This is a genomic window from Ectopseudomonas composti (genome assembly GCF_900115475.1).
In the GTDB taxonomy this organism is placed as follows: domain Bacteria; phylum Pseudomonadota; class Gammaproteobacteria; order Pseudomonadales; family Pseudomonadaceae; genus Aquipseudomonas; species Aquipseudomonas composti.
On sequence record NZ_FOWP01000005.1, the window covers coordinates 171,387 to 284,954 of the forward strand.

Genomic DNA, 113,568 nt, shown 5'->3' on the forward strand with positions numbered 1-113,568 from the left:
GCGCGGCGGGCGTCGAGCAGGTTGAAGGTGTGCGAGGCCTTGAGCACCATCTCGTAGGTCGGCAGCGGCAACTGAAGCTCGATCAGGCGGTTGGCTTCGCTCTCGTAGAAATCGAACAGCTCGAACAGCTTCTCGACGTTGGCATGCTCGAAGTTGTAGGTGGACTGCTCCACCTCATTCTGGTGGAACACGTCGCCGTAGGTCACGGTGCCGAACGGGCCGTCGGTCCAGATCAGGTCGTAGACCGAGTCGACGCCCTGCAGGTACATGGCCAGGCGCTCCAGGCCGTAGGTGATCTCGCCGGTCACCGGGTAGCACTCGATGCCACCGACCTGCTGGAAGTAGGTGAACTGGGTGACTTCCATGCCGTTGAGCCAGATTTCCCAGCCCAGGCCCCAGGCGCCGAGGGTCGGCGATTCCCAGTTGTCCTCGACGAAGCGGATGTCATGCACTTCCGGGTCGAGGCCGATGGCCTTAAGCGAACCCAGGTACAGCTCCTGGAAGTTCTCCGGGTTGGGCTTCAAGACCACCTGGAACTGGTAGTAGTGCTGCAGGCGGTTGGGGTTTTCGCCGTAGCGGCCGTCGGTCGGGCGACGCGAAGGCTGCACGTAGGCGGCGTTCCAGGTCTCCGGGCCGATGGCGCGCAGGAAGGTGGCGGTGTGGAAGGTGCCGGCGCCTACTTCCATGTCGTAGGGTTGCAGCACCACGCAGCCCTGCTCGGCCCAGTAGTTCTGCAGGGCCAGGATCAGGTCCTGGAAGGTGCGCACGGCAGGCTTGGTCTGGCTCACGAAAAAATCACCTGTGGAGGCTTGCGAGGGAAAGCCGGGGAGTATATCGAAACTCGACGCAGGCCGCAGGCTACGGCACATCGGCATCATTCATGACGCATAAGGCTGTATTTATATCCAGTTATTTTGCCGCTATAGTCGTCGCTTCGACCCTTACTGAGGCCTGCCGCCATGCCCCGTTGCTTCTGGTGTACCGACGATCCGCTCTACCAGGCCTACCACGACGAGGAATGGGGTGTGCCGCAGCGCGATGCCGGTCACCTGTTCGAGATGCTGCTGCTAGAAGGCGCCCAGGCTGGCCTGTCGTGGATCACCGTGCTGAAGAAGCGCGAGCGTTATCGCCAGGTGCTGCATGGCTTCGATGCCGAGCGTTTGGCGCGCTTGAGCGACGAAGAGATCGAGGTGCTGATGCAGGACCCCGGGATCATCCGCAACCGCCTCAAGCTCAAGGCCGTGCGGCAGAACGCCCAGGCCTGGCTGAAGCTTGAGGACCCGGTAACCTGGCTCTGGTCGTTCGTCGGCGGTGTACCGAAGATCAACCATTTCAGTGACCGCAGCCAGATGCTGGCAGTGACGCCTGAAGCCGAGGCGATGAGCAAGGCGCTGAAGAAGGCGGGCTTCAACTTCGTCGGGCCGACCATCTGCTATGCCTTCATGCAGGCCACGGGTATGGTGATGGACCACACCACCGACTGCGACCGCTATGCGCAACTGAAGGGCTCATGACTACCATCACTACCCTCGACGAACTGCAGGCCATTTACGGCGACAGCCACGAGCGCTCGCGGCGCAAGGAGTTGCCGCGACTGATCGAACCCTACCGCGCACTGATCCAGGCCTCGCCCTTTGTGGTACTGGCCAGCGTTGGCCCGGATGGCCTGGATTGCTCACCGCGGGGCGATGCGCCGGGTTTCGTGCAGATTCTCGATGACCAAACCTTGCTACTGCCGGATCGCCCCGGCAACAACCGCATCGACAGCCTGCGCAACATCGTGCACAACCCGCAGATAGCGCTGCTGTTCCTGATTCCGGGCGTCGGTGAGAGCCTGCGGGTCAATGGCCGCGCCGAAATCTCCCTCGACCCCGGGCTGCTCGAACTGGGCCGTGCGCAGGGCAAGCTGCCGCGCAGCGTGCTGCGCATTCATATCGACAGTTGCTACTTCCAGTGCTCCAAGGCGGTGGTGCGTTCGGGTCTGTGGGATGCCTCGCGTCAGGTCGAACGCGCCAGCCTGCCGAGCGCCGGCGATATCTTCCGCTGCATCTATGAGGAGTTCGATATCGAGGCCTACGAACGCGATCTGCAGCAGAGGCTTAGGACGAGCCTTTACTGACTGCGCGGTCCCTGGCCGCTACAATTGGCGCTTTTCTGAGCGGTTGGAGTCTGTCGTGGAAAAACTCAAGGGCGCCCTGGTGGTGGGTTTCCTGCGCCTGTTCGCACTGCTGCCCTGGCGCGCCGTGCAGGCCGTGGGCAATGCCATCGGCTGGCTGATGTGGAAGCTGCCGAACGGGTCGCGTGACGTGGTGCGCATCAACCTGGCCAAGTGCTTCCCCGAGCTCAGCGAGGCCGAGCGTGAGCGCTTGGTCGGGCAGAGCCTCAAGGACATCGGCAAGACCCTGACCGAAAGCGCCTGCGCCTGGATCTGGCCGGCGCAGAAATCGCTCAAGCTGGTGCGCGAAGTCGAAGGCCTGGACGTGCTGCAGCAGGCGCTGGCCTCGGGCAAGGGCGTGGTCGGCATCACCAGTCATCTGGGCAACTGGGAAGTGCTCAACCACTTCTACTGCAACCAGTGCAAACCGATCATTTTCTACCGCCCGCCCAAGCTCAAGGCAGTCGACGACCTGCTGCGCGAGCAGCGCGTGCAGATGGGTAACCGCGTCGCGCCCTCGACCAAGGAAGGTATCCTCAGCGTCATCAAGGAGGTGCGCAAAGGTGGCGCCGTGGGCATTCCTGCCGACCCGGAACCGAGCCGTTCGTCGGGCGTGTTCGTGCCCTTCCTCGGCACCACTGCGCTGACCAGCAAGTTCGTTCCCGGCATGCTCACTGGCGGCAAGGCGGTCGGTGTGTTCCTGCACGCACTACGCCTGCCAGATGGCAGCGGCTACAAGGTTATCCTCGAAGCGGCGCCGGAAGGCATGTACAGCGAGAGCGTGGAAGAAGGCGTGGCGGCGATGAGCGAGGTGGTGTCGCGCTACGTGCGCAACTATCCGAGCCAGTACATGTGGAGCATGAAGCGCTTCAAGAAACGCCCAGAAGGCGAGGCCAAGTGGTACTGATGTACTGTCAGCGAACACGATGACGAACGAAGGCGCCTTGATGGCGCCTTTTTTCCGCCACATGCTGGGCGCCTGCGCGCTAATGCGCTATTAAAGGCGACATCGCTCGTCCATTTATGGAGCCGTCATGCCGAACCAGCGTCAGCAGGTGCGTACCCCGATGAAGTGCCGGATCAAGATCAGCCACCCCAGTTTCGGTGAGCTGCTGGCACAGACCCGTGACCTGTCCGATAGCGGCGTCTACGTGAAGCACCCGGACATCACCGGCCTCTCGGTCGGCACCGAAGTGACTGGCCAAGTGCAGGATCTGCCTTTCCCTGCGCCGGTACTGAAGATGGAAGTGATGCGTGTGGATGCCGAAGGGGCGGGCCTGCGTTTCCTCGGCGAGGCCTAAGCGGCTGCGGCCAGCCTGAATATTCGCGACGAATGTTTCGGATAAATGGAACATTTTGTTACATCTACACTCTGATCAAAACCTCACTCCGAGGCTGCGTCCATCAGAGGCGTTTTCGACATGAGTCGAGCGGTACCCGAACTTCCCGCCCAGGGCGCTGATGCGCCTGATCTTCTTCCCTCTTCACAACCCGGCTGGCTGCAACGCAACCGTCACTTGATCGGCCTCGGTCTGTCGCTGCTGTTGTTCGGCCTGGCGCTGGTCGCCTGCTGGCACCTGGTACGCGAGATCAATCCGGATCAGGTGCGTGAATCGCTGGCCGCGGTACCGCCGCAAGCCCTGCTCGGCGCACTGCTGGCCACCGTGCTGGGTTTTCTGGTGATGCTCGCCTACGAGTGGTCGGCCAGCCGCTATGCCAACGTCGACCTGCCGCCGCCGACCCTGGCGCTCGGCGGTTTCTGCGCCTTCGCCATTGGCAATGCCGTGGGCCTGTCGGCGTTGTCCGGCGGTTCGGTGCGTTATCGCTTGTATGGGCGCAACGGTCTTGGCGCGGGCGATGTGGCGCGCATGAGCCTGTTCGCCAGCCTGTCGCTCGGCGTCAGCTTGCCGATTCTTGCGGCGCTGGCGGCCCTGTTCGATCTGCAAGATGCCTCGGCCGCGCTGCGCTTGTCCGAGCCTGTGCTGACGGTAGTGGCTGTTGCCGTGCTGGTCGCCGCCACGGCGGTGGCGCTGCTGGTCAGCCGCAAACGCCTGGCCGAGCGCCCTGCTCCCGGTTGCTGGCAGGTCGACCTGGGCCGTTTCAGCCTGCGTCTGCCGGGCCTGCGCATGAGCCTGACGCAGCTGTTGATCAGCAGCCTCGACGTGCTGATCGCCGCCAGCGTGCTGTACCTGCTGTTGCCCGAGGCGCCGCCTTTCTCTTCCTTCGTACTGATCTACATGCTGGCGCTGGCAGCCGGTGTGCTCAGCCATGTGCCGGGCGGCGTCGGGGTGTTCGAGGCGGTGCTGCTGGCGGCCTTTTCCTCACGCATCGATCCGGCCGGGCTGGTTGCGGCGATGCTGCTCTATCGCCTGCTTTACGTGATCCTGCCATTGGTCGCCGCAGGCCTGCTGCTGCTGGCTGCCGAGGCGCGCCGCCTGTGGTTCCCGCGGCAGATGGCGCGCATGGCCAGCGGCATGGCAGCGCCACTGCTGGCGCTGCTGGTGTTCTGCGCCGGCGCGGTACTGCTGTTCTCTGGGGTGACGCCGACCATGGACGAACGCCTGGAGGCGCTGGGTTTCCTCATGCCGCCGCAACTGGTGGCGGCCTCGCACCTGGCGGCCAGCCTGGTCGGCACGCTCTGCCTGCTGCTGGCGCAAGGGCTGCGCCGGCGCCTGTCAGCGGCTTGGGCACTGACCCTGGTGCTGCTTTGCCTGGGCGTGGTGCTGTCGCTGCTCAAGGGCTTCGACTGGCCGGAGGCTTTGGCGCTGGCGGCCATCGCTGGCCTGCTGGCGCTGTTTCGCCGCGAGTTCTACCGGCGTAGCCGGCTGATGGATGTACCGGCATCCGGCCTGGTCCTGGCGGCCACCGCCGGAGTGATCGCGGCCTCGGTGTGGCTGCTGTTGTTCGCCTATCAGGACGTCGCATACAGCCATCAGCTGTGGTGGCAGTTCGAGCTGGATGCCAATGCCCCGCGCGGTCTGCGGGCGGCACTGGGCAGTGCCCTGGTGCTGCTGGCGGTCGGCCTGACTTGGTTGCTGCGCGCCACGCCGCCGAGTATCAGCTTGCCCGACAAGGAGACGCTGCTGCGTGCGCGCGCCATCGTCCAGGCCTCGCGCCAGCCGGAGGGTAGCCTGGCGCTGAGCGGCGACAAAGCCCTGCTGTTCCACCCCGACGGCGATGCCTTCCTCATGTACGCCCTGCGTGGGCGCAGCCTGGTGGCGCTGTTCGACCCTATTGGCCCGCCAGCGGCGCGTGCCGAGCTGATCTGGCAGTTCCGCGACCTGTGCGATCGCCACCATGCGCGGCCGGTGTTCTATCAGGTGCGCGCGGAAAACCTGCCCGGCTATATCGATATCGGCCTGACCGCGCTGAAGCTCGGCGAAGAAGCGCTGGTCGACCTGAAGACTTTCGACCTGGCCAGCAACGGCAAGGAGATGAAGGCCCTGCGCTACACCTGGAACCGCGGCCAGCGCGATGGTCTGAGTCTGGAATTCCATGCGCCTGGCCAGGTGCCGATGGACGAGCTGCATGCCATTTCCGATGCCTGGCTGCAGGGCAAGAGCGTGCGCGAGAAGGGCTTCTCCCTGGGCCGTTTCAGTCCTGAATACCTGGCGCATTTTCGCGTCGTGGTGGTGCGTTTCGAGGGGCGTGCGGTGGCCTTCGCCAACCTGCTGGAATGCGAGACGCGCGCGGTGGCCAGCCTCGACCTCATGCGTGTGCTGCCGGATGCGCCGAAGTCGACCATGGAGTTCCTCATGCTCGGCCTGATTCAGCAGTTCCAGAGCGAGGGCTATGCCCGTTTCAGCCTCGGCATGGTGCCGCTGGCCGGCCTGCAGACACGCAAGGGCGCGCCACTGCCGCTGCGCCTCGGTGCCCTGGTGTTCGACCGTGGCGAGAGTTTCTACAACTTCCAGGGCCTGCGCCGCTTCAAGGACAAGTTCCTGCCGCAGTGGGAGCCGCGCTACCTGGCCGTACCGGCCGGGCTCGACCCCTGGGTGGCATTGGCCGACACCGCAACGTTGATCGCGGGCGGCCTGGGTGGATTGGTGAGGCGTTGAAATGAGCAGGACGACAAGGACGCTGGGTGGGTTGTTACTGGTTACCGCCCTGGCTGCAGGCGCGGTGGGTTGGTGGTGGTCGATGCATGCGGTAGCGCATCTGCAGACAGTGCAGATACAGGGCGCCTCGGCGCAACTGCTGAGCCAGGGTGAGGCGCGTCAGCGTGTGCTACTGCTTGCACCGGCTGACCAGGCGCTGGACGAAAGCACGCTACGGCGCTTTGCCGAAGTGGGTGATATGCGCCTGCTGCAATTGCCCTTCGTCGCGGGCGACTGCAAGGCGCAGCAGCAGATGCTCAGCCAGGCCAGCGAGCGTCTCGGCGGCGCGCCGACCCTGGTGGCCGGTATTGGCCCGGCAGCGGCCTCGGCCTGGCGCTGGCTGGCGGCGCAGCGCGACGATCAGGCCCAGGCGCTGTCGGTCGGCTTCGACCTGGCCAAGCCCGATTGCGCCGAGCCCTTGCCGAACAAGGCCGAGCACGGCCATTGGATCGCCCTGTGGAACGACAATCCAGGTGATGACAACGCGCGCTTCCTGCGCGAGCAGGGTAACGGTGAGCCGCGTATTGGCGCGCTGGGCACGCCGCTGCCGACGCTGCTGGCCGAGCAGCTGCAGCACCTGCTCGCCGGCCAGGGCGCGGCGATGCCGGTGATCGAGCACCCTTCGGCGCAAGCGGCCGATACCCTGACCCTGTTTTATTCAGGTGACGGCGGTTGGCGTGACCTCGACCGCGCTTCGGCCGAGCACATGGCCGCTGCCGGTTATCCGGTGGTGGGCATCGACACCTTGCGCTACTACTGGCAGCACAAGAGCCCGGAGCAGAGCGCCGCCGACCTGTCGCGGCTGATGCAGCAGTACCGCGACAAGTGGCATGTGCAGCGCTTTGTGCTGGCTGGCTATTCCTTCGGTGCCGATGTGCTGCCGGCGATCTACAACCGCCTGCCGGCCAGTGATCAGCAGCAGGTCGATGCCATGCTGCTGCTGGCCTTCGCCCGCAGCGGCAGTTTCGAGATCGCCGTCAGTGGCTGGCTCGGCAAGGATGGCGCGGAAGCACCGACTGGGCCGGAATTGCGCAAGGTGCCGGCGGCCAAGGTGTACTGCATCTACGGTAGCGAGGAAGCACCCGAGAGTGGCTGCACCGAAGCCGGTGCTCCGGGGGAGCACCTGATGATCAAGGGTGGGCACCACTTCGATGGTGATTACGCCGCGCTAGCGCAGAAGATGCTGGCGGCGATCAAGGCGCGGCAGCAGCGATAGTCTCGCTGGCGCATGCCAATGGATTGCCGTGATTCTGTAGGAGCGGATTCATCCGCGAAAAATCGCGGCTAAAGCCGCTCCTACGAAACGTCAGAGAGAATTGCTGTGGCGGTCGCTTTTGTGGGAGGGGTTGTCGGCTCGGGCATACTGCTTCGCTCTACCTCCTGCATCCATGCAGTCGTAGCCGCGACCGACCTGTCGCCGCTGAAGCGCCTCCCACAGTGCGCCTCAGCTCGCCTCGTTTACCGCGCTCAGAAAGGCCTTGGTTCGCTCCTGCTGCGGGTTGCCGAACAGCTGGTCCGGCGAACCCTGTTCATGGATGCAGCCCTGATGGAAGAAGCACACGCGGTCGGCGAATTCTCGGGCGAAGCCCATCTGGTGGGTGACCATCAGCATGGTCAGGTTGTGTTCACTGCCGAGACGGCGGATGACGTTGAGCACTTCGCCGCACAGCTCCGGGTCGAGTGCCGAGGTCACCTCGTCGAACAGCATCACCTTGGGTCGCATCGCCAACGCACGGGCGATGGCCACGCGTTGCTGCTGGCCGCCGGAGAGCTGCGAGGGGAAATGGCGCAGCTTCTCGCCCAGGCCGACCATCGCCAGCAGGTCCTCGGCGCGTTCGGTGGCTTCCTTCTTGCCCATGCCGAGCACCTGCATTGGTGCCTCGATCACGTTCTGCAGCGCACACATGTGCGGGAACAGGTTGAAGCTCTGGAACACCATGCCGATCTTGCCGCGCACCTTGCGCTGGTGGCTGGCGCTGGCCGGCACCAGACGCCCGTCGCGGGCGGGCATGTGGGTCAGTGGCTCGTCATCGACGGCGATCACACCTTCATCGATGCTCTCCAGGGTCATCAGCGCGCGCAACAGGGTCGACTTGCCCGAGCCGCTGGGGCCGATGATCGCCACCTTCTCGCCGGGGGCGACTTCCAGGTTGAGCTTGTTGAGCACGGTGAGATTGCCGTAACGCTTGGTCACGTCGGTGAAGCGGACGATGGGCTGGGTCATGGAGGAACTCCCTGCGGCGTCTGTAGAGTTTAGAAAAGCAGTCATCGGGCAGTGACCTCCAGGCGATCTTCCACGCGCCGCACGCACCAGGCCAGGGCCAGGCTGAGCAGCAGGAAGAAAAGACCAACCATGGTGATGGGCTCGAGGTAGCGGAAGCTCTCCGAGCCGATGTTCTTGGCTTGTTGCATGATTTCCACCACGGTGATCGCCGACAGCACCGGGGTATCCTTGAGCATGGCCACCAGGTAGTTGCCCAGTGCCGGCAGGATCGGCCGCAGCGCCTGCGGCAGGATAATCTGCCGGTAGGCCGACAGCGGTGACATGTTCAGTGCCGTCACCGCCTCCCACTGGCCACGCGGCACCGCGTCGAGGCCGGCGCGGTACACCTCGGCGGTGTAGCAGGCGTAGTGCAGGGCGATGCCGAGAATGCCTGCCTGCAGCGCGGTGAGATTGAGCCCGTAGTTGGGGAACACGTAGAACAGGAAGTACACCTGGATCAGCAACGGTGTGCTGCGGATGAACTCGATCAGCCCGGCCACCGGCCAGGACAGCCACAGATGCTTGCTACGGCGGGCGATGGCCAGCAGCAGGCCGAGCACGATGGCGATGGCAAAACCGGCGAAGGTGATCAGCAGGGTATTGAGCGAGGCCTTGAGCAGATCCGGGAGGATGCTCAGGGCGAAATCCCAGTCAAAGAAATTCATTGCAGGCCTCCGCGCATCCGGCCACGGCTCAGGCGTTTTTCCAGCAGGCGCATGCCGAGGTTGATCACCTGGGCCATGAGGAAATACAGCAGCAGCGCCAGGGCGAAGATCTCCAGGGTCATGAAGGTCGCCTGGTCCAGCTGGCGAGCACGGAAGGCCAGGTCGGACAGGGTGATCAGCGACACCAGCGAGGTGTTCTTCAGCAGCTCGATCAGCAGGTTGGTACCCGGTGGAATCGCCGCCAGCAGCGCCTGCGGCAGGATGATGCGCAGGAAGCGCTTCGAGGGTCGCATGTTCAGCGCGGTGCAGGCCTCGTATTGACCTTTGGCCACCGAACGAATGGCGCCGCGCATCACTTCCGCGCCATAGGCGCCGATGTGCAGGCCAAGGCCGACGATTGCCACGGTGAAGGCGCTCATCTCGACGTTGAACGGCGGCATTGGCAGCACGAAGTACAGCCAGAACAGCTGCACCAGCAGCGAGGTGCCGCGGAAGATCTCGATATAGGTGATCGCCAGCCAGCGTAGCGGGCCGATGGGCGACAGCCGGCCCAGGGCGGCGATTACTGCCGAGACGATGGCCAGCAGCGAGCCCCAGAAGGTGACTTGCACGGTGACCCAGGCGCCTTGCAGCAGCAGGGGAAGAAGATCGGTCATGAATGTCTACCGCTCTATGCTCGAAAACGCGCCACGCACCTGAGTGCGCGGCGTGATTCGCTCATTACTGGCCGCAGAGTTCGGCGGCGGTCTTGTCGGTGATGTTGGACTGGTCGAAACCGAAGGGCTTGACCGTGGCCAGGTGCTCTTCGCTGCCGATCCATTCCTTCAATTGGGCATTCACCGCATCGCGCAGGTCCTTGTCTTCCGGGCGGAAGGCCAGGGCGCCGTAGCCGGTGTGGGCCGGGTCGTCCTTGAATTCGGCGATGGCTTCGACGCTGTCGCCACCCTTGTCGGCCAGGCCCTTCATGGTCAGCTGGGTACCGACGGCGGCATCGGCGCGACCGGCGCGCACGGCTTGCAGCTGTGCGGTGGTATCCGGCACCTGGAGGATCTGGTCATCGGTGATGCCGGCGCTGCGGGCATAGCCCAGGTTCACCGTGCCGGACATGATCGCCACCTTGGCGCCGCTCTTGGCGATGTCTTCGTAGCTGTGCAGGGCCTTCGGGTTACCGGTTTTCACCAGCAGGGTATCGGGCAGTTGGTAGTGCGGGTCGGTGAACAGCACCTGCTTGCAGCGCTCGGGGGTGATGTACATGCCGGCGGCGATCAGGTCGAAGCGGCTGGCGCGCAGGCCGGGGATCAGCGAACCCCATTCGGTGAGCACCGGGTTGATCTTCTCCACGCCCATGCGCTCGAAGATCTTCTTGACGATCTCTGGCGACTCGCCGGTGACGCTGCCATCGAGGGCGGTGTAGGCGAATGGCGTTTCATTGGCGTAGCCGATACGCACGCTACTGCTGTCCTTGACCTTGTCCAGGGTCGAGGCCTGGGCACCGGCAGCGAGACCGGTGAGCAGGGCGCAGGCCAGTGCGAGGCGGCCGAAGCGGGAGGGGATAACGCTACTCATCTTGGTGTTCTCCTGTTTCTTGTAGTCCGCCAGCGGCGGCGTGCTGTGTTAGGAGGCAGGTAAATCAAGAGCGTTGGTGCACAGGAGGCCTGCGCCGGGTGGTGTTTTTCTGAGTTGCCGAGGCACTGTTTTCCACCCTTGGCCCGAGCATACAAAGGCTTTTTTCGCTGCGGTATTGCACTAGGACAATTGAATCGTAATGCCTCACGCGGGATGCTTGAACGCAGTCGCCGGAGGAGCCATCGATGCACAACTGGAAGAAGGCCCTGGCCAACGCTCGCCCGGGCGAGTCGAAGTACAAGCTGCTGGTCCAGGCGGTCGCCGCCGATATCGAACAGGGTAGCCTGATCGACGGCCAGCGACTGCCACCGCAACGCCAGGTGTCCGATGCACTCGGCATCAGCGTGCAGACCGTGACCAACGCCTACAAGGAACTGGAGCGCCAGGGCCGCGTGCGCTGCGAGGTGGGTCGTGGCAGCTTTGTCTCACGGCGCACCAGCGAGCGCGTGGCCACCAGCATGCTCGATCGCAGCGAGCAGGCGCTGATGGACTTTTCCAATGCGCGCATCCTGCACACCGATGCCCACGACCGCCTGTGGCGACAGACCTGCCTGGAGCTGGCGCAGGAGCCGCACCAGCCCTGGATTCACGCCTTTCGTCCTATTGCCGGCATGCAGCACCAGCGCGAGTCGGCAGTGCGCTGGCTGGCGCGTCTGGGCATGGACGTGGGTATCGAGGACGTGCTGCTGACCAGCGGCGCTGCCCACGGCATTTTCCTCGCCCTGGCCACCCTGGCCGGCCCGGACGACGTGGTGCTCTGCGAAGGCCTGACCGATCACGGTGCCATTGGCAGCTCGCAGGTGCTCGGCTTTACCCTCAAGGGGCTGGAGATGGATCGCTACGGGCTGAACCCCGAGCACTTCGAGGACATGTGCGGCAACGAGCGCATCACCGCGCTGGTCTGCACGCCCAACCTGAACAACCCCACCAGCGCGCTGATGCCCGACGAGCGCCGCCGCGAGATCGCCGAGATCGCCCGCCGCTATGGCGTGTACATCATCGAGGACGATGTCTACGGCCCGCTGCTGGCCGGCCAGCAGAGCACGCGGCCGCTCAGCCATTACGCGCCGGAACTGTCGTTTTACTGCACCAGCATGACCAAGTCGGTGCTCACCGGTCTGCGCATCGGCTACCTGGTGATGCCCAAGCGCCTGGCCCTGCGTACCGAGAGCATCTTGCGGGTCAACAGCTGGATGGCGCCGTCGCTGCTCGGTGAGATTGCCACGCGCTGGATCGACTCCGGCGAGGCCGAGGACCTGGTGCAGCTGCAGCGGCAATTGCTGGCCAACCGGCAGGCTTTGGTGGAGCAGGAACTGGGCGAGCACCTGATCGGCGCTCATCCCTATTCGCTCAACAGTTGGTTGCGGGTGCCCGACGGCTGGGAGATCGACGGCCTGTTACGCGAGTTGCGTCGGCGCAACGTGGCGTTGACTTTGCCCGACCCCTTCGTTCCGCCCGGCATGCCGCGGCCACGCGCGGTGCGCCTGTGCGTCGGCGCCGAATGCAGCGAAGCGAAGATGCGTCAGGGCGTGCAGATCGTGCGTGACGTCTTCGAGCAGTACCCGAAGGTGCATGATTTCTGAGAGCCGTAGGGTGGACGTCGCTTTTCACGTCCACCGCAGCGGTGGCTCGAAGGTTCGGTGGATCGATAAAGCGTGATCCACCCTACGGACTCGACGGCGAGCGGATTAGGCCCCCTCTCCCGCTTGCGGGAGAGGGCTGGGGAGAGGGCTCTTGTAGCCCGGATGAAATCCGGGAGTGGTTTGCACCGGTGCTTCCGCGTTGCATCGGTGCGCACGGCGCACCCTATGCAAACGCACCGATGTCCACCTCTTGAAGCCCACCAGTAAAAAATCGTCCTAGTACATTCAGCCACTCAATTTCCCGCTCATACACTCGGCCGTACACCTTCACGGAACGTGCGCTATGTCTTCCATCTCCGCCGATGATCTACTCAAGGCTCGCCAGTGTATCGCCGGCCTGGTGCGCCAGACGCCGCTGGAGCACTCGCCCAGCCTGAGTCGCCTGGCCGGTGTGCCGGTGTGGCTGAAGCTGGAATCGCAGCAGGCTACCGGCAGCTTCAAACTGCGTGGTGCCAGCAACGCGGTGGCGCAGCTGGATGCCGAGCAGAAGCGTCTCGGCGTGGTCACCGCCTCCACCGGCAATCATGGCCGCGCCCTGGCCTTCGCTGCCTCGCAGCAGGGCGTGAAGGCCATCGTCTGCCTCTCCGAGCTGGTGCCGCAGAACAAGGTGCGCGCCATTCGTGAGCTGGGCGCCGAGGTGGTGATCAGTGGCCGCAGCCAGGACGATGCCCAGCTCGAAGCCTTGCGCATCGCCCGCGAGCAGGGCGCCGCGTTCATCCCGCCCTTCGATCACCCGCATGTGATCGCCGGCCAGGGTAGCCTGGGCCTGGAGATTCTCGAACAGTGCCCGGACGTCTGCGAAGTGCTGGTGCCGCTGTCTGGTGGCGGCCTGTTCGCCGGCGTGGCGCTGGCGATCAAGGCGGCCAGCCCGGCGATTCGTACCCACGGCATCAGCATGCAACTGGGCGCCGCCATGCACGCCAGCCTCGGGGCTGGTGAGCCGGTCGAGGTGGAGGAGCTGCCAACCCTGGCCGATTCGCTCGGCGGCGGTATCGGCCTGGACAACCGCTTCACCTATTCCATCACTCGCGAGCTGTGCGACCAGGTTCACCTGCTCGACGAAGCCGCCATCGCCCGCGGCATTCGCCACGCCTATCGCGAGGAGCGACTGGTAATCGAGGGTGCCGCAGCGGTCGGTATTGCCGCCCTGCTCGATGGCCTGATCGAACCCCGTGGCCCGGTGGTGGTAGTCATCAGCGGCCGCAATATCGACATCGACCAGCACCTGCGCGTGCTCAACGGCGCCGACGCCTGAGGAGTCCCCATGGCCAAGACCCTGATTCTCAACCAGGCCGACCTGCGCGACTGCGTCGGCCTCGACACCGACAGCCTTGCCGTAGTGGAAAACGCCTTCCGCCTGCTTGCCACCGCTGCCGTAGCGATGCCGCCGATCCTGCGTCTGGACGTGCCCGAACATAACGGCGAGGTGGATGTGAAGACGGCCTACCTGCCCGGCGTGGCGCACTTCGCGATCAAGGTCAGCCCCGGCTTCTTCGACAATCCCAAGCTTGGTCTACCCAGCCTCAATGGGTTGATGATGCTGTTCTCGGCGCAGACTGGCCTGGCCGATGCTCTGCTGCTGGACAACGGCTACCTCACCGCCGTACGTACTGCTGCCGCTGGCGCCATCGCCGCCAAATGGCTAGCCCGTGAAGACGCCAAGGTGGTCGCCATCCTCGGTGCTGGCGAGCAGGCGCGCCTACAGCTGCAGGCGCTGCGCCTGGTGCGTGAGGTGCGCGAGGTGCGTATCTGGGCGCGTGATCCCGCCAAGGCCCAGGCCATGGCTGCCGAGCTGGACGATGCGCGCGCCGTGGACAGCGTCGACGCGGCGCTGGATAGCGCCGATATCGCCATCACCACCACGCCCAGTCGCGAGCCGCTGATCCAGCCGCAACACCTGCGCCCCGGCCTGCATATCACTGCCATGGGCTCGGATGCCGAGCACAAGAACGAAATCGCCCCGGCCGTGCTGGCGCGGGTCGATGCCTATGTCGCCGATCGCTTGAGCCAGACCCGCGTGCTCGGTGAGCTCAATCACGCCATCGCCGCCGGCCTGGTGGCTGCTGACGCCGATTTCGCCGAGCTCGGCCAGGTCATCGCCGGCCAGCGTCCGGGGCGTAGCGGGCCCGAGCAGATCACCCTGTGCGACCTCACCGGCACCGGGGCACAAGATACCGCCATCGCCAGCCTTGCCTATCAGCGCGCCGTCGCGGCCGGCAAAGGCCTCAGTTTCGATTCCTGAAACCTGCGGGCGCGGCACGCCGCGCCTGAATAACCGTTCCATCACGAGGGCAACGCAATGTCCGAAATCGTCGTCAACCTCCCCTTCAGCCGGGAGGAATATGCCCAGCGCCTGGCCAAGGCCCGCACGGCCATGCAGGCCAAGGGCATCGAGCTGCTGATCGTCACCGATCCGTCCAACATGGCTTGGCTCACCGGCTATGACGGCTGGTCGTTCTACGTGCACCAGTGTGTGCTGCTGGCGCTCGATGGTGAGCCGGTGTGGTATGGCCGTGGCCAGGATGCCAACGGTGCCAAGCGCACAGTGTTCATGCAGCAGAGCAACATCGTCGGCTACCCCGATCACTACGTGCAGTCCACCGAGCGCCACCCGATGGACTACCTGTCCAAGGAGGTCATCGTCGCCCGTGGCTGGGACAAGCTCACTATCGGTGTCGAGCTGGACAACTACTACTTCAGCGCCGCCGCCTATGGCTCGCTGCAGCGCAATCTGCCCAACGCGCGCTTCGTCGATTCGACTGCGCTGGTCAACTGGCAGCGGGCGATCAAGTCGCCCACCGAGATTGGTTACATGCGCGTTGCGGCGAAGATTGTCGAGAAGATGCACGCGGCGATCTTCGACAAGATCGAACCGGGCCTGCGCAAGAACGAGCTGGTCGCCGAGATCTACCGCACCGGCATCCTCGGTGCCGACGGCCATGGCGGCGACTACCCGGCCATCGTGCCGCTGCTGCCCACCGGCGCTGACGCCAGCGCGCCGCACCTGACCTGGGACGACTCACCAATGGTCAGTGGCGCCGGCACCTTCTTCGAGATCGCCGGCTGCTACAAGCGCTACCACTGCCCGCTGTCGCGCACTATTTACCTGGGCAAGCCGCCGCAGCATTTCCTCGACGGAGAGAAGGCCGTGGTTGAAGGCATCGCCGCCGGTCTGGAGGCTGCAAAACCGGGCAATACCACCGGCGATATCGCCCGCGCCTTCTTCAAGGTGCTGGAGAAGTTCGGCATCCACAAGGACAGCCGCTGCGGCTACCCCATCGGTATCAGTTACCCGCCGGACTGGGGCGAGCGCACCATGAGCCTGCGCCCAAGCGACGAAAGCGTGCTGCAACCGGGCATGACCTTTCACTTCATGCCGGGCCTGTGGCTGGACGACTGGGGCCTGGAGATCACCGAGTCGATCCTGATCACCGACAGCGGTGTTGAAACCTTCTGCGACGTGCCGCGCAAGCTGTTCGTGAAGGACTGACGCCATGACCGACGTTCTGCGCGACAACCCCATCAGCCCCACGGTCGATTTCGACCGTGACGGTGTGCAACACGGCTTTCTCAAGCTGCCCTATTCCCGTGACGATTCGGCCTGGGGCGCGGTGATGATCCCGGTTACCGTGGTGAAGAACGGCAGCGGCCCCACCGCGCTGCTTACCGGCGGCAACCATGGCGACGAGTACGAAGGCCCGTTGGCGTTGAGCAAGCTGGCCCAGCGCCTGCGCGCCGAGGATGTCACTGGCCGGGTGATCATCGTGCCGTTCATGAACACCCCGGCTGTGCAGGCTGGCACTCGCACCTCGCCGATCGACAAGGGCAATCTCAACCGCAGCTTTCCCGGCAAGCCGGACGGCACGGTGACGCAGAAGATCGCCGACTATTTCCAGCGCACGCTGTTGCCGCTGGCCGACGTGGTGCTGGACATTCACTCCGGTGGCAAGACCCTGGATTTCCTGCCCTTCGCCGCCTGCCACATGCTGCCGGACAAAGCCCAGGACGCCGCCTGCGCCGCCGGCATGCGGGCTTTCGCCGCGCCCTACTGTATGCGCATGCTGGAGCTGGACGCGGTGGGCATGTACGACACCGCGGCCGAGGAGCTGGGCAAGGTGTTCGTCACCACCGAGCTGGGTGGCGGTGGCAGCAGCACGGCGCAAAGTCTGGCCATCGCCGAGCGTGGCGTACGCAACCTGCTGATTCATTTCGGCCTGCTGCAGGGTGAGATCGAAGCGAGCGAGTCGGTGATGCTCGATATGCCCAACGGCGATTGCTTCGTCGCCAGCGAAGACGATGGCCTTCTGGAGATGTGCCGTGACCTCGGCGATACGGTGGAGAAAGGCGAGGTGATCGCCCGTGTACACAGCGCCCGCCGCACCGGCGCGCCAGCTGCCGAGTACCGCGCCAAACGCAGTGGCCTGCTCGCTGCGCGACATTTTCCGGGGCTGGTGAAAAGTGGTGATACCCTCGCGGTCATTGCCGAGGTGGTGGGTTAAAAGGGTTCGCCATCCGGCCACATCGTTGTAGGAGCGACTGGGCGGCATTCCGCTTCAGCCGCGAAGTTGCCGCCTGCCAGCACCGTAACCAATCAACCGAGGCCCTGATGCACAAGCTCGACCGCTATGACCTGAAGATCCTGCGTATCCTCTCCGAGGATGGACGGATCACCAAGTCGGCCCTGGCCGAGGCGATCAACCTCTCGGTGACGCCGGCCTGGGAGCGCGTGCGCAAGCTCGAGAGCGCGGGGCTGATCAAGGGCTACCGTGCGCAGATCGACTGGGCAGCGCTGTTTCGCAGCCAGCAGGTGCTGGTAGAAATCACCCTGGCCCGCCACACCGCGCAGGACATGCGCCGCTTCGAGCAGCGCCTTAGCGAGGCCCCGGAGGTCGGTTTCTGCTACGCCACCGGCGGCGGCATCGACTACATCGCGATGATCCGCGCCCGCGACATCGACCACTACCAGCGTTTCATCGACCAGCTGCTGCTCGAAGACCTGGGTATCGAGCGCTACTTCACTTACATCGTCACCAAGACCATCAAGGCGGACACGTCGGGCGCGCCCGCTGAGTTGGACGACTAACGCACGCCTGTCACCAGATGTCGGGCGTCCGTAGGGTGGGTTAGCCGCCGCCGGAGTATTCGAACGTTTCGTCTAGTTGGCTGCGGCGTAACCCACCATCGGAGCAGCACGTTTCATTGCCGGGTGGGTTACGCGACGCGCCACGATAGTGGGCATCATCGATTTGCCTTCAGCGTCGCTAATCCACCCTACGGGAAGTGGTTCGACCGGCACCGACACGGTTCTGTGATGCGGTATTAGAGCTTGGCCTTCACCGCCGCCAGGCCATCGCCGCCATCACGGGTAGTCACACCCTCCAGCCAGCCATCGAGCACCTCGGGGTTGGCCTTGATCCAGTTCTTGATCGCCGTGGCATTGGCCACCTTGCGGTTGAGCACATCGTCCATGATGGTGTTTTCCATCGCCTGAGTGAACTTCAGGTTGGTCAGCAGCTTACCCACGTTCGGGCATTCGGCCACATAGCCCTTGCGCGCCAGGGTGTTGACCGAGCCGGTGCTGCCGAAGAATTTCTCGCCGCCCTTGAGGTACTGCATGTCGAACTGCACGTTCATCGGGTGCGGCGTCCAGCCGAGGAACACCACGAACTCGTCGCGCTTCACCGCACGGCCGACCTGCACCAGCATGGCCTGCTCGCTGGATTCCACCAGTTGCCAGTCACCCAGGCCGAACTCGTTGCCCTCGATCATCTGGCGCAGGTAATCGTTGGCTGGCGAGCCCGAGCCGATGCCATAGATCTTCTTGCCGAATTTGTCGGCGAATTTGCTGAGGTCGGCGAAGTCCTTCACCCCGGCCTCATGCACGTAGGTCGGCACAGCCAGGGTGTATTCGGTGCCACCGAGGTTCTCCACCACCTTGTCGATCTGCCCGCTGGCCACGTAGCGGTCATAGTCGTGCTGACCGGCCGGCATCCAATTGCCGAGAAACACGTCGACCTGGCCTTTCTGCAATCCGGCGAAGATGATCGGCACGGCCAGGGTGCGTGTCTGCGGCTTGTAGCCCAGGCCATCGAGCAGCAGGCTGGCGATGCCGTTGGTCACGGCGATATCGCTCCAGCCGGGATCGGCGAGGCTGACAGTGGCACAGCTGGCGCTGTCGGTCTGCGCCTGGGCGCCATGGGCAAGTGCCAGCAGTGAGGCGCCGAGCAAGATGGCTTTGAAGGTCATCAGTGAATCCTTTCCGGTTATGGGTCGCCCCGTGACCTTAACGACCGGGGGCGTACGGCTCAACTGCAGGGGCGTAATTGGAGGCGATTGGTCGGGAATAAGAGGGCATCAGCGGTAAACCGTTCGTCGACTCGTTTCGCTTGGAAATGAACCAAAGGCTTTTCCAGGCAGTCCGTCTCCGGGATGGGCAGGAAGCTCGTTTCCGATGCAATGCCTTGATTCGGAAGGGCTTCCGCGCAAAGGCCAATCACCATGGTCACTGGGTTTGAATAAGTTCTTCACATCACTTTGCCTGGGAGGCGCTCTTTTACTGGGAATTTGTACCCAAGCCTCCGCTACCTTTCGCATTCACAGCATTCCTGCCACTGCGCCAGCGGCCGCGCCCAAGCCCGCCAGCGAAGTGATTGACCGCGCCCTCGGTGCGTTGGGTACGCCGTACCGCTGGGGCGGCACCAGCATACGCCACGGCTTCGATTGCAGCGGCCTGGTGCAATACGCCTTCAAGACCCAGGACGACCTCGACCTGCCGCGTACTTCGCGCGCGCTGTCGCGGGTGGATGCGCCTTCGGTGAAACGTAGTGATCTGCAGCCGGGCGATCTGTTGTTCTTCCGCATTCGCAGCCGCTCCGTGGATCACGTGGCCATCTACATCGGCGAGGGCCGCTTCGTCCACGCGCCGCGTCGCGGCAGCAACGTGCGTATCGACTTCCTCAACAATTCGTACTGGCAGCGCCATTTCCAACTCGCCAAGCGGGTGGTGCCGGAGGCGTGATCAGGTAAACGTCATTCCCGCGAAGACGGGAATCCATAGGATGTCATGACGTTGTGAATTGGAGTGGCGGCGGCGGTTCTGAATAAAATCAATCGTCGACTCGCAACCTTTCATCCGAGCGGCCTGGCCGCCTGTGGGAAAACCTATCCTGCGGGTCAACAACGCGCTAGAATGCGCGCCGCTCGCGGCCATGTCGGCTGCGGCAGTGGGTTCCCTCACCCCACTCCATGAAAAAGGACATCGAAATGACCCTGATTCCTGCGTCGGTCAGTCGGCCTGTGCTGGCCGGCCTGATCGCCTTTCACATCCTCATCATCATCGCCAGTAACTACCTGGTGCAGCTGCCGATCACCTTGTTCGGCTGGCATACCACCTGGGGTGCGTTCAGCTTCCCGTTCATCTTCCTGGCCACCGATCTGACCGTGCGCCTGATCGGCAAGCATGCCGCGCGGGTGGTGATTGCCCGCGTGATGCTGCCGGCATTGGTCGCTTCTTACGTGGTGTCGGTGCTGTTCCATGAAGGCGCCTTCGGCGGGCTGGCGGCGCTGGGTGAATTCAACCTGTTCGTCTTCCGTATCGCCGTGGCCAGCTTCCTGGCCTACGCCTTCGGCCAGTTGCTCGATATTCAGGTGTTCGACCGCCTGCGCAGGATGCGCCAGTGGTGGGTCGCGCCGACCGCCTCGACCATCTTCGGCAACCTGCTCGATACCTTCCTGTTCTTCTCGGTGGCTTTCTGGCACAGCGACGATCCGTTCATGGCGGCCAACTGGGTGGAGATCGCCACGGTGGACTACGTGATCAAACTGGCCATCAGCCTGATCCTCTTCGTGCCGCTGTACGGCATGTTGCTCAGCGCCATCGTGCGGGCCTTGCCGCAACGTACCGCTACCGCCTGAGTCCGTAGCCCGGATGCAATCCGGGAGGGTTATGCGACCTGTTCCCGGATTTCATCCGGGCTACAGAGGCCTCAGAAATCCCCTGTTCAGGCTGATCCTTCAGAAAAAACTGCGGTAGCACCTGCCCGGCTTGGAAAAAACGCCAAGCCGCTCTTCCCTAGCATGTCTTCCATGCCCATCGGCCCGGAGACATGCCATGCCCCTCGACCATCCCCTGCTGTTCAAATCGCTGTGCTATGTCGACGGTCACTGGCTGCACAGTGACGATGGCGCCAGCGTCGCCGTGCACAACCCGGCCGACCAGAGCGTGATCGGCCATGTGCCGATGCTCGGCCAGGGGCAGATCACCGCTGCGGTGGACGCCGCCCAGCGCGCCTTCGCCGACTGGCGTGAGCAGAGCCTGGAAAACCGCGCGAGCCTGCTGCGTCGCTGGGCCGAGCTGATCCTGCAGCATCAGGAAGACCTGGCGCGCATTCTCAGCCTTGAACAGGGCAAGCCGTTGGCCGAAGCCCGTGGTGAGATCCGCTACGCCGCCAGCTTCATTCCCTGGTTCGCCGAAGAGGCGCGCCGCCTCTACGGCCAGACCATTCCCAGCCATATCCCCGGTGCCCAGCTCGGTACGGTGAAGGAGCCGGTTGGCGTCTGCGCCCTGCTCACCCCCTGGAATTTCCCCTGCGCGATGATTACCCGCAAGGCCGCTGCCGCCCTGGCCGCCGGTTGCACCGTGGTGATCAAACCGGCGCACGAGACGCCTTACAGCGCCTTCGCCCTGGCGCAACTGGCCGAGGAAGCCGGCATGCCGGCTGGCGTATTCAACGTGGTGCTGGGCGAGCCGCAGATGGCCATGGAAACCCTGGTCAAGGATGCACGGGTGCGCTCGGTGAGCTTCACCGGCTCGACCCGTGTCGGCAAGTTGGTGTTGCAGGCGGCTGCCGAGGATGTGAAGAAGGTGGCGTTGGAGCTGGGTGGCAACGCGCCGCTGATCATCTGCGCCGATGCCGATCTCGACCACGCGGTGCACGTGGCGCTGGACGCCAAGTTCCAGACCTCTGGCCAGGACTGCTGCGCCGCCAACCGCATCCTGGTCGAGCGCCCCATCTATGAAGAATTCCTCCAGCGCTTCGCCAAGGCCGTGCGTGGCCTGCGTGTTGGCCCTGGGCATGACGAGCGCAACCAGATCGGCCCGCTGATGCACCAGGCTGCATTGGATGGAACGGCCGCCCGGGTCGCCGATGCCATCGAACAGGGCGCGCGCCTGCTGGTCGGCGGCGAGCCGCACGCGCTGGGCGGCTGGTTCTGGCAGCCGACGCTGCTGGCCGACGTCACCGACAGCATGCGCATCTACCGCGAGGAGAACTTCGCCCCCATCGCCGGTGTGCGCGCTTTCGACACGCTGGACGAAGCCGTGAGCATGGCCAACGACACCGAGTACGGCCTGGCCGCCTACATTTGTTCCAACCGTGTGGACGTCGTCCACCCGCTGATCCGCCGCCTCGACCACGCCATGGTCGCGGTCAACGGCACCAAGTTCACCGGCCACCCGATCCCCTTCGGTGGCATGAAAGCCTCCGGCCTCGGTCGTGAGGGCGGCACGGAAGGCTTCGAGCCCTTCGTCGAAACCAAGTACTTCTGCATTCATCATCAGGGCCAGCGTTACTGAGCCCCTTCGGAGGATTACCCATGAGCCATTACGACGAGCTGTTCGCCCAGGACCGTGCCCACTTCATGCACCCGTCCACCCACGCCCATGACCATGCCAGCGGCGCGCTCAAGGGTCGCATCATCACCGGCGCCTCGGGCATTCGTATCAAGGATCACGAAGGCCGCGAGCTGCTCGACGCCTTCGCCGGACTGTACTGCGTGAACATCGGCTATGGCCGTACCGAGGTCGCCGAGGCCATCTACAAGCAGGCCAAGGAACTGGCCTACTACCACACCTACGTCGGTCACTCGACCGAGGCCATCATCGAGTTGTCGGCGCGCATCATCGACTGGGCGCCCAAGGGCATGAAGAAGGTTTACTACGGCCTGTCCGGCTCGGACGCCAACGAGACCCAGATCAAGCTGGTGCGTTACTACAACAACGTGCTCGGCCGCCCGATGAAGAAGAAGATCATCTCCCGTCAGCGCGGCTACCACGGCTCGGGCATCATGACCGGCAGCCTTACCGGCCTGGCCAGCTTCCACCAGCACTTCGACCTGCCTCACGCGGACATCAAGCATGCCGCCTGCCCGCACTTCTACAAGGCGCCGGCCGGCATGGACGAAGCGGCATTCGTGCGTCACTGCGCCGAGGATCTGGAGCGTCTGATCCTGGCTGAAGGCCCGGATACCGTGGCCGCCTTCATCGGTGAGCCGGTGATGGGCACCGGCGGCATCATCGTGCCGCCCACCGGTTACTGGCAGGCGATTCAGGCCGTGCTGGCCAAGTACGACATCTTGCTGATCGCCGACGAAGTGGTCTGCGCCTTCGGTCGTTTGGGCACGCCGATGGGCAGCCAGATGTTTGGCATGCAGCCGGATCTGATCACCACCGCCAAGGGTCTGACCAGCGCCTATGCGCCACTATCGGCAGTGATCGTCGGTGAGAAGGTGTGGAATGTGATCGAGGAAGCCTCGAGCCGCGATGGCGCCATGGGCCACGGCTGGACCTACTCCGGCCACCCGATCTGCGCCGCCGCCGCGCTGGCCAACCTGAACATCCTGGAGAAGGAAAACATCGCCGCCAACGCCGCCGATGTTGGCGCCTACCTCAACCAGCAACTGCGCCAGACCTTCGAAGGTCATCCGCTGGTGGGTGAAGTGCGCGGTGTCGGCATGCTCGCGGCACTGGAGTTCATGGCTGACAAGGAGGCGCGCACGCCTTTCGATGCGTCGCTCAAGGTCGGCCCGCGTGTTTCCGCTGCCTGTCTGGAGCGCGGCATGATCGCCCGCGCTATGCCGCACGGCGACATCCTCGGCTTCGCCCCGCCGCTGGTGTTGACCCGCGCCGAGGCGGACGAGGTGGTGGGCATCGCCAAGGCCGCGGTAGATGCGGTGGCCAGCGAGGTGCTCTAAGGCTGGCTGGGCGCTAGTTATCGGATAGCGGCGTAGGGTGCGCTGTGCACACCGCGGCTGGCTCGGTGCTTCGGCCATCCATTTGCAGAGTCGCAGAGGAAAGTGTGGGAGGGACTTCAGCCGAGACAGCCTGAGTCCCTGAGAACAGACGGTGATGGTTTCGGTGCGCATGGCGCACCCTACGACTGCGGTGCGCAGCTCCAGCTCAACGTGCCTTGTCCAGCTTGCGCAGGAATACCGTCATTTCCTTCTCGGCCTGCTTGTCGCCTTTGGCCTGTGCCGCGGCAATGCCCTGCTGCCAGGCCTGACGCGCGCCGTCGTGGTCGCCGCCTGCCTGCAGCGCCTTGCCCAGCAGTTTCCACGCGGCGGAATAGCTCGGGTCGAATGCCACGCAGCGTTGCAGGTGCTCGGCCGCCTGCGCTGCGTTGCCGCCATCGAGATGGGCCTTGCCCAGGCCGAAGCGCAGCAGGGCGTTGTCCATGCCCTTGGCCAGCATTTTTTCCAGTGCTTCACTGCTCATGGGAGGGCCTCCTTCGTCGGCCAGGCTCGTGTCGATTGTAGGAGCGAGCTCTGCTCGCGAATCTCAGGCGCTCGAAAAGCTTCGCGAGCAGAGCTCGCTCCTACGAGATTTGTCTTCTCTAGCGTCAGAAGAACGTTAACCCCGCCTGGAACAGGCGCTCGACGTCGCGGATGTATTTCTTGTCGACCAGGAACAGGATCACGTGGTCGCCAGATTCGATCACCGTGTTGTCGTGGGCGATCAGCACTTCCTCGTCGCGGATGATGGCGCCGATGGTGGTGCTCGGCGGCAGGGCGATGTCTTCAATGGCGCGGCCGATGACCTTGCTCGACTTGGCGTCGCCATGGGCGATCACTTCCAGCGCTTCGGCGGCGCCACGACGCAGGCTGTGCACGCTCTCGATATCGCCGCGGCGTACGTGGGTCAGCAGGGTGCCGATGGTGGCCAACTGCGGGCTTATGGCGATGTCGATCTCGCCGCCCTGCACCAGGTCGACGTAGGCCGGGTTGTTGATGATGGTCATCACCTTGCGTGCGCCCAGGCGCTTGGCCAGCAGCGAGGACATGATGTTGGCCTCGTCGTCGTTAGTCAGCGCCAGGAAGATGTCGGCGTCGTTGATGTTCTCTTCTACCAGCAGGTCGCGATCCGAGGCGCTGCCTTGCAGCACGATGGTGCTGTCGAGGTTCTCCGAGAGGTAGCGGCAGCGCGCCGGGTTCATCTCGATGATCTTCACCTGGTAGCGGCTTTCGATGGCTTCGGCCAGGCGTTCGCCGATATTGCCGCCACCGGCGATCACCACGCGCTTGTAGCTGTCCTCGAGGCGGCGCATCTCGCTCATCACCGCGCGGATGTGCGCCTTGGCGGCGATGAAGAACACCTCGTCATCGGCCTCGATCACGGTGTCGCCCTTGGGCATGATCGGCCGATTGCGGCGGAAGATCGCAGCGACGCGCGTATCGACGTTGGGCATGTGCTGGCGCAGCTGGCGCAGTTGCTGGCCGACCAGAGGCCCGCCGTAGTAGGCCTTGACTGCCACCAGCTGGGCCTTGCCTTCGGCGAAGTCGATCACCTGCAGAGCGCCGGGGTATTCGATCAGGCGCTTGATGTAGTTGGTCACCACCTGTTCGGGGCTGATCAGCACGTCGACTGGGATCGCTTCGTTGTCAAACAGCGCCTCGCGGGTCAGGTAAGCGGCCTCGCGCACACGGGCGATCTTGGTCGGCGTGTGGAACAGGGTGTAGGCCACCTGGCAGGCGATCATGTTGACTTCATCGCTGTTGGTCACCGCCACCAGCATGTCGGCGTCGTCGGCACCGGCCTGACGCAGCACGGTGGGGAAGGAGCCCTTGCCCTGTACGGTGCGGATGTCGAGGCGGTCGCCAAGGTCGCGCAGGCGGTCGCCATCGGTGTCGACCACGGTGATGTCGTTGGCCTCGCTGGCGAGGTGTTCCGCCAGGGTGCCGCCCACTTGGCCGGCGCCGAGAATGATGATTTTCACCGATACGCTCCGTTGGAAATATTGGCAACCGTCACTCCCGCGAAGGCGGGAGCCCAGGTGCTTCGGTTTTCTGGGTTCCCGCCTTCGCGGGACAGCGCTTGCGCTGAACGCACTTTAGTGCGGCCCGAATAGGGCGAGCGCAGCGAGTAATGACGACTATTTCAGAGTACCTCTGGCCTTTTGAACAGCTTGGCATAGTAGAAGCCGTCATGGCCGTCCAGTTGCGGCAGCAGTTGGCGGCCATGAGCTGGCTGCAAGCCGAACTCGCCGGCGATGGCGACTTCCTGCGCATCGCTGGTGCGGGCGAGGAAGGCGGCGATGGTCTCGCTGTTTTCCGTCGGCAGCACCGAGCAGGTGGCATAGAGCAGGATGCCGCCGGGCGCGAGGGTCGGCCACAGCGCATCGAGCAGTTCGCCCTGCAGTTGGGCCAGGGCGGGAATGTCTTCTGGTTTGCGGGTCAGCTTGATGTCCGGGTGACGGCGGATCACGCCGGTGGCCGAACAGGGGGCGTCGAGCAGGATGCGCTGGAACGGCCGACCATCCCACCAGGCGCCGGTATCACGACCGTCGGCGGCGATCAGGGTGGCGTCGAGGCGCAGACGCTCCAGGTTCTCGCGAACGCGCACCAGGCGCTTGGCCTCCAGGTCGACGGCGACCACTTCGCCCAGCGCTGGCTCGACTTCCAGCAGGTGGCAGGTCTTGCCACCGGGTGCCGCGCAGGCATCCAGCACGCGTTGGCCGGGCCCCAGCTCAAGCAGGTCGGCGGCCAGTTGCGCGACTTCGTCCTGGACGCTGACGCGGCCTTCCTTGAAGCCCGGCAAGGTGGTCACGTCGCAGGGCTGCAACAGGCGCACGCCGTCTCGGCTGAAGGTGCAGGGTTCGGCAGCAAGGCCCGCACTGCGTAGCTCTTCGAGATAGGCGTCGCGGCTGCCGTGACGGCGATTGACTCGCAGGATCAGCGGCGGATGCGCGTTGTTGGCGGCGCAGATGGCCTGCCAGTGCTCGGGCCAGAAGGCCTTGAGCTGTTTTTGCAGCCAGCGCGGGTGCGCGGTATGCAGCACCGGGTCACGCTCGAGTTCGGCGAACAGGGCTGCGTGCTCGCGCTGGGCGCGGCGCAGCACGGCGTTGAGCAGGCCCTTGGCCCAGGGTTTCTTCAGCGCAGCGGCGCAGCCGACCGTTTCGCCGATGGCGGCATGTTCCGGGATGCGGCTGTGCAGCAGTTGGTAGAGACCGATCAGCAGCAGTGCTTCAACGTCCTTGTCGGCAGCCTTGAAGGGCTTTTCCAGCAGCTTCTCGGCCAGCAGTTGCAGGCGCGGCTGCCAGCGCGCGGCGCCGAACGCCAGATCCTGCGCCAGGGCGCGGTCGTGGTGCTCGACCTTGTCCAGCTGCGGCGGCAGGCTGCTGCCCAGCGAAGCCTTGCCGGACAGCACGGCGGTCAGAGCGCGGGCGGCGGCCAGGCGCGGATTCATTGACCGAGCACCAGGCCGGGCGCGAACTGCTCGCGGCGGCTGTTGTACAGATCACTGAATGCCAGCGGTTTGCCGCCAGGCAACTGCAGGCGAGTCAGGCGCAGCGCGCCTTCGCCGCAGGCCACGGTCAGGCCGTGCTTGTCGGCGGCAAGAATGCTGCCCGGAGCGCCCTTGCCTTCTCCGATCTCGGCCGCATGCACTTTCAGCGCATCGCCGTTCAGCGTGGTGTGGCAAATCGGCCAAGGATGGAAGGCGCGCACCAGGCGCTCCAGTTCCACGGCCGGGCGGCTGAAGTCGAGGCGCGCCTCATCCTTGTTCAGTTTGTGTGCGTAGTTGGCCAGGGCATCGTCCTGCACTTCGCCCTTCAGCGTGCCGGCAGCCAGGCCATCGATGGCTTTCAATACGGCCTGCGGACCAAGCTCAGCCAGGCGATCATGCAGGCTGCCGCCGGTGTCGCTGGCGCTGATCGGGGTGCTGACCTTGAGCAGCATCGGCCCGGTATCGAGCCCGGCCTCCATCTGCATCACGGTGACGCCACTCTCGGCATCACCGGCCTGCACCGCACGCTGGATCGGCGCGGCGCCGCGCCAGCGCGGCAGCAGCGAGGCGTGGCTGTTGATGCAGCCCAGGCGCGGGGTATCGAGTACCACTTGCGGCAGGATCAGGCCGTAGGCGACCACCACCATCAGATCAGGCAGCAGCGCGGCCAGCTCGGCCTGCGCGTCTTCATTGCGCAGACTGGCCGGCTGGTAGACCGGGATGCCGTGCTCCAAGGCAAGCTGCTTGACCGGGCTGGGCATCAGCTTCTGGCCGCGACCGGCCGGGCGATCCGGCTGGGTGTAGACGGCAATGATGTCGTGCGGGCTGGCCAGCAGGGCCTTGAGGTGTTCGGCGGCGAATTCCGGGGTGCCGGCAAAGACGATACGCAATGAGTCAGGCATGGGCGGTCACTAAAGAAAAAGGCTTGCCTGGCAGGTCACATGGAAACTACTGCGCTCGGTTATGCCGCGTTGAAAACAGGCTCGGACTGCTCATTTACAGCTCGTAAAGTCGATCGCGACTCCGACCGATCCTCGCCTGTTTTCGCCTTGCCTAACCTTCGCTCGTGACGTTTCCATGCGACCTGCTACGCAAGCCCTTGGAATAAGTGGATCAGGCGCGTTGGCGATGCTGTTTTTCCAGCTTCTTCTTGATACGGTCGCGCTTGAGGTTGGACAGATAGTCAACGAACAGCTTGCCGTTGAGGTGGTCGCACTCGTGCTGGATGCACACGGCGAGCAGGCCTTCGGCGATCAGCTCATAGGGCTGGCCATCGCGATCCAGCGCCTTGATCTTGACCTTCTGCGGACGGTCGACGTTCTCGTAGAAGCCGGGCACCGACAGGCAGCCTTCCTGATACTGGTCCATCTCGTCGGTCAGTGACTCGAACTCGGGGTTGATGAATACCCGTGGCTCGGACTTGTCCTCGGACAGGTCCATCACCACCACGCGCAGGTGCACGTTGACCTGCGTCGCGGCCAGGCCGATACCGGGAGCGTCATACATGGTCTCGAACATGTCGTCGACCAGTTGACGGATGGAGTCGTCCACGACGTCCACCGGTTTGGCGATGGTACGCAGGCGTGGATCAGGAAACTCGAGGATATTCAGGATCGCCATATGCGTTTGTGATGCACTTGTGGAATAAAGTCAAAATCCGCTGCTAAGATGATGAACAGCATTGAAAAACGGCTTCACGCCGCGTAAACAGCGGGTTTGGCACGCGGCGCTAGGGCGCTTCACGTGAAGACACATAATAAAGGGATTCACCGCATGAGGAAATCACTACTCGCCCTGCTCCTGGCAGCCGGCGGATTGGTCCTGACCTGCATGGCTCAGGCCGCAGTGCAACTCAAGGACGGTCATCCGGACCGTTATACCGTGGTCAAGGGCGATACCCTCTGGGATATCTCCGGTAAATTCCTCAGTCAACCGTGGAAGTGGCCGGAGATCTGGCACGCCAATCCACAGGTTGCCAACCCGCACCTGATCTACCCAGGTGACACCCTCAACCTGGTCTACGTCGATGGTCAGCCGCGCCTGATGCTCAACCGTGGTGAGTCGCGTGGCACCATCAAGTTGTCGCCACAGGTTCGCAGCACGCCGATGGCCGAGGCGATCCCGACCATTCCGCTGGAGGCGATCAACAGCTTCCTGCTGAGCAACCGCATCGTCGACACCCCGGAAGAGTTCAGCGGCAAGCCCTATATCGTTGCCGGCAATGCCGAGCGCGTGGTCAGTGGTGCCGGTGATCGTGTCTACGCTCGCGGCAAATTTGACGAGCAGCATCCGGTCTACGGCATTTTCCGTCAGGGCAAGACCTATACAGATCCGGATACCAAGGACTTCCTCGGTATCAACGCCGACGACATTGGCACTGGCGAGATCGTTGCCGAGGAAGGCGATGTCGGCACCCTTGTTCTGAGCCGTTCGACTCAGGAAGTGCGTCTCGGCGATCGTCTGTTCCCCACCGAAGAACGTGCGATCAACTCCACCTTCATGCCTAGCGAACCGACCAGCGAGATCAATGGCCTAATCCTCGATGTTCCGCGTGGCGTTACCCAGATCGGCCAGTTCGACGTCGTCACCTTGAACAAGGGCGCTCGTGATGGCCTGGAAATCGGTAATGTACTGGCGATCTACAAGACCGGCGAAACCGTGCGTGACCGTGTCACCGGCGAGAGCGTGAAGATTCCGGATGAGCGCTCCGGTCTGCTGATGGTGTTCCGCACCTACGACAAGCTCAGCTACGGCTTGGTCTTGCAGGCCAGCCGCCAACTCTCGGTGATGGACAAGGTCCGTAACCCGTAATATCCAACGAGCCCCGCAAATGCGGGGCTCGTGCTTTCTGGCCGCCAGGATGGCGGCGCGACTGATCAGGGAAGAATCGTCATGTCTACATCCTCCTCGTTTTTCCCCGCTGTTTCTCCCGCCGAGCTTGAAGCCCGCCTGCGTCTGCATCTGTTGCCGGAGCTTGGGCCGCGACGATTTCGCAAACTCCTGAGTGCCTTCGACAGCGCCTCGGCCGCGCTCAGCGCTCCGGCCAGTGCCTGGCGTGCCCTGGGGCTGCCGGCCGCCTGTGCCGAGCCCCGGCGCAGCGCGGAAATCCGCGAGCGGGCACGGGCCACGCTGCAGTGGCTGGAAGCACCTGGGCAGCATGTGCTGATGTGGGACGATCCTGCTTACCCGGCGCTGCTCGCCGAGTTGGCGGATGCACCGCCACTGCTGTTCGTGGCCGGTGAGCCGCGCCTACTGGAAGCGCCGCAACTGGCCATGGTCGGCAGTCGACGCGCCTCGCAGCCTGGCCTGGATAACGCGCGTGCCTTTGCTCGCAGCCTGGCTGCCGGTGGCTTCGTCATCACCAGCGGGCTGGCGCTGGGCATCGATGGCGCCGCGCATCAGGGCGCGTTGGAGGAGCGCGGTAAAACGGTCGCGGTTCTGGGCACGGGCTTGCAGTGTCTGTACCCGCGACGCCACGTGGGGCTGGCGGCGCAGATCATTGAGCAAGGCGGTGCACTGGTCTCCGAGCTGCCACTGGACTGTCCGCCGCAGGCGAGCAACTTCCCGCGGCGTAACAGGATCATCAGCGGTCTGTCGCTCGGTGTGCTGGTGGTCGAGGCCAGCCCTTCGAGTGGCTCGCTGATTACCGCACGCCTGGCCGCCGAACAGGGGCGTGAGGTCTATGCGATTCCCGGTTCGATCCATCATCCCGGCGCACGGGGTTGCCATCAGCTGATTCGAGAGGGTGCAACGCTGGTGGAAAGCATTGAGCACATCCTCGAAGCACTGCGTGGATGGCAGACGCCGGTCGTTGAATCCAGATCGGCACCACTTGATAGCGTCGAGCATCCATTGCTGGCCTTGATGCATGCCGCGCCGCACAGCACCGAGGCCTTGGTGCAGAGCAGCGGTTGGCCACTAGCGGAGGTTCTGGCCGCGTTGACCGAGCTGGAACTCGATGGCCTAGTGTGCAACGAGGCTGGGCGCTGGTTGGCGCGCAGTCGTTAGCAGGCCGTGGCAGGTCTTGATGGGCTTGGATAGACTGCCGCCCATCGATTCAGTGGGAGACAGGCGATGGCCAGCAACTGGCAGATACAGCAAACGGCGCGGGTGGTGCGTGAGGGCGGTGTGATCGCTTATCCGACCGAGGCGGTCTGGGGGCTGGGTTGCGACCCGTGGAACGAAGCCGCGGTGGATCGCCTGCTGGCGCTCAAGGAGCGCCCGATGCACAAGGGACTGATCGTGGTGGCCGATGACATCGAGCAGTTCGACTTCCTGCTCGATGATCTGCCAGATATCTGGCAGGAGCGCCTGGCCGGCAGTTGGCCGGGGCCGAATACCTGGCTGGTGCCGCACCAGAATCGCCTGCCCGAGTGGGTCACCGGCGAGCACGACAGCGTGGCCCTGCGCGTCAGTGATCATCCGCTGGTTCGCGCGTTATGTCGCTACACTGGCCCGCTGATCTCCACCTCGGCCAACCCGGCGGGGCGTCCTTCGGCACGTTCGCGTCTGCGCGTTGAGCAATACTTTCCGGGCGAGTTGGACAAGGTGCTTGGCGGTGCTCTGGGCGGGCGCAAGAACCCCAGCCTGATTCGTGATCTACGCACGGGCAATGTGATTCGCCCTTCCTGATCCTGCGCTGCGCAGGGTGATTCACCTGCCGTAGGGGGCGCCGCGCGCACCACGAAAACTACACAGGCCTCAGGACGGTCGGTGCGCAGGTTTATTACGGAAGCAGGATGGTCGAGCCAGTGGTTTGCCGCGAGCTCAGTGCGTCCTGGGCGGCGGCGGCGTCCTTCAGCGCGTAGCGGTTGCTGATTTCCACCTGCAGTTTGCCGCTGGCGATCATGCCAAACAGATCGTCGGCCATGGCCTGCAGGCGCTGTGCGCTGGTGGCGTAGCCGGCCAGGGTCGGGCGGGTGACGTACAGCGAGCCCTTTTGTGCCAGGATGCCCAGGTTGACCCCGGTAACCGCGCCCGAGGCATTGCCGAAGCTGACCAGCAGGCCGCGTGGCGCTACGCAGTCCAGCGAGGTTTCCCAGGTGTCCTTGCCGACGCCGTCGTAGACCACCGGGCACTTGGCGCCGTCGGTCAGCTCCAGCACGCGCTGCACGACGTTCTCATGGCTGTAGTCGATGGTTGCCCAGGCGCCCTGCTCCTTGGCTCGCGCCGCTTTCTCGGCCGAGCTGACGGTGCCGATCAGGTTCACGCCCAGCGCTTTGGCCCATTGGCAGGCGAAGGAGCCGACGCCACCGGCCGCGGCGTGGAAGAGGATGGTCTCGCCGCCCTTGAGCTCGTAGGTCTGGCGCAGCAGATACTGCACGGTCAGGCCCTTGAGCATCACCGCGGCGGCCTGCTCGAAGCTGATGCTGTCCGGCAGTCTCACCAGCTTGTCGGCGGGCAGTACATGCAGCTCGCTGTAGGCACCCAGCGGGCCGGTGGCGTAGGCGACGCGATCACCGACGGCAAAGCCTTCGACTTCGCTGCCGACGGCTTCGACCACGCCGGCACCTTCGGTGCCCAGGCTCGACGGCAGCGCCGGTGGTTGGTACAGGCCGCTGCGGAAATAGGTGTCGATGAAGTTCAGACCGATGGCCTGATTGGCTACACGAACCTCGCGCGGGCCTGGCGCTGCCGGCTGGTAGTCGCGGTATTGCAGCACGTCGCTGCCGCCGTGCTGGCTGAATTCAATACGCTTGGCCATCTCGGATTCCTTGTCTGACTTGGGCCGCCGCAGGCGGCGAAAGGGTCTATCCAAACCTCTCGATTGACCGACGTCAACTGCGGATGTGCCTGGGTGAATGCTATGCTGCCCGCCGATTTCGACCTGCTCTCTGTTCAAGGTGCCGCCGTGACTGACCGTACCGAGGCCGTGAAGGCCTACCTGCTCGACCTGCAAGACCGCATCTGCTCTGCCCTGCAAACCGAAGACGGCCAGGCCGTGTTCGCCGAGGACGCCTGGCAGCGCCCGGCCGGCGGTGGTGGGCGCACGCGGGTGATCGAGAACGGCGCGCTGATCGAAAAAGGTGGGGTGAACTTCTCCCATGTGTTCGGCGACAGCCTGCCGCCCTCGGCCAGCGCCCATCGCCCCGAGCTTGCCGGCCGCGGCTTCCAGGCCCTCGGCGTGTCGCTGGTGATCCATCCGGAAAATCCCTACGTGCCGACCTCGCATGCCAACGTGCGCTTCTTCAGCGCCGAGAAGGAAGGCGAAGAACCGGTGTGGTGGTTCGGTGGCGGTTTCGACCTCACGCCCTACTACGCCAATGAAGAAGACTGCGTGCACTGGCACCAGGTCGCACACGACGCCTGCGCGCCGTTCGGCGCCGAGGTCTATCCCAAGTTCAAGGCCTGGTGCGACCGCTACTTCCACCTCAAGCACCGCGGCGAGCCGCGCGGAATCGGTGGGCTGTTCTTCGACGACCTCAACGAATGGGACTTCGACACCAGCTTCGCCTTCATACGTGCCATTGGCGACGCCTATATCCAGGCCTACCTACCCATCGTCCAGCGCCGCAAGCTGACGCCGTTCGGTGAGCGCGAGCGCGAATTCCAGGCTTTCCGTCGCGGCCGCTATGTCGAGTTCAACCTGGTGTTCGACCGTGGCACCCTGTTCGGCCTGCAGTCGGGTGGGCGCACCGAGTCGATCCTCATGTCGCTGCCACCGCACGTGCGCTGGGGCTACGACTGGAAGCCGGAGCCGGGCAGCGAGGAAGCGCGTCTGACCGAGTATTTCCTGACCGATCGCGACTGGCTTTCGTTCACGTAATGATCCTGTAGCCCGGATGCAATCCGGGGTAATTTAGCGACCGCTCCCGGATTTCATCCGGGCTACGAATTGGCGCCATTTCCCTGTAGGAGCCCGCTTGCGGGCGATCTGGCCGCAGAGCGAATCGCCAGCAAGCTGGCGCCTACACAAACAGGACTTTCCATGGACCGTTACTGCGTCTTCGGCAACCCCATCGGCCATAGCAAATCGCCGCTGATCCATCGTCTGTTCGCCGAGCAGACCGGCCAAGCGTTGACCTATGACGCGCGTTTGGCGCCGCTGGATGATTTCGTCGGCGATGCCCGCGTCTTCTTCGCCGAAGGCCAAGGTGGCAACGTCACCGTACCGTTCAAGGAAGAGGCCTTCCGCCTGGCCGATGAACTGACCGAGCGTGCCCGCCGCGCCGGCGCGGTGAACACCCTGAAGAAACTCGAGGACAGTCGCCTGCTCGGCGACAACACCGATGGCGCCGGGCTGACCCGCGACCTGCAGGACAACGCCGGCTTCAGCCTGGCAGGCAAACGCATCCTTGTGCTCGGTGCTGGCGGCGCCGTGCGCGGCGTGCTCGAACCCTTCCTGGCGCAGAAACCGGCCGTGCTGGTGATCGCCAACCGTACCGTGGCCAAGGCCGAACAACTGGTGCGCGAATTCGCCGATCTCGGCCCGCTGGTTGCCGCCGGCTTCGACTGGATCGATGCGTCGGTGGACCTGATCGTCAACGGCACCTCCGCCAGTCTCGGTGGTGAGCTGCCAGCCATTGCCCCCAGCTTGATCCAGCCCGGCCACACGGTTTGCTACGACATGATGTACGCCAAGGAGCCGACCGCCTTCAACCGCTGGGCTGCCGAGCAGGGCGCAGCGCGTTGCTTGGATGGCCTGGGCATGTTGGTCGAGCAGGCGGCCGAGGCGTTCGAGTTGTGGCGTGGCGTACGCCCGGATACCGCGCCGGTGCTGGCCGAGTTGCGCCGCCAGCTGGCAGTCTGAGTGAGCATGGACGAGCAAGCGCTGCCGAGGATCAGGGGCTACCACGCCCACGTCTATTTCGACGCCAGCACCCTCGACCAGGCCCGTGCGCTGTGCGAAGACGCCGCGCGGCGTTTTCCCTTGAAGATGGGGCGGATGCACGAGCGCCCAGTCGGGCCGCACCCGGATTGGAGCTGTCAGCTGGCTTTTCGTCCTGACCTGTTCGGTGAACTGGTGCCCTGGCTGATGCAGCACCGCAATGGCCTCAACGTGCTGGTGCACCCGATCACTGACAACGAGCTGCGCGACCACCGCGACTGGCCTCTATGGCTTGGTCAAGTGCGTTCGCTGGATCTGAGCGCACTCGCGGACGAATGAGTGGCGGGGCAGATCGCCTCGCTCAATCCTCGAACTGCACCGGGCAGTTTTCCGCACCCTCCAGCTTGAGAATCTCTTCCACCACTTGCGGTCGTGCCTGGCGTAGCACCAGGCTGCGTTGCAACGCCTGCAGGCGGCGGGCCTCCTGGTGCAGCATCTCCACCCCGGCATAGTCGATGAAGTTGATGTGCCGCGCGTCGATTATCAGGCGCTGACCGCGGCTGCGCTGCAGCAGTTGCTGGATGTACTGGCAGGCGCCAAAGAAGATCGAGCCGTCGATGCGCAGCACCTCGTCGTCGCCGTCGTGCCACAGGCGCACACGTGGCTGCGAGGTGCGCTTGAGGTAGAAGAACAGCGAGGCCAGCACGCCGGCGTAGATCGCCGTCTGTAGCTCCAGCAGCAGGGTGGCGGCGAAGGTCAGCAGCATCACCATGAACTCGGCACGGCTGACTCGGCGTAACGCGCGGATAGCCGGCAGATCCACCAGACCCCAGCAGATCAGCAGGATGCCGGCTGCCATCACCGGCAGCGGGATATGCGTCAGCAGCGCCGCACCGAACACGGCGAACAGCGCCACCAGCAGTGCCGAAAACACCCCGGCCAGCGGTGTACGTGCGCCGGCCTGCAGGTTCAGCGCCGAGCGGGTGAAAGAGCCGGCCGACAACGAGGCGGAGAACCACGGCCCGAGCATGTTCGACAGGCCCTGGGCGCGAACTTCCTGGTTGGCATCGAGGAACTGGTGCGACTTCACCGCCAGTGCGCGGGCGATGGACAGGCTGGTGACCAGCCCGAGCATGCCGCAGGCCACTGCGGCCGGCAGCAGGCGCAGCACGTCATCGAGGTCGAAACTCAGCGCAGTCAGAGATGGCAGGCCGCCGGTGAAGGGCGCCACCAGGGCGATGTCAGCGGTGAAGCGTGTTGGCAGCAGCCAGGCCAGCAGGCTGCCAGCGACCAGGCCAATCAGCAGCGCTGGCAACTTCGGCCAAAGCTGCCGCACGACCAGGCTGAGCAGCAGGGTGAAGGCCGCCAGCGCCACGCTGGGCCAGTGCGCCTGTGGCAGGTGCTGGCCGATCTGCAGCAGGCTGGTCAGCGCCGTGGGTTGGCTGGCGACTTCGACGCCGAGCAGATTAGGCATCTGCCCGATGGCAATCACCAGTGCCGCGCCGAGGGTGAAGCCGAGCACCACTGACTGCGAGACGAAGTTCACCAGCGCGCCGAAGCGCAGCAGGCCGAGCAGCCACTGGAACAGCCCGGCGAGAAAGGTCAGCAGCAGGATCAGGGCGATGAATTCGTCGCTGCCGATGCGTGCCATGGGGCTGACGCTGGTGAACAGGACGATGGAGATGGCGGCGGTCGGCCCGCAGATCAGGTGCCAGGACGAACCCCACAGGCAGGCGATGATCACCGGTACGATGGCCGCGTACAGGCCGTATTCGGCGGGCAGGCCGGCAATCAGTGCGTAGGCCAGCGATTGCGGCAGGGCCAGGATGGCGCCGGTCAGGCCCACTAGCAGGTCGTTGCCGAGGGTCTTGCGGCTGGTGCCGGGCAACCAGCGTAGAAACGGCAGCAGGGTCTGTCGGTCAGGTAGGCGCATGGTTCGGTTCGAGGGTGGGCCACAGGCGACTCCACCCTACTCACTTGCAGCGGTTAATTCAAAGCTGCGCCTTCACGGCAGCCAGACCGTCGCCACCGTCGCGGGTGGTCACGCCCTGCAGCCAGCCATCGAGCACCTGCGGATTGGCCTTGAGCCAGGCCTTGATCGCTGCGTCGTTGCTGGCCTGCTTGCTCAGCACCTGATCCATGATGCTGTTCTCCATGTCCTGGGTGAACGTGAGGTTGCTCAGCAGCTTACCGACGTTGGGGCACTGTGCGGCGTAGCCTTTGCGCGCCAGGGTGTTGACCTGACCGCTGTCGCCGAAATACTTCTCGCCGCCCTTCAGGTACTGCATGTCGTACTGCACGTTCATCGGGTGCGGCGTCCAGCCGAGGAAGACCACGAACTGATCGCGTTTCACTGCGCGGCCGACCTGCACCAGCATCGCTTGTTCGCTGGACTCCACCAGCTTCCAGTCACCCAGGCCGAACTCGTCGGCGGCGATCATCTGCTTGATCGACTCGTTGGCCGGCGAGCCGGAGGCGATGCCGTAGAGCTTCTTGCCGAACTTGTCGGCATGCTTGTCGAGGTCGGCGAAGGTTTTTACCCCGGCTTCATAGGCATAGGTCGGTACCGCCAGGGTGTACTCGGTGCCCTTGAGGTTCTGCGCCAGCTTGTCCACCTCGCCGCTGGCGACGAACTTGTCGTAGTTGCTCTGCTGCGCCGGCATCCAGTTGCCGAGGAAGACGTCGACCTGGCCCTTCTGCAGGCCGGCGAAGATGATCGGTACGGCCAGGGTCTGGGTTTGTGCCTTGTAGCCCAGGCCGTCGAGCAGGAAGCTGGCGATGCCGTTGGTCACGGCGATGTCGCTCCAGCCCGGGTCACCCAGCTTGACCGTGGCACAGGCTGCGTCCTCGGCCCAGGCGTTACCGGCACTGGTGAGCGCTGCGGTGAGTAGTAGCACGCTGAATCGGTTCATGGCGTCTCTCCTTTTTTCTTCTGTTTTGGGTAGCGGCAGCTTCAAGGCTCAGGCTTGTGGCGCGGAGCAAAGGTTCAACCGACTGGCGGAAACCGCGCACGGCGTTCCAGATCGTCGAGGTCGATATGGTTGCGCATGTACTGTTGGCTGGCGTCGACCCAGGGCTGGTGATCCCAGCTGGTCAGCGTGCCCTGGCTCAGGGCCTCGGCCACCAGGCGGCGGCGGCGTTGGCTGGCCAGGGTGGCGGCGTGAATGGCCGGGATATCCCAGCGCTCGCGGGCCTCGGCGACGAAGCCGGCGAGGATGCCGCGGTGTTCGCTGGACTCAGCGAGGTTCTGGCGCTCCTGCGGGTCGCTGTCGAGGTTGAACAGCAGCAGTGGGTCCTGCTCGGAATAGACGAACTTCCACGGGCCACGGCGAATCATCATCAGCGGGCTGACGCTGCCTTCGGCCATGTATTCGCCGAGTACTTCGTCATGGCCGCCCTTGCCCTGCAGGTGCGGCAGCAGCGAGTGCCCCTCCAGCTCCAGGCTGTGATCGACCTGGCCGCCGGCCAGCTCGACCAGCGTCGGCAGCAGGTCCAGGGTCGAGACCGACTGATTGACGCGATGCGCGGCAAACCGCTTGGGCGCATGCACCAGCAGCGGTACGCGGGAGGACATCTCGAACCAGTGCATCTTGTACCAGAGGCCACGCTCGCCCAGCATGTCGCCGTGGTCGCCGGAGAAGACGATCAGTGTGTCGTCAGCCAGGCCGCATTCTTCCAGGGTCTTGAGCAGTTTGCCGATGTTGTCGTCGATATAGCTGCAGGCGCCGAAATAGGCACGGCGGGCGTCGCGAATCTTGTCCTCGGGCAGTGGCTTGTCCCACAGGTCGATGACCTTGAGGATGCGCTGCGAATGTGGGTCCTGCTCGGTCTGGTCGATGTGCTGGCGCGGCAGGGGAATGTCCACGCCCTCGTAGCGATCCCAGTATTCGCGCGGGATGGTGTAGGGGTCGTGTGGATGGGTCATCGACACGGTCAGACAGAACGGCTGCTCCGGGGTCATGCGCACATGGTCGTAGAGGTACTGGCGAGCCTTGAACACCACCTCCTCGTCGAAATCCAGCTGGTTGCTGCGCACGCAGGGCCCGGCCTGCAGCACCGAGGACATGTTGTGGTACCAGCTGGCGCGCACGTCCGGCTCGTCCCAGTTCACTGCCCAGCCGTAGTCGGCCGGGTAGATGTCACTAGTCAGACGCTCTTCGTAGCCGTGTAGCTGGTCCGGGCCGCAGAAGTGCATCTTGCCCGACAGGGCGGTGCGGTAGCCGAGACGCCGCAGGTAATGGGCATAGGTCGGCACGTCGGCTGGGAAGTCGGCAGCATTGTCGTAGGCGCCGATTTTCGAAGGCAGCCGCCCGCTGACCAGAGTGAAGCGCGACGGCGCACAGAGCGGGCTGTTGCAGTAGGCCGAGTCGAACACCACGGCCTGCTCGGCCAGTTTCATCAGATTGGGCATCTGCACCGGCGAGGTGGCATCGTGCAGCGGCAGGATCGGTGCGGCCATCTGATCGGCCATGATGAAGAGGATGTTCGGGCGCTTCATGGTGGCGGGTATTCCATACTGTTGGTTTATGCGACAGTGCCGGCACCATGATTCCGGTAGAACGGCAGCAGGGTAAACCCAGCTGGAGAACATGCCTCGGATAAGCAGGGCTTATGTTTAAAACCATCGATGGGTTGTCGCTCGACGCATTGCGGGTGTTCGAGTCGGCCGCGCGCCAGCTCAGCTTCACCGCCGCCGCCAGCGAGCTGGGTAGCAGCCAGCCGGCGATCAGTCAGCAGATCAAGCGTCTGGAGCAGCAACTGGCCACGCGCCTGTTCGATCGTGTCTACCGCGGCATCGTCCTGACCGAGGCGGGCGAGTTGCTGCTGGCCCATGTGCAGGAGGGACTGGCCAGCCTCGATGCCGGGCTCGTCGCCGTCACTGCACGGCAGCAGCACGAGGTGCTGCAGGTGGCCACCGATTTCGCCTTCGCCGCCTATTGGCTGATGCCGCGCCTGCAGCGCTTCAATCGGCTGTACCCGGAGGTCGACGTCAGCCTGATCACCAGCGAGCGCGACCCGGCCACGGTGCCCAGCGATATCGACGTGGCGATTCGTTTCGGCGATGGCCGCTTCAAGCATGGCGAAGCGCACCTGCTGTTTCGCGAGGAGGTGTTCCCGGTGTGCAGCCCGCGCCTGCTCGGCGAGCGTCAGTTGCCGCTGCCGGTCACGGCGCTGGTCGAACTACCACTGTTGCACCTGCGCCCCGAGCATCGCTCGCGCTGGTTCGACTGGGATGGCCTGTTCCGCGCCCTGGGTATCGCCAGTCTGCCGACCCCCGGTGCGCTGCGCTTCGACAACTACACCCTGCTGATCCAGGCCGCGATTGCCGGGCAAGGTGTGGCTATCGGCTGGCGCCACCTGGTGGATGAACTTCTGGCGCAGGGGCTGCTCTGTCGTCTGGGGGATGCCGAGGCGCATTCCGCACGTGGCTATTACCTGGTGCTCCCCGAGCGCAAGCGCCGTCAGCGCCTGACCGCGCGTTTCGTCGACTGGCTGCAGGCCGAACTGGATTCGCCAGCAGCAACCGTTTGATCGGGCCATACTGCAATCGCCAAGCGCGAACCCTATACTGAACGCTGCCGCCGCTGCGGCAGCTTCCCCACTCAAACCGGTGAGCTTAACCGTGAAACTCCGTCATTCGATTTTGGGCTTGCTGCTGTGCGGCAGCCTTGTTGTTTCGAACCTCCAGGCCGCGCCGGCCCAGCCCAAGCAGGAGCTGGCCGCCGGTAGCGCCTTGCTGATCGACCTGAAGACCGGCAAGGAGCTGTATTCCAGCAACCCGGATCTGCGCCTGCCGATCGCCTCGGTCACCAAGCTGATGACCGCCATGGTGGTGCTCGATGCCAAGCTGCCGCTGGATGAGGTGCTGCCAGTCAATATCCGCGACACCAAGGAAATGCAGGGTGTGTTCTCCCGCGTACGTATCGGCAGCGAGATCACCCGCCGCGAGATGCTGCACCTGGCGCTGATGTCCTCGGAGAACCGCGCTGCCGCCAGCCTCGCGCATCACTATCCGGGCGGCCACGCGGCCTTCATCGCGGCGATGAATGCCAAGGCCAAGGCACTGGGCATGCGCAATAGCCATTTCGTCGAGCCCACCGGCTTGTCCGAACTGAACGTCGCCACTGCGCGCGACCTGGCGCTGATGGTCAAGGCCGCCAACCAGTACCCGCTGATCCACCAGTTCAGCACCGACTCCGAAGCCACCGTGGCCTTCCGCAAGCCCAACTACACCCTGGGCTTTCGCAACACCAACGCCCTGGTGCGCAAGGCGGACTGGAACATCAACCTGAGCAAGACCGGCTTCACCAATGCCGCCGGTCGTTGCCTGGTGATGGCTACCACCATCGCCAATCGTCCGGTGGCGTTCGTGGTGCTCGGCGCCTTTGGCAAGTACACCCACATGGCCGACGCCAATCGCCTCAAGCGCTGGATGGAGACCGGCAAGGTCACCCCGGTGCCGGCGGCGGCGCTCAGCTACAAGCAGCAGAAGCTGGCCGAGTGGAGTTTGCAGGCGGCGCAGTGACTTCAGGCTGATGATGCAAAAAGGGCGACTCGACGAGTCGCCCTTTTTCGTGATGCCTGCGCTGCGTAGCCCGGATGCAATCCGGGGAAACAGTGACTCAGGCCCCGGATTGCATCCGGGCTACGGTCGATCTTCCTCAGTCCTGGTGCGTCAGCTTGGGCAGCCCAGCCGCTCGCTGAGGTAGTCGAGAAAGCAGGCAATACGCGAAGCCAATGCGGTGTTGCGGTAGTACACCGCGTTGATCGGCTGGCGCACCTCCACGCGCTGCTCGGCCAGTACCTCGACCAGCGCGCCGCTGGCGCGGGCGGCATCGGTCATGAAATCTGACAGGCACACCAGGCCCTGACCGGCCAGCGCCAGCTCGAGCAGGGTGTCGCCGCTGGAGGCGCGCAGGCTCGGGGTGATGCGCCAGCGCTCGCCAAGGGCATGGCGCAGCGGCCATTCGTTGAGGCTGTCTGGTTCGGTGAAGCCGATCAGGCTGTGCCCGGCCAGGTCTTCGGTGCGCGCCGGGTTGCCGTGTTGGCGCAGGTAGTCCGGGCTGGCCAGCACCCGGCGGCGACTGTGGCACAACGGCCGTGCATGCAGACTGGAGTCGGGCAGGGTGCCGATACGGATGGCCAGGTCGGTGCGTCGCTCCAGCAGGTCGATGATGCGGTCGTCGCTGTTCAGCTCCAGCTCGATCTGTGGGTAACGCGCGCGGAAATCGCCGATCAGCGGGACGATCACATGCAGCATGAAGGGCGAGGCGGTGTTGATCCGCAGGCGTCCGGCCGGCGCCTGGCGGCGCAAGGTCATCTGCTCCTCGGCTTCCTCGACGCTGGCGAGGATACGCCGCGCCTGGGCCAGAAACACCTCGCCCTCCTCGGTCAGCTCCAAACGCCGCGTGGTACGGCGCAACAGGGTGACGGCGAGCTTGTCCTCCAGGCGGCTGAGGGCGCGGCTGACGCCGGACGCGGTTTGCTCAAGCTGTTCGGCGGCGGCACTGATCGAGCCGCAGTCGACCACGCTGACGAAGGCGAGCATTTCTTCCAGGCTGGTCTTCATTGTTGATCTTCAGTCAAAGGTGTTTGCTTGCTTGGCGGGTTTTTCCGCATGAGTCTGGCGCGGATACTGCGCAGCATCAAGCCTGCTCGCTGGGTGAGCTAGAGGGGCAAGGGCCTGTGGGCCTGCAACTTTTACCCACTGAGTCAGGCCGAACGATTCAGCCCCTGCGCCGGTCTGCTGATCGGTCATCTATCCAGAATCTGTGAGGAGACTCGCCATGACATGCATTCCCCCCTTCGGTCTCGGCACCTTCCGCCTCAAGGATCAGGTCGCCATCGATTCTGTAAGCACCGGCCTGGAGCTGGGCTACCGGCATATCGACACGGCGCAGATCTACGGCAACGAAACGGAGGTTGGCCAGGCCATCGCTGCCAGCGGCGTGGCGCGCGATGAGTTGTTCGTCACCACCAAGATCTGGACCGAAAACCTCGGCAGCGGCCGGGTGGTCGCCAGCTTGCAAGAGAGCCTGCAGCGCCTGGGGCTGGAGCGAGTCGACCTGACGCTGATCCACTGGCCGTCGCCGAACGACGAGATACCCGTGGCGCAGTACCTGGCCGAATTGCTGGATGCCAAGCACCAGGGGCTGACCAGCGCCATTGGCGTATCCAACTTCACCATCGCCCATTTGCGCCAGGCCATCGAGGCCGTGGGAGTGGACCAGATCGCCACCAACCAGGTGGAAATCCATCCGTTGTTGCAGAACCGCAAACTGGTGGACTTCGCCCGGCAGCAAGGCATCCATCTCACCGCCTACATGCCGCTCGCCTATGGCAAGGTGCTGGCCGAGCCGATGATCCAGCGCATCGCCGCTGCCCATGGCGCCAGCCCGGCGCAGGTCGCCTTGGCCTGGTCGCTGCAGCAGGGCTATGCGGTGATTCCATCGTCGACCAAGCGCGAGAATCTGGCGGCCAACCTGGCTGCTGCCGAACTGCGCCTGAGCGACGAGGACATGGCCGCCATTGCTACCCTGGAGCGTGGCGAGCGGGTCGCCAATCCGGGCTTCGCGCCGCGCTGGGATTGAGCCATGAACGAGATCGCAACCACGCAACAGGTCTGGTCCTGGCAGCGTCAGGGTGAACTGGCTCGGCAGGAAAAGCCGGTGACGGCGCCAGGCCCCGGTGAGGTGCTGGTGGCCAATCGGCTGATTGGCCTCAATCCGGTGGACTGGAAGATCATCGATTGGGGGCATGCCGACTGGCAGCAGGGGCATGTACCCGGCGTCGATGGCGTTGGTCTGATCGTCGCCTGTGGTGAAGGGGTCAACCTGCCGTTGGGCGCACGCGTCGCTTATCACCAGGCGCTAAGCCGAGACGGCAGCTTCGCTGCCTACACTCGGCTTGCCGCCGCTGCCGTGCTGCTGGTGCCGGAGGGGCTGAGCGATGAGCTGGCCGCTTCTGCGCCATGTCCCGGACTGACCGCCTGGCAGGCACTGAACAAGGTTCCACTGGAGGCTGATCGCGATGTACTGGTGACGGGGGCTGGTGGTGCCGTTGGCCTGTTGTTGGCGCAGATGGCGGTAGCAGCAGGTTGGCGCGTGTGGGTGACGGCTTCATCACGTCATCGCGAACGATTGCTGGCTTTGGGTATCAGCGGTGTCTTCGATTATCGCGATGAAAACTGGCGTGATGTGCTGCAGCAGGCGCTTGGCCCTCGCCGGTTGCACGCGGCGTTCGATACGGTCAGCGGCGAGCACGCACGCAGTCTGGCGCCACTGCTCGACTACAACGGCCATCTGGTATGTATTCAGGACCGTCTGGAGCAACAGCCGCTGCCCGCATTCAGCAGTGCCATCTCGCTGCACGAGGTAGCACTCAACAGCATCCATGTTCACGGTACTGAGCGTGACTGGAGGTTGTGGCGCGAGGTCGGGATAGCGTTGCTGGAGCAACTGCGTGTCGGCAGCCTGCAGACGCCGGCTCTGCATCAGGTGGATTTCGCCGAGCTGCCCGAGGCCCTGGCGCAGGTCAAGGCCGGCAAGGGCGGCAAATGGCTGGCGCGGGTCTGAGCGCTGCGGCTAGCGCCCGCCGGCAATATCGATCAGCGCGCCGGTGGTGTAGCTGGCCTTGTCATCGAGTAGCCAGACGATGGCTTCGGCGACTTCCTCGGCACGCCCGGCGCGGCCCAGCGGAGTCGCCTTGCCCAGGCGTTCGGCACGATCCGGCTGGCCGCCGCTGGCATGGATATCGGTATCGATCAGCCCCGGCCGCACGGCATTGACCCTCACGCCCTCGCCTCCCAGCTCCTTGGCCAGACCTCGGGTCAGGACATCCATGGCGCCCTTCGCGCCGGCGTAGTCGACGTACTCGAAGGGCGAGCCAAGGCTGGCCGCCACCGATGACACCAGCACCATCGAGCCTCCTACACCGCCGCGGCTGAGCGCCATGCGCCGTGCACCTTCGCGCGCGGTGAGGTAGCTGCCCAGCACATTGACATCGAACATGCGCTGCAGCCGCTCGCCACTCATCTCCAGCAACGCCATGGGCGGGGCGACGATACCGGCGTTGACCACCAGACCGTGCAGCGGGCCGAGCGTGTCCATGGTCTCGAACAGACGCAGCACATCAGCTTCATTGGCAACGTCGCCTTGCACGGCGATGGCCTGGCCACCGGCGGCGTGGATCTGCGCCACCACCTCATCGGCGGCGGCGCGGTCACTGCGGTAGTTCACCCCGACCGTCCAGCCCTGAGCCGCAGCCAGCAGGGCAGTGGCGCGACCGATGCCACGGCTGGCGCCAGTGATCAGCAGGTTCTTGCTCATGGGGCGGGCTCCTCGTCAGGTTTCCGCTCAGGTTACCCGTTCGTCACATCCAGCCCAACCAGCGCCACCAGGTCAGGGCAAACACCAACATCAGCCCGTAGCCAATCAGCGTCAGCCAGATACCGGTACGCAGGAACTGCCGGGCGTCGAAGGTTTCGGTGCCGATGCAGACCATGTTCTGCGGTGCGTTGATTGGCAACAGGAAGCCGAAGCTGACCACGTAGCCGAGCAGCATGCTCATGCCCAGCGGATTGATGTCGCCGCCAAGCTGCAGTAGCAGGGCAATCATGATCGGCAGCATGGCCGAGGTCAGCGCCGTGGCGCTGGCGAAACCGAGGTGAATGACGATCAGAAAGGCACCGAGCACGGCGAACACCCAGAACGGTGACAGCCCCTCCATGCCAAGATTCGCTACCAGCAGCTTGGCCAGCCAGGTGCCTGCACCGGTAGCCAGCACCGCGCCGCCGAGGCTGATGCCAACGCCGAAGACGATCACCGTACCCCATGGAATGCGCGGCTGCGCCTGTTTCCAGCTCATCACACCAAGCCCGGGCATCAGCAAGGCCGCCAGGCCGACCAGGGTGGTGGAGGCGGTGTCGAAGGCGTGCAACTTGCCCTCGGTGGCCCAGAAGCCGAGCAGGGTCAGCACGATTGCCAGTAGCTTGCGCTCGTTGCCGGTCATTGGCCCGAGCTCGCTGAGCGCCTTGCGCACTGCCTCCTTGCCGCCCTCGATGCGCTCGGTTTCCGGTGGCATCACGCGCAGGATCACCCAGTACAGCACAGCCGACATCAGCACGCTCCAGGGCGCGCCGGCAATCAGCCAGTCGGTCCAGGTCACCGACTGGCCGAGCAATTTCTGCATGAAACCGGCGGTGAGCAGGTTCTGCGCCGCCGAGGTCTGGATGCCGACGTTCCAGATGCTGGTGGCCTGGGCCACGAGGATCATGATGCCGCCGGCGAAGGCCGAGCGCTTGTCGACGCCGAAGGCGGCGATCACCCCCATCATGATCGGCACCACGCAGGCTACTCGCGCGGTGGCGCTGGGCACGATGAAGCTGAGCAGGATGGTCACCACGATGGCGCCAAACAGCACACGATGAGTGCTGGCACCTACCTTCGACAGCGTCAGCAGGGCGATGCGCTTATCCAGCCCGGTCTGGGTCATCGCAGCGGCGATGAACAACGCCGCCGCCACCAGCGCCAGCGCCGAGTTGGCGAAACCGCCGAGTGCGATGCTCAGCGCATCCTTGGTGCCGATCAGCTTGTCTGGGTCCGCCAGGCTTGGCGCATTGCCAAGCAGGAAGGCCATCAACGCCAGGATCATGATGGCGCTGACCTCGTAACTCACCGCCTCGCTGATCCACACGATCACCGCGAAGGCGAGGATCGCCAGCATGCGCTGACCGGCAATCGGGAGCCCGGCCTGTTCTGGCAGGAGGATGATCGCCAGCCCAGCAAGCAGCGCTAGCAACAGGCCCCAGGGGAGGGTGAGAGGCTGGGGTTTCGCTGCGATTTCCTTCATGGCGACGGTGCTCCGACGAATGGCATGCCAGGACGATAGGCCTCTGTGGCGGGCGCTTCATTGCGTCGGATCAGTGTTGTGCAGGTCCAGACAGGATTATGAAAGCTTACGAAAGGAATATGGTGATATAAGAACCCCCTCTTATTCTCTTGTGGAATATTGAATCATCCATTCGCGCATCTAGCGCTTGGCCATGAATACGTGCAATAGGAGGTGCGATGGAGCACAACATATCTCTCATCACCATGTTGGCCGGTGGCTTCGGTCTGGCTCTGATCTTCGGTTTTATCGCGGAGAAGCTGAAGCTGCCGGCGTTGGTAGGTTATCTGTTGGCGGGTATCGCACTCGGCCCGGCGACCCCCGGTATGGTCGCGGACATGGAGCTGGCCCCGCAGCTGCTGGAAATCGGCGTGATGCTGCTGATGTTCGGAGTCGGTCTGCACTTTTCCCTGAAAGACCTGCTGGCGGTGAAGAAGATCGCCCTGCCCGGCGCCGTGGTGCAGATGAGCATGGCCACCGTGCTGGGGCTCGGCGTAGCCAGTTGGTGGGGTTGGACTTTCGGTGAAAGTCTCCTGCTCGGGCTGTCGCTGTCCTGTGCCAGCACCGTGGTGCTGCTCAAGGCGCTGGATACGCGCGGCATCACCGACTCGATGAACGGCCGTATTGCCGTGGGCTGGCTGGTGGTGGAAGACCTGGCCACTGTACTGGTGCTGGTACTGCTACCGCCGCTGGCCGGCATGCTCGGAGGCAAGGTGATCGGTGCCGATGCCGGTGCGCCGCTGTGGCAGGTGCTGGGCATGACGCTGTTGCAGGTAGCCGGTTTCATTGCGCTGATGCTGGTGGTCGGGCGCCGTGTGTTGCCCTGGTTGCTGCTGCAAATCGCCAGGACTGGCTCTCGCGAGCTGTTCACCCTGTCTGTTGTCGCCGCTGCTATCGGCATCGCCTACGGCGCTGCGGTGTTGTTCCATGTGTCGTTCGCCCTAGGCGCCTTCTTTGCAGGCACGGTGATGCGCGAGTCGGAACTTTCGCACCGCGCTGCCGAAGAGTCGCTGCCGCTGCGTGATGCATTTTCGGTCTTGTTCTTCGTGTCGGTGGGTATGCTGTTCGAGCCGGCCGTGCTGGTCGAAGAGCCGCTGCGTGTGCTGGCCGTGGTGGCCATCATCATCATCGGCAAGGGTTTGGCAGCGGCATTGCTGGTTCTGGCCTTCCGTTACCCCCTGAGCACGGCGTTGACCGTGGCGGCGAGCCTGGCGCAGATCGGTGAGTTCTCGTTCATCCTCGCCGGCCTGGGCAAGGACCTCGGCCTGCTGTCGGCCGAGGGGATGAGCCTGGTGCTGGCCGGTGCGTTGATCTCGATCGCACTCAATCCGCTGGTGTTTGCCTGCATCACGCCGCTGAAGAGCCTGGTGCTGCAGCGTTCGGCCGTGGCTCGGCGTCTTGAATTTCGCGAGGACCCACTGGCCGTGCTGCCGCCTACCACCGAACGCAAGTACCTCGAAGGGCAAGTGGTGGTGGTTGGCTACGGCCGTGTTGGTCGGCGTATAGCCAAGGCCCTGCAGAAGCGGGGCATTCCCTATGTTGTGGTCGAGCAGAATCGTGAGCGGGTCGAACAGATCCGCGGCCAGGGCATCGCCGCGGTCAGCGGTGATTCGGCCGAGCCGGGCACGCTGATCCAGGCGCATATCGCCAAGGCATCGATGCTGGTAATCGCCACGCCTGACCCGCTGCACGTGCAGCGTATGGTCGAAACTGCGCGGACGTTGAACCCGCAAGTGGAGGTCGTGATTCGCACGCACAGCGCCGATGCGATGGAGATCTTCCGCCGTGAAGGCCTTGGCGAGGTGTTTTTCGACGAGGAAGAACTGGCGCGCGGGATGAAGGACCATGTTCTCTCCAAGTTCGCGCCGTCTCAGTCGCCTGCGCAGCAGAGTGCAGTTCACGAACATTGATAACGGGCTGAAATGGCCGCTGCTGGAGCCATCCAGCAGCAGCTATTGAATGCCCGTTGCTACAGCATGGAGCGTTTGAATACTCAGCGTCGGGCATGACGGACGAGCACTTGGACGCTACCATGCGCGCCCACTTTCGTTCCGCCGCCATCACCCGGCTACGCCGGCTTGCCGAGACGCCATGAAACCCGCATCCCTACGCGCCGACCTGCTGGCCGGCCTGACCTCGTCCTTCGCCCTGGTGCCCGAGTGCATCGCCTTCGCCCTGGTGGCCCAGCTCAACCCCCTGATGGGCCTGTATGGCGCCTTCATCATCTGTACCCTCACCGCCCTGTTCGGTGGCCGGCCGGGAATGATTTCCGGTGCGGCGGGTTCGATGGCGGTGGTGATCGTCGCCCTGGTGGTGCAGCACGGCGTGCAGTACCTGCTGGCCACGGTGCTGCTCGGCGGCCTGATCATGCTGGCGTTCGGCTTGCTGCGCCTGGGCAAGCTTATCCGCATGGTGCCGCATCCGGTGATGCTGGGCTTCGTCAACGGCCTGGCGATCATCATCGCCCTGGCTCAGTTCGAGCATTTCCAGCACGACGGCCAGTGGCTGCACGGCAACGAGTTGTACCTGATGCTCGGGCTGGTGGCGCTGACCATGTTCATCGTCTACCTGCTGCCGCGCCTGACCCGCGCCGTGCCGCCTGCGCTGGTGGCAATCCTCGGCATCGGCGCGCTGGTCTACCTGCTGGATTTGCCGACCCACACCCTCGGTGACATGGCGCAGATCGCCGGCGGGCTGCCGAGCCTGATGCTGCCGGTCATTCCCTGGAACCTGGAAACCCTCGCCATCATCGCCCCTTACGCGATCCTGATGGCCCTGGTCGGCCTGCTGGAAACCCTGTTGACCCTGAACCTCACCGACGAGATCACCGCCACCCGTGGCCACCCTGATCGCGAGTGCGTGGCGCTCGGCGTGGCCAACATGACCTCGGGCCTGTTCGGCGGCATGGGCGGCTGCGCGATGATCGGCCAGACCGTGATCAACCTCAGCTCCGGCGGGCGCGGACGGTTGTCCGGCGTGGTCGCTGGGGTGATGATCCTGCTTTTCGTGCTGTTCCTTTCGCCGCTGATCGAGCGTATTCCGCTGGCGGCGTTGGTGGGCGTGATGTTCGTGGTGGCGCAGCAGACTTTCGCCTGGGGCTCGCTGCGCGTGGCCGGCAAGGTGCCGGCCAATGACGTGCTGGTGATCGTCGCGGTGACCGCCATCACCGTCGCCACCGACCTGGCCACGGCGGTGCTCTGCGGTATCGTCATCGCTGCGCTCAATTTCGCCTGGCAGCACGCCCGCGAACTCTATGCCGACAGCGATATGCAGGCCGACGGCAGCAAGCTCTATCGCGCCCACGGCACGCTGTTCTTCGCCTCCTGCACCACCTTCCTGGCGCAATTCGAGCCGGCCGATGACCCGCAGCAGGTGACCCTGGACTGCCGCCACCTGAGCTTCGTCGACTACTCCGCCATCGCTGCGCTGAAAACCCTGCGCGAACGCTACGAGCGTGCCGGCAAGCACCTGCGCGTGGTGCACCTGTCCGAGCGTTGCAAGCAGTTGCTCAAACGAGCCGGATCAGAACACTGATCGCGTAGGAGCAACGCGAAACCCATCAAGCAATTCCCGGGTTTCGCTACGCTGGACCCAGGCTACAAAGCCATGAAAAAAGCCGCTGACGGATCGCTCCGCCAGCGGCTTTCTCGTCTGTCAGAGAGGCTATCAGCGGCGCGCGCTGCGTACCCCTTCGGCCAGTTCGCGGCACAGGCCGAGCACGCCGTCGACGGCCTGCTGCGGGCTTTTCGCCTCGGCGATCTTGTCGATCAGCGCTGAGCCGACCACCGCGCCCTCGGCGCGCTTGGCCACTTCGGCGGCGTGCTCCGGGGTACGGATGCCGAAGCCGATGCACACAGGCAGGTCGGTGTGGCGACGCAGACGCGCCACGGCTTCCTCGACGTGATCCATAGTCGCCGCACCGGCGCCGGTGACGCCCGCCACCGACACGTAGTAGACGAAGCCGGAGCTGCCAGCCAGCACGGTGGGCAGGCGGTCGTCGTCGGTGGTCGGCGTGGTCAGGCGGATGAAGTCGATGCCGGCGCTCTGCGCCGGCTCGCACAGCTCGTCGTTGTGCTCCGGCGGCAGGTCGACCACGATCAGTCCATCGACGCCGGCCTCTTTGGCGTCGGCAATGAAGCGCTCGACGCCGTAGACGAAGATCGGGTTGTAGTAGCCCATCAGCACCAGCGGCGTGCTCTGGTTGCCTTGGCGGAATTCGCGAACCATCTGCAGCGTCTGTTGCATGCCCTGCTTGCCGGCCAGTGCGCGAATGTTGGCGAGCTGGATGGCCGGGCCATCGGCCATCGGGTCGGTGAACGGCATGCCCAGTTCGATCACGTCGGCACCGGCGTCTGGCAGGCCCTGGAGGATGCTCAGCGAGGTGGCGTAGTCGGGATCACCGGCGGTGATAAAGGTCACCAGCGCGGCGCGATTTTCCGCTTTCAGTTCGGCGAAACGGTTCTGCAGGCGGCTCATGCGTGCTTCTCCTGGTTGTCCTGCATATGGTGCATCACGGTCTGCATGTCCTTGTCGCCACGACCAGACAGGTTGATCACCATCAGGTGATCCTTGGGCAGCTTCGGCGCACGCTTGAAGGCTTCGGCCAGCGCATGAGCGCTTTCCAGGGCCGGGATGATGCCTTCCAGGCGGCAGCACTGGTGGAAGGCTTCGAGGGCTTCGTCATCGCTGATCGGCACGTACTCGACGCGCTTGATCTCGTGCAACCAGGCGTGTTCGGGGCCAACGCCGGGGTAGTCGAGGCCGGCGGAAATCGAGTGGGCATCGGTGATCTGGCCGTCCTCGTCCTGCAGCAGGAAGGTGCGGTTGCCGTGCAGCACGCCCGGTGCGCCACCAGCCATGCTCGCTGCGTGCTTGCCGGTGTCGACGCCATGACCGGCCGCCTCGACGCCGACGATCTGCACGCCTTGGTCATCGAGGAAGGGGTGGAACAGGCCGATGGCATTGGAGCCGCCGCCGATGCAGGCCACCAGCGAGTCGGGAAGGCGCCCTTCCTTATCGAGGATCTGCTCGCGCACTTCGTTGCCGATCACCGACTGGAAGTCACGCACCATGGCCGGGTAGGGGTGCGGGCCGGCTGCGGTGCCGATCAGGTAGAAGGTGTTGTGAACGTTGGTCACCCAGTCGCGCAGGGCCTCGTTCATGGCGTCCTTGAGGGTGCCGGTGCCGGCAGTGACCGGAATCACCTCGGCGCCGAGCAGCTTCATACGGAAGACGTTGGCCTGCTGGCGATCGATGTCGGTGGTGCCCATGTACACCACGCACTGCATGCCGAAGCGCGCAGCCACGGTGGCGGTGGCCACGCCGTGCATGCCGGCGCCGGTCTCGGCGATGATGCGCTGCTTGCCCATGCGCTTGGCCAACAGGATCTGGCCGATGCAGTTGTTGATCTTGTGCGCGCCGGTGTGGTTCAGGTCTTCGCGCTTGAGGTAGATCTTCGCTCCGCCGAAGTGATCGGAGAGGCGCTCGGCGTAGTAAAGCGGGCTGGCGCGGCCGATGTAGTCGCGCTGGAAGTAGGCCAGCTCTTCGAGGAAGGCCGGGTCGCTCTTGGCCTTCTCGTATTCGGCGGCCAGCGAGTTGATCAGCGGCATCAGGGTTTCGGCGACGAACTGACCACCGAAGCGGCCAAACAGGCCGCGAGTGTCGGGGCCGGTGCGAAATGAGGTCATGGCGTGCTCCTGAGGTTGGATGGGCTGGCCGTCAGTTGACGGACAAGGCCGAAGCGTCTGTCGATGGCCGCAGACTAACGCTGCAGGGGGCGTGAGAAAAGCGATAGCTTCGCCCTGGCCTGTGAGGAAATGTCACGAGTCGATGCCGCAGCCGATTGGCGGTGGCGCGCACCATAGCAGTCCATGCATGCACTCATTTGCTCGCTGTTGGTGCGTAATGGCCCTCCCACACTCTGCATTTCTTCCGTCTGGCGGCCTTTTGAAGGGTTGGCATGCTTCATGCCTTTGTAACTTTATTCAAGTTACTTGAATAAATATCCATCTCTTCAAGAAGAGGCCTCGCCATGCATCGCCGTGCCGTGAAAAACCTGACATTCGCCTTGGCCACCCTGCTTGCCAGCTCCCTGGCCCAGGCCGATGACCTGCTGCAACGCATCCAGCAGGCAAAACAGATCACCATCGCTACCGAAGCCCGGTTCGCACCGTTCGAGTCGGTGGAGAACGGCAAGATCGTCGGTTATGGCGTCGATCTGATGAACTACGTGCTCAAGGATCTACCTGACGTCAAGGTCAAACAACTGGATCTGCCCTTCCAGGGCATTCTGCCGGGCCTGGATACCGGCAAGTTCGATTTCGTGGTCACCTCGGTCACGGTGAACAAGGCGCGCTTCGACCAGTTCGCCTTCACCGCGCCGATTGCGGAGTCCACCGTGGCGCTGCTCAAGCGTGCCGACGATGCTTCGGTCAGTAGCCTGAGCGACCTCAATGACAAGATCGTCGGCTCGCAGAGTGGTTCCGGTCAGCTGCAGGTGTTGATGGCCTATGACGCCAAGCTCAAGGCCGAAGGTCAGCCGGGCCTCAGAGGCATTCGTGAATACGTCAGCTTCGACGAAGCCTATGCCGACCTGGCGCTCGGCCGTCTGGATGGCGTGGCGCAGTCGCTGTCCAATCTGGGGCCGCTGATCAAGTCGCGCCCGGGCCTGTTCGTCACCCTGGATGAAATGCTCGGGCCGAAGACCTACTACGGCTGGGTCGGCCGCAAGGGCGAGGATAGCGCCAGCCTGGTCAAGCTGTTCAGCGAAGGGATTGGCCGCGCCAACCGCGATGGCACGATGAAAGCCCTGCAGGAAAAATGGTTCGGTTTCAGCATGGACGTGCCTGCTGACGCCATGCCTGAGCCGAGCATCTGAGTCGTCGCTGATGAATGATTTTGGCGCTCGCTTCGCACTCTACTGGCCAGCTTTGCTCGACGGCGCGCTGACTACCTTGTGGTTGTGTCTGGCCGGCATGCTGCTGGGCTTCGTGCTCGGCGTGCTGATCTACTTGCTGGGCAATAGCCGCAGCCGTGGCTGCGTGGCGTTCGCCAGGGTCTACGTCAGTTTCTTTCGTGGCACGCCGATGCTGGCGCAGCTGCTGTTGCTGTTCTACCTGCCCGCCGGACTGGGGCTGGATGTTCCGGCGCTGGTCGCGGCAGGCCTGGCCTTGGCGATGAATACCGCGGCCTATCAGTCGCAGATTCTGCGCAGCGGTTTCGCCGCCATCCCGGCCGGGCAGTTGGAGGCCGCGGCGGTGTTCAGCATCAGCCGCTGGCGCATGTTGCTGCATATCCAGTTGCCGCAGGTGCTGCGTCTGACCCTGCCGGCGCTGATCTCCGAGCTGATCGATGTGATCAAGGTGTCGGCGGTGGTCTCGGTGATATCCATCACCGACCTGATGCGGGTCAGCCAGCAACTGGTGTCGCAGACCTACCGACCGCTCGAGGTCTACCTGGTCGCGGCGCTGTTCTACCTGGCGTTGACCAGCCTGCTGGCCCTGCTCGGGCGTGAGCTGGAACGACGCTGGCAGGCCCGCAGCTGATGGAGAACTGGATGAACTACCTCCCCGATTTCGGTCAGGCGCTGCTGGTCACCCTGGGCATCAGTTTTGCCGGCGCGGCCTTCGGTCTGCTGCTGGGCTTCGTGCTCAATGCCCTGCGCCTGGCCGTGCCCGGTTTCATCGGCCTGTATCGGCTTTACGTCTGGCTGGTGCGCGGAACACCGTTCCTGGCCCAACTGCTGCTGATCTACTTTGGCCTGCCGGTGCTGGGCCTGACCCTCGATGCGGTACAGGCCAGCATTCTGGCGCTGGGCCTGTACAGCGCGGCCTATTTCGCCGAGCTGCTGCGCTCGGCCTGGGCCAGCGTGCCCAACGGGCAGTTGGAGGCGGCGCGCGTGCACGGCCTCAGTGGCGTGCAGACTTTCTGGCATATCCAGGCGCCGCAGGCCATGGCCTTCGCCCTGCCGCTGCTGGGCAACCAGGTGATCCTGACCATCAAGGAAAGCGCGGTGGCGTCGATCATCACCGTGCCGGAACTGACCATGACCGCCGGACAGATCGTGTCCAGCACCTTTTCCTATGTCGTGCCCTATGTGCTGCTGGTGCTTTCGTACTGGCTGCTGACGCTGCTGGTCGGTTTCGTTGCCGCCGGGCTTGGCCGGCGTGCCACGCGCTACCTGCGAGGATGAATCGATGAGCAACCTCCCCCTTCTTGAACTGCGCGGCGTGGGCAAGTCCTACGGCGCCAACCGCGTGCTGCAGGGCTTCGACCTCAGTGTGCACGCGGGCGAGATCGTCTCGCTGATCGGCCCGTCCGGTTCGGGCAAGACCACCGCGCTGCGTTGCATGAATTTTCTCGAAGCCTATGACGAAGGCGAGGTGTGGATCGACGGCCAACTGCTCGGTTACAGCGGCCCGGGCCGCAAACCGCGGGATCAGGACAGCCCCGCGGCCATCGCCGAGGTGCGCCGGCCGCTGTCCATGGTATTCCAGCAATTCAACCTGTGGCCGCACATGACCGTGCTGGAGAACGTCATGGCGCCCCTGCTGCTGGGCAAGGGCATGAACAAGGGCGAAGCGCGTGCCCTGGCCGAAAGCGCGCTGCAGCGTGTCGGCCTGGCGGCCAAGGCCGATGCCTACCCCGCGCGGCTTTCCGGTGGTCAGCAGCAACGTGTCGGTATCGCCCGGGCGCTGGCGGTGAAACCGAGACTGATGCTGCTCGATGAGCCGACCTCGGCGCTCGACCCGGAGCTGGTCGAGGAAGTGCTGCAGGTGATCCGCAGCCTGGCTGACGATGGCATGACCATGGTCATGGTCACCCACGAGATGAGCTTTGCCGCGCAGATTTCCAGCCAGGTGGTGTTCATGGAGGCCGGACGCATCGTCGAGACCGGCGCGCCGGGTGAGATGTTCCAGCAACCGGCCACCGAGCGCCTGAAACAGTTCCTCAAGCCCTGGTTCAACCGCAGCCTCAGCCCGCGTGCGGAGGTGACGGCTGTACGGGTGATGAATGCCGTGCGTGGCGAACGCCTGCAGGGTTTGCTGACAACCCTGGCCGACTTCGGTGGCCTTGAGGGTGGCGGGATGAATCGCCAGGCGCTGTCGGCGGAGGATCTCGACGCGCGCGCCTGGCTGATCGGCGAGGCCCGGCGTATCGGTTGCCGGGTGTGGACGGATGCCTGCGCCAACCTGTTCATTCGCCGCGACGGCCTGGAAGACCTGCCGCCGGTGATGACCGGCAGCCATATCGATACCCAGCCCAACGGTGGCCGTTATGACGGCTGCTACGGCGTGATGGCCGGGCTGGAATGCCTGCTGGCCCTGCATGACCAGAACCTGCGTACGCGCCGGCCTATCGAGCTGGTGGTCTGGACCAACGAGGAAGGCAGCCGTTTCAGCCCGGGGGCCATGGGCTCCAGTGCCTTCGTCGAACCACAGCGCATGAGCGCCTATCGGGGCAGCCTCGATGCCAATGGCATCAGCCTGGGGCAGGCGCTGGACGCCCATGCCGAGCGTTTCGCCGACCTGCCGCTGCGCGAGAAGATCGCCGCCCATGCTTTCGTCGAGCTGCATATCGAACAGGGCCCGGTGCTGGAGCGTGCCGAGGTGCCACTGGGGGTGGTGTCCGGCATTCAGGGCGTGCGCTGGTATCAGATTCGCTGCCAGGGCGCCTCGGCCCACGCCGGTACCACGCCCATGGACATGCGGCGTGACGCCATGCTGCAGGCCACGCGTTGCCTGCCGGCCATCGAGGCTTTGGCCGAGCGCCTGGCCGGTGCCGAACAGCGCCTGACCTTCGGCCGCTGGCAGGTGAAACCCAATTCGATCAATACCGTGGCGGGCGACGTGACCTTCAGCATCGACTTCCGCCATGCCGACCCGGCCGTGCTGGAGGCCTTCGACGCCGAGTTGCCGAACTGCCTGCCCGAAGGCGCCGAGCTGCAGCCACTGTTCAGCCATCCGCCGGTGGCCTTCGAGGCCGGCATCGTCGAGGTGCTGCAGCAGGCCGCCGATGCCACGGGTGAGGCGTCCCTGAGCCTGCGCTCTGGTGCCTTCCACGATGCCATGTACCTGGCTGGGCATTGCCCCACCGGCATGCTGTTCGTGCCCAGCCGCGATGGCATCAGCCACAACCCCAACGAATACACCGAACCTTCCCAGCTCGAAGCCGGCGCCCGTGCGCTGGCCTGGAGCCTCGTCCAACTGGCCGAACAAGTCTGATCTGCCATTGCCCACCTAGGAGCGACCATGAGCCATTCCAACCACGCCCACGACTATCCCGCCTGCTGCCAGCCCGACAACGGCGCCGCGCTGGGCATCAATGCCACCCTCAACGAGCCGCTGTCGGCCGACGGTACGCCCGAGCTGGGCAAGACCTACACCGTACCGGCCCGCTGTGGCCGCGCCGTGCGCCTGAAGGCCGGTGAGGTGATCAAGATCATCAACACCCACGGCACCCAGGTCTGCGACACCTGGCTGTTCAACAGCGAAGACCTCAGCGAATTCCTTTCCATGGAACACGCCCGTGCGCATATCGACCGCATCATCCCCAAGGCGGGTGACGAGCTGTTCAGCAACCGTCGCCGCACCATCGGCACCTTGCTGAGCGACACCTCGCCGGGCGTGCACGACACCCTGATCGCCGCCTGCGACCTGCATCGCTATACCAACCTCGGTGTCGAGGGTTATCACGACAGCTGCGCCGACAACATGCGCCTGGCCTTGCAGGCCATCGGTCTGCGTGCCCGTGAAGTGCCGCAGCCGTTCAACCTGTGGATGAACATCCCGGTCAAGGCGGACTACAGCATCGAGTGGCTGCCACCGGTTTCCAAGGCCGGTGACTACGTGGAAATCCAGGCAGCCATGGACTGCGTGGTGGTGATGTCCGCCTGCCCTCAGGACATCGTGCCGATCAACGACCTGAACCCGGTGGAAGTGCACTTCGTGGTCAGCGCCGGCTGACCTGCTGCCAGGCCTGTGCCTCTCTGGCATGGGCCTGGCATAACGTACAGAGTCACGCCAAGGGCGTTCACGGCTTAATTCCGTGAGCGCCTTGCGCGATACTGTGCCGTTCGTGGTTGTACCCGTTGTCATCCATTGATCGAGATGTACATGCGCAAACCCAGTCCTACCCCTTCGACCAAGGCTCACCACACCGATGGCCTGCCCAGCCTGGGCATGCGTCTGCGCCATGCGCGCAAGGTCGCCGGGCTGACCCTCAAGCAGGTGGCGGTTGCCGCTGGCTGCTCGGAAAGCCTGATCTCCAAGCTGGAGAACGATGCGGCTTCGCCTTCGCTGGCCATGCTGCACCGTTTGGCGGGTGCGCTGGGCAGCAACGTGTCGACGCTCACGTCCGAGGAATGGGTATCCGACGAGCCCGTGCTGCGCGCCGGCGACAGGCCGGTGAAGCGTTTCGTCAAACGCAACAAGGACGGCGAGATAGGCCTGGAGCGCATCACGCATCTGCAGAAGGGTGGTCTGCTGCAGGGCAATATCCATATCGTTGCGCCTGGCGTGGCCAGCGATGGCCTGATCGAACACCCCGGTGAGGAAATGGGCTACGTGCTGACCGGCAGCATCGAGCTGACCATCGGCGAGCAGACCTACAGCCTGACGGCTGGCGATGCCTTCCATTTCCCCAGCAACCTGCCTCACGGCTACCGCAACGGTGGCGATAGCGAGGCCCGCATTCTCTGGGTCAATACGCCGGTCACCTTCTGATCGGGGCCGATGCATCGGCTGCCAGGCGGCCATGGTCAGGCAGCAGAAAAATCATTAGAGTTTTCCGACTTGTCAGGAAAATTCACTCGATATGAGCCGAGACCTTCCACCACTCAATGCCCTGCGCGCTTTCGAGGCTGCCGCTCGCCTGCAGAGCGTCAGCCGTGCCGGCGATGAGCTGCATGTCACCCACGGTGCGATCAGCCGGCAGATTCGTGCGCTGGAGGAACAGCTCGGGGTCAGCCTGTTCGACAAGGACGGGCGCGGCGTAAAACTCACCGATGCCGGCTTGCGCCTGCGCGATGTCACCTCGGAAAGCTTCGAGCGCTTGCGTGGCGTCTGTGCCGACCTGCGCCGTCAGCAGGAAGAGCGGCCCTTCGTGCTTGGTTGCCCCGGCAGCCTGCTGGCGCGCTGGTTCATCCCGCGGCTGGATCGCCTGCAGCGCGAACTGCCGGAGTTGCGCCTGCAGCTCTCGGCTAGCCAAGGCGAGCTGGACCCGCGCGGCGCCGAGGTGGACGCCACCCTGCTGTTCGCCGACCCGCCGTGGCCGGCCGACATGCAGGTCTTCGAGCTGGCGCCCGAACGCATCGGTCCGGTGCTCAGCCCGCGCTATGTCAATCACGCGCAACTGAGCGCCGTCAGTGCCGACGCGTTGTATGCCGAGCCGCTGCTGCACACCACTTCGCGGCCACAGGCCTGGCCGCAGTGGGCGCATGCGCAGGGGCTGGCGTCCGAGCGGCTGCAACAAGGGCAGGGCTTCGAGCACCTCTACTATCTGCTGGAGGCGGCCGCGGCCGGGCTGGGCGTGGCCATCGCCCCGCAAACGCTGGTGGCGGATGACCTGCGTGCCGGTCGCCTGGTGGCGCCCTGGGGCTTCGTCGAAACCACGGGTTGCCTGGCGCTATGGACGCGTCGCGCCGATCCGCGCAGTGAACGTCTGGCGCAGTGGCTGAGGAGCGAGCTGGCGTAGCGTCGGCGATGTTGCCAAGTTGGTAGGGTACGGATGACAATGCAATTCATTGTCATTTGATACGAAATCGCGCTATGCCCGCCGACGCCCAGGTGCTGCACACCCTCTACCGTGACCATCACAACTGGCTGCAAGGTTGGTTGCGCCGGCGCCTGGGCAACGGCTGCGATGCTGCTGATCTGGCGCAGGACACCTTCGTGCGCCTGTTGCGCGCCGGCAACGCGGCGAGCATTCGCGAGCCACGTGACTACCTGGCCACCGTGGCGCGTGGGCTGATGGTCGACTTCCTGCGTCGACGTTCTCTGGAACAGGCCTACCTCGATGTGTTGGCCAGCCAGCCGCAGGCCGAACAGCCCAGTGCCGAGCAGCAGGCGCTGCTGCTGGAAGCACTGATGGAGGTCGATCGCATGCTCGTCGGCCTTGGCCGTACAGTGCGCGAGGTGTTCATCCTGTCTCAGCTCGACGGCCTCACCTACGCGCAGATCGCCGCCCGCCTGGGCATTTCCCTGCGCAGCGTGAACACCTACATGGCTCGCGCCGTGGAGCATTGCTGCCTGCTGCAGGCGGGCTGGCAATCGTGAACGAGGCGCAGCGCGCCGCACTCAAGGCGGCCAGTGGTTGGTACGCGCGGCTGTGCTCCGGCGACAGCGATACCCATGAGCAGCAGGCCTGGCAGCACTGGTACGACGCTAACGCGCAGCATCGTCAGGCCTGGCAACAGATCGAGAAGCTGCGAGAACAAATGGGCCTGCTGCCCGGCCCCATTGCGTCGTCGACCCTGCGTGGCGTCCACCATGGCCGGCGCCGCCTGCTCGGCAGCCTGGCCCTGGTTGGTCTGGCATTGCCGCTGGGCTGGTTCGCCTGGCACAGCGATACGCGGCGCTACTGGCTGGCCGACTACCGCAGCGGTGTAGGTGAGCGCCGCCAATGGCAGCTGAGCGATGGCAGCCAGTTGATGCTCGGCACCGCCAGCGCCGCGCAATGGCATGTCGACGGACAGCGTCGCCTGCTGCGTCTGGTCAGTGGCGAGGCGCTGATCCAAAGTCCGGACGAGGCCCGACCACTGCTGGTGGAAATGCGTCATGGCCTGGTGCGCAGCGAGGGCGCGCGTTTCTGCGTGCGCAGCGATGAGCAGGGCTGTCGCGTTGCGGTGCTGGAGCACCGCGTAGAGGTTGCGCCGCTGCGGCATCTGCAGGCCATGCAGCCACTGGCTGCCGGGCAGCAATTGCGTTTCGATGCCGAACGACTCGGGCCGCCGCGGGCCAACGATGCCGCCACGACGGCCTGGACGCAGGGCAGCCTGATCGCACTGGATCAGCCGCTGGGCGAGGTGATCGCCGAGCTGGCGCGCTACCGCCATGGCGTGCTGCGCCTCGACCCGGCCCTGGCCGGATTGAAGGTGTCCGGCAGCTTCCCGTTGGCCGATACCGATCGTGCCCTGGCCGCGCTGGAGCACAGCTTCCCGCTGCGTGTGGTGAGGCGCAGCGATTACTGGGTGACGCTGGTGCCAAAGGTTTAATTGGCAAAAATATTCATTTTCGTTTGCACTTTTTTCTCGACTGGATCGGCCCTTCTGAAATATCGGCTACAGGCCTTTCGTTCCCAGGGGAAATCCATGCGTCAACCTCGCTGCAAACTGCATTCGCTAACCCTCGCTGTGCAAACCGCCCTGCTCTGTTCCGGCCTGGCGCTGGCAGTGCCGCTGGCCAGCGCTGCACCCGCCGAGTCTGCCGTGCAGGCACAGGTTTTCGACATCGCTGCCGGCCCGCTGGCCGAGGTGCTCAACCGTTATGCCAGTGCTGCCGGCGTGGCGTTGTCGTTCGATGCCAGCGCGCTGCAGGGGCAAAGCAGCCCGGGTCTGCAAGGTTCCTATCAGGTCGAGGACGGCTTTGCCCGTCTGCTGCAGGGCAGTGGCTTACGCGCGGTGCGCCAGGCTGAGGGGGTCTACGGCCTAGATGCGCTGCCCGCGGCAGGTAAGCTGGGTAGTGATGTGCTGCAGTTGGAAGCGATGACCGTCAGCACCCTGCGCAGTGACAGTGCCGTGGGCGAGACCAGTCAGCGCGTCACCGTCATCGACCGCCAGCAGATCGAACAGCAGCTGGCCCTGAGCAGCGATCCGGGTCAGGTATTGAGCAACCTGATTCCGTCCTACTCACCGAGTCGGCAGAAGATGTCCAACGCCGGTGAAACGCTGCGTGGTCGCACCCCACAATTCCTCGTCGACGGTGTGCCGCAGGCCAGTTCGATTCGTAACGATGGGCGCAGCAGTTACACCATCGACTTGGCGCAGATCGAACGCATCGAAGTGATTCACGGCGCCTCGGCCGAGCATGGCGGCGGCGCTACAGGCGGTATCGTCAACTTCATCAGCCGCCGGCCCGAAGGTAGCGGTGTCAGCCAGCATGCCGGGGTCAGCCTGGAGAGCGACGATCGTTTCAGCAAGGACGGCCTGAGCTACAAGATGAACTACCGGCTCAGCGCCCAGCAGGGCGACTGGGAGACGCTGTTCGGTGCCACCTGGCAGGAGCGCGGTGCGTTCTACGATGCCAACGATGAGCTGATCGGCGTCGCCTACCCTGGCGAGATCCAGGACACCCGCGACCACGACCTGATGTTCAAGCTCGGCTACTGGATCGACGACGTGCAGCACCTGCAATTCAGTGCCAACCATTACGAGCTCAAGGGCAACAACGACTATGTGCCGGTGCTCGGTGACCGTGCTGCGGGCATTCCCACCACCGCGCGCAAGGGTGATCCGCAGGGCGATCCGGCATTCAACGAGAACCGCCAGTACACCTTCAGCTACAGCAACCAGGATCTGTACGGCAACGTGCTCGATGTGCAGCTCTATCACCAGCGCTACCGTGGCCAATTCGGCGCGCTGCTCTCGGGCTCGTTCCAGGATCCGAATATCGCCCCGATCGGCACCCTGTGGGAGCAAAGCCGCAGCGACTCGGAAAAATGGGGCGGCAAACTGACCCTGCGTCGCAAAGGCTTGTTCGACGGTCTGCTGGATCTGACCGGGGGCGTCGACCTGATGCGCGACAAGGGTGAGCAGGTGCTGGTGCAGACCAATCGTAGCTACGTGCCGCCGTCCACCTACGACAACCAGGCCGGCTTCCTTCAGGGCGACCTGCACCTGACCGACAAGTTGACCCTGATGGCCGGCGTGCGCCGCGAGCACTCCGAGCTGGACGTAGATGACTTCCGCACCGTGTGGGGCACCAACAACGCCGGCGGGGTAAGCGTTACCGGTGGCAAGGTGTCGTTCGGCAAAACCCTGAGCAACTACGGCTTCACCTACCAGGCCACCGACTGGGCGCAGCTCTACGGCGGCTACTCCGAAGGCTTCGGCATGCCCGATATCGGCCGCGTGCTGCGTGGCCTCGACGAGCCGGGGCTGGAGGTGGAGAGCCTGCTGGAGCTGGAGCCGATCGTCACCCGTTCGCGTGAGGTGGGCCTGCGTCTGAACTTCGACCGCGTGGACATGGAGCTGAGCTACTACGAGTCTTTCTCCAACGTTGGCGAGCGTCTCTCGGTCAACAGCGACGGCAACTACATCGCCAACCGCGAGCGGGTGGAGATCCAGGGTTACGAGCTGACCGGCAATTGGCATATCGATGACCGTCATAGCCTGCGCGGTAGCTACGCTCACAGCCAGGGCAAGTCCGACACCGATGACGATGGCAAGGTGGACACGCGTCTGACCGGCCTGAACATCTCGCCGGATCAGTACAGCCTGGGTTGGCAGGCCAACTGGAACGACGACTGGTCGAGCTACCTGCAATACAACTACTACGTCAGCCGCAGCTTCGACGACCCGCGCCTGGAGTTCGACGGCTACGCCCTACTCTCGGCCACCGTCAGCCGTCGTCTGCCGGTGGGCAGCCTGTCGCTGGGCATCGACAACCTGCTCGACGAGGACTATTTCACCTACTACTCGCAGTCGGCGCGCATCGCTGATGACTACAACTTCAAGGGTCGCGGACGCACCTTCACCCTGGGCTATCAGGTGGAGTTCTGAGGTGAGGGTGTCCGAACGTTAGGGTATGGGGATGTGCAGTGCCCTGACAGGCGTTCCCACGCAGCAGCGTGGGAACGTTCGATAAAGGCAGTCCAGCCAGCCGTTTGGGATAAGGTTCAGAGGTTCGGCGTGTACTTCACACTGAGCATGAAGTTGCGGGGATCACCGTACATGTTGTTGCCACCGGGATCGGAGTAAGTCGGGATGTAGTAGCGCTTGTCGAACAGGTTATTGATATTCAGCGCTATCCCTACTTCACTGCTCAACTGATAGGCCAGTCGTGTATTCCAAACAGTGAAACCGGGGATGCTGTAATCACGGTAATAGCCCAACGTATGGCTCTGCGAATTGAAGCCAGCCCCCACGCTCAGTCGACTCAGCTCGCCCGGTAGCTGGTAGTTACCCCAGACGCGCAGCATGTGTTTGGGCGTCCACTGGCTGAATACCTTACCCTTGTTGTCCGGGTCTTCGAGGAATTTGGTGGTGTTGAATGTGTAGCCCGCGGACAGCTGCAGTCCGTCGATGATCTCACCGCTGGCCTCGGCCTCGAAGCCCTGGCTGCGCACCTTGCCCGATGCTTGCGAGCAGTACCAGCCGTCGCATGCGAAGCCGCTGTCGTAATCGGTCACCGCGCGGTTTTCGTGGTCATAGCGGAATATCGCGAACGAGGTGTTCAGGCGCCCGTCATACAGCTCGCCTTTCAGGCCGATTTCGTAGTTGGTTCCGATGATCGGTTCGAGTACCGAGCCGTTGACCGTGCGCTCGCTCTGCGGCTCGAAGACATCGGTATAGCTGGCATAGACCGACCATTGCTCGGTCAGCGCGTAGACCAGGCCGAAGTACGGCGTGACCTCGCCGGTCGCGGTGTTCGTGGTCTTCGAAGTGCCGTTATAGATGTAGTTGTACCAGCTCACCCGCGAGCCGAGCACGGCGGTCAGGTCATCGGTAAGCTTCACCCGCCAGCTGCCATAGATACCTTTCTGGCGCACGTCGTAGTCCATGTACGACGCCGCGCCGCCAGCTGCCAGGATGCTACCGAGCGTCGGTTCCGGGCGATGGTGGTCGATGTCGAAGATGTTGCCCGCGCTGGGGGTGAACAGGCGGGCATACATGTCGTCGGATGTGTACTTGGAGTAATTCGCACCGAGAACCACCTCGTGCTCCAGCGACAAGGTGTCGAAGTTGCCGCTGACGAACATGTCCGTTCCCAGCTTGGTGGCATCGAAGTCGGTGATCCAGTCGGCGAACATCAGGCCGCTGCCGTCGGGGGCGACATTGCCATGCATGCGCTGGTGCTTGGAGCGATTCTGCTCGGTCATGCGCAGCGCTGAGACCTTGAATTTCCAATTGTCGTCGAAGCGGTGCTCCAGGTCGGCGTAGAGCGTGGTCTGCTCGATTTGCGAGCGGTTCCAGGTTGCGCCGGTATACACCGAGCGCGGCAGGCCGATATCGCCGCCGTCCGGGTAGCGCGGGAAGCCGCGCACCATCGGACGCGCCTCGTTATCGGTATTGCTGATGCCTACGCCAATGGTGGTGTCGGGGCTGAGGTCGAAATCCAGCGCGCCGTACAGCGACGTGGTATCGCTCCAGGCGTAGTCGGTGAACGAGTGGGTGCGGTCTTCATCGACCACCACGCGCCCACGCAGCGTGCCTTGAGCATTGAGTGGGCCGCCGGCATCCAGCTGCAACCCATAATGATCCCAGGAGCCGGCCTTGCCGGTCAGGCTCACGGTCGGCGCCTGTTGGCCGCGTTTGCGCACCAGGTTAACCGCACCGCCGGGCGCACCGGTGCCCTGCAGCAGACCGGAAGCACCACGCAACACCTCCAGGCGGTCAAAGAAAACCAACCCTTCGATAGCCCAATTGCCCAGGGCGTACATGTTGCGTGGGATCGGTACGCCATCGTATTGCCAGGCATCGATCTGAAAGCCCCGTGAAGACAGCACCATCCCCTGGCCTACCCCTTTTACCCCCACTACGCCGGTGATCTGGTTTGCTGCATCCCGCAGATCTGTGAGGTTCTGGTCGTCCATCTGCTGCCGCGTCAGGACTGTGACTGACTGAGGAATGTCTTTGAGCTTCTGTTCGCTTTTGCCCAGGCTCACTGCATGTGCGGCATAAGAGCCGCTGCCCTCGGTCGTGGCCCCCAGTTGTGTACCAGTCACCGTGGTAGACCCCAGTTCGAGCGCATCTGCACTATCGTGTGCCGCGACCACAGTGAAACTTCCGCTCCCGGTCACCACCAGGCGCAAGCCACTGCCGCTCAGTGCCTGGCGCATCGCCTCCTGAGCCGTCATCGTGCCGTGAATCGCCGGCGCCTGCTTGCCGCTTACCAGCTGCGGGTTGAGGGAAACCACCTGGCTACTCTGGCGAGCGATGGCGTTGAGGGGGGCGCCCAGGCTGGCGGATGGCAGATCAAAAGTGAGCAGCTGCTGTTGTACGGTGGATTCAGCATGAACGACGGCAAGCGGCAAGCCGGAAGCGAGCGCGACTGCCAGGGCGAGTGGCCAGGGTTTGAGCACAGGGAATCTCCTGAATGTGTGTGTCGTCAGGAGAGAGGTGCGCCGGAATATGAAAACCGGACACGGATGAGAGGGATTTTCATTAATTTCTTTGCCCGTTTCAGCCGCGTGGCACGATCAGGGTCAGCCAGGGGCCGTAGTGCTCGATCTTCACTGGCAGGGTTTCGGCCAGGGCATTGAACGTGCGCTCGCTGTCATCCAGCGGGAATACGCCTTGCACGCGCAGGCCGCGAACCTCCGGGGCCACACGCAGCAGGCCTCGGTGGTAAGGGCGCAGGGCATCGATGACCGTCTGCAGCGGTTCGTCGAGTACGCTGAGCCGGCCCTGCTGCCAGTCGGCGCGATAGCGCTGGTCGCCGTCGAGGCGCTCGATATGCGTTCGGTGCAGATCGGCGGACTGCCCTTCCTGCAGATCCAGCTGCTCGCCGGTGGCCAGTGACACACGCACGGCATGCTCCAGTACCACCACGCGGGTCGAGTCATTGTGCCGCTCGACCAGAAAGCGCGTGCCCAACGCCCGCGCGTCCCCCTGAGCAGTGCGCACGACCAAGGGCCGTGTGGCATCGGCGGCTACCTGTATCACCAGTGAGCCCTGACGCAGGTACAGCAGACGCTGGCCGGGCGAGAAATCGAGATTCACGGCGCTACCGGCGTTCAGGCTCAGACGGCTGCCATCGGCGAGGGTCAGTTCGCGCCGTTCGGCGGTACCGGTGCGCAGGTCAGCTAGTAGGGCCTGACCGTGATCGCTGCGCGACGCCAGCCATAACCCGCCGCCGAACAGGCCGAGGCCAACCAGCCCGCGCAGTACATCGCGGCGCCCGTGGGTGCGCTGCAGCAGGGGTTCTCGCAGGGTGTCCGGCGCGCTGCGCACAAGGTCATAGGGCGCGCCAAGGCGGCGCTGCAGCTCCTGCCAGGTTTGCGCGTGGTCGGGGGCGGCATCCAGCCAGTCATGGAAGGCCACCTTGGTTGCCGCGTCGGTGAGCCCCGAACGCAGGCGCACCATCCACTCGATGGCCTGCTCGACCACCGGTTCCAGCGCTTCGTCCGTCATGGCTACAGTTCGCTCAGCCAGCACTGACGTAGCGCCTGGGTCATGTAACGGCTCACGGTGCGTTCGGAAACGTCCAGGCGCCGGGCGATTTCGACATAGCTGAGGCCGTCGAGCTGGCTGTAGAGAAAGGCCTGCTTCACCACCTGCGGCAGGTCGGACAGCGCGCGGTCGATGTGGGTGAGCGCTTCGAGCAGCAGCAGCCTGTTCTCGGGGGACGGCGCGACCTCTTCCGGCAGCAGCGCCAGACGCTCCAGGTAGGCTTGCTCCAGACGCTGGCGGCGATAGCGGTCATAGATCAGCCGGCGGGCGACGGTGGAGAGGAAGGCGCGCGGGCGCTCGAGATTGGCCGGGTCGACCCGCGCCGTGAGCAACTGGCAGAAAGTCTCCGCCGCGGTGTCTTCGGCGTCGGCACGGTTACGCAACTGGCGCCGTATGTGCAGCAGCAGCCAGCGGTGATGGTCGCTGAAGAAGAAACCGAGTTTGGAAGTGGTGGACACGCTGGCGTCTCATGGTGAATGAGAATTTATCGCATCTTAGCGATATGGCACCTTGCCTGTAAATGAAACCTCTGCACGTGCGACTAGTCTTGAAGAGGAACCCTTCAATTTCAGGAGCTGAACATGTCTACCCATCACACCTACAAGAAGATCGAGATCGTCGGCTCGTCGCGCACCAGCATCGAGGAGGCCATCGAAAATGCCCTGACCGAATGCGCCAAGAGCGTGCGCAACATGGACTGGTTCGAGGTGATCGACACCCGTGGCCATATCGAGAATGGCAAGGTGGGTCACTATCAGGTCACGCTCAAGGTTGGCTTTCGCCTGAGCGGTAGCTGACAGGCGTTGATGCGCTGAGCGAGGCTGCCAAGCAGCAGGCTGGTCACGTCCACAGGCGCAAGGCTGTGGCACCGCGCACAGCGACGAGGACTGTCACTGGCGAGGTGTGTCCGGTTCGGGCAAGCTGCGCGGGCCAATTCAGGGAGGAATGCCATGTTCAGACTTGTGCTGCTGATCGGCCTGCTAGCGCTTGCGGGCTGTGTCGACAATGAAGCCCCGCTCGCCGAAGAGCGCAGCCTGCTGCTCAGTGGTGAGGATTTCGCCGCCTATGAGGCCCCCGAGGACGGCCGTTACCAGAAGCTGGTGACCTACGCGACGCGCACCATCGACCTCAGTTTCGAGAGCGACGGCAGCGACTGGTTCTACCTCTACAGCGGTGTCTCGCTCTACCCGCGCGCCGGCGATGCATTGATGACCAGCTACGCCGAGACCTTCGGCGCCTCGTTCGGCCTGCGTGAAAGCGGGCTGGTGCAGCAGGACCTGCCGCTGGAGACCGAGCTGGCCAGTCGCGCCAGTCTCAAATTGTTGACCCAGGACGGCGAGCCGGTGGGCAACCTGTTCTATGCCACGGTCGGCAACAAGTCGATGTTCACCATCTTCACCGGGGTGTACTTCGAACAGGCCAAGGACTTCGAAGCGTTCATCGCGCCCAAGCTGCTGCAGATGCGTGAATACCGGCACCGCGATCCGTTGCTGAGCTGGGCGGGTGACAAGCTGGGGTTGGGCACGGACTGAGCCGCCCCAGCTCGAGGGCTATCAGCCGAAGAACCAGTAGGTGACGGTGATCGCTGCGATCACCCCGGCCAGCTCAGCCAGCAGCGCGCAGCCGACGGCGTGGCGAGCACGCTGGATACCCACTGCACCGAAGTACACCGCCAGCACATAGAAGGTAGTTTCCGTACTGCCCTGGACGGTCGCCGCGGCCAGCGCCGGGAAGCTGTCCACGCCATGGGTTTGCATGGTTTCGATCAGCATGGCGCGCGCCGCACTACCGGAGAACGGCTTGACCAGGGCGGTGGGCAGGGCGTCGACGAAGCGCGTGTCCCAGCCGAAGGTTTCCACCATCCAGCGGATACCATCGAGGCCGAATTCTAGGGCCCCGGACGCGCGCAGCACACCGATGGCACAGAGCATCGCCACCAGGTATGGCAGCAGGCTCTTGGCGATGTCGAAGCCTTCGCGCGCGCCTTCGATGAACTGCTCGTAGACCTTGACCTTGCGCAGCGCGCCGACCACCAGAAAGGCCAGAATCACGCCGAACAGGGTGAGGTTGCCGAGCAGCGAGGACAGCGCCGCCAGAGCGGTGGCGCTAAGGCCGGCGAGCAGGGCCATGAAACCACCGAGCAGCAGCGCTCCTGGGATCAGGTAAGCCAGTACCACCGGGTCCCACAGGCGCAGACGCTGCATCAGCGCCACGGAAAGCAGGCCGACCAGGGTCGAGGCGCTGGTCGCCAGCAGGATCGGCAGGAATACCAGGGTCGGGTCGGTGGCACCCTGCTGGACGCGATACATGAAGATGGAGACTGGCAGTAGCGTCAGCGACGAGGCGTTGAGCACCAGAAATAGAATCTGCGCGTTGCTCGCGACCAGCTTGTCCGGGTTCAGCTCCTGCAAGCTGCGCATGGCCTTGAGGCCAATGGGCGTGGCGGCATTGTCCAGGCCCAGGCCGTTGGCGGCGAAGTTCATGGTGATCAGCCCGAGCGCCGGATGACCACGCGGCACTTCCGGCATCAGTCGCGCGAACAGTGGGCCCAGCACGCGTGCGAGTGCATCCACCAGACCGGCTTGCTCGGCGATACGCAGCAGGCCGAGCCACAAGGTCATGGTACCGAACAGCAGCACCATCACTTCCACTGACAGCTTGGCCATGGCGAACAGGCTCTCGACCATGGCACCGAACACCGCCGGGTCATCGCCGATCAGCCAGCGGGAGAAACCCGCGACCGCTGCCACCAGGAAAAAACTCAGCCACAGGCCATTGAGCATGCCGCACCCCCTCGTCGTTCTGGCGGGGGATGATAACGCGTCGCCCCTTTCCATGGGACGTCCGGCAAACTGCCGCTAGGTGGCGCTGCGGCTTGCAGGTCGCTTCCCTGCTTCAATCAGGTGGCACAATCCCTAGTACCAGTTCGGATCGCTACGCAGCTGTTCCATCAGCATTTGCTGGACTTCCTCGTCCGGGTCGCCCAGCCAGCGCAGGCTGGCGTGTTCACTGGGCGCGCGATCCTCAGGCAGGCCATCCGGCACCTGCACGTACAGCGCGTAGGCTTCATCGTCTTCCCATTCGAAGGCGACATAAGCGCGCTGGCCGAAACATCTGTGCGCTTCGCATACCTGGCCAACCAGGTAGCGATCACTGTCGGCTTCCACTGCTTGCATGGGGGTAGACAGACCGCTGAGATTGATCAGCCAGTCCGGCAGGCGTTCTTCATCCTTTACCAGGTCCTGCCAGGCTTCGCGGTACTCGGCGTTGCTGGTCAGCAATTCGCCTGGATGGAAACTGGCGTCGCGGTCGGCGGCCTGAGCCGCCAGGGCGCCGCCCATCAGCAGGGCGGCGGCAATGGCGTGAATCGACTGCATCTATGTCTCCCTACAGGCGCGGGCGGCGGCCCATGATGAACGACACGATGAAGAGCACCAGGAACACCACGAATAGAATCTTGGCGATACCTGCAGCGGTGCCGGCGATACCACCGAAGCCCAGTACAGCGGCGATGATGGCGATGATCAGGAAAGTGACTGCCCAACTAAGCATGGTGTTTCTCCTTGATGGATCAGTGGGTAATGGCCCAGGCAGGCCAGGGGTCTTGCGCGTTGCTCGGGTCCGCAGGCTGGGGTGCGCTGCCCGTGGGCGGCTCCAGCTCGGCGGTGTGGTGGCTTGCGTACAGGGTCTGGCCAATCGACATGACGCTGGTGAGCGTCAGGCTGAGCAGAAGCAGCAAGGTGGCGAGCACCAGAGCGACTATCCACATGGCGGTTCTCCTGTTGCGCGTAAGACGGATAACTCGGGTTCGTGGCATATCCGTCTGTTCCTTTTCTTGCATCGCAACCGGCGCATGGTCGGTTGCCTACCAAGAACATTGCAGCGCCCGTGCCAGACTTTTAATTTATGTAAAGTCTTTTAAAATCATTGACTTATGTTTTGTTGATGGTGGTTAGAGGCAGGCATACTGCCCGAGTGGGGCTTGCCTGGTCGTGCGTTTTGCCCGACAGGGCCGGTACCGCGGGTCTTTGCCGCCTGCCAGAGTGGTCGCCCGTCGACTGCACAGTCGGTATACTCGCTGCGCCCGTGTGCCATGCGGGTTCCGCGCCCAGAACAACAACCGCGCCGCGAGTCTTGAATCCATGAACGACTACGAACAGGAAGACCCGATTCCCCAAGGTGATCTCGCCCTGCAGATCACTGCGTTGCCGCGCGAGACCAATGGTTTCGGTGATATCTACGGCGGCTGGCTGGTCTCGCAGATGGACCTCGCCGGGACGGCGATGGCGAGCAAGGTCGCGGGTGGGCGTGTGGCGACCGTAGCCATCGATCGCATGGCCTTCCTGGTGCCGGTGGCGGTGGGTGCGCAGCTCTCGTTCTACACCCAGGCGCTGGAGATCGGCCGCAGTTCGATTCAGATGATGGTCGAGGTGTGGAGCGACGATCCGCTGTCCAACGAGTGGCGCAAGGTCACCGAAGCGGTGTTCGTGTTCGTTGCCATCGATGGCAGTGGCCGTACCCGTCCGGTCCCGCCGCGTCGCGGCTGACGCGCCGCCTGAATTGCAGTAACGAAAACGCCGGCTAGAAGCCGGCGTTTCGTTTTTGCCCTGAGCGATCAGCCGCGGATGTTGTAGATGTCCTTCTCGTTGCTTTCCGCGTATTCGTACAGGCGCTTGAGATAGGCCTTCTGGTGTTCCCAGACCTTGCTCGCAGCCGGATCAGCCGCTGCGCTGGCATCGACCACCTCGGCAGCCACTTCCTTCAGGCGCGCCAGGACTTCGTCCGGCAGGCGGCGGACTTCCACGCCGTCGGCCTTTAGCTGCTCCATGGCTTCCATGTTCTTGGCGTTGTAATCGTCGAGCATGTCGCCGTTGACGTCGCGAGCTGCGGCGCGAACGATAGCTTGCAGGTCTGGCGGCAGGGTTTCCCAGGCCTTGATGTTGACGTCCAGCTCGAACAGAACGCTCGGCTCCTGCCAGCCCGGGGTGTAGTAGTACTTGGCTGCCTTGTGCAGGCCGAGAGCCAGATCGTTGTATGGGCCGATCCACTCGGTGGCGTCGATGGCGCCGGTCTGCATGGCGGTGAAGATTTCACCGGCCGGCATGTTGACCACGGTACCGCCCATCTTGGTCAGCACTTCGCCGCCCAGGCCAGGAGTACGCATCTTCAGACCTTTGAAGTCCTCGACCGAGTTCATTTCCTTGTTGAACCAGCCGGCAGTCTGTACGCCGGTGTTACCACAGGCCATCGGCAGTACGCCGAACGGCTTGTAGACTTCTTCCCAGAGCTGCTGACCACCGCCACGGTGCAGCCAGGCGTTCATTTCCTGGGCATTCGGGCCGAACGGCGAGGCGCAGAAGAACTGTGCCGCCGGGACCTTGCCTTTCCAGTAGTACGGCGCACCGTGACCCATCTCGGCGGTGCCGCGAGAGACTGCATCGAATACTTCCAGTGCCGGTACCAGTTCACCGGCTGCGTACACCTTGACCTTCAGGCGGCCGTTACTCATTTCATCGACCAGCTTGGCGAAGCGCTCGGCCCCCACGCCGACGCCCGGGAAGTTTTTCGGCCAGGAGGTGACCATCTTCCAGTTGAAGGTCTGAGAACTCGAACCCTCTTGAGGTGCTGCGGCGCTCTTGGCCTCTTCTTTACAGCCAGCCAGTGCGGTTGCTGCAAGGCCTACGCCCGCTGCGGCGAGTATGTCGCGACGTTTCATGCAATGCTCCTTCTTGTTGTATTGGTCTTACCACGGGATCGCCGAAGGTAGACCGGGCGTGAATAACATAGGGGGTCGTGACCTACAAGCCTAGCTACTACGACTAAAGTTGTACGGGCATTGCTGCATTACCGGTAGCCTGCCTAGAATCGCCGGCCTGCGGCCCACAAGGACGCGGGCGGCGTGACATGCAGCCAACCGGCTTGCTGTCCTGTCTCCTACTCATAACGATAAAGGACTCACTATGTCCGACAAGCCTTCATTTCCCCTCGCTCTTGCATATCTGATCGATGCACTGAACAGCTGGTTCGGCAAGGCCTGCGCCTGGCTGACGGTATTCCTGGTGATCGGTACTGCCATCGTCGTGGTACTGCGTTACGGTTTCGGTATCGGCGCAACCGCCCTGCAGGAAGCGGTGCTTTACGCTCATGCGCTGGTCTTCATGGGCGCTGCAGCCTGGGTACTGCAACGCAACGGCCATGTACGCGTGGACATCTTCTACCAGAAGTTCAGCGGCCGCCGTCAGGCGCTGGTGGAGATCTTCGGTAATCTGCTGTTCCTGCTGCCGGTGACACTGTTCCTCGGCTGGGCCAGCTGGGACTATGTCAGCAACGCCTGGGCGACGTTCGAAGCGTCCAGCGAATCTGGCGGCCTCAAGTTCGTCTACCTGCAGAAAAGCATCATCCTGGTACTGGTCGTCAGCCTGGTACTGCAAGGTATTTCCAATCTGATCAAGGCGCTCTACATCTTCAGCGGTCGCCTGCCGGCTCCGGAGGTGAAACATGGCTGAGTTGATGGCGATTCTGCTGTTCGTCAGTATTTGCGTGGCCTTGATGGCCGGCTTCCCGGTAGCGTTCACCCTGGCCGGCGTTTCCCTGCTGTTCGCCGGTATCGGCGTGCTCACTGGCACCTTCGACCCCGGTTACCTCAGTGCCCTGCCGAATCGTCTGTTCGGCATCATGAACAACCAGACCATGCTCGCCGTGCCGCTGTTCGTGTTCATGGGGGTGATGCTGGAGCGTTCACGGGTTGCCGAAGACCTGCTCGAGTCGATGTCGCGTCTGTTCGGCACCCTGCGTGGCGGTCTGGCGATTTCCGTGTGCGTGGTCGGCGCGCTGCTGGCCGCCTCCACCGGTATCGTTGGTGCCACCGTGGTGACCATGGGCTTGCTGGCGCTGCCGACCATGCTGCGTCGCGGCTATGACCCGGCCATTTCCACCGGCACTCTCGCCGCCACCGGTACACTGGGGCAGATCATTCCACCTTCGATCGTGCTGGTGCTGCTGGGTGACGTGATGTCCAGCGCCTATCAGCAGGCGCAGTTGAAGATGGGCATCTTCTCGCCGAAGACCGTTTCGGTCGGCGACCTGTTCGTCGGCGCTCTGCTGCCCGGCCTGTTGCTGGTTGGTCTGTACATTGCCTATATCATCGCCGTCGCGATCTTCCAGCCGAAGAAGCTGCCGGCGCTGCCGCAGGAAGAGCTGGGGCCGATCGAATGGGGCAAGCTGGGCAAGGCACTGATTCCACCGTTGATCCTGATCGGCGCCGTGCTGGGCTCGATCCTTGCCGGCTACGCTACGCCGACCGAGGCCGCCGCGTTGGGTGCTGTGGGCGCCATGCTGCTGGCTTTCAGCAAAGGCAAGCTGAACTTCGGTCAGCTCAAGGAAGTGGCGTACGGCACCACCGAAATCAGCGCCATGGTTTTCATGATCCTGATCGGTGCTTCGCTGTTCTCCCTGGTGTTCCGCGGCTTCGGTGGTGAGGTTCTGATCGAGGACGTGTTCGCGCAACTGCCAGGTGGTGTGCTCGGCGCGTTCTTCCTGGTGATGGTGGTTATCTTCCTGCTCGGCTTCATCCTCGACTTCATCGAGATCACCTTCGTGGTGGTACCGATCGTAGGTCCGGTGCTGCTGGCAATGGGGCTCGACCCGATCTGGCTGGGCGTGATGATCGCGCTGAATCTGCAGACGTCCTTCCTTACTCCGCCATTTGGTTTCGCGCTGTTCTACCTGCGCGGCGTGACGCCGGCGAGTATTCCCACCAGCACCATCTACAAGGGTGTGGTGCCGTTCATCCTGATCCAGATTCTGCTGCTGGTGATCGCCTATATCTTCCCTGGCCTGATCACCTGGTTGCCGGAGCAGGTCTACGGCAAATAAGGAAACTCTGAAAAAGCCCCACACCGTCACTCCCGCGAAGGCGGAAGTGACGGTGTGGGGGGCCCGCCTGCGCGGGAATGACGACTATTTCAGACCATCCCTGAGTGTCGTTGGCCCGGTTTGGCAAAACGCCCGTCCTCGTGATGGGCGTTTTGCTTTTTGCGTTGTCACACTATTGGTCATCTATCTCAACGAGAGGTCGTCATGAGCACCGCCCAAGTCGAACGCGTGGAACTGGATCAACTGACTTGCTGGCGCATCCGCGCTGCTGGCAGCGAACTGCTGGTGGCTCAGCAGGGCGCGCAGATTCTCAGTTACCAGCAGGGCGAACAGCCGCCGCTGATCTGGCTGAGCCCGCAGGCTACCTACCAACGTGGGCAGAGCGTACGCGGCGGTGTGCCGCTGTGCTGGCCCTGGTTCGGTGACCTGCGCCGCAATCCGCAGGCGGTGCAGGCGCACTATCACCTCGAGCAGGCGCCGGCCCATGGCCTTGTGCGTGCGTTGGACTGGGAGCTGCTGGGCATCGACGAAGAGGACGACGCCGTCACTCTGCGTTTTGCCTACGACACGCGTAATCAGCCGCTGGAGGGCTGGCCCAGGGATGTCGGCCTGACCTTCGTGGTGCGCCTGGCGGACGACCTCGGCATGAGCCTGGAAACCCACAATCGCGGCATGGAGCCGCTGACCCAGAGTCAGGCGCTGCACAGCTATTTCGCCGTCAGCGACGTACACCAGGTCAGCGTTGAGGGGCTACAGGCCTGCCGCTACATCGACACCCTGCAGGACTGGCAAGAGCTGCGTCAGCAGGACACGCTGGGGTTCAGTGCCGAGACCGATCGCATCTACTTCGATACTCCGGCGCGACTGAGTATCGTCGATCCGGGCTGGGGCCGGCGCATCCACCTGGATGCCCGTGGTTCACGCTCGGCGGTGCTGTGGAATCCCTGGATCGACAAGGCCAAGCGCCTCTCGCAATTTCCTGACGACGCCTGGCAGAACATGCTCTGTATCGAGACGGCCAACGTGCTGGAGGACGTCGTGCAGCTGAAAACCGACGAACGGCATCGTTTGGAGCTGCGTGTGTCCAGCGAGCCATTCCTGGGCTGATGGAAGCTGTTCTGGCTGGTTGCCATGGCATAAAGCTATCGCCGTGAACAGCGGCCAGCATCACAAAAAACAATATCAATACGCTACTAAGTGTGATGTGCCACTAATTTGCCAGTAAGTTATTTCTTACGAATATTGAAGAACTTATCTGAAGGGCAAAACATCGATTACAACTTGTTCGACGTGGAGGACAAATAACCGGTACGGTCGTTCCTGTAATAATTTGAAAGATGTCGACGAATGTTAGGTGCTTCACATTTCGAGCGGTTGCCCACCTTCGATCATGGGGCTAGGATGCCCGACTTATAAGGATCTTGCGCAAGTTGTTGCACAAACAACTGCGCAAAAAGTTGCGCACTGCGATATTTCTACATCGATTCTCGGGTCGTTTGAAATGTCGTGGAAGTTGCCCACTTTAATAGTCGAGTCATGGAATGACGTACTCCAGCAAGCTGACCGCGCATTATCTCAATTTGGCGAAGCTCCCTATTAATGAGGGGAACTTTGCCGGTGAGGATGTGCGTTATTCCAGCGAATATGAAATGCTGGAAACCGAATTGGGCAAGGCCTCGTCCCTGCATGAAACCGGTGCCATAGACTGGCAGAAGGTGCGCGAAGGCAGCGAGAACCTGCTGACCACTCAATCCAAGGATCTGCGCGCTGCCACTTGGCTGACCTGGGGTCTGTTCCAGCGTGAATCCTTCGCCGGCCTGCAGGCCGGCCTCAATCTGCTGCACTACCTCTGCGAACACCACTGGCACGAACTGCATCCGCGTAAGCCGCGAACCCGTGCTGCAGCCCTCAACTGGCTGCTGCCGCGTCTGGAGCAGGCGCTGGCCGAGCACGTACCGATCAGCGAGCAACTGCCACTGTTCCGCCGTCTGGCCGAGCATCTGCATGGCCTCGAGGCCAGCCTGTCGAGCCATCTCGGCGAGGACTCGCCGCTGCTGTTGCCGCTGTGCCGTCGCCTTGACGAGCAGATCAAGCGCGCCAGCCAGGGTCAGGCTGAGCCTGGCGCCGTGGGCGCCGCCATCGCTCAGGTCAAGCAGGTCGCTACCCAGATCATCACCGGCACCGGCCCCATCGAGAACGAGAAGGACGCGCACAAGGCCCTGCGTACCCAGCAGGACGCCGCTCGCCCGTTGTGCGCCTGGTGGCTGAAGAACAAGGCCACCGATCTCAAGCCGTTGCGCCTGTCGCGCACCCTGCTGTGGCTGCCTATAGAGTCACTGCCCGAGCGCAACGCCGAACACATCACGGCCTTGCGCGGCCTGCCGGCCGACAAGCTGGCCTCCTACAAGGAACGCTTCGCTCAGGCCGCCTATGCTGACTTGCTCGCTGACCTAGAGGCCAGCATCGCCCGTGCGCCGTTCTGGCTCGACGGCCAGCGCCTGGTCTGGGAGTGCCTGCAGGAGCTCAAGGCCGAGCAAGCCATGCGCGAAGTGGAAATCCAGTTCGCCCTGTTTCTGCAACGAGTGCCGGGCCTCGACGAGCTGCGGTTTCATGACGGCATCCCTTTCGCCGACGCCGAAACCCGCGTCTGGATCGGCGCCCACGTACTGCCGCACCTGCAGGCGCCGGAAATCGAGAAGAAGCCTGCCGCCAGCGAGATGGGCGCCACGCCGCCCTGGGAAGAAGCCTTGCAGAAGGTGCTGCCCGGCCTGCGCAAGGACGGCCTGAAAGTCGCCGTGCAACAACTCAAGGAAGGCATGTCGCGCGCCCGTGGCGGTCGCGAACGCTTCTTCTGGCAACTGACCCTGGCTCGCCTGTGTTTCGCCGCGAAGAAGTACGACCTGGCCAAGACCCAGCTCGAATCGCTCGACCAGACGCTGCAGGCCTCCAGCCTCGGCGAGTGGGAACCCGATCTCGCCCTGGATGTGCTGCGCCTGCTGCACAACTGCTGCGAGCTCCTGCCGCAGAACCATGCGGTGCGCGACAGCAAGGACGAGATCTATCGCAGGTTGTGCCACCTCGACCTCGAGGTGGTGCTGGAGTAAGGCGCCAACACGCCAATCAAGGCCTCCGGGCCATCAACGCAAAGGAGAACACCCATGGCCAAAGAAGGCTCGGTAGCCCCCAAGGAACGCATCAACGTCACCTTCAAACCCGCCACCGGCGGTGCCCAGGAAGAGATCGAACTGCCGCTGAAACTCATGGTGCTCGGCGATTTCACCCAGCGTGCCGACGATCGCAAGATCGAAGACCGCAAGCCCATCAGCATCGACAAGAACAGCTTCGATGAAGTGTTGGCCAAGCAGGAGCTGAACTTGACCTTCGCCGTACCGAACCGCCTGCAGGACGAGCAGGAAGGTGACGAGCTGGCCGTTCAGCTGAAGATCAACTCCATGAAGGACTTCAACCCGGCCAACCTGGTCGATCAGGTCCCTGAACTGAAGAAACTGATGGAGCTGCGCGATGCCCTGGTCGCCCTGAAGGGCCCGCTGGGTAACGCCCCGGCCTTCCGCAAGGCCATCGAGAGCGTGCTCTCCGACGACGACTCGCGTGACCGCGTGCTCGGCGAACTGGGCCTGGCCGCCCAAGGCAAGCTCGATTCCTGATTCTCACTGACAAGGACGCATATTCATGAGCACGACTAGCGCAGCAGTAGAAGGCGGCCATAGCGCCGCTGAACTCGGCATCCTCGACCGCATCATCGCGGAAACCAAGCTGACTCCGGACGACGAAGCCTACGACATCGCCAAGCGTGGTGTGTCGGCCTTCATCGAAGAGCTGCTCAAGCCGCAGAACGAAAACGAGCCGGTTAAGAAGGCCATGGTCGACCGCATGATCGCCGAGATCGACGCCAAGCTCAGCCGGCAGATGGACGAGATCCTCCACCACACGGACTTCCAGGCCCTGGAATCCTCCTGGCGTGGCCTCAAGCTGCTGGTGGATCGCACCAACTTCCGCGAGAACATCAAGCTGGAGATTCTCAACGCCTCCAAGCAAGATCTGCTCGATGACTTCGAAGACAGCCCGGAAATCGTTCAATCCGGCCTGTACAAGCACATCTACACCGCCGAGTACGGCCAGTTCGGTGGCCAGCCGGTCGGCGCCCTGATCGCCAACTACTTCTTCGATCCGAGCGCCCCGGACGTCAAGACCCTGCAGTACGTCGCTTCGGTGGCCTGCATGTCCCACGCGCCGTTCATCGCCGCTGCCGGCCCGAAATTCTTCGGCCTGGAGACCTTCACCGGCCTGCCGGATCTGAAGGATCTGAAAGACCACTTCGAAGGTCCGCAATTCACCAAGTGGCAGAGCTTCCGTGAGCAGGAAGATGCCCGCTACGTTGGCCTCACCGTACCGCGCTTCCTGTTGCGCAACCCGTACGACCCGGAAGACAACCCGGTGAAGACCTTCGTCTACAAGGAAAACGTGGCCAACAGCCATGAGCATTACCTGTGGGGCAACACCGCCTACACCTTCGCCAGCCGTCTGACCGACAGCTTCGCCAAGTTCCGCTGGTGCCCGAACATCATCGGCCCGCAGAGCGGTGGCGCGGTGGAAGACCTGCCGCTGCACCATTTCGAGAGCATGGGCGAAATCGAGACCAAGATCCCTACCGAGGTGCTGGTCTCCGACCGCCGCGAGTATGAGCTGGCCGAAGAAGGTTTCATCGCCCTGACCATGCGCAAGGGCAGCGACAACGCCGCATTCTTCTCCGCCAACTCCACGCAAAAGCCGAAATTCTTCGGCATCAGCGAAGAAGGCAAGACTGCTGAGCTGAACTACAAGCTGGGCACCCAGCTGCCATACATGTTCATCGTCAACCGCCTGGCCCACTACCTGAAAGTGCTGCAGCGCGAGCAGATCGGCGCCTGGAAAGAGCGTACCGACCTCGAGCTGGAGCTGAACAAGTGGATTCGCCAGTACGTCGCCGACCAGGAGAACCCGAGCTCCGAAGTGCGTAGCCGCCGTCCGCTGCGTGCCGCCCAGGTCATCGTCAGCGATGTCGAAGGCGAGCCGGGCTGGTACCGCGTCAGCCTGAACGTGCGCCCGCACTTCAAGTACATGGGGGCCGACTTCACCCTGTCGCTGGTCGGCAAGCTGGACAAGGAATAAGCATCGATGAACGGATACGGCAGCCTATTCGAGCGCCTCGGTGGTGAGGCTGGCCAGCGCGCCGGCTGGAGCCGCGAGGTCGCCGCCATGGCCTCGGTGGCTGCCCATCTGGCCAAGATGCTCAGCACCCGGGCGGGCAGCGTGCAAACGCTGCCCGACTACGGGTTGCCCGATTTGAACGATATGCGTCTGTCGCTGCACGACTCGCTGCAGCAGGCGCGTATCGCCATCGAACGCTTTATCGAGGCGTACGAACCACGACTGACCCAGGTGCGCGTGATCTCCCTGCCGCGTACCCATGACCCATTGCGTCAGGCCTTCGCTATCGACGCCATGCTGGAAATGGACGGCATCAAGCGTCAGGTCAGTTTCTCCGCGAGCCTGGATGGCAGCGGTCAGGTCAACGTCAACCCAGGAGCCTCACATGTCCGGTAAACCCGCCGCCCGCCTGAGCGATCCCACCGCCTGCCCGATCCCCGGCCACGGCACCAACCCGATCGCCGCCGGCTCGCCCGACGTGCTGTTCGACAGCCTGCCCGCCGCCCGCATGGGCGATCCCTCCGCCTGCGGCGGCGCCATGGCCGGCGCGGTGATTCCCACCGTGCTGATCAATGGCAAGCCTGCGGCGGTGGTGGGCAGTGTGGGGAGCCATGGCAATGTGGTGGTGAGTGGGTCGGGGACTGTGATTATTGGGGCTAGCGGCGGCGGGGCGGGGTTTAGCCCGGTTGCACCTCTTTCTCTGGCTGCTGCGGTGGCCGCTGTCGTCAACGCAATTGTTCCTTCGGCACAAGCAGACGAACAAACGGGGCTGGATTACAGCGTCAGCCTTAAGCGTGGAGGGAATCATGTGCTCACGCCCCTGATGATCCCTGATTACGAAGAGTTGGCTCAAGGTACGACGAAGAACCTAGAAACTATCGATTTCCTGATACGCAATCGCAAGCAGGAGGCCGACAGCCTGACTCTGGAGGTATTTGATGGTGAAGCATTGCTTTACAGCGAAACCGATATTGCACCATTGCTACCCGAGGGGGAGCACCTTTGGCAGTGGGATGGCTATGATCAGGGCGGGATTCTTGATACTCGAGTGTTGAAGAGCGAAAAGCTTTTGGTACGGCTCACAGCCCGTAAGGGTGCTGAGGAGCAGGTGACAGAGTTGCGCTTGGGGAACTCTTCACAGGAAGCGGACTGGGTCGATGCACGGGTAGATCGCAATGGTGGCTCAGTGGAACTTACCGTTCGCTCCAGCTTTTCTGATGGTGGTGTCTCCGGACGTAACGATAAGCTCACGGCCAGAACATTCGGTGAGCTCAAGGCTCTAGCCAAGGCAGGTGTCGAGCGTTACTGGTCGCGTGATGGAAGTCGCGGTGTCATTGGGGCTCCTATCCAGACTGAAAAGGGTGTTTTCCAAGTCAAAGTCTTTGCGCAGGTTAATAAAGAACCAAGTGCCAAGAACTTTCCTTTGATTGCCTCGATCAGCGACGACTTCGGCCGTTCCACCAGCTTTGCCATGTTCAAGAAGATCTATCACAACCAAGGCTGGTGGGCCGCTGCTAACTATCCGGTCAGTTTCGCTGATCAGGATTTCGAGCATACCGCTGCCCATGAACTGGGCCATCTCATCCTTAACGAATATGGCGATGGAGGGGTGATCCCAGAGTATTCATGGAGCCACAAGTCGACTTCTACGATCCTCACTCAGACGCCGCTGGAGAACAACCCAGTTCCAGCCAGCGGAGAAATTGACCTTATGCACTACCACTCTAATGGTCCGAGCAACATGCAGGACTATTGGGCGCGCTCCGTAGCGGCGGAGAAGGATGTCAAAGGGCTGCTATGGCTGGCACGGGTGAAATTCAATGCTTAAGCGAAGTCTTCTGCTTTGCTCGTTCATTGCCGTCGGCTGCAGCGCACAACCGAAAACGGCATTTATTGTCCACTTCGAGAACGCATGCGCTTATCCCGTCGAAGTGTCCGTCCACGAGTACTCCAACGCCAAGGCTCCTTTTGTCCCTGGCCAACGGTTGGATGCAGGTGGATCCGTAGAGGTGCTGTCCCATATCTCGTTCGATGAAAGCATCGATAAGAGCCTCCCAGCAGGCTACCGCTTGGACATTGCCGCCAACGGTGAGTCGATCATGCTCGATAGGGGAGGCTTCCTAGGACAGCTAGCGCACTCACCTGTCGAGCGTAAAGGCCGCGCCATAAATATATGGACGATCCACGACACGGCCTTGTGCCCGTGACGTCAAGCACAGGGATGAGCAAACAGTATGTCGTTTAACCACTACTACCAAAGCGAACTCACCGCTCTGCGCCAACTGGGCAAGCGCTTCGCTGAGCGCAGCCCGGCGCTGGCGCCGTTTCTCGGCCAGGCGGGGCGCGACCCGGATGTCGAGCGTCTGCTCGAAGGTTTCGCATTCCTGACCGGGCGTCTGCGGCAGAAGCTCGACGACGAACTGCCAGAACTGACCCATTCACTGATGCACCTGCTGTGGCCGAATTACATGCGCCCGCTGCCGGCCTTCAGCATGCTCCAGTTCGATCCGCTGACCCGCCCCGGCCCAGCGTTGCCGGTCAGTCGTGGTACCCCGGTGGAGGCCAAGGCCATCGAGGGCGTCACTTGCCGCTTTCGCACCTGCTTCCCCACCGAGGTACTGCCGCTGGCGCTGAGCGGCCTGGATTACTCGGTCAAGGGCGACGGTGCACTGCTCAGCCTGCGCCTGAGCATGACCGCCGATGGGCATATCGGCGAGATTGGCCTGAACAAGCTGCGTCTGCATCTGGCGGGCGAACGTTATATCGGTCAGATGCTTTACCTGGCGCTGCTGCGCAACCTCGGCGGTATCCAACTGGTGCTGCTAGATGCCGCCGGCAAGCCGATGCAGGATGCCTTCGGCCAGACCCTTGGCACGCTGCAGCTCAAGCCCGAGCAGGTTCAGCCGGTGGGCTTCGACGAGGATGAGGCGTTGATTCCCTATCCGCTGAACACCTTCCGCGGTTATCGCTATCTGCAGGAATACTTCGCCTTCCAGGAAAAATTCCTCTTCGTCGACCTGCTCGGTCTGGATGCCATCCACAGTCTGCCCGAGGATCTACTCAAGCAGGCGCGAGGCCTGGAGCTGCGTTTCGATATCCACAAGTCCGGCGTGCAGCGCATTCGCCCGACCCTGGAGAATGTGCGTCTGTACTGCACGCCGGTGGTCAACCTGTTCCAGCACGATGCCATCCCGATCCGTCTCGATGGCAAGCAGGATCAGTATCTGTTGCTGCCGGCCGAGTTCGATTCACGGCATTGCGGTGTGTTCTCGGTCGACCGGGTCACCGGCTGGAAGCCGGGCGGCATGGGCTACGAAGAGTACGTGCCGTTCGAGTCGTTCGAGCACGACCCGAGCTTCGACGTGCCGGTGGCACGCCCGCACTACAGCGTGCGCCAACAGCCTTCGATGCTCGGCGATGGCCTGGAAACCTGGCTCAGCTTTGGCCTGCGCAACCTCGACCAGCACGAGACGCTGTCCATCGAGCTGACCTGCACCAACCAGAACCTGCCGCGTCAGCTGCGTCTGGGCGATATCTGCCTGCCCAGCGAGGACACTCCGGACTTTCTCAGCTTCCGCAACATCAGCGCGGTCACGCCGTGCTACGCGCCGCCGTTGCACCGCGACTTTCTGTGGAAGCTGATTTCCAACATGTCGCTGAACTACCTGTCGCTTGCCAACGTCGAGGCGCTCAAGGTGATCCTCGAAACCTACGACCTACCGCGTTACTACGACCAGCACGCCGAGCGCGTCAGCAAGCGCCTGCTCGGCGGCCTCAAGAACATCGGTCACCGTCACGTCGACCGCCTGCACCGCGGCCTGCCGGTACGCGGCGTACGCACCGAACTGACCATGAACCCGGAAGGTTACCTGGGTGAGGGCGATCTATTTCTGTTCGCCTCGGTACTCAATGAATTTTTCGCCCTGTACGCCAGCCTCAACAGCTACCACGAGCTGCACGTACAGAGCACACAGGGAGAGTTGTACAAATGGACGCCACGTATGGGGCAGCAGCCCCTGCTCTAAGTCGATTGAGCAAAGGCATCCGCGAGTACAGCCTGTTCCAGGCCGTACAGCTGGTGCTGGAGCGCTTGGGTGCTGCTCATCCGCATCTGGATGAGGAGCACCTTTACGAATACCTGGAGTTCCAGGCCAATCCGAGCCTGGGTTTCCCTGGCAGCGATATCGATCGCGTGCAGTTCTTCGAGGAGCACGGCGAACTGCGCGCGCGCATGCGCGTCAACCTGGTCGGCCTGTTTGGCGGCGGTTCGCCGCTGCCGGCGTTCTATAGCGAACAGGCGCTGGGCGACAGCGAGGACGGCAACCCGACTCGCGACTTCCTCGACTTGTTCAACAACCGCCTGCAGCGCCTGTTGTTGCCGATCTGGCAGAAGTACCGCTACCGCGCCAGCTTCCAGAGCGGGGCGATGGATGCCTTCTCTGCGCACCTGTTCGCCCTGATTGGCCTGGGCAGCGAGCAGATCCGCCAGGCCCAGGAGCTGAACTGGAAGCGCCTGCTGCCCTACCTAGGCCTGCTCAGCCTGCGTGCCCACTCGGCGGCGCTGATCGAGTCGGTGCTGCGCTACTACTTCAAGCACGCCGAGCTGTTCATCGAGCAATGCCTGGAGCGCCAGGTAATCGTGTTGGACGAGCAGCGCAACCGCCTCGGCCTCGCCAACAGCCGTCTCGGTGAGGACACCGTGCTCGGTGAGCGCGTACGCGACCGCGGCGGCAAGTTCCGCATTCACGTGCGCCAGCTTGGCTGGACGCGCTTTCACGAGTTCCTGCCGATCGGCACGGGCTACCAGCCACTCTGTGCGCTGGTGCGCTTCACCCTGCGCGATCCACTGGACTACGACATCCGCCTGGAACTGCGTCAGGACGAAATCCGCGACCTGCGCATTGGCGAAGGCAACCCCTGCCTGCTGGGATGGACCACCTGGCTCGGGCGTGAGAACGCCGATGGCCTCGTGACCCTTGGCAGCAAGATTCATTAAGGACAGATGAAATGATCAACGTAGACCTGCAACAACTGGTTCAAGCCCTGGATGCCGCGAGCAAGCGCGACCTGGAAATGGCCGCCGAGCGCTGCGTGGTACGCGGCGGCAACAAGATCCTCGTCGAAGACCTGCTGCTGGGTCTGCTGGAACGCCCGGAAAGCCTGCTGGCGCGTGCCCTGCAGGATGCCGAGATCGATGCCGGCGAGCTGGCCCAGGCGCTGCAGCCACGTGGCGAGCACAGCGAGTCGCGCAACCCGGTGTTCTCTGCCGAACTGGTGCAGTGGCTGCAGGACGCGCTGCTGGTGGCCAACCTGGAACTGGGCGCCAGCCAGATCGACCAGGCCGCGCTGATCCTCGCCCTGCTGCGCAACCCCATGCGCTATGCCGGCAGCCGCTATCAGGCGCTGCTGGGCAAGCTCAACGCCGAGCGCCTGCGCGACTTTGCCCTCAGCCAGCAGCCGCAGACTGCGGGCGGCAAGCCGGCGGCCGGTGTCGAATCCAACCTGGCGCGCTTCACCCACAACTTCACCCAGCAGGCCCGCGACGGCAAGCTCGACCCGGTGTTGTGCCGCGACGGCGCGATCCGTCAGATGGTCGATATCCTCGCCCGCCGCCGCAAGAACAACCCCATCGTGGTCGGCGAGGCCGGCGTCGGCAAGACCGCCATCGTCGAGGGCCTGGCCCTGCGCATCGCCACCGGCGAGGTGCCGCAGGTGCTCAAGGGCGTCGAGCTGCTGTGCCTGGACCTCGGCCTGCTGCAGGCCGGCGCCAGCGTCAAGGGTGAGTTCGAGCGCCGCCTGCAAGGGGTGATCGACGAGGTCAAGGCCTCGCCCAAGCCGATCATCCTGTTCATCGACGAAGCCCACACCCTGATCGGTGCCGGTGGCCAGGCCGGCAGTGGTGATGCGGCCAACCTGCTCAAGCCGGCGCTGGCCCGTGGCGAGCTACGCACCATCGCCGCCACCACCTGGAGCGAATACAAGAAGTACTTCGAGAAGGACCCGGCCCTGGCCCGCCGCTTCCAGCCGGTGCAACTGCATGAGCCCACCGTCGATGAAGCGGTGACCATCCTGCGCGGCCTGGCGCCGGTGTACGAGAAGAGTCATGGCATCTACCTGCGTGATGACGCGGTGGTCGCCGCCGCCGAACTGTCGGCACGTTACCTTGCAGGTCGGCAACTGCCGGACAAGGCGGTGGACGTGCTCGACACTGCCTGCGCCCGCGTACGCATCAGCTTGGCTGCTGCGCCCGAAGCGCTGGAGCGCCTGCGCGGCGAGATCGCCGAGGGCGAGCGCCAGGGTGAAGCCATGCGTCGCGACCTGGACGCCGGCTTGAATATCGACCACGAAGCCCTGGATGCGCTGGAAAGCCGCCTGGTGGCCGCCCGCGCCGAACTGGAGCAGGTGGAGACCCGCTGGGCCGTACAGCGCGAGCTGGCCGAACGCCTGCTGGAGCAGCGCAAGCAATGCGCCGCGGCGCGTCTGGGTCACGACGAGGACGCCAGCGACGAACCACGCCCTAGTCTGGAGGAGCTGGACGCCGAACTGCGCACCATTCAGGCCGAGCTGGCTGCCGCCCAGGCCAGCGAGCGCCTGGTCAGCTTCGAGGTCTGCCCGCGCCTGGTGGCCGAGGTGATCAGCCACTGGACCGGGGTACCGTTGAGCCAACTGGCGCGTGAGCACAACACCAAGGTCATCACTTTCGCCGACGACCTGCGCCAGCGCGTGCGTGGCCAGGAGCAGGCGATCCAGGCGCTGGACAAAGCCATGCGCGCCACCGCCGCTGGCCTCAACAAGCCCGATGCACCAGTTGGCGTGTTCCTTCTGGTCGGCCCCAGCGGCGTCGGCAAGACCGAGACCGCCCTGGCCCTGGCTGATCTGCTGTACGGCGGCGAGCGCTTCCTCACCGTGATCAACATGTCCGAATTTCAGGAGAAGCACACTGTCTCCCGCCTGATCGGCGCACCGCCCGGCTACGTCGGTTATGGCGAAGGCGGCATGCTCACCGAGGCGGTAAGGCAGAAGCCCTACTCGGTGATTCTGCTCGACGAGGTGGAGAAAGCCGACCCGGACGTGATGAACGTCTTCTACCAAATCTTCGACAAGGGCGTGGCCAACGACGGTGAAGGGCGCGAGATCAACTTCCGCAACACGCTGATCCTGATGACCAGCAACCTCGCCAGTGAGCGTATCGCCAGCCTCTGTACCGGCGGTGAGCGTCCGGCGACCGAAGACCTGGAACTGGCCATCCGCCCGCAACTGTCCCAGCATTTCAAACCGGCCCTGCTCGGCCGTATGCGCGTGGTGCCCTACTACCCGATGGACAACGACCTGCTGCGCCAGCTGGTCGGCCTCAAGTTGGCCCGCTTCGGCGAGCGCCTGGCGCGTCGCCAACTTGCTTTCAGTCACTGCGACGCCCTGGTCGAACACCTGGCCGAGCGCTGCACCCATGGTGACAGCGGTGCCCGTCTCATCGATCACCTGATCGATCAGCACCTGCAGCCACTGGTGGTCGACCGCCTGCTCGATGCCATGGCTGCCGGCGAGAGCCTGCAACGTGTACACGCCACGTTGGACGGCGATTCGGCTGTGACCTGCGAGTTCGCCTGAGGTGTCGCCGATGTTCGCCGAAGTCCCGCAACCGCTACGCTACGCCGAAGCGCTGCTCGGCCGTTACGCCGAACTGGCGAGCGCCGCCAGCAGTGAGCGCCTGCTCGCCAACCTGGTGCGTGCGGCTGCCGAGCTGGCCGACTGCGCGCTGGGCCAGTTGTACCTGCTGGATCACACCAATACCCGCCTGACCCTGTCCGCCGAGTGGCTCGACGGCCTGCTGCAACCGCGCGAGTCAGCCAGCCTACCCAGCGACTACGACGGCGAGCAATTGCTGCAGTACTGCCTGTGCCAGAACCAGTTGCTATGCATTGATGAACTCGACAGCGGTCTGCACAACATTGCCTGCCTGCCGGAAGGTGGTCGTGCCTGGCGTAGCCTGCTGTGTCTGCCGCTGCACGATGGAGCTGGCCATGCCCGCGGCCTGCTGCTGGTGGCCAGCCACGAGCGGCGCATCCTGCAAGGTTTTGCTGCCTCCTTCGCCCAGCTCGGTCGATTCACCCTGGCTCAGTTGCACCTGCTGCAGCGCCTGCGTGCACCGGTTGTCGACGGTGCCGCCAATGCTGTAACCGTCTCGTCTACTCCGGGCACGCCATGCGCCAGCGGCTACGGATTGCTCGGCCAAAGCCAGGCCATGCGCCGCGTCTACCAGCTGATTGGCAAGGTGCTACACAGCCCGGTCAGTGTGCTGCTCACTGGCGAGACCGGTACTGGCAAGGAACTGGTTGCCCGCGCCATCCACGATTGTGGTGCGCGGCGCAGCAAGGCGTTCATCGTGCAGAACTGTGCAGCGCTGCCGGAGAGTCTGCTGGAAAGTGAGCTGTTCGGTTATCGCAAGGGCGCCTTTACCGGCGCCGACCGTGACAAACCGGGTCTGTTCGATGCAGCTGACGGTGGCACGCTGTTTCTCGACGAGATCGGTGATATGCCGCTGACGCTGCAAGCCAAGCTGCTGCGCGTGCTGCAGGAAGGTGAAGTGCGACCGCTGGGCAGTAGCGAGACACACACGGTCGACGTGCGCATCGTCGCCGCCACCCACCAGGAACTGCGCAAGCGCGTGGAGGAAGGACGGTTCCGCGAAGACCTGTTCTACCGCCTATCGCATTTCCCCATCGAGTTGCCAGCGCTGCGCGAACGTGACGAAGACATCCTGTTGCTCGCGCGCCACTTCGCCAGCACCGCCAGTGGTCTGCTGCAGCGTGATGCCTGCCGCTGGAACGATGCCACCCTGGAGCATCTGGCTGGCTACGCCTTCCCCGGCAACGTGCGTGAACTCAAGGGCCTGGTCGAGCGTGCAGTACTGCTCTGCGAAGGCGGTGAGTTGCTGCCCGAGCACTTCAATCTGGAGCAGACCCAGAGCGAAGGCAGCGAACCGCTGAGCCTACGCGAGCGTATGGACCGCCTCGAACGCAATCTGCTGCTCGACTGCCTGCGCAAGAACCGCGGCAACCAGACCAACGCCGCCAACGAGCTGGGCTTGCCCCGGCGCACCCTGCTGTACCGCATGCAACGGCTGAAGATCAGCCCAAGCGAGGTCTGAGCATGCCCACTCATCTTTCATCCACTTCCACCTAAGGAGCGTACTCCATGCTGCATCGCTACCGGACCGCCGCCTTGCTCGCCCTGGCTATTGCCCTGGCCGGCTGCACAGGCAACTACAAGTTCAGCGACGACCAATACCGCCCGCTGGGCGACCCGCAAGCCGAGAAACGCGGCCACTGACCGCAAGGAGTAGGTTCACCATGGAACTGGTATTCGATGTGGTCAGCGCGCAGCAATTCGTGCCAGGTCTGTTGACCACCAAAACCTTCAAGCAGGCCGGCGGCGTGATCGGCCGGGCCGAGGAATGCGACTGGGTGATCCCCGATCGCAAGCGTGTGCTCTCCAGTCGGCATGCAGAAGTGAGCTATCGCGATGGCGCTTTCTTCCTGACCGACACCAGCAGCAATGGCATTCAGCTCAAGGACAGCGGCGCCAGCCTGGCCAAGGGCAGCCCGCAGCGTATCGAACACGGCAGCGTGTACTGCCTGGGCGATTTCGAAATCCGTGCGCGGCTGGTGCGTGACCCTGCCATGTTCGAGGGCGATATCGGTTTGCCGCAGGCCGCCGGCAGCATCATCCCTGATGACGCCTTCCTCGATCTTGACCCGCTTACCGCGCTGGATCAGCAGGAGCGTGTGTACGCCGAGGTGGATGACCTCACCGCTGTGCTGCGCCCCAGCACCGCCCAGGCGCAGCAGCGCGACTATGCGCAGATCGACGAGGAAAACCTGCTGGTGCCCGAACTGGTGATGCCGACGCCCGCACCGCAGCCCAAGCCGGCACCCGAGCCCGAGCGCCTGCCGCCGACCTTCTGGGAGAAGTTCTCCGACGCCCTCGGCGTACGCCTCGATGACCTCGATGAAGAAGCGCGTCAGGCCCTGACGCTGAACGCGGCCAAGCTGCTCAAGCAGAGCGTTGGTAGCCTGCAGCAGGCTCTGCGTACCCGCAGCGAGCTGAAGAACGAACTGCGTCTGGCCCTGACCACGGTGCAAAGCGCTGGTAACAATCCGCTCAAGCATGGGCTGGATACCAGCGAGACGCTGACAGCGCTGCTGCGCGGCGGTAAACCCGGCCAACTGCCGGCCGAGCAGGCCATCAATCGCAGCTTCCGCGACCTGCAAGCGCACCAGGTGGCGCTACTCGCTGCCAGCCGCGCAGCGGTTCAGGGCATCTTCGAGCAGTTTTCTCCCGAGCAGTTGACGATGCGTTTCGAGCGCAATGGTCGCAAGCCGTTGCTACCGACCGATGGTGGCCGTTGGCGCGCCTATCGCCGCCTGCATGCCTCGCTGGAACAGAACGACGACTGGAGCGATCGCCTGTTCGCGCGTGATTTTGCCAGTGCCTACGAAGAGCAGGTTCGCCTGATCGCCACTCTCAATACCGACCTTCAAGGATGAACGCCATGCCTCGCCTGCTTTCCCTGGCCTTTTGTACCGCGCTGCTGACCCTGTCTGGTTGTGCCGCGATGTCGCCCTACTCGACCATGACCAAGCTGGACTTGAGCCTGGCCGGCAGCGACCAGCTCAACCCCGACCTTAATGGGCGCCCATCGCCCATCGTCATCCGTCTGATGGAGCTCAAGCATCCGGTGGCTTTCGAGAACGCTGATTTTTTCTCGCTCTACCAGCGTCCCAAGGAGGCCCTGTCGCCAGACCTCGTGGCCTTCGAGGAGCTGGAATTGCGCCCAGGCGAAACCCGTGAACTGAAACTCTCGGTGCAGGAAGGCAGCCGTTACGTTGGCGTGCTCGCCGCCTACCGCGACCTGCCGGAGGCCAGCTGGCGCTATGTCATCCCGGTCGAGGCGGTGCAGCGCAACCAGGCGCGTCTGAGCCTGAACGAGCGCGGCATTCGCAACCTCGATGACACGCAGGAGCAGGGTCAATGAGTCAGCACAAAGTCATCTGGCAGGAAGGTATGCTGCTGCGTCCGCAGCACTTCCAGCAGAACGATCGCTACTTCGACCAGCAGCTCAAGGTGCGCACGCAGAAGCTGGACAGCTACGCTTGGGGCTTCTTCGAGCTGGAGATTGACCGCCAGTTTCTCAACATGGGCAAGCTGGTGGTGAGCAAGGCCAGTGGTGTATTGCCCGACGGCAGCCTGTTCGACCTTGGCGCCGAGCGCGAGCCGCTGGGCCTGGACGTGCCGCCGAACACCGGCAATACCCCGGTCTACCTGGCTCTGCCGCTGGTTACCGGCAACCACATCGAGAGCCGCCGCCCGGAGCAGCGTGACGTGCTGGCGCGCTACGTCGCCTTCGATGAGGAAGTCGCCGACTGCAACGCCGGCGACAGCAGCGTCAGCCAGGTCAGCACTGGTCGCCCGGACTTCCGCCTGCTACTCGGCGAGCAGCAGAGCGATCAGGCCTACGTGAAACTCAAGCTGTGCGACGTGCTCGACACCACGCCGGACGGGGTGATCAGCCTCGACCCGGAATTCAGCCCGACCTACGTCAACTTCCAGGCCTCCGGCTACCTGCTGTCCTGCCTCAAGGAAGTGATCAGCATGCTTGCCCACCGTGGCGACATCCTTGCCGAGCGCATTCGCGCCACCGGCAAGGTGGGCGGTGCCGAGGTCGGCGACTTCATGATGCTGCAGTTGATCAACCGCTACGAGCCGATCCTGCGCCACCACCTGGGCGTCGAGCAGGTGCATCCGGAGCAGATTTACCGTGAGCTGGTCGGTCTGCTCGGTGAGCTGGCGACCTTCTCCAGCGAGACCAAGCGCCCGCGTCTGGAAGGCCGCTACTTGCACAGCGACCAGGGTATGAGCTTCCGCAAGTTGATGGACGCCATCCGCCAGGTGCTGTCGATGGTGCTCGAACAGCACGCTATCGAGATGCTCCTGCAGCAGCGCCAGTACGGCATCCAGGTGTCGCCATTGCATGACCACAAGCTGCTCGGCACCTCCAGCTTCGTACTCGCCGCCAGCGCCCAATGTGATTCCGAGGAGCTGCGCCAACGCTTGCCCGCGCACCTCAAGGTCGGCCCGGTGGAGCGTATTCGCCAACTGGTCAACCTGCACTTGCCGGGGATCAAGGTCAAACCGCTGCCGGTGGCACCGCGGCAGATCCCCTTCCATTCGGGCAAGACCTACTTCGCCTTGGAGCTCAGCTCCGAGGAACTGGCGCAGCTGGAACGCTCCGGCGGCTTCGCCTTCCACGTGTCCGGCGAGTTCACCGGGCTTGAGCTGAAATTCTGGGCGATCAGGAACTGACCATGACAACCAAGGAAATGGAATACGGCCAGGATGACAAGACCGTCATCCTCAACCGCAAAGGTGAATCGCGCGCAGAAAGCCCGTTGACCGACTTCAGTGCGCCGCCGAAATTCGAGCAGCTGGAAGAGCGCATGATCTTCGCCGCGCGCTTGCGCCCGGCGGAGAGTTTCAACATCAGCCTCAACCCGCTGGTGGCGGCTGCGTCCGAGCTGCTCTCGGAAGTGGTGCGCCTCAAGCACAGCTTCGAAAGTGAGGACATGGATGCACTCAACCAGCGGCTGACCCGCGAGATCAAGCTGTTCGAGCACCGTGCTCTGCACGATGGCGCTGAGAGTAGCCAGGTGATGGCCGCGCGCTACGTGCTGTGCACGGTGGTCGACGAGGCCGTGGTGACCACACCATGGGGCAACGAGAGCCAGTGGTCGCAGATGAGCCTGCTTTCGTCATTCCACAACGAGACCTTCGGCGGCGAAAAGTTCTTCCAACTGCTCGAGCGCCTGTCGCGCAACCCGGTCAAGCACCTGCCGATGCTGGAGCTGATGTACCTGTGTCTGTCGCTTGGCTTCGAAGGCAAGTACCGCGTGCTGCAGCGCGGCATGCTCGAACTGGAAGCGGTGCGTGACAGCCTCTACCGGCAGATTCGCCAACTGCGTGGCGACGTGCCGCGCGAGGTTTCGCCACATTGGCAGGGTCTCAAGGATACCCGTCGGCGTCTGGTGCGCATCGTGCCGTGGTGGCTGGTGGCGCTATTCACCCTAATGTGCCTGGTGATGATGTACGGCGGTTTCGCCTGGGTGCTCGGTGAGCAGCGCGACACCGTTCTCAAGCCGTATCAGCAACTCGACCCGGCCTCGGGTGTCAACATGGATGACGTGAAATGAAGAGCTTTTTCGCCAAACTTGGCGCCTTTTTCCGCAAGACCTGGGTCTGGAGCCTGCTGCTGGTTCTGGTCCTCGCGCTGCTGGTGTGGTTCGTCGGCCCGTTGCTGGCGGTCAGTGACTACAAGTTCTGGGAGTCGGCTACCAGCCGCCTGCTGACCATCAGCCTAATCTTCCTGCTCTGGGGCCTGGGCATGGTGTTCGCCAGCTGGCGCGCCACTGCGCGCAAGAAAGCCGAAGAGAGCGATGCCGATGCGCAGGAGCGCCTGCGCCGTGACGAGCAGATCAGCGAGGAGCAGAACGAACTGCGCCATCGCTTCAAGGACGCCCTGCGCACGCTCAAGCGTTCCACGCTGTACCGTGGTCGCAGCGAGAAATGGCGCAACGACCTGCCCTGGTACCTGCTGCTCGGTCCACAGGGCAGCGGCAAGACCAGCTTGCTGGATTTCTCCGGCCTGGATTTCCCGCTTAACCGTGGCGGTAGCCAGCGCCTGACCAAGGACGTTTCCGGTACCCGTTACGCCGACTGGTACTTCGCCGACCACGCGGTGCTGATCGACACTGCTGGCCGCTACCTGACCCAGCCTGACGCACAGGTTGATGGTCGCGCCTGGGGCACCCTGCTCGGCTTGCTGCGCCAGCGTCGTGCGCGGCCGCTCAACGGTGTACTGGTGAGCATCCCGGTGGAGCAACTGCAGGGTGGCAGCGAAATGGAGCTGGAAACCCTGGCCCGCCAGACCCGCCAGCGCCTGCATGAAATCCATCAGCGCCTGGGCGCCGACGTGCCGGTCTACCTGGTGCTTAGCAAGGCCGACAAGGTGCTGGGTTTCGACGAATTCTTCGACCAGCTGTCGCGTGAGGAAAGTGAGCAGGTGCTCGGCGCCAGCTTCCGCAAGGAGCAGAACGCCAGCGATGTGGGCGTGGTACGCCAGGAGTTCGAGGAACTGCTACGTCGCCTCAACAGCCAGGTGATCCTGCGCATGCACCAGGAGCGCGACACCCAGCGCCGTGGTCGCATCCTCGACTTCCCACACCAGCTCGGGCAGATCGGCGAGCGCCTGTGCCTGTTCATCGAGCTGGCCTTCGCCGGCAACCGCTACCAGCGCGCCAGCAAATTGCGCGGTTTCTACCTGACCAGTGCACCGCAGCTCAACGAACAACTCGACCCGCTGACGGCTGGCATCGGCCGCAACCTCGGCTTGGCCGACAGCGCCCTGCCGACCTTCCGCAGTGGTCGTGCGCGCTTCATCAACCATCTGCTCAGCCGGGTAATCTTCCCCGAGGCCGAATTGGCCGGCCTGGATCAGAAGGAAGTGCGCCGCATCGACTGGGGCCAGCGCGCCATGTACGCCACCGCCTTTACCGTATTGGCGCTGTTCGGCGTGCTCTGGGCCACGGGCTTTTCGGCCAACCACGGGCGATTGGAAGAGCTGCGCGAGATCGCCCAGAAGCTTACCCGTGAGCATGGTTCGATCAATGCGCAGGACGATGCCCTGCAAACCCTCAAGGCGCTGGACAGCAGCTACGCAGCGACCCTGGTGTTCCCGCCCAAGGGCGAGGTGTCCTACCTGCAACGTACCGGCCTGTTCCAGGGCGAGGCGGTCAATCCGCCGGTGTATTCGACCTACCGCGCCGAGCTTGAAAACCTGCTGCTGCCGCGCGTGGCGCGTCAGCTGGAAGCGCAGATCCGCGCCAACCTAAGCGACCGTGAGCGCCTGCTTGGCAGTCTGCGGGCCTATCTGATGCTCAACCTGGAAGAACGTCGCGATGCCGACTTCCTCAAGGAATGGGTAGCTGCCGACTGGTCGCTACGCTACGCCGGTAACAGCCCGGCGCAGCATGGTCTCAATACCCATTTTGCCCGTCTACTCGACGAGTCGTTCGCGCCCTATGCGCTCAACACGCAGCTGGTCGCCCAGGCGCGTCAGGTGCTGCGCAGCGAGTCGCTGGCCAACGTGGTGTATCGCATGTTGCGCGAACAGGCACGCAGCCTGCCAGAGTATCGCCTGAGCCAGAAGCTTGGCCCGCAGGCCGGCCTGATTGTCGGCAGCGACTACGCCATTCCTGGCTTCTACACCCAGAATGGCTACAGCAAAACCTTCACCGCTCAGGGCGGCAACCTGGTGCGCGAGATTCTGCGTGACAACTGGGTGCTGGGCGAAGGTGAGACCCTCAGCGCGGGCGATCTGGGTCGCTTGATGGTGGAGCTGGAGCAACTTTACTTCCGTGATTACGGTAACTACTGGGGCGAAGCCATCGCCCAGCTTGGACTGGAGCCAATTGGCAGTACCGGCCGTGGCGCTGCCCTGCTCAACGGCTTGACCGCGGCCAACTCGCCGTTGCTGCAACTGCTGGTGGAAGTGCGTGACAACACCCGCTTCAAGGGGCTGGCCGAAGCGGCTGATGACGCGGGTGCTGCCGCTGAGGCGCTGGAAGGCACCAAGGGCAAGTTAGGCAAGGCCGCCAAGCTGGCCAGCGCTGCTGCCGAGCAAGCGCAGCAGGCGCTGGCCAAAAATACCCCGGACACTGCGCGCAAGACCTTGGAGCGCCGTTTCGAAAGCCTGCACAAGCTGCTCGATGAAAATGGCGGTGCTGGCGTCGATCTGGCGGCTAGCATGCAGGCTCTGGACGAACTGCAACGCCAGCTGGCCAGCCTGGCTAATGCCGGCGCGAGTGATCAGGCCGCGTTCGAAATGGCCAAGGCGCGCATGGGCGGCAAGCGTGATGCGATCAACCAGGTACGCACTGCCGCAGCGCGCTTGCCGCAGCCCATTGGGAACTGGCTGGCTCTGCTGGCCGAGGACAGCTGGAGCTTGGTACTTAACGACGCCTACCAGTTCCTCAATCAGCGCTACCAGAGCGAGCTGTACGCCGCTTACGACAACTCGCTGAAGCAGCGTTACCCCTTCACCGCCCACAGCGAGAGCGACGTGGCGGTGGCCGACTTCCGCGAGTTCTTCAAGGCACAGGGCATCGCCGAGCGCTTCTTCGACAGCTATCTGCGTCCCTTCGTCAGCGGCAGCGCTGACGAGTACCGCCTGCGTCGCGTCGATGGTCGTGGCCTGCCGCTGTCGCGCGAATTCCTCTTGCAGATGAGTCGCGCCCAGGTAATTCGTCGCAGTTTCTTCGCCGAGAACCCGGCCGAGCCGCAGGTGCTGTTCAAACTCGAACCCTACTCGCTGGACTCCAGCTTGAGCCGCGCCGACTTCCGCTTCGGCAACCAGCAGATGGAGTACCGCCACGGTCCGATCGTCGCCACCGCCTTCCGCTGGCCGGCAGCGAGCGAAGAGGATCGCACCAGCCTGGTGGTCGAGGAGCTGGGTGGCCGGCGTGTCGGCATCGAGAAGAACACCGGCCCCTGGTCGCTGTTCCGCCTGCTCGACCTGATGGACGTGGACTACCACAGCGGTCGTGACGTGCTGATCCTCAAGGCCAACCTCGGTGGTCTGCACGCCAACTACCTGCTGCACAGCCAGCGCTCGCCGAACCCGTTCGACATTGGCCTGCTGCGCAGCTTCAAGCTGCCGGCGACGCTCTGATGACGACAGTCGCCAACGCCTGGCACAGCGCAGCGCGCACCGATACCGGCAAGGTGCGCGCACGCAACGAGGATGCCTTCCTGGCGTTGCCCGAGCAGGGGCTGTGGGTGGTCGCCGATGGTATGGGCGGGCACCAGAACGGTGCCCTGGCCAGTCGCCTGATCGTCGAGCATCTGGCTGAGTTGCCGGAGGGCAGCCTGGAGCAGCGCCTCGCGGAGTTGCGTCAGTGTCTGCACCGCTTGAACCATCGCCTTGGTCAGGAGCTGACGATCACCGCCGAGCGCACCGATACGGTGATCGGCAGCACCGTGGTTGCCTTGTTGCTGGAGGACAATCGCGCGGCCTGTGTCTGGGCCGGCGACAGCCGCTGTTACCTGTGGCGTGGTTCGCGGCTGTACCAGCTCAGCCGTGATCATTCGCTGGTGCAGCAACTGATCGACGAGCAGGGCCTGGCACCGCAGGAGGCCGCGCGCCATCCGGCGGCGCATGCCCTGACCCGCGCCATCGGTGCCAGCGAGACCCTGCAACTGGACATCCTCGAACTCGACGTGCTGCCCGGCGATGTCTTCCTGCTGTGCAGCGATGGGCTCTACCAGGGCGTCCCGGCCGACGAGCTGGGCGCCTGCCTCAATCTGCCCTCGCCGCACCTGGCCGTGGAGCGCCTGTTCCAGCGCGTGCTCGACGGCCCGGCCCGTGACAACCTCAGCGCCGTGGTAATCCGCCGATGACCGAAACCGCCGAAGCCTGTGACCTCACCTACTTCGCCCTGGCCGCCACCGCGGCCAAGGAGCCGGTACGCGAAACCCCGCGCCAGGCGCCGGGCGAGCTGCCGGATGTGCTCGGCGGGCGCTACAAGATCGAGCGCCTGCTCGGTGTCGGCGGCATGGGCGCGGTGTATCGTGCGCGTGACTTGCTGCGCGAACAGTTCGGTGATCCCGAGCCCTATGTCGCGCTGAAGACCCTCAGCGACGACTTCGCCGAGTACCCGGACGCCAACGCCTTGCTCTACAGCGAGTTCGCCCTTACCTCGCGGCTCAACCATCGACATGTGGTGCGCCTGTTCGGCTTCGAGGTCGACACTGCTTGTGAGCGCGCCTTCATTACCCTGGAGTTGATGCGCGGCCTGACCCTGGATCAGTTGTTGTGTGAACGCCCGGAAGGGCTGAGCTGGGAGGAGTTGCGCGCCATCGCCATCCCCTTGCTCGATGCCCTCGCCTATTCCCACGAACTGGGCGTGCTGCACGGTGACCTTAAGCCCAGCAATGTGATGTTGGCCGACGACGGCCTGCGCCTGTTCGACTATGGTCTGGGCCAGCCCGTGGAGGGTCTGCTGCCGGGCCTGCCGCGCCTGTGTCGCAACCGTATCGCCGCCTGGACGCCGCGTTATGCCGCACTGGAGCTGCTTGAAGGCGCTGCGCTGTCGGCCGCCGCCGATGTCTATGCGGTGGCCTGTGTGCTAGTCGAACTGGCCAGTGGGCAACACCCGTTCCGTCGCCTCAGCGCCAAGCAGGCCAGGAGCATGGAGCTAGACAAGCAATTGCAACGCCCGGCGCAGGTACCGCTGCACTGCTGGCAGGCTCTGCGTACGGCGCTGGCCTTCGAAGAAAGTCAGCGGCAGATCGATTGCAGCGAGCTGCTCGACGCGTTTCGCCGGCCACCAGCTTCGCGCCTGCAACGCTGGCTGGGCAAGAAGGCATAAACAGGCTGTTGAAAAGGACTTACTCGAAAGGATACGCATATGTTCAACCCGGCCAACGAAACCCATTTCAGCCTGAGCATCGAGGGCGTCGAGCATGACCTGCAGGTGCTCGAGTTCAACGGCCGCGAGGCCATCAGCCAGCCCTATCGCTTCGACGTCGAGCTGATCAGCGAGCGTCCGGATCTCGATCTGACGAGCCTGCTGCACCAGCGTGCGTTCCTCGCTTTCAGCCCCAATGGCGACGGTATCCATGGGCTGATCCATCGCGTCGAACAGGGCGAATCCGGCAAGCGGCTGACCCGCTACCGCCTGGCCATCGTGCCGCAACTGTCGTACCTGGCGCACCGCACCAGCCAGCGCATCTTCCAGCATCTCACCGTGCCGCAGATCGTCGCCCAGGTGCTCGAAGAGCACGGCATCGTCGAAGGCGGTTACCAGTTCCAGCTCGGCCCCACCGTCTACCCCGAGCGTGACTACTGCGTGCAGTACGACGAGAGCGATCTGCACTTCATCCAGCGCCTGTGCGAAGAGGAAGGTATCCACTACCACTTCCAGCACAGCGAAAGCGGCCACGTATTGATGTTCGGCGACGACCAGACCGCCTTCGCCAAGCTCGGCCAACCTACGCCCTATATCCAGGACAGCGGCATGACCGCCGATGACCCGGTGATCAAACGCCTGGCCTTGCGTCTGGAAACCCGCACCCGCCGCACCACCCGCCGCGACTACGACTTTGAGCAGCCGCGTCTGCTGCTGGAAGCGGCTTACAAGGGCGAACAAGCCGGTGAGAACGACGGCCTGCCTGATCTGGAAGACTACGATTATCCCGGTCGCTACACCGACCGCACACGCGGCAAGCACTTGGCCAAACGTGCCTTGGAGCGCCACCGCGCCGACTATCGCCAGCTCGACGGTCAAAGTGACCAGCCGCGCCTGGTCAGCGGCCACCTGTTGGAAATCTCCGAACATCCGCGCAGTGACTGGAACGACCTTTGGCTGCTCACCGAAGTGCTGCACGAAGGCAAGCAACCGCAGGTGCTGGAAGAGTCGGTCACCAGTGACTCGGTGCTGGGCAAGGGCCTATCCGCTCTGCTACATGGCGTCACCGGCAAGGATGACTCCGGTGCAGACGATGATTTCCGCCAGGGCTACCGTAACCGCTTCCTCGCGACCCCTTGGGACGTGCCGTACAGACCTTCCCTGTCCCACCCGAAGCCTCATGTTCTGGGCAGCCAGCGTGCTGTGGTCACTGGCCCCGCCGGCGAGGAAATTCACTGCGACCAATATGGCCGAGTGAAGGTGCAATTCTTCTGGGATCGCGAAGGTCAGGCCGACGAGAAAACCAGTTGCTGGCTACGCGTCAGCTCCAGCTGGGCTGGTGATCGCTACGGCGCCATCACCATCCCACGCATTGGCATGGAAGTGCTGGTCACTTTCCTCGAAGGCGACCCCGACCAACCGCTGGTCACCGGCTGCCTGTACCACGCCGAACATGTCGTGCCCTACGACCTGCCGGCGAACAAGACCCGCAGCGTATTCAAGACCCTCAGCAGCCCCGGCGGTGGCGGCTACAACGAACTACGCATCGAAGACCGCAAAGGTGCCGAACAGATCTACCTCCACGCCCAGCGCGACTGGGACGAAAACATCGAGCACGACCAGAAGATCCGCGTCGGCAACGAACGCCACGACACCGTGGAGAAGAACAGCTACACCGAACTGCTGGTCGAAGAACACCTGACCGTCACCGCCGACCGCAAAGTCGAAGTCAAACCGCAGGATCACCTGACGGTGGGCAACGATCAACACATCAAACTCGGCACCGCACAACTGACCAAGGCCGGCCGCGAGATCCACCTCAAGGCCGGACAGAAAATGGTCATCGAAGCCGGCATCGAACTGACCATCAAAGCTGGCGGCAGCTTCATCAAGCTCGACCCCGGCGGCATCACCATCAGCGGCCCGCTGGCAAGACTCAACGCCGGCGGCTCACCGGGGAAGGGCTCGGGCATCGGCATCAAACCGCCCGTGTTGCCAGGCGCAGCGGATAGCGATAAGGCGGGGAGTTTGTTGGAGCAGGCCGTCAGTAATTGTGTGGATAAGCCACAGCAAGCCGTTTGCGAAGAGTGTCTGCTCCGTGCGCAAAGCAAAGCCCAAGTGCTAGTTGCACGTTGATAGGCATCGAAGACTATGAAAACCTCAGCCCACACTTGGCTAACCCAGATTAACGAACAGGCAGAGCAAGCGCGCCTGCAGTATTTCGATCTGCTGGTCGATGCCAGCAACCTGTACTACCCGCTGCTTTCACGCCTCGATGAACTTGAGCAGTCCCCGGAAATTGCAATGCTTCTGGAAGGCACGCCAGAAGAGACCATCGCAGCCAAGGGCCCTTTGTTGATCCGTGTGGGCCTCGACCAACTCGAACAACAACCCTGGCTCGACGAATTGCTCGCCAGCAAGAATGTGCACCAGCATCTTCTGGCGTTGTTCAGCCCTTGGCCCTTTGCCCTGCTTGCCAGCCACTTACGCCACTGCACCCAGGTCGAGTGGAACGATGGCCGGAGCAGTGGCCTGCTGCGTTTCTATGACCCACGCATGCTGGTCCCCACCAGTGAAGCGCTGGATCCACACCAGATATGGTTCCACGCCCCGGTTATCACCTGGCACTGGCAGGATCGTGACCGGCAGCCTCGTAGCCTGCCAGGCAACCTCTTGGGCTCAGCGGAACTGCCGTCGCCGCTGCCGGTCTTGCGGCTGACGAAGGCGCAGATGTCCAGCCTGCTGGCCTGGAGCGCTGCCGAGGACTATCGGCGCAGTTGGGGTGTGCAGCCTCAGGACTATGGTATGGCCCAGCAAGAACCCTTGATGCGCCACCTGATGCACGGGCAGTTGGCGGCTAACCGCGAGGGGCTATATGACCTCGATCAGCGTGACGCCTTCATCCGTGCCTGGTTGGCCAAGAATTCTCCTGTTGCGCCGCCTGAAGAGACTGTTGAGGTGTGGGCATGACTCGCAGGGCCTTGGCCTGTCTTCTAGTGGTTCTATCGCTGAGTGGCTGTCTGGCTAAGGAGTCCGAGATGCTCGGTGCTCCTGTCGAGGGTTATAACCATACCTCTGCCGCTATCAATCGCTTTACCGTCAATGGTGCTGGCGGCCCAAATCTTGGCCCTTATAGCGGGGGCGGTGGGCAAGTGTGCTGTGGCTCGGTGCCGCGTTATTGGCGGCCTGGGCTCAGAGCTATTGTGGAGTGGGAGAAAGATCCCGACCCCAGGGCTTATGTGAATTGGCCGCCATTGGGTACCGACGCTTATAGAGAGGCTTATAAGAAACACGCAGCTAATTACACCCGCCACCGGGTAGTGGTGGAGATTGCCCCGTACGATAGCCCTGGCCCCCTAATTGTGCATTTTCTTCCGTGCGACACAGTAAGGGTGGCTGCGACTTCCATCGTTCCAGGCAATCCCGGCTACCCCTACAACTTTCCCCGCAAGATGGAGGATACGGAATGCCCCAAACCCTGAGCCCTCGGCTCTCCCGCAACCCGATAGGCCGATACCCATTCGCTGGTTTATCGCTAGTGCTATTGCTTGTCAGCGGGTGCATGGCCAAGGAGTCCGAAATGCTCGGTGCTCCTGTCGAGGGTTATAACCACACCTCTGCCGCTATCAATCGCTTTACCATCAATGGTGCTGGCGGCCCAAATCTGGGGCCTTATAGTGGGGGCGGTGGGCAGGTCTGTTGTGGCTCGGTGCCGCGTTATTGGCGGCCAGGGTTAAGAGCCATTGTGGAGTGGGAGAAAGACCCTGATCCTCGCCCAGCGATACCACTTAAACGCAATAAATATGGAACGCTTGACCCAGATGACTACAAGAGACATGCGGCGAATTACACCCACCACCGGGTAGCGGTGGAAATACCTCAATACAAGGAAGCTGGAACATTGAAAGTACACTTTCTGCCTTGCGATCAGGTGAGAGTTTCGGCGGACAATATTTTTTATGGGGTTTCCGGCTACCCCTATAACTTTCCCCGCAAGATGGAGGATACGGAATGTCCAAAACCTTGAAGCCACAGCCTGCCAGTGTGCTGGTTGCACGTCCTTTCGAGCGTACAGGCCTGCCAATCGACTCCTCAGAGGTCGCCACAAATATCCGCAGCCAGAATCGTGATGAGAAGAAGGCCTGGAGCAAGGCCGTCAACGCTGCGGCTACGCAAGGTGACGAAGTGCCCGAACCCTGCTGCAAGACTTTGCACATCAGCCTTTGCTTCGACGGTACCAATAATCACGAGCCTTCAGACTCCATTGCCGACCCGATATGCACGAGCAATGTGGCGCGCCTTTACCACGCAAGTCTCGAGAAAACAGAAAAAGGGTTTTTCCGATACTACAGTCCAGGGGTAGGCACTGTTTTCGAGGAGATCAAAGAATACCTGCCCAGCCAGGCCGGTCTGATCGGGGCTCGAGGTGGCGAAGATCGGATTAATTGGGGGCTTACTCGCTTAATCGCAGCGTTGAAGGAAACCCTCAAGGAGGCAGGCCAGGAGCCGCTTTCTCTTAGCCAGACACAGGCGCTGGTCGAAGCCATGGGCACCAACTGGGTAGCATCCGTGCTCAGTGGTGGGCTGCTGGAAAATGGCACCCGCAAGCGCAAGGCAGCGATACAGCCCTATGAGGACGAGCTGACCAGCTTGCTGGAGCAACGCAGCAGCGCAGGCGAGAAACCGGAAATCCTGGCCTTGCGCCTGTATGTGTATGGCTTTTCCCGTGGTGCAGCCCAGGCCCGAGCCTTTGCCAACTGGCTGATGGAGTTGACGCGCCGGCAAAACGGTGAGGCCAGCGAGTACCGCTTCGCCGGGCTGCCCATTTCCATCGAGTTCCTGGGGCTGTTCGATACTGTGGCCGCCGTGGGGCTGGCTGACAGCGCGCCTTTCGCCGCCGGTCATATGGATTGGGCCAGTGGCACCATGCGTTTGCCGGACGAAAGCCAGGTGCAAGCTTGCATGCCAACTGGGCTGCCTGAAGATTGCCACTTTCTCAAACGCTGCGTACATCTGGTGTCCGCCCATGAGCAGCGTGCCAGCTTTCCGTTGGACTCCATTCGTCGTCGAGAGAAAACCGCCGACGGAAAGAGTGATGAAACAAAGGCGTCCGCCTATCGCAAGGACTCCTGGGAATACGTCTATCCGGGTATGCACTCCGATGTGGGTGGTGGCTATCCGCCAGGCGATCAGGGCAAGGCCCGTGGTGGTCAGGGCGAGCTGCTGTCGCAGATCCCCCTGCACCATATGTATCGCTCGGCCTTTGCTGCTGGTGCGCCGCTGCAGGTTCCTGAATCAGTTTTGAGCGACTCGCAAAAGGGAGAGCCCTGGCGAGTCATGGAGCCGAGAACGGAAGTTGCTTTTTCTATCTCCGAAGTCCTAGTTACCCGCTTTAACGCCTGGCAGAAGCAGGCTAAGGCCAGGCCTCTCGAGGATGTGATCAAGCGAGAACAGGCGCTGATCACAGCCTGGCGTATCGATCGTTATGCTGGCGGCATCGACACGCAGGGCTTTTATAGCCATGTAAAAAATCAGGACATGAGCGATGAGCAGCAGGATGCTCTGAAACGCCTGCATGCCCATAAACTGGCGGAAAATGCTGCAGCGGCTCAGGGCAAGGAAGCGCCTGTGCTCAGCACGGGCAAGCAGCGACAACGCGAGGCGGATCTCGAGCTGGTCGGGGGAAGCGAGGCTTATGCGCGTATCAATACCAACAAGGCGTTCGAGCCAGCGCTGGATGACCGGCAATTGCGCCGTGCAGCCGCCGAGTTCAAGCGCGATTACGAGCGTAGCTGGGGTGTCGACGAAGACACCTTCAGTATCGGTGGCATCGTCGACATGCTGTTGGGTGGCACTGTCTACCTGATCAACGAAGAAGATGAGGCTCAGGAGTACGCCGAGCTTTACCTCAATGGATCTGATCGTCATCGCGAATTGTTCGTCACGCGTGGCGTTATCGCAAATGGGCAGCAGGCCCTGGTCGAACTCTTCGATGAACAGGTACACGATTCGCGCGCCTGGTTCACCAACTCCTCTCTGTTTGGCGAACGCGAGCCTTTTACCGACTACTTCCGCTACCGCCTGGTTCACTTCGACAATGAGTCGAACAAGAGCCTGTCGGTATTGGCGACTGCCGGTCGTGTGGTTGGTGTGGGTATCGCCTTGGCCAGCGTCGGGCTCTCGATCAAGAAGCGCAATCCGCGTTATTTGCTGGGCCTTTTCTTGCCCTCGCTGGCTACTCCCGTGCTGACGGGCAGGCCAGGCTTACCAGCTTTCCCGCAAATCAGCGCATTCGATCCGTTGACCGGCATCGCACTGCCGATGATGCAAGGCATGGAAGCTGTGCGAGCCTTTACTCAAAAGCCTGGTGACGTTGTGGCCATGCTCAACGCCATGCCTTTACCCGTACCGCTCACCGACCAAACCGCCACTACGCCAGAGCTGCAAGCCGTCTTCAAAGCCGCCGAAACGGCGAAGGCAGTCAAGGCTGCCAATGATTCTGGTGATATGAGCGGTCTACTGGGGCAAGCGATGGATATGGTGGACACGGGTGCCCCCAAACCTGCACTGCAATCTCCCGGTTGGCTGGATCAAGCCAAAGGTATGGCCAAGGATCTCACTGGCTAGGAGTAAAGGGCGGCAGCGCATTTCTGCGCTGCTGCCCCTTCCGGTTTACGGCTCTACCGCCTCCAGCGCACTCTTCAGCGCCCCCGCCTCCTTGAACACCTTCTGTTCCACCAACTTCCCATTCTCCAACTGCAGCCACAGCACCTCACCCTCGCCAGCCGGATAACGCGGGACGATGCGGGCGTCGCGGTCGAGGAGGATGCGGTAGCTGTAGTCGCGCATCTTCGGCAGGGCGAAGAGGGTGGCGATGATGCGGGGCATGCGGCTGACGTCGGCGAGGAAGATCGCCTGGCGCTGTTCCAGATAGCCCTTGGGCTTGCCTTCCAGAGCGGCGTTGACCAGTTTGGCGCCGTCCATGTCGCGGGCGACCAGCAGTACGCGGGTCTGTTTGCTGAGGGTGTAGGGCACGTCATGCTGGTCCAGCAGCGTCCATGGCGCCAGACGGTCGCCGGGCTCCAGGGCCAGTGCAGCAGTGGACAGCAGGCACAGCAACATCAGGGCAGCAGCTTTCATGCTGGAACTCCTAGCAGGGGATGGCAGGCGGTTAGAGGTCTTCGTCGGTCACCAGGCGCACTTCGCCCGCTTCCATGGCATAGGCGGCGTCGGCCAGGTCGTTGCTGACCTGCTCCACCTTCAGCTCGCCACTGACCCACAGCGGGGCGTAGATGTCGTCGAGCGGGATGCCCTTCGGATAGCGCACCAGTACCAGCTGGTTCGGTGGCGGTGGTGGGACGTGGATGCAGGCGCCCGGATAGGGCACCAGGAAGAACAGCGTGCTGTTGCCTTTCTCGTCGTTCTCCAGCGGTACCGGGTAGCCGCCCAGGCGGATGGCCTTGCCGTCAAGTGCGGCGACGGTCTTGGCGGAGTACATCACCGCAGGCAGATCTTTGTCCTGCTGACGCAGGCCGCCTTCGCCGTAGAAGGTGCTGTCACCTTCAGGGCTGTCGTGGCTGATCTCGGGCATTTCCTCGAGGGCTTTGCGGTCTTCCGGAGGCACCAGGTCGAGCCAGTCGGTTTCCGGCAGTTCGGCGTGGGCCAGGCCGGTACAGAAGAGCAGGGCGAGCAGCAGGTGGCGCATGGGGTATGGCATCTCGTGGCAGCGTGAACGAGGAGCCGACAAGTCGGCTCCTGAGCAGGGCCTGTCAGCCCTTCTTGATTGCGCCGTAGATTACCAGCAGAACGATGGCGCCGATCACCGCGCCGATAAAACCGGCAGCCTGCCCGGCCTGGTAGATGCCCAACGCCTGGCCGCCGTAGGTGGCTGCGATGGAGCCGCCGATGCCGAGCAGGATGGTCATGATCCAGCCCATGCTGTCATCCCCAGGTTTGAGAAAGCGTGCGATCAGACCGACGATCAGGCCGATGAAAATGGTGCCGATAATGCCCATTGGCGTGTCTCCTTGATGAGTGCCGCGTATGCGGCAGGCCCTGCTTGAGACCGGCAGACAGGGGCTTCAGTTCGCCACCTCCGGTGGTTGGACCTCATAGCGCTGGTAGATCAGGACGATCTCGCCCGCGACGCGCATGCGTTCGAGCTCAGCGCCCAGGCGGTCATAGAGGTCACGACGATCACGCTGGTAGCGCTTGAGCGATGCGCCGAAGTGATTGCCCAGTAGCTGCTGGTGGTCGTAGTGCGCGTAGCTGTAGTCGCGAAACTCCATTGCCTTGAACTGCGCCTCCATCGGCACGACGTCGAGAACCGCGATGGTATCGAGGCGCTCGGCGCGGAACATTGCCGCCAGCTGCGCATCGTCGCTGGCATAGACCCGGCCCAGCATGTCATCGCTATCGAACTGCTCGAAATAGGCCGTGCCGCGCTTCACGCCGAGTGAGAGTGCATATAGGTCGTCGTAACGGCTCAGTCTTGCCTCTTCGCCTGGACGGACGATGAAGCGCACGTTCAGCTGTTGATTGCCGATACTGGGTAGGAAGTGAATGTATTCGCGGCGTTGCTCGGTGATCAGTACGCGCGGCAGCAGGTCGATTCGACCTGAGCGCAGGTCGTCAAGGCTGCGCAGGAACGGTGCTTCGCGCCAGTGCAGGTCTATCCCGACGCGGTGTGCGGCCGTCTCCAGCACGCTGATCAGCGGGCCGCTGGGCAAGCCATCGACCGCGCGCATCTCCGGTGGCCGTTCGCGGAAATCGACACGCAACACGTCGTCGTCGCCGACGCAGGTCAGCGCGAACAGCAAAGGCAGTAAGGAAAGTAGACGCTTCATGGAGGGGCTCTTGAACGACCACCGTCGTTCAAGAGCTTAGCCGTGAATCGCTTTATCAGCCCTTGGCGATCAGCGCCTGAACGGCCGCGATACCGGTATCCAGGCTGGCGCGATCAGCACTGCGCAGGGTGGCATGGCCGACCTTGCGCCCGGCCTTGAAGGCCTTGCCGTAGTGGTGCAGGTGGCAATCGGCGACGCTGATCACCTTGTCCACTGGCGGCACTTCACTGATGAAGTTGAGCATGGCGCTCTCGCCCAACTTGGCAGTCGAGCCCAGTGGCAGACCGGCGACGGCGCGCAGGTGGTTCTCGAACTGGCTGCACTCGGCGCCTTCGATGGTCCAGTGCCCAGAGTTGTGCACGCGCGGGGCGATCTCGTTGGCCTTGAGGCCGCCGTCCACCTCGAAGAATTCGAAGGCCAGCACGCCGACGTAATCGAGCTTGTCCAGCACGCGGCCGACGTAGCCCTCGGCCAGCGCCTGCAGTGGATGATCGGTGCTGGCAACGGACAGGGCGAGGATGCCGCTGTCGTGGGTGTTGTGCACCAGCGGGTAGAAGCGGGTTTCGCCATCGCGTGCACGCACGGCGATCAGCGACACCTCGCCGGTGAAGGGCACGAAGCCTTCGAGGATGCACGGCACGCTGCCCAGTTCGGCGAAGGCGCCGGTGACGTCTTCCGGCTTGCGCAGGACTTTCTGGCCCTTGCCGTCGTAGCCCAGGGTGCGGGTCTTCATCACCGCCGGCAGGCCAATGTTGGCCACCGCGGCGTTGAGGTCGGCCTGTGACTGGATATCGGCAAACTCGGGGGTGGGAATGCCCAACTCGCGGAACATGGACTTCTCGAACCAGCGATCACGGGCAATACGCAGGGCTTCCGCGCCCGGATAGACCGGCACGAACTGCGAGAGGAAGGCCACGGTTTCAGCCGGTACGCTCTCGAATTCGAAGGTGACCAGGTCGACCTCGTCGGCCAGCTGGCGCAGGTGGTCCTGATCGCCGTAGTCGGCGCGGATGTGCTCGCCGAGCGCCTGGGCGCAGGCGTCCGGCGCCGGGTCGAGAAACGCGAAGTTCATGCCCAGCGGGGTGCCCGCCAGGGCCATCATGCGGCCCAGTTGGCCGCCACCGATCACACCGATTTTCATAACAAAGCCCCTTTTCAGCAGGTGGCGAGACCAAGCAGTTGAACGCTGCGCGCAGCGCAGGAAGCGGAGTTTACGCCGGTAAATGAGCATTCCGAGCAGCGGACAGCGTTCGAATGCGCCGTGTCGCCGCCCCTGATGGAATGGGCTTCAGGCCTCGCGCGGGTCCGGGTTGCTCAGCACGGTATCGGTCTGTTCCTGACGGAACTGCTTCAGCGCCGCATGGAACTGCGGGTGCTGGTGACCGAGGATGCTGGCGGCGAGCAGGGCGGCGTTGACTGCGCCAGCCTTGCCGATGGCCAGGGTGGCGACCGGAATACCGGCCGGCATCTGCACGATCGACAGCAACGAGTCGACGCCCGAGAGCATGGACGACTGCACCGGCACGCCGAGCACCGGCAGGTGGGTCTTGGCCGCGCACATGCCCGGCAGGTGGGCAGCGCCACCGGCACCGGCGATGATCACCTGGATGCCGCGTGCTTCAGCTTCTTCGGCGTACTGGAACAGCAGGTCCGGAGTGCGGTGGGCAGAAACCACCTTGACCTCGTGGGGGATGCCCAGCTTGTCCAGCATCTCGGCGGTGTGGCTAAGGGTGGACCAATCGGACTTGGAGCCCATGATCACGCCAACCAGTGCGCTCATCAAAGTGCCTCTTCTCTCGGGCGCCTCGCGGCGCGTCAAAAACCAACAAGCCACGCGGGCGGGCCAGCGTGGCTTGTCATGATTCGTTGGCCGGGTGCTGCCGGCCGAAGGCCGCGCAGTATAACGCAAAGCCAGCAGCGTCGGGCAGTGGCGATGACCGTTTGTCATACAAGGTGTGGCCGTGGCGGAAAACTGCCCAAACCTTGCTCTGGAGCAATGCCGGCGAGGGCTGCGCGCGCACACTGGTGTTCCACTCGCATGGAAGAGGAACCGCGCATGAACCAGACCATGAAAGCCGCAGTTGTCCACGCCTTCGGCGAACCCCTGCGTATCGAGGAGGTGAAGACGCCGCTGCCCGGCCCCGGGCAGATCCTGGTGAAGATCGAGGCCTCGGGCGTCTGCCATACCGACCTGCACGCCGCCGAAGGCGACTGGCCGGTGAAACCGAGCCTGCCGTTCATTCCGGGCCACGAAGGCGTGGGCTATGTCGCGGCGGTTGGCAGCGGTGTGACGCGCGTGAAGGAGGGCGACCGTGTCGGCGTGCCCTGGCTGTACACCGCCTGCGGCTGCTGCGAGCACTGTTTGACCGGCTGGGAGACGCTCTGCGAGAGCCAGCAGAACACCGGCTATTCGATCAATGGCGGCTACGCCGAATATGTACTGGCTGACCCGAATTACGTCGGCATCCTGCCGAAAAATGTCGGCTTCCTCGAGATCGCGCCGATCCTCTGCGCCGGCGTGACGGTATACAAAGGCCTCAAGGAGACCAAGGCGCGCCCCGGTCAGTGGGTGGCGATCTCCGGTATCGGCGGCCTCGGCCACGTCGCGGTGCAGTATGCCCGCGCCATGGGCCTGCACGTGATTGCGGTGGATGTCGACGACGCCAAGCTGGAGCTGGCGCGCAAGCTCGGTGCCAGCCTGACCATCAACGCGCGCAAGGAAAACCCGGCTGAGGTGGTGCAGCGCGATATCGGCGGCGCCCATGGCGTGCTGGTCACCGCAGTGTCCAACGCCGCCTTCGGTCAGGCCATTGGCATGGCACGCCGGCATGGCACGGTGGCGTTGGTCGGCTTGCCGCCGGGCGATTTCCCCACGCCGATCTTCGATGTGGTGCTCAAGGCCATCACGATCACCGGTTCTATCGTCGGTACTCGCGCCGATCTGCAGGAAGCGCTGGATTTTGCCGGTGAAGGCCTGGTCAAGGCCACGGTGCACAGCGACAAACTCGACAACATCAACGGCATCTTCGAACAGATGCGTGGGGGACAGATCGAGGGACGCGTAGTGCTGCAGTTCTGATTCGGGCAAGGCCACGGACGAGCAACTTTCCTACAGAACGGACGCGCACGGGCGCACAGATCGACGCCAGATGGCTGGCTATACTGGGCGCCCTTTATCCGTACAAGGACGTGTCGTCATGAAACAGTACGTTTCGCTGGTTGCCCTCTCCCTGCTCTCCTTTCAAGCCGCTGCGCTGGATCTGGCCAAGCATCCGCAGGTCTTCGATGCCGGTCAGGGCGTCAGCCTGGCGCTGGCCCCTTCTGCCGACGGCAAGCAGGCGCTGGTACAGGTGCGTGGTATCAATCATCCGCTCGACGAAGTGGTGTTCCTCACCGATGTCCGCGAGTTGGGCAACGAGCAGCGCGACTACGGCATCCGCCTCGACGGGCGCGACTACAATCTGCTGAACAAGCGTCGTGCCTGGGGCGGCGAGAGCTACCAGCTCAACCTGCCTAATACCCAGGGCTTCGAGCTCAGTTACAGCGATGACAAGACCAAGGCACTCAAGCCGGCTGAGTTGCTCGCGATCTACCAGAAGCAGGAGAAGGATGGCCTGCAGGCACGCCTGGCTGCCTTCGACCGCAAGCAACGCGTAGCGGACTACAACGCTCGCTTGCAGGAAATGGACGGCGAAGCCACCAAGGCCTGCGGCACCCCGCTGGCGACCAAGGTGGACTGGAGCGCCATCAGTGACGAACAGCTGATCGGCCTCAGCGTGCCGAGCTTCTGTGGCGAGGTGGTCAACCAGATGGCTTACCTGTGCGGCAAGGACGATCGCTACAAGGCCGAAGCCAAGACCCTTAAGGGTGTCGACTGCCGCTTCGGCGAGGCGATGAAGCTGCGCGAGCAGGGTGGCCAGCTGCAATTCACCACCCACCCGGATGAAGCCAATCAGGGCGACTTCATCAACGCCATTCTGCGTAACCGCTGATCGAATCGGGCGGGCGCCGGCCCGTCCTCCGCGGCATATTTCTTGCGTTCTTTTGCCCATCTGTACCCAAGGAACGCATCATGCTGCACGCCTCGCTGACCACCCTGCATGTGGTGTCCCTGATCCTGCAACGCTTTGCGGACCAGCCCGAGCTGCACCCGCAATTGCTGGCCGGGAGCGGTATCGGTGCGGCGGATCTGGACAATGCCGATGCGCGCATCACCCGGGTGCAGGAGCTACAGGTGTGTGCCAATGCCCTGGCCCTGCGCGCCGACATGGGCCTCGAGTTGGGGCGCAGCCTGCATGTTTCCTCCTATGGGCTGCTGGGTTACGCCGCACTGTCGGCTGCCACCTTTGGTGACGCCTGGCGGCTGCTGTTGCAGTACCCGGCATTGCTTGGCACCTATTTTCGCCTCGATATGCAGGTGGAAGGTGAGCTGGCCTGGATCTGCGCCAGTGGTTATCGCGATGCCGAGGCGCTGGAAGTGTTCAACGTGGAGATGTGTCTGGCCTCGTTGAAACTGATCGGTGACGAACTGTTGCGTCAGCCGCTGCCGCTGGAGGGTGCCGAGTTCACCTATGCCCAGCCGCGCTACATGAAGCGCTATACAACGAGTTTTCCCTGCCCGCTGCGCTTCGAGGCGCAGCGCAATGCTTTTGCCTTTCCCGCCGCACTGCTGGAGCGCCGCCTGCCACTGGCCGATAGCGTTACCCACGGCGACATGGTGGAGCGCTGCCGCCGTCTGAATACCGAGTTCAGCAGTCGCCAAGCCTGGCTGGAACGGGTGCGCCAGCTTATGGCTGCGCAACTGGCCGAGCCGCCGGGGCTGGAAAACCTGGCGCAGCAGATGCACTGCTCGCCGCGTACCCTGCGCCGCCACCTGCAGGAGCTGGGCACCAGCTATCAGGGCTTGCTCGATGAGTTGCGTTTCGAGCGCGCCAAGACGCTGCTCAGCGAGGAGCAATGGCCGGTGTATCGCATCGCCGAGGTGCTCGGCTTCAGTGAGACGGCCAGCTTTCGTCATGCCTTCCAGCGTTGGAGCGGCGTACCACCGAGTCGCTTTCGCGCGTAGCCAATGCCGACGACCTTTCCCGGATTGCATCCGGGCTACCGGTGATTACCGTGGGAGCGGCTTCAGCCGCGATAAAAGCTTGCCGCTGAAGCGCCTCCCACAGGTGACGCTCATTCCTCCGCTTGCACGTTGCGGTACATCTGCAACCGCGCCGCCTCGTGCAGGCCACGACTCAGCGCCAGCAGGCGCTGGAATTCTTGCGGATGCTGCTCGGCCACGTTGTCGCGCGGTGTCGGCGAGTGCAGGTCATGCAGGGTCGGTGAGCTGCCGTCGTGCTGCATCTGCACGAGGAAGTCGCGCGTCACCGCGCCGATCACCGGGAAGGTGCCTTCCTGCAGCACCAGCGGTACCACACGTTCGCCTTCCGGCGCGGGGCGCTGCAGGTCGCGGCCCAGGCCGCCGTTGTCGAAGGGCACACCGACCAGTCCGGCCACAGTCGGCAGCAGGTCGGCCAGGCCCACGGCCGCGTCGAATTCGCGCGGCGCCAGCCACTTCGGTGCGTGGATCAGCAGCGGCACGTTGTTGCTCTCCAGCCCCAGTTGCTCGAAGGCCGGCGCCATGTGCGGGATCTGGCTGATGCGGGTGTTGTGGTCGCCGAAGAAGACGAAAATGGTGTCGTCGTAGAAGCCCTGCTCCTTGGCCAGCTCCATCAGACGGCCGATGTTGAAGTCCAGCAGGCGCACGGCGTTGTACTGCTCGACGCTGCGCGAGCCGGCCTGCTGTACCTGCTCCAGCGGCAGGTCGAGAGCCTCGAAGCCGTCGTTGTCCTTGGGGATGGTGAAGGGCCGGTGGTTGCCGGAGGTCTGCAGGTAGGCGAAGAAGGGTTTGTCCTTCGGCAGCGCGCCGAGGATGCGCGTGCTTTCCTTAAAGAAATCCAGGTCGGATATGCCCCACACGTCCACCTGCGGCGATTGCCAGTGGCGTTCCTCGTAGAGCTGCACGCCGTCGATGCTCTGGCGGATCAGCGCGTTGATGTTGGCCCAGCCGGCGTTGCCGCCGATCATGTAGAACTTCTCATAGCCTGGCAGGGCATTGATCAGCGTGCGTTGACGGGCGATCAGCGGGTTGCGCGTCGCCGTCTCCTGGCGTGACACGTCGGGGATGCCGGTGATGCTCGCCCA

At 63.6% G+C, this 113,568-nt stretch carries 104 protein-coding genes (2 of these 104 running past the window's edge); 69 read left to right on the plus strand and 35 right to left on the minus strand.

Translation table 11 applies throughout. The features are described 5' to 3' along the window. Positions 1-788, minus strand: the 5' portion of a protein-coding gene (gene glyQ / locus BM059_RS11245; RefSeq protein ID WP_037001019.1) for a glycine--tRNA ligase subunit alpha. It extends 160 nt beyond the left edge of the window; only the first 788 of its 948 coding nucleotides appear in the window; its start codon is at positions 786-788; its stop codon lies beyond the left edge, outside the window. 171 nt (positions 789-959) lie between these two features. Between glyQ and BM059_RS11250 the strand changes: the two genes are divergently transcribed. The 6 genes from BM059_RS11250 to BM059_RS11275 all read left to right on the plus strand — a co-directional run bounded on the left by BM059_RS11250 (position 960) and on the right by BM059_RS11275 (position 7,468). After that, a complete protein-coding gene (locus BM059_RS11250; RefSeq protein WP_074938691.1) occupies positions 960-1,514 on the plus strand; it encodes a DNA-3-methyladenine glycosylase I in 555 nt (184 codons plus the stop codon). Beyond that, the gene (locus tag BM059_RS11255) at positions 1,511-2,119 is read left to right on the plus strand and encodes a pyridoxamine 5'-phosphate oxidase family protein (protein ID WP_074938693.1); all 609 of its coding nucleotides are present in this window, start codon (positions 1,511-1,513) and stop codon (positions 2,117-2,119) included. Before BM059_RS11250 ends, BM059_RS11255 begins: the two co-directional genes overlap by 4 nt. Before the next feature lie 55 nt (positions 2,120-2,174). Then, positions 2,175-3,062, plus strand: a complete 888-nt coding sequence (locus tag BM059_RS11260; RefSeq protein ID WP_037001023.1) for a lysophospholipid acyltransferase — start codon at positions 2,175-2,177, stop codon at positions 3,060-3,062. A 127-nt stretch (positions 3,063-3,189) separates the two neighbouring features. Continuing rightward, positions 3,190-3,456, plus strand: coding sequence for a PilZ domain-containing protein (locus BM059_RS11265; protein ID WP_037001025.1), 267 nt, complete (start codon positions 3,190-3,192; stop codon positions 3,454-3,456). Positions 3,457-3,576: 120 nt separating this feature from the next. Next, entirely contained in the window at positions 3,577-6,213 is a 2,637-nt protein-coding gene (mprF, locus tag BM059_RS11270; protein ID WP_074938695.1) for a bifunctional lysylphosphatidylglycerol flippase/synthetase MprF, read from the plus strand. 1 nt (position 6,214) lies between these two features. Beyond that, positions 6,215-7,468: a virulence factor family protein gene (locus BM059_RS11275; RefSeq protein WP_394328003.1), complete on the plus strand. Its 1,254-nt coding sequence runs from the start codon at positions 6,215-6,217 to the stop codon at positions 7,466-7,468. A gap of 228 nt (positions 7,469-7,696) precedes the next feature. Here the strand turns inward: BM059_RS11275 and ehuA are convergent, their stop codons facing one another. The 4 genes from ehuA to ehuB form a co-directional block, all read right to left on the minus strand. Continuing rightward, entirely contained in the window at positions 7,697-8,476 is a 780-nt protein-coding gene (ehuA, locus tag BM059_RS11280; RefSeq protein WP_122950732.1) for an ectoine/hydroxyectoine ABC transporter ATP-binding protein EhuA, read from the minus strand. Positions 8,477-8,517: 41 nt separating this feature from the next. After that, positions 8,518-9,180, minus strand: a complete 663-nt coding sequence (gene ehuD / locus BM059_RS11285; protein WP_017676297.1) for an ectoine/hydroxyectoine ABC transporter permease subunit EhuD — start codon at positions 9,178-9,180, stop codon at positions 8,518-8,520. Beyond that, positions 9,177-9,836 carry an ectoine/hydroxyectoine ABC transporter permease subunit EhuC gene (gene ehuC / locus BM059_RS11290; RefSeq protein WP_037001029.1) on the minus strand — a complete coding sequence of 220 codons (660 nt, stop codon included), beginning with the start codon at positions 9,834-9,836 and terminating at the stop codon, positions 9,177-9,179. The genes ehuD and ehuC overlap by 4 nt, the downstream gene beginning before the upstream one ends. 64 nt (positions 9,837-9,900) lie before the next feature. Beyond that, positions 9,901-10,746: an ectoine/hydroxyectoine ABC transporter substrate-binding protein EhuB gene (gene ehuB / locus BM059_RS11295; protein WP_037001031.1), complete on the minus strand. Its 846-nt coding sequence runs from the start codon at positions 10,744-10,746 to the stop codon at positions 9,901-9,903. Positions 10,747-10,991: 245 nt separating this feature from the next. Between ehuB and ehuR the strand changes: the two genes are divergently transcribed. The 6 genes from ehuR to BM059_RS11325 all read left to right on the plus strand — a co-directional run bounded on the left by ehuR (position 10,992) and on the right by BM059_RS11325 (position 17,532). Next, entirely contained in the window at positions 10,992-12,389 is a 1,398-nt protein-coding gene (ehuR, locus tag BM059_RS11300; RefSeq protein WP_074938698.1) for a MocR-like ectoine utilization transcription factor EhuR, read from the plus strand. Between the two features lie 343 nt (positions 12,390-12,732). Next, positions 12,733-13,704, plus strand: coding sequence for a hydroxyectoine utilization dehydratase EutB (eutB, locus tag BM059_RS11305; protein ID WP_074938700.1), 972 nt, complete (start codon positions 12,733-12,735; stop codon positions 13,702-13,704). Positions 13,705-13,713: 9 nt separating this feature from the next. Next, complete coding sequence (gene eutC / locus BM059_RS11310) at positions 13,714-14,691, plus strand: ectoine utilization protein EutC (RefSeq protein WP_074938702.1); 978 nt, start codon at positions 13,714-13,716, stop codon at positions 14,689-14,691. Between the two features lie 57 nt (positions 14,692-14,748). Next, complete coding sequence (doeA, locus tag BM059_RS11315; RefSeq protein WP_074938704.1) at positions 14,749-15,939, plus strand: ectoine hydrolase DoeA; 1,191 nt, start codon at positions 14,749-14,751, stop codon at positions 15,937-15,939. A 4-nt stretch (positions 15,940-15,943) separates the two neighbouring features. Beyond that, entirely contained in the window at positions 15,944-16,948 is a 1,005-nt protein-coding gene (doeB, locus tag BM059_RS11320) for a N(2)-acetyl-L-2,4-diaminobutanoate deacetylase DoeB (RefSeq protein WP_074938706.1), read from the plus strand. 107 nt (positions 16,949-17,055) lie between these two features. Continuing rightward, on the plus strand, positions 17,056-17,532 hold the full coding sequence (locus tag BM059_RS11325) for an Lrp/AsnC family transcriptional regulator (protein ID WP_074938708.1): 477 nt from the start codon (positions 17,056-17,058) through the stop codon (positions 17,530-17,532). Positions 17,533-17,768: 236 nt separating this feature from the next. On the opposite strand, the gene choX (BM059_RS11330) is transcribed toward BM059_RS11325, so the two are convergent. Next, positions 17,769-18,695 (minus strand): choline ABC transporter substrate-binding protein, encoded by a 927-nt coding sequence (choX, locus tag BM059_RS11330; protein WP_139220731.1) that lies wholly within the window; start codon positions 18,693-18,695, stop codon positions 17,769-17,771. 205 nt (positions 18,696-18,900) lie between these two features. Here choX (BM059_RS11330) and BM059_RS11335 point away from each other — a divergent pair, with 205 nt between their 5' ends. The 4 genes from BM059_RS11335 to BM059_RS11355 all read left to right on the plus strand — a co-directional run bounded on the left by BM059_RS11335 (position 18,901) and on the right by BM059_RS11355 (position 23,420). Then, positions 18,901-19,467 carry a C40 family peptidase gene (locus BM059_RS11335; RefSeq protein ID WP_074938710.1) on the plus strand — a complete coding sequence of 189 codons (567 nt, stop codon included), beginning with the start codon at positions 18,901-18,903 and terminating at the stop codon, positions 19,465-19,467. A gap of 245 nt (positions 19,468-19,712) precedes the next feature. Next, complete coding sequence (locus tag BM059_RS11345; protein ID WP_037002073.1) at positions 19,713-20,363, plus strand: 7-cyano-7-deazaguanine/7-aminomethyl-7-deazaguanine transporter; 651 nt, start codon at positions 19,713-19,715, stop codon at positions 20,361-20,363. A gap of 196 nt (positions 20,364-20,559) precedes the next feature. Further along, on the plus strand, positions 20,560-22,023 hold the full coding sequence (locus tag BM059_RS11350) for an NAD-dependent succinate-semialdehyde dehydrogenase (protein ID WP_074938713.1): 1,464 nt from the start codon (positions 20,560-20,562) through the stop codon (positions 22,021-22,023). 20 nt (positions 22,024-22,043) lie between these two features. Next, positions 22,044-23,420: an aspartate aminotransferase family protein gene (locus BM059_RS11355; RefSeq protein ID WP_074938715.1), complete on the plus strand. Its 1,377-nt coding sequence runs from the start codon at positions 22,044-22,046 to the stop codon at positions 23,418-23,420. 205 nt (positions 23,421-23,625) lie between these two features. Here BM059_RS11355 and BM059_RS11360 read toward each other — a convergent pair whose 3' ends face one another. The 5 genes from BM059_RS11360 to def all read right to left on the minus strand — a co-directional run bounded on the left by BM059_RS11360 (position 23,626) and on the right by def (position 28,566). Further along, positions 23,626-23,940, minus strand: coding sequence for a tetratricopeptide repeat protein (locus tag BM059_RS11360; protein ID WP_037002077.1), 315 nt, complete (start codon positions 23,938-23,940; stop codon positions 23,626-23,628). A 124-nt stretch (positions 23,941-24,064) separates the two neighbouring features. Then, a complete protein-coding gene (gene trkA, locus BM059_RS11365; RefSeq protein WP_037002079.1) occupies positions 24,065-25,438 on the minus strand; it encodes a Trk system potassium transporter TrkA in 1,374 nt (457 codons plus the stop codon). A 161-nt stretch (positions 25,439-25,599) separates the two neighbouring features. After that, a complete protein-coding gene (rsmB, locus tag BM059_RS11370; RefSeq protein ID WP_074938717.1) occupies positions 25,600-26,907 on the minus strand; it encodes a 16S rRNA (cytosine(967)-C(5))-methyltransferase RsmB in 1,308 nt (435 codons plus the stop codon). Further along, positions 26,904-27,848, minus strand: coding sequence for a methionyl-tRNA formyltransferase (fmt, locus tag BM059_RS11375; protein ID WP_074938719.1), 945 nt, complete (start codon positions 27,846-27,848; stop codon positions 26,904-26,906). The genes rsmB and fmt overlap by 4 nt, the downstream gene beginning before the upstream one ends. 211 nt (positions 27,849-28,059) lie before the next feature. Continuing rightward, entirely contained in the window at positions 28,060-28,566 is a 507-nt protein-coding gene (gene def, locus BM059_RS11380) for a peptide deformylase (protein ID WP_037002085.1), read from the minus strand. A gap of 153 nt (positions 28,567-28,719) precedes the next feature. On the opposite strand from def, the gene BM059_RS11385 reads away from it, so the two are divergent. From BM059_RS11385 to BM059_RS11395, 3 genes are all read left to right on the plus strand, one after another. Further along, positions 28,720-29,757 carry a LysM peptidoglycan-binding domain-containing protein gene (locus tag BM059_RS11385; protein ID WP_074938721.1) on the plus strand — a complete coding sequence of 346 codons (1,038 nt, stop codon included), beginning with the start codon at positions 28,720-28,722 and terminating at the stop codon, positions 29,755-29,757. Between the two features lie 81 nt (positions 29,758-29,838). Continuing rightward, complete coding sequence (dprA, locus tag BM059_RS11390; RefSeq protein WP_074938723.1) at positions 29,839-30,954, plus strand: DNA-processing protein DprA; 1,116 nt, start codon at positions 29,839-29,841, stop codon at positions 30,952-30,954. A gap of 66 nt (positions 30,955-31,020) precedes the next feature. Continuing rightward, a complete protein-coding gene (locus tag BM059_RS11395; RefSeq protein WP_074938725.1) occupies positions 31,021-31,578 on the plus strand; it encodes an L-threonylcarbamoyladenylate synthase type 1 TsaC in 558 nt (185 codons plus the stop codon). A gap of 94 nt (positions 31,579-31,672) precedes the next feature. On the opposite strand, the gene BM059_RS11400 is transcribed toward BM059_RS11395, so the two are convergent. After that, a complete protein-coding gene (locus tag BM059_RS11400; RefSeq protein WP_074938726.1) occupies positions 31,673-32,650 on the minus strand; it encodes an NADPH:quinone reductase in 978 nt (325 codons plus the stop codon). 147 nt (positions 32,651-32,797) lie between these two features. On the opposite strand from BM059_RS11400, the gene hemF reads away from it, so the two are divergent. The 3 genes from hemF to BM059_RS11415 all read left to right on the plus strand — a co-directional run bounded on the left by hemF (position 32,798) and on the right by BM059_RS11415 (position 35,053). Further along, on the plus strand, positions 32,798-33,712 hold the full coding sequence (hemF, locus tag BM059_RS11405; RefSeq protein ID WP_074938981.1) for an oxygen-dependent coproporphyrinogen oxidase: 915 nt from the start codon (positions 32,798-32,800) through the stop codon (positions 33,710-33,712). 162 nt (positions 33,713-33,874) lie between these two features. Continuing rightward, on the plus strand, positions 33,875-34,696 hold the full coding sequence (gene aroE / locus BM059_RS11410) for a shikimate dehydrogenase (protein ID WP_074938728.1): 822 nt from the start codon (positions 33,875-33,877) through the stop codon (positions 34,694-34,696). A 6-nt stretch (positions 34,697-34,702) separates the two neighbouring features. Then, a complete protein-coding gene (locus BM059_RS11415) occupies positions 34,703-35,053 on the plus strand; it encodes a DOPA 4,5-dioxygenase family protein (RefSeq protein ID WP_074938730.1) in 351 nt (116 codons plus the stop codon). Between the two features lie 22 nt (positions 35,054-35,075). Here BM059_RS11415 and BM059_RS11420 read toward each other — a convergent pair whose 3' ends face one another. The 3 genes from BM059_RS11420 to betC form a co-directional block, all read right to left on the minus strand. Beyond that, positions 35,076-36,647 carry a SulP family inorganic anion transporter gene (locus BM059_RS11420; protein ID WP_074938731.1) on the minus strand — a complete coding sequence of 524 codons (1,572 nt, stop codon included), beginning with the start codon at positions 36,645-36,647 and terminating at the stop codon, positions 35,076-35,078. Positions 36,648-36,705: 58 nt separating this feature from the next. Then, the gene (choX, locus tag BM059_RS11425; protein ID WP_037002092.1) at positions 36,706-37,626 is read right to left on the minus strand and encodes a choline ABC transporter substrate-binding protein; all 921 of its coding nucleotides are present in this window, start codon (positions 37,624-37,626) and stop codon (positions 36,706-36,708) included. A gap of 74 nt (positions 37,627-37,700) precedes the next feature. Further along, entirely contained in the window at positions 37,701-39,212 is a 1,512-nt protein-coding gene (betC, locus tag BM059_RS11430) for a choline-sulfatase (protein WP_074938732.1), read from the minus strand. A gap of 113 nt (positions 39,213-39,325) precedes the next feature. Between betC and BM059_RS11435 the strand changes: the two genes are divergently transcribed. After that, a complete protein-coding gene (locus BM059_RS11435; protein ID WP_037002096.1) occupies positions 39,326-40,246 on the plus strand; it encodes a choline sulfate utilization transcriptional regulator in 921 nt (306 codons plus the stop codon). Between the two features lie 91 nt (positions 40,247-40,337). Further along, positions 40,338-41,240 (plus strand): D-alanyl-D-alanine endopeptidase, encoded by a 903-nt coding sequence (gene pbpG / locus BM059_RS11440; RefSeq protein ID WP_037002097.1) that lies wholly within the window; start codon positions 40,338-40,340, stop codon positions 41,238-41,240. Between the two features lie 150 nt (positions 41,241-41,390). On the opposite strand, the gene BM059_RS11445 is transcribed toward pbpG, so the two are convergent. Continuing rightward, on the minus strand, positions 41,391-42,284 hold the full coding sequence (locus BM059_RS11445) for a LysR substrate-binding domain-containing protein (RefSeq protein WP_074938734.1): 894 nt from the start codon (positions 42,282-42,284) through the stop codon (positions 41,391-41,393). Between the two features lie 217 nt (positions 42,285-42,501). Between BM059_RS11445 and dkgB the strand changes: the two genes are divergently transcribed. Then, entirely contained in the window at positions 42,502-43,305 is an 804-nt protein-coding gene (gene dkgB, locus BM059_RS11450; protein WP_074938736.1) for a 2,5-didehydrogluconate reductase DkgB, read from the plus strand. A 3-nt stretch (positions 43,306-43,308) separates the two neighbouring features. Then, positions 43,309-44,289: a zinc-binding dehydrogenase gene (locus BM059_RS11455; RefSeq protein WP_074938738.1), complete on the plus strand. Its 981-nt coding sequence runs from the start codon at positions 43,309-43,311 to the stop codon at positions 44,287-44,289. Between the two features lie 9 nt (positions 44,290-44,298). On the opposite strand, the gene BM059_RS11460 is transcribed toward BM059_RS11455, so the two are convergent. Together BM059_RS11460 and BM059_RS11465 are read right to left on the minus strand one after the other, a co-directional pair. Then, a complete protein-coding gene (locus BM059_RS11460; RefSeq protein WP_037002102.1) occupies positions 44,299-45,042 on the minus strand; it encodes an SDR family oxidoreductase in 744 nt (247 codons plus the stop codon). Between the two features lie 43 nt (positions 45,043-45,085). Then, positions 45,086-46,564: a DASS family sodium-coupled anion symporter gene (locus tag BM059_RS11465; RefSeq protein WP_074938740.1), complete on the minus strand. Its 1,479-nt coding sequence runs from the start codon at positions 46,562-46,564 to the stop codon at positions 45,086-45,088. 218 nt (positions 46,565-46,782) lie between these two features. Between BM059_RS11465 and ybaL the strand changes: the two genes are divergently transcribed. Beyond that, on the plus strand, positions 46,783-48,513 hold the full coding sequence (ybaL, locus tag BM059_RS11470; RefSeq protein ID WP_074938742.1) for a cation:proton antiporter domain-containing protein: 1,731 nt from the start codon (positions 46,783-46,785) through the stop codon (positions 48,511-48,513). A gap of 181 nt (positions 48,514-48,694) precedes the next feature. Beyond that, complete coding sequence (locus BM059_RS11475; protein WP_074938744.1) at positions 48,695-50,137, plus strand: SulP family inorganic anion transporter; 1,443 nt, start codon at positions 48,695-48,697, stop codon at positions 50,135-50,137. Positions 50,138-50,269: 132 nt separating this feature from the next. Here BM059_RS11475 and trpA read toward each other — a convergent pair whose 3' ends face one another. Continuing rightward, positions 50,270-51,079, minus strand: coding sequence for a tryptophan synthase subunit alpha (gene trpA, locus BM059_RS11480; RefSeq protein ID WP_074938746.1), 810 nt, complete (start codon positions 51,077-51,079; stop codon positions 50,270-50,272). Next, on the minus strand, positions 51,076-52,290 hold the full coding sequence (gene trpB, locus BM059_RS11485) for a tryptophan synthase subunit beta (RefSeq protein WP_074938748.1): 1,215 nt from the start codon (positions 52,288-52,290) through the stop codon (positions 51,076-51,078). The genes trpA and trpB overlap by 4 nt, the downstream gene beginning before the upstream one ends. Before the next feature lie 344 nt (positions 52,291-52,634). Here trpB and BM059_RS11490 point away from each other — a divergent pair, with 344 nt between their 5' ends. From BM059_RS11490 to BM059_RS11545, 10 genes are all read left to right on the plus strand, one after another. Beyond that, positions 52,635-53,480, plus strand: a complete 846-nt coding sequence (locus BM059_RS11490) for a transporter substrate-binding domain-containing protein (RefSeq protein WP_074938750.1) — start codon at positions 52,635-52,637, stop codon at positions 53,478-53,480. Positions 53,481-53,490: 10 nt separating this feature from the next. Then, the gene (locus BM059_RS11495; protein ID WP_074938752.1) at positions 53,491-54,147 is read left to right on the plus strand and encodes an amino acid ABC transporter permease; all 657 of its coding nucleotides are present in this window, start codon (positions 53,491-53,493) and stop codon (positions 54,145-54,147) included. Between the two features lie 11 nt (positions 54,148-54,158). Next, positions 54,159-54,794: an amino acid ABC transporter permease gene (locus tag BM059_RS11500; RefSeq protein WP_234035902.1), complete on the plus strand. Its 636-nt coding sequence runs from the start codon at positions 54,159-54,161 to the stop codon at positions 54,792-54,794. 4 nt (positions 54,795-54,798) lie between these two features. Beyond that, the gene (locus BM059_RS25735) at positions 54,799-56,826 is read left to right on the plus strand and encodes a hydantoinase/carbamoylase family amidase (protein WP_083413269.1); all 2,028 of its coding nucleotides are present in this window, start codon (positions 54,799-54,801) and stop codon (positions 56,824-56,826) included. Positions 56,827-56,853: 27 nt separating this feature from the next. Next, positions 56,854-57,567, plus strand: a complete 714-nt coding sequence (locus BM059_RS11520) for a DUF1989 domain-containing protein (RefSeq protein ID WP_074938756.1) — start codon at positions 56,854-56,856, stop codon at positions 57,565-57,567. Between the two features lie 150 nt (positions 57,568-57,717). After that, on the plus strand, positions 57,718-58,326 hold the full coding sequence (locus BM059_RS11525; protein ID WP_074938758.1) for a cupin domain-containing protein: 609 nt from the start codon (positions 57,718-57,720) through the stop codon (positions 58,324-58,326). Between the two features lie 91 nt (positions 58,327-58,417). Then, positions 58,418-59,296 (plus strand): LysR family transcriptional regulator, encoded by an 879-nt coding sequence (locus BM059_RS11530; RefSeq protein ID WP_074938760.1) that lies wholly within the window; start codon positions 58,418-58,420, stop codon positions 59,294-59,296. Between the two features lie 74 nt (positions 59,297-59,370). After that, a complete protein-coding gene (locus tag BM059_RS11535) occupies positions 59,371-59,877 on the plus strand; it encodes a sigma-70 family RNA polymerase sigma factor (protein WP_037002113.1) in 507 nt (168 codons plus the stop codon). Further along, complete coding sequence (locus BM059_RS11540; RefSeq protein WP_074938762.1) at positions 59,874-60,815, plus strand: FecR domain-containing protein; 942 nt, start codon at positions 59,874-59,876, stop codon at positions 60,813-60,815. The genes BM059_RS11535 and BM059_RS11540 overlap by 4 nt, the downstream gene beginning before the upstream one ends. A 96-nt stretch (positions 60,816-60,911) precedes the next feature. Further along, positions 60,912-63,320 carry a TonB-dependent receptor gene (locus tag BM059_RS11545; RefSeq protein ID WP_074938764.1) on the plus strand — a complete coding sequence of 803 codons (2,409 nt, stop codon included), beginning with the start codon at positions 60,912-60,914 and terminating at the stop codon, positions 63,318-63,320. A gap of 116 nt (positions 63,321-63,436) precedes the next feature. Here BM059_RS11545 and BM059_RS11550 read toward each other — a convergent pair whose 3' ends face one another. The 3 genes from BM059_RS11550 to BM059_RS11560 all read right to left on the minus strand — a co-directional run bounded on the left by BM059_RS11550 (position 63,437) and on the right by BM059_RS11560 (position 67,390). Beyond that, on the minus strand, positions 63,437-65,842 hold the full coding sequence (locus BM059_RS11550) for a TonB-dependent siderophore receptor (RefSeq protein ID WP_074938767.1): 2,406 nt from the start codon (positions 65,840-65,842) through the stop codon (positions 63,437-63,439). A gap of 100 nt (positions 65,843-65,942) precedes the next feature. Next, on the minus strand, positions 65,943-66,893 hold the full coding sequence (locus BM059_RS11555; RefSeq protein ID WP_074938769.1) for a FecR family protein: 951 nt from the start codon (positions 66,891-66,893) through the stop codon (positions 65,943-65,945). Positions 66,894-66,895: 2 nt separating this feature from the next. Continuing rightward, positions 66,896-67,390 carry a sigma-70 family RNA polymerase sigma factor gene (locus tag BM059_RS11560; RefSeq protein ID WP_074938771.1) on the minus strand — a complete coding sequence of 165 codons (495 nt, stop codon included), beginning with the start codon at positions 67,388-67,390 and terminating at the stop codon, positions 66,896-66,898. Positions 67,391-67,513: 123 nt separating this feature from the next. On the opposite strand from BM059_RS11560, the gene BM059_RS11565 reads away from it, so the two are divergent. Both BM059_RS11565 and BM059_RS11570 read left to right on the plus strand, forming a co-directional pair. After that, on the plus strand, positions 67,514-67,729 hold the full coding sequence (locus BM059_RS11565) for a dodecin (RefSeq protein WP_037002118.1): 216 nt from the start codon (positions 67,514-67,516) through the stop codon (positions 67,727-67,729). Between the two features lie 153 nt (positions 67,730-67,882). After that, a complete protein-coding gene (locus BM059_RS11570) occupies positions 67,883-68,464 on the plus strand; it encodes a hypothetical protein (protein ID WP_037002119.1) in 582 nt (193 codons plus the stop codon). Positions 68,465-68,485: 21 nt separating this feature from the next. On the opposite strand, the gene BM059_RS11575 is transcribed toward BM059_RS11570, so the two are convergent. The 4 genes from BM059_RS11575 to BM059_RS11590 all read right to left on the minus strand — a co-directional run bounded on the left by BM059_RS11575 (position 68,486) and on the right by BM059_RS11590 (position 70,701). Beyond that, positions 68,486-69,715, minus strand: a complete 1,230-nt coding sequence (locus BM059_RS11575; RefSeq protein ID WP_037002121.1) for a nucleoside recognition domain-containing protein — start codon at positions 69,713-69,715, stop codon at positions 68,486-68,488. A gap of 132 nt (positions 69,716-69,847) precedes the next feature. Beyond that, positions 69,848-70,309, minus strand: a complete 462-nt coding sequence (locus tag BM059_RS11580) for an inhibitor of vertebrate lysozyme family protein (protein ID WP_037002123.1) — start codon at positions 70,307-70,309, stop codon at positions 69,848-69,850. A gap of 10 nt (positions 70,310-70,319) precedes the next feature. After that, positions 70,320-70,484: a DUF1328 domain-containing protein gene (locus BM059_RS11585; RefSeq protein ID WP_037002124.1), complete on the minus strand. Its 165-nt coding sequence runs from the start codon at positions 70,482-70,484 to the stop codon at positions 70,320-70,322. 19 nt (positions 70,485-70,503) lie between these two features. Beyond that, positions 70,504-70,701: a hypothetical protein gene (locus BM059_RS11590; RefSeq protein WP_074938772.1), complete on the minus strand. Its 198-nt coding sequence runs from the start codon at positions 70,699-70,701 to the stop codon at positions 70,504-70,506. A gap of 373 nt (positions 70,702-71,074) precedes the next feature. Between BM059_RS11590 and BM059_RS11595 the strand changes: the two genes are divergently transcribed. Then, complete coding sequence (locus BM059_RS11595; RefSeq protein ID WP_013713264.1) at positions 71,075-71,479, plus strand: acyl-CoA thioesterase; 405 nt, start codon at positions 71,075-71,077, stop codon at positions 71,477-71,479. Between the two features lie 68 nt (positions 71,480-71,547). Here the strand turns inward: BM059_RS11595 and BM059_RS11600 are convergent, their stop codons facing one another. After that, positions 71,548-72,648 (minus strand): TRAP transporter substrate-binding protein, encoded by a 1,101-nt coding sequence (locus tag BM059_RS11600; protein WP_037002126.1) that lies wholly within the window; start codon positions 72,646-72,648, stop codon positions 71,548-71,550. Between the two features lie 244 nt (positions 72,649-72,892). Between BM059_RS11600 and BM059_RS11605 the strand changes: the two genes are divergently transcribed. The 25 genes from BM059_RS11605 (at position 72,893) to BM059_RS11730 (ending at position 105,163) form a co-directional block, all read left to right on the plus strand. After that, entirely contained in the window at positions 72,893-73,438 is a 546-nt protein-coding gene (locus BM059_RS11605) for a TRAP transporter small permease subunit (protein ID WP_037002127.1), read from the plus strand. Continuing rightward, positions 73,431-74,807, plus strand: coding sequence for a TRAP transporter large permease (locus BM059_RS11610; protein WP_037002128.1), 1,377 nt, complete (start codon positions 73,431-73,433; stop codon positions 74,805-74,807). The genes BM059_RS11605 and BM059_RS11610 overlap by 8 nt, the downstream gene beginning before the upstream one ends. Positions 74,808-75,011: 204 nt before the next feature. Continuing rightward, positions 75,012-75,914, plus strand: coding sequence for a D-hexose-6-phosphate mutarotase (locus BM059_RS11615; protein WP_074938774.1), 903 nt, complete (start codon positions 75,012-75,014; stop codon positions 75,912-75,914). Positions 75,915-76,348: 434 nt separating this feature from the next. Continuing rightward, on the plus strand, positions 76,349-77,911 hold the full coding sequence (gene tssA, locus BM059_RS11620) for a type VI secretion system protein TssA (protein WP_074938775.1): 1,563 nt from the start codon (positions 76,349-76,351) through the stop codon (positions 77,909-77,911). A gap of 54 nt (positions 77,912-77,965) precedes the next feature. Then, a complete protein-coding gene (tssB, locus tag BM059_RS11625; RefSeq protein WP_017676347.1) occupies positions 77,966-78,472 on the plus strand; it encodes a type VI secretion system contractile sheath small subunit in 507 nt (168 codons plus the stop codon). A 25-nt stretch (positions 78,473-78,497) separates the two neighbouring features. Beyond that, a complete protein-coding gene (gene tssC, locus BM059_RS11630; RefSeq protein ID WP_037002138.1) occupies positions 78,498-79,976 on the plus strand; it encodes a type VI secretion system contractile sheath large subunit in 1,479 nt (492 codons plus the stop codon). Between the two features lie 6 nt (positions 79,977-79,982). Next, positions 79,983-80,411, plus strand: a complete 429-nt coding sequence (tssE, locus tag BM059_RS11635) for a type VI secretion system baseplate subunit TssE (protein WP_037002139.1) — start codon at positions 79,983-79,985, stop codon at positions 80,409-80,411. Beyond that, the gene (locus BM059_RS25815) at positions 80,401-81,843 is read left to right on the plus strand and encodes a PAAR domain-containing protein (RefSeq protein WP_074938777.1); all 1,443 of its coding nucleotides are present in this window, start codon (positions 80,401-80,403) and stop codon (positions 81,841-81,843) included. Before tssE ends, BM059_RS25815 begins: the two co-directional genes overlap by 11 nt. Positions 81,844-82,249: 406 nt before the next feature. Continuing rightward, a complete protein-coding gene (gene tssF / locus BM059_RS11650; protein ID WP_074938781.1) occupies positions 82,250-84,040 on the plus strand; it encodes a type VI secretion system baseplate subunit TssF in 1,791 nt (596 codons plus the stop codon). Then, complete coding sequence (tssG, locus tag BM059_RS11655; RefSeq protein ID WP_074938783.1) at positions 84,004-85,011, plus strand: type VI secretion system baseplate subunit TssG; 1,008 nt, start codon at positions 84,004-84,006, stop codon at positions 85,009-85,011. Before tssF ends, tssG begins: the two co-directional genes overlap by 37 nt. A gap of 11 nt (positions 85,012-85,022) precedes the next feature. Further along, a complete protein-coding gene (tssH, locus tag BM059_RS11660) occupies positions 85,023-87,623 on the plus strand; it encodes a type VI secretion system ATPase TssH (protein WP_074938785.1) in 2,601 nt (866 codons plus the stop codon). Between the two features lie 10 nt (positions 87,624-87,633). Next, a complete protein-coding gene (locus BM059_RS11665; RefSeq protein ID WP_074938787.1) occupies positions 87,634-89,163 on the plus strand; it encodes a sigma-54-dependent Fis family transcriptional regulator in 1,530 nt (509 codons plus the stop codon). Positions 89,164-89,210: 47 nt separating this feature from the next. Continuing rightward, on the plus strand, positions 89,211-89,345 hold the full coding sequence (locus BM059_RS11670) for a hypothetical protein (RefSeq protein WP_017676356.1): 135 nt from the start codon (positions 89,211-89,213) through the stop codon (positions 89,343-89,345). A gap of 20 nt (positions 89,346-89,365) precedes the next feature. After that, positions 89,366-90,562 carry a type VI secretion system-associated FHA domain protein TagH gene (tagH, locus tag BM059_RS11675; protein WP_037002146.1) on the plus strand — a complete coding sequence of 399 codons (1,197 nt, stop codon included), beginning with the start codon at positions 89,366-89,368 and terminating at the stop codon, positions 90,560-90,562. A gap of 5 nt (positions 90,563-90,567) precedes the next feature. Next, positions 90,568-91,050, plus strand: a complete 483-nt coding sequence (gene tssJ, locus BM059_RS11680; RefSeq protein WP_074938789.1) for a type VI secretion system lipoprotein TssJ — start codon at positions 90,568-90,570, stop codon at positions 91,048-91,050. After that, positions 91,047-92,378: a type VI secretion system baseplate subunit TssK gene (gene tssK / locus BM059_RS11685; protein ID WP_037002148.1), complete on the plus strand. Its 1,332-nt coding sequence runs from the start codon at positions 91,047-91,049 to the stop codon at positions 92,376-92,378. The genes tssJ and tssK overlap by 4 nt, the downstream gene beginning before the upstream one ends. A gap of 2 nt (positions 92,379-92,380) precedes the next feature. After that, the gene (gene icmH, locus BM059_RS11690) at positions 92,381-93,262 is read left to right on the plus strand and encodes a type IVB secretion system protein IcmH/DotU (protein ID WP_074938791.1); all 882 of its coding nucleotides are present in this window, start codon (positions 92,381-92,383) and stop codon (positions 93,260-93,262) included. Further along, complete coding sequence (gene tssM, locus BM059_RS11695) at positions 93,259-96,798, plus strand: type VI secretion system membrane subunit TssM (RefSeq protein WP_074938793.1); 3,540 nt, start codon at positions 93,259-93,261, stop codon at positions 96,796-96,798. Before icmH ends, tssM begins: the two co-directional genes overlap by 4 nt. Continuing rightward, positions 96,798-97,526: a PP2C family protein-serine/threonine phosphatase gene (locus tag BM059_RS11700; protein WP_074938796.1), complete on the plus strand. Its 729-nt coding sequence runs from the start codon at positions 96,798-96,800 to the stop codon at positions 97,524-97,526. The genes tssM and BM059_RS11700 overlap by 1 nt, the downstream gene beginning before the upstream one ends. After that, a complete protein-coding gene (locus tag BM059_RS11705; RefSeq protein ID WP_074938798.1) occupies positions 97,523-98,497 on the plus strand; it encodes a serine/threonine-protein kinase in 975 nt (324 codons plus the stop codon). The genes BM059_RS11700 and BM059_RS11705 overlap by 4 nt, the downstream gene beginning before the upstream one ends. A gap of 39 nt (positions 98,498-98,536) precedes the next feature. Then, positions 98,537-100,672 (plus strand): type VI secretion system Vgr family protein, encoded by a 2,136-nt coding sequence (gene tssI, locus BM059_RS11710; protein ID WP_074938799.1) that lies wholly within the window; start codon positions 98,537-98,539, stop codon positions 100,670-100,672. A 15-nt stretch (positions 100,673-100,687) separates the two neighbouring features. Further along, on the plus strand, positions 100,688-101,506 hold the full coding sequence (locus tag BM059_RS11715) for a toxin Tle1 chaperone Tla1 (protein ID WP_074938801.1): 819 nt from the start codon (positions 100,688-100,690) through the stop codon (positions 101,504-101,506). Continuing rightward, on the plus strand, positions 101,503-102,018 hold the full coding sequence (locus BM059_RS11720; protein WP_074938803.1) for a Tli1a family immunity protein: 516 nt from the start codon (positions 101,503-101,505) through the stop codon (positions 102,016-102,018). Before BM059_RS11715 ends, BM059_RS11720 begins: the two co-directional genes overlap by 4 nt. An 80-nt stretch (positions 102,019-102,098) precedes the next feature. Then, a complete protein-coding gene (locus BM059_RS11725) occupies positions 102,099-102,563 on the plus strand; it encodes a Tli1a family immunity protein (RefSeq protein ID WP_244154407.1) in 465 nt (154 codons plus the stop codon). Then, complete coding sequence (locus BM059_RS11730; protein WP_074938806.1) at positions 102,548-105,163, plus strand: T6SS phospholipase effector Tle1-like catalytic domain-containing protein; 2,616 nt, start codon at positions 102,548-102,550, stop codon at positions 105,161-105,163. Before BM059_RS11725 ends, BM059_RS11730 begins: the two co-directional genes overlap by 16 nt. A 45-nt stretch (positions 105,164-105,208) precedes the next feature. Here BM059_RS11730 and BM059_RS11735 read toward each other — a convergent pair whose 3' ends face one another. The 6 genes from BM059_RS11735 to purE form a co-directional block, all read right to left on the minus strand. Beyond that, positions 105,209-105,676, minus strand: a complete 468-nt coding sequence (locus tag BM059_RS11735; RefSeq protein WP_074938808.1) for an FAD/FMN-containing dehydrogenase — start codon at positions 105,674-105,676, stop codon at positions 105,209-105,211. A 31-nt stretch (positions 105,677-105,707) separates the two neighbouring features. Beyond that, entirely contained in the window at positions 105,708-106,241 is a 534-nt protein-coding gene (locus tag BM059_RS11740; protein WP_074938809.1) for a DUF3299 domain-containing protein, read from the minus strand. 64 nt (positions 106,242-106,305) lie between these two features. Further along, complete coding sequence (locus BM059_RS11745) at positions 106,306-106,551, minus strand: GlsB/YeaQ/YmgE family stress response membrane protein (RefSeq protein ID WP_017676370.1); 246 nt, start codon at positions 106,549-106,551, stop codon at positions 106,306-106,308. Positions 106,552-106,617: 66 nt separating this feature from the next. After that, a complete protein-coding gene (locus BM059_RS11750) occupies positions 106,618-107,382 on the minus strand; it encodes a substrate-binding periplasmic protein (protein ID WP_074938810.1) in 765 nt (254 codons plus the stop codon). A gap of 55 nt (positions 107,383-107,437) precedes the next feature. Beyond that, the gene (locus tag BM059_RS11755; protein WP_074938812.1) at positions 107,438-108,523 is read right to left on the minus strand and encodes a 5-(carboxyamino)imidazole ribonucleotide synthase; all 1,086 of its coding nucleotides are present in this window, start codon (positions 108,521-108,523) and stop codon (positions 107,438-107,440) included. Between the two features lie 147 nt (positions 108,524-108,670). After that, entirely contained in the window at positions 108,671-109,162 is a 492-nt protein-coding gene (purE, locus tag BM059_RS11760) for a 5-(carboxyamino)imidazole ribonucleotide mutase (protein WP_003242109.1), read from the minus strand. Positions 109,163-109,438: 276 nt separating this feature from the next. Here purE and adhP point away from each other — a divergent pair, with 276 nt between their 5' ends. The 3 genes from adhP (at position 109,439) to BM059_RS11775 (ending at position 112,447) form a co-directional block, all read left to right on the plus strand. Next, positions 109,439-110,461: an alcohol dehydrogenase AdhP gene (adhP, locus tag BM059_RS11765; RefSeq protein WP_074938987.1), complete on the plus strand. Its 1,023-nt coding sequence runs from the start codon at positions 109,439-109,441 to the stop codon at positions 110,459-110,461. A 118-nt stretch (positions 110,462-110,579) separates the two neighbouring features. Next, a complete protein-coding gene (locus tag BM059_RS11770; protein WP_074938813.1) occupies positions 110,580-111,374 on the plus strand; it encodes a hypothetical protein in 795 nt (264 codons plus the stop codon). An 80-nt stretch (positions 111,375-111,454) separates the two neighbouring features. Continuing rightward, positions 111,455-112,447: an AraC family transcriptional regulator gene (locus BM059_RS11775; protein ID WP_074938815.1), complete on the plus strand. Its 993-nt coding sequence runs from the start codon at positions 111,455-111,457 to the stop codon at positions 112,445-112,447. A gap of 110 nt (positions 112,448-112,557) precedes the next feature. On the opposite strand, the gene BM059_RS11780 is transcribed toward BM059_RS11775, so the two are convergent. After that, positions 112,558-113,568: the end of an LTA synthase family protein gene (locus BM059_RS11780; protein ID WP_074938816.1), read on the minus strand. Its footprint extends 1,026 nt past the window's final position; only the last 1,011 of its 2,037 coding nucleotides appear in the window; the start codon falls outside the window, past its right edge; the stop codon is at positions 112,558-112,560.

Excerpts from the sequence above, each read along its gene's own strand:
- BM059_RS25815 (WP_074938777.1), top strand. The coding sequence starts at position 80,401 with ATGTCCGGTAAACCCGCCGCCCGCCTGAGCGATCCCACCGCCTGCCCG.
- BM059_RS11495 (WP_074938752.1), top strand. The coding sequence starts at position 53,491 with ATGAATGATTTTGGCGCTCGCTTCGCACTCTACTGGCCAGCTTTGCTC.
- BM059_RS11400 (WP_074938726.1), bottom strand. The coding sequence starts at position 32,650 with ATGGCCAAGCGTATTGAATTCAGCCAGCACGGCGGCAGCGACGTGCTG.
- tssA (WP_074938775.1), top strand. The coding sequence starts at position 76,349 with ATGACGTACTCCAGCAAGCTGACCGCGCATTATCTCAATTTGGCGAAG.
- ehuA (WP_122950732.1), bottom strand. The coding sequence starts at position 8,476 with ATGACCCAGCCCATCGTCCGCTTCACCGACGTGACCAAGCGTTACGGC.
- trpB (WP_074938748.1), bottom strand. The coding sequence starts at position 52,290 with ATGACCTCATTTCGCACCGGCCCCGACACTCGCGGCCTGTTTGGCCGC.
- BM059_RS11700 (WP_074938796.1), top strand. The coding sequence starts at position 96,798 with ATGACGACAGTCGCCAACGCCTGGCACAGCGCAGCGCGCACCGATACC.
- tssJ (WP_074938789.1), top strand. The coding sequence starts at position 90,568 with ATGCCTCGCCTGCTTTCCCTGGCCTTTTGTACCGCGCTGCTGACCCTG.
- BM059_RS11745 (WP_017676370.1), bottom strand. The coding sequence starts at position 106,551 with ATGGGCATTATCGGCACCATTTTCATCGGCCTGATCGTCGGTCTGATC.
- BM059_RS11605 (WP_037002127.1), top strand. The coding sequence starts at position 72,893 with ATGTCCGACAAGCCTTCATTTCCCCTCGCTCTTGCATATCTGATCGAT.
- BM059_RS11325 (WP_074938708.1), top strand. The coding sequence starts at position 17,056 with ATGCACAAGCTCGACCGCTATGACCTGAAGATCCTGCGTATCCTCTCC.
- trpA (WP_074938746.1), bottom strand. The coding sequence starts at position 51,079 with ATGAGCCGCCTGCAGAACCGTTTCGCCGAACTGAAAGCGGAAAATCGC.
- BM059_RS11610 (WP_037002128.1), top strand. The coding sequence starts at position 73,431 with ATGGCTGAGTTGATGGCGATTCTGCTGTTCGTCAGTATTTGCGTGGCC.
- BM059_RS11615 (WP_074938774.1), top strand. The coding sequence starts at position 75,012 with ATGAGCACCGCCCAAGTCGAACGCGTGGAACTGGATCAACTGACTTGC.
- BM059_RS11435 (WP_037002096.1), top strand. The coding sequence starts at position 39,326 with ATGTTTAAAACCATCGATGGGTTGTCGCTCGACGCATTGCGGGTGTTC.
- BM059_RS11420 (WP_074938731.1), bottom strand. The coding sequence starts at position 36,647 with ATGCGCCTACCTGACCGACAGACCCTGCTGCCGTTTCTACGCTGGTTG.
- BM059_RS11385 (WP_074938721.1), top strand. The coding sequence starts at position 28,720 with ATGAGGAAATCACTACTCGCCCTGCTCCTGGCAGCCGGCGGATTGGTC.
- BM059_RS11570 (WP_037002119.1), top strand. The coding sequence starts at position 67,883 with ATGTTCAGACTTGTGCTGCTGATCGGCCTGCTAGCGCTTGCGGGCTGT.
- doeB (WP_074938706.1), top strand. The coding sequence starts at position 15,944 with ATGACCGACGTTCTGCGCGACAACCCCATCAGCCCCACGGTCGATTTC.
- purE (WP_003242109.1), bottom strand. The coding sequence starts at position 109,162 with ATGAGCGCACTGGTTGGCGTGATCATGGGCTCCAAGTCCGATTGGTCC.
- BM059_RS11735 (WP_074938808.1), bottom strand. The coding sequence starts at position 105,676 with ATGAAAGCTGCTGCCCTGATGTTGCTGTGCCTGCTGTCCACTGCTGCA.
- BM059_RS11730 (WP_074938806.1), top strand. The coding sequence starts at position 102,548 with ATGTCCAAAACCTTGAAGCCACAGCCTGCCAGTGTGCTGGTTGCACGT.
- BM059_RS11360 (WP_037002077.1), bottom strand. The coding sequence starts at position 23,940 with ATGAGCAGTGAAGCACTGGAAAAAATGCTGGCCAAGGGCATGGACAAC.
- tagH (WP_037002146.1), top strand. The coding sequence starts at position 89,366 with ATGGAACTGGTATTCGATGTGGTCAGCGCGCAGCAATTCGTGCCAGGT.
- choX (WP_037002092.1), bottom strand. The coding sequence starts at position 37,626 with ATGAACCGATTCAGCGTGCTACTACTCACCGCAGCGCTCACCAGTGCC.
- def (WP_037002085.1), bottom strand. The coding sequence starts at position 28,566 with ATGGCGATCCTGAATATCCTCGAGTTTCCTGATCCACGCCTGCGTACC.
- tssK (WP_037002148.1), top strand. The coding sequence starts at position 91,047 with ATGAGTCAGCACAAAGTCATCTGGCAGGAAGGTATGCTGCTGCGTCCG.
- eutC (WP_074938702.1), top strand. The coding sequence starts at position 13,714 with ATGGCCAAGACCCTGATTCTCAACCAGGCCGACCTGCGCGACTGCGTC.
- BM059_RS11335 (WP_074938710.1), top strand. The coding sequence starts at position 18,901 with ATGCAATGCCTTGATTCGGAAGGGCTTCCGCGCAAAGGCCAATCACCA.
- icmH (WP_074938791.1), top strand. The coding sequence starts at position 92,381 with ATGACAACCAAGGAAATGGAATACGGCCAGGATGACAAGACCGTCATC.
- BM059_RS11705 (WP_074938798.1), top strand. The coding sequence starts at position 97,523 with ATGACCGAAACCGCCGAAGCCTGTGACCTCACCTACTTCGCCCTGGCC.
- BM059_RS11715 (WP_074938801.1), top strand. The coding sequence starts at position 100,688 with ATGAAAACCTCAGCCCACACTTGGCTAACCCAGATTAACGAACAGGCA.
- tssC (WP_037002138.1), top strand. The coding sequence starts at position 78,498 with ATGAGCACGACTAGCGCAGCAGTAGAAGGCGGCCATAGCGCCGCTGAA.
- tssG (WP_074938783.1), top strand. The coding sequence starts at position 84,004 with ATGGACGCCACGTATGGGGCAGCAGCCCCTGCTCTAAGTCGATTGAGC.
- BM059_RS11500 (WP_234035902.1), top strand. The coding sequence starts at position 54,159 with ATGAACTACCTCCCCGATTTCGGTCAGGCGCTGCTGGTCACCCTGGGC.
- ehuD (WP_017676297.1), bottom strand. The coding sequence starts at position 9,180 with ATGAATTTCTTTGACTGGGATTTCGCCCTGAGCATCCTCCCGGATCTG.
- BM059_RS11530 (WP_074938760.1), top strand. The coding sequence starts at position 58,418 with ATGAGCCGAGACCTTCCACCACTCAATGCCCTGCGCGCTTTCGAGGCT.
- BM059_RS11590 (WP_074938772.1), bottom strand. The coding sequence starts at position 70,701 with ATGTGGATAGTCGCTCTGGTGCTCGCCACCTTGCTGCTTCTGCTCAGC.
- BM059_RS11445 (WP_074938734.1), bottom strand. The coding sequence starts at position 42,284 with ATGAAGACCAGCCTGGAAGAAATGCTCGCCTTCGTCAGCGTGGTCGAC.
- BM059_RS11265 (WP_037001025.1), top strand. The coding sequence starts at position 3,190 with ATGCCGAACCAGCGTCAGCAGGTGCGTACCCCGATGAAGTGCCGGATC.
- dprA (WP_074938723.1), top strand. The coding sequence starts at position 29,839 with ATGTCTACATCCTCCTCGTTTTTCCCCGCTGTTTCTCCCGCCGAGCTT.
- BM059_RS11525 (WP_074938758.1), top strand. The coding sequence starts at position 57,718 with ATGCGCAAACCCAGTCCTACCCCTTCGACCAAGGCTCACCACACCGAT.
- BM059_RS11580 (WP_037002123.1), bottom strand. The coding sequence starts at position 70,309 with ATGCAGTCGATTCACGCCATTGCCGCCGCCCTGCTGATGGGCGGCGCC.
- mprF (WP_074938695.1), top strand. The coding sequence starts at position 3,577 with ATGAGTCGAGCGGTACCCGAACTTCCCGCCCAGGGCGCTGATGCGCCT.
- ehuB (WP_037001031.1), bottom strand. The coding sequence starts at position 10,746 with ATGAGTAGCGTTATCCCCTCCCGCTTCGGCCGCCTCGCACTGGCCTGC.
- tssM (WP_074938793.1), top strand. The coding sequence starts at position 93,259 with ATGAAGAGCTTTTTCGCCAAACTTGGCGCCTTTTTCCGCAAGACCTGG.
- tssF (WP_074938781.1), top strand. The coding sequence starts at position 82,250 with ATGTCGTTTAACCACTACTACCAAAGCGAACTCACCGCTCTGCGCCAA.
- BM059_RS11475 (WP_074938744.1), top strand. The coding sequence starts at position 48,695 with ATGAAACCCGCATCCCTACGCGCCGACCTGCTGGCCGGCCTGACCTCG.
- choX (WP_139220731.1), bottom strand. The coding sequence starts at position 18,695 with ATGACCTTCAAAGCCATCTTGCTCGGCGCCTCACTGCTGGCACTTGCC.
- aroE (WP_074938728.1), top strand. The coding sequence starts at position 33,875 with ATGGACCGTTACTGCGTCTTCGGCAACCCCATCGGCCATAGCAAATCG.
- BM059_RS11535 (WP_037002113.1), top strand. The coding sequence starts at position 59,371 with ATGCCCGCCGACGCCCAGGTGCTGCACACCCTCTACCGTGACCATCAC.
- BM059_RS11345 (WP_037002073.1), top strand. The coding sequence starts at position 19,713 with ATGACCCTGATTCCTGCGTCGGTCAGTCGGCCTGTGCTGGCCGGCCTG.
- BM059_RS11770 (WP_074938813.1), top strand. The coding sequence starts at position 110,580 with ATGAAACAGTACGTTTCGCTGGTTGCCCTCTCCCTGCTCTCCTTTCAA.
- BM059_RS11250 (WP_074938691.1), top strand. The coding sequence starts at position 960 with ATGCCCCGTTGCTTCTGGTGTACCGACGATCCGCTCTACCAGGCCTAC.
- BM059_RS11520 (WP_074938756.1), top strand. The coding sequence starts at position 56,854 with ATGAGCCATTCCAACCACGCCCACGACTATCCCGCCTGCTGCCAGCCC.
- BM059_RS11350 (WP_074938713.1), top strand. The coding sequence starts at position 20,560 with ATGCCCCTCGACCATCCCCTGCTGTTCAAATCGCTGTGCTATGTCGAC.
- BM059_RS11565 (WP_037002118.1), top strand. The coding sequence starts at position 67,514 with ATGTCTACCCATCACACCTACAAGAAGATCGAGATCGTCGGCTCGTCG.
- ybaL (WP_074938742.1), top strand. The coding sequence starts at position 46,783 with ATGGAGCACAACATATCTCTCATCACCATGTTGGCCGGTGGCTTCGGT.
- doeA (WP_074938704.1), top strand. The coding sequence starts at position 14,749 with ATGTCCGAAATCGTCGTCAACCTCCCCTTCAGCCGGGAGGAATATGCC.
- BM059_RS11355 (WP_074938715.1), top strand. The coding sequence starts at position 22,044 with ATGAGCCATTACGACGAGCTGTTCGCCCAGGACCGTGCCCACTTCATG.
- tssE (WP_037002139.1), top strand. The coding sequence starts at position 79,983 with ATGAACGGATACGGCAGCCTATTCGAGCGCCTCGGTGGTGAGGCTGGC.
- BM059_RS11585 (WP_037002124.1), bottom strand. The coding sequence starts at position 70,484 with ATGCTTAGTTGGGCAGTCACTTTCCTGATCATCGCCATCATCGCCGCT.
- dkgB (WP_074938736.1), top strand. The coding sequence starts at position 42,502 with ATGACATGCATTCCCCCCTTCGGTCTCGGCACCTTCCGCCTCAAGGAT.
- BM059_RS11555 (WP_074938769.1), bottom strand. The coding sequence starts at position 66,893 with ATGACGGACGAAGCGCTGGAACCGGTGGTCGAGCAGGCCATCGAGTGG.
- BM059_RS11460 (WP_037002102.1), bottom strand. The coding sequence starts at position 45,042 with ATGAGCAAGAACCTGCTGATCACTGGCGCCAGCCGTGGCATCGGTCGC.
- BM059_RS11750 (WP_074938810.1), bottom strand. The coding sequence starts at position 107,382 with ATGAAGCGTCTACTTTCCTTACTGCCTTTGCTGTTCGCGCTGACCTGC.
- ehuC (WP_037001029.1), bottom strand. The coding sequence starts at position 9,836 with ATGACCGATCTTCTTCCCCTGCTGCTGCAAGGCGCCTGGGTCACCGTG.
- tssB (WP_017676347.1), top strand. The coding sequence starts at position 77,966 with ATGGCCAAAGAAGGCTCGGTAGCCCCCAAGGAACGCATCAACGTCACC.
- BM059_RS11725 (WP_244154407.1), top strand. The coding sequence starts at position 102,099 with ATGGCCAAGGAGTCCGAAATGCTCGGTGCTCCTGTCGAGGGTTATAAC.
- BM059_RS11255 (WP_074938693.1), top strand. The coding sequence starts at position 1,511 with ATGACTACCATCACTACCCTCGACGAACTGCAGGCCATTTACGGCGAC.
- BM059_RS11755 (WP_074938812.1), bottom strand. The coding sequence starts at position 108,523 with ATGAAAATCGGTGTGATCGGTGGCGGCCAACTGGGCCGCATGATGGCC.
- adhP (WP_074938987.1), top strand. The coding sequence starts at position 109,439 with ATGAACCAGACCATGAAAGCCGCAGTTGTCCACGCCTTCGGCGAACCC.
- fmt (WP_074938719.1), bottom strand. The coding sequence starts at position 27,848 with ATGCCTGACTCATTGCGTATCGTCTTTGCCGGCACCCCGGAATTCGCC.
- tssI (WP_074938799.1), top strand. The coding sequence starts at position 98,537 with ATGTTCAACCCGGCCAACGAAACCCATTTCAGCCTGAGCATCGAGGGC.
- BM059_RS11490 (WP_074938750.1), top strand. The coding sequence starts at position 52,635 with ATGCATCGCCGTGCCGTGAAAAACCTGACATTCGCCTTGGCCACCCTG.
- BM059_RS11600 (WP_037002126.1), bottom strand. The coding sequence starts at position 72,648 with ATGAAACGTCGCGACATACTCGCCGCAGCGGGCGTAGGCCTTGCAGCA.
- ehuR (WP_074938698.1), top strand. The coding sequence starts at position 10,992 with ATGCACAACTGGAAGAAGGCCCTGGCCAACGCTCGCCCGGGCGAGTCG.
- BM059_RS11455 (WP_074938738.1), top strand. The coding sequence starts at position 43,309 with ATGAACGAGATCGCAACCACGCAACAGGTCTGGTCCTGGCAGCGTCAG.
- BM059_RS11415 (WP_074938730.1), top strand. The coding sequence starts at position 34,703 with ATGGACGAGCAAGCGCTGCCGAGGATCAGGGGCTACCACGCCCACGTC.
- BM059_RS11395 (WP_074938725.1), top strand. The coding sequence starts at position 31,021 with ATGGCCAGCAACTGGCAGATACAGCAAACGGCGCGGGTGGTGCGTGAG.
- BM059_RS11545 (WP_074938764.1), top strand. The coding sequence starts at position 60,912 with ATGCGTCAACCTCGCTGCAAACTGCATTCGCTAACCCTCGCTGTGCAA.
- BM059_RS11775 (WP_074938815.1), top strand. The coding sequence starts at position 111,455 with ATGCTGCACGCCTCGCTGACCACCCTGCATGTGGTGTCCCTGATCCTG.
- BM059_RS11465 (WP_074938740.1), bottom strand. The coding sequence starts at position 46,564 with ATGAAGGAAATCGCAGCGAAACCCCAGCCTCTCACCCTCCCCTGGGGC.
- tssH (WP_074938785.1), top strand. The coding sequence starts at position 85,023 with ATGATCAACGTAGACCTGCAACAACTGGTTCAAGCCCTGGATGCCGCG.
- BM059_RS11575 (WP_037002121.1), bottom strand. The coding sequence starts at position 69,715 with ATGCTCAATGGCCTGTGGCTGAGTTTTTTCCTGGTGGCAGCGGTCGCG.
- rsmB (WP_074938717.1), bottom strand. The coding sequence starts at position 26,907 with ATGAATCCGCGCCTGGCCGCCGCCCGCGCTCTGACCGCCGTGCTGTCC.
- BM059_RS11595 (WP_013713264.1), top strand. The coding sequence starts at position 71,075 with ATGAACGACTACGAACAGGAAGACCCGATTCCCCAAGGTGATCTCGCC.
- BM059_RS11665 (WP_074938787.1), top strand. The coding sequence starts at position 87,634 with ATGTTCGCCGAAGTCCCGCAACCGCTACGCTACGCCGAAGCGCTGCTC.
- BM059_RS11740 (WP_074938809.1), bottom strand. The coding sequence starts at position 106,241 with ATGCGCCACCTGCTGCTCGCCCTGCTCTTCTGTACCGGCCTGGCCCAC.
- BM059_RS11670 (WP_017676356.1), top strand. The coding sequence starts at position 89,211 with ATGCTGCATCGCTACCGGACCGCCGCCTTGCTCGCCCTGGCTATTGCC.
- BM059_RS11275 (WP_394328003.1), top strand. The coding sequence starts at position 6,215 with ATGAGCAGGACGACAAGGACGCTGGGTGGGTTGTTACTGGTTACCGCC.
- BM059_RS25735 (WP_083413269.1), top strand. The coding sequence starts at position 54,799 with ATGAGCAACCTCCCCCTTCTTGAACTGCGCGGCGTGGGCAAGTCCTAC.
- eutB (WP_074938700.1), top strand. The coding sequence starts at position 12,733 with ATGTCTTCCATCTCCGCCGATGATCTACTCAAGGCTCGCCAGTGTATC.
- betC (WP_074938732.1), bottom strand. The coding sequence starts at position 39,212 with ATGAAGCGCCCGAACATCCTCTTCATCATGGCCGATCAGATGGCCGCA.
- BM059_RS11720 (WP_074938803.1), top strand. The coding sequence starts at position 101,503 with ATGACTCGCAGGGCCTTGGCCTGTCTTCTAGTGGTTCTATCGCTGAGT.